The organism is Robinsoniella peoriensis, assembly GCF_000797495.1.
GTDB lineage: Bacteria > Bacillota > Clostridia > Lachnospirales > Lachnospiraceae > Robinsoniella > Robinsoniella peoriensis.
Genome location: NZ_JTGN01000022.1, coordinates 1 through 98,985, shown reverse-complemented (window position 1 = coordinate 98,985; position 98,985 = coordinate 1). Strand labels below are relative to the sequence as shown.

The window sequence follows — 98,985 nt, the reverse complement described above, 5'->3', positions numbered from 1 at the left end:
AATATGGATATTTATATAAAGTTAGTAAAAATATACAAATTTTTTTATAAGAATTGTTAAAAAGTATTAAAAACATTAATAAAAATATTTTAAAAATGTATTGACACAGTCATTTTGTTGATGTATTATAATTATTATAAAAACAAAACATATTTAAAATTAATTTATTATATATTGAGGTTCATAATAATTTAAAAATATTATTTTTAAGAATAAGTTAGTGAGATGAATGTTAATATTTAAAATTAAGTAACATTAAGAACATTTTCTGTTGTAAAAATTAAAAAGAACGTAGTTTTATGTATTTCATAATATTTGTTAATTTAACAGAAATATTAACGCATAAATCTATAGAATGAGCATTTTTATGTTGAGGTAAAGTCTATATTTAACGTGGTCAAAAGGCAATAGCCTTATTGATAGGATACATAGTAGAAGGAATTGAGTTTTTTAGACAACTGTAAGAGGTAGCCATGAAAAAATTACAAGGAGGTATGAGAGATGTCAGTAGTAAATGATTTATTTGATTTGAGTGGAGAAGTAGCACTGGTGACAGGTGCAAGTAAGGGATTGGGAAAAATGTTTGCTAAAACGTTAGTAAATGCAGGTGCAAAGGTATGTTTACTTTCTTTTGAGAGGGAGGAGTTGCTACGGACAGAAAAAGAGTTGAAGGAGGCCGGTTATGATTGTATGAGTTTTCACGGAGATATTACTCATGAAAATGAAATACAGGATTGTGTAGATCAAATAATCAAATATTATGGGAAATTAGATATTTTGGTTAATAATGCCGGAATTGGACGATGTAATAAAACTCCGGAGGAAACAACCTTGAATGAGTGGGAAAAGGTTATTGATATAAATGTAAACGGTAGTTTTATTTGCGCTAAAGTTGCGGGAAAAGAAATGTTGAAGAAAAAAAAGGGAAAGATTATAAATATGTCTTCCATTTCAGGTAAAGTTATTAATAAAGGAGTGCATGGGGGGTCTTATGATGTGTCAAAAGCAGCAATAGATGGACTTACTAAAGCATTGGCTAGTGAGTGGGCTAAGTATAATATAAATGTGAACGCAATAGCTCCTGGTTATTTCATGACAGACCCAAATAAAGAATTTTTTAAAGCTGATCCTGGTTTTTATGATTTGGCCTTAGGGTTGATTCCAGCGGGTCATATGGCAAATCCAGAAGAATTGGCAGGAACTCTTCTTTTCTTATCATCTCGAGCTTCTGATTATGTACACGGTACGATAATTCAAGTTGATGGCGGTTATATGGTATGGTAAAAAATCTGGAATAATAGAAAATAAGAGGTGAAGAATGTGGCTGAAACTTTGTTAAAACTGACCGATATTACAAAAGAATTCCCAGGTGTACTTGCTTTAAATAACGTAAGGTTAGATATAAAAGAAGCTGAGGTTCTAGCGTTGGTAGGAGAGAATGGAGCAGGAAAATCTACATTGATTAAAATTCTAACAGGTGCATTAAATGGTTGGACTGGAGAGATTTTATGGAAGGGAGAACCGTTAAAAGTACATTATCCTTGGGAAGCTCAACAGGCAGGTATATCCACAATATATCAGGAACTAACTCTTTGTCCGGACATTACAGTGTCGGAGAATATATTCCTTGGCAGGGAACCAAAAAAAAATGGCCTAATTGATTGGGCTAAGATGAATGCTATGACAGCAAAGGTTCTTGAAAGACTTGAAGTAAGCGTATCTCCAACGGAAAAGGTGAGTAGACTTAATGTTGCAACGCAGCAGCTAATAGAAATAGGAAGGGCTTTGACTATGAATGCGCAGCTGATTATTATGGATGAACCTACTTCTTCCTTATCAGAACATGAAGTTTATACACTAATGAAAATTATCAAAGATTTGAAAGCAAATGGTATATCAATCTTGTATATATCTCATAAATTTAATGAGATTTTTGATATTTCCGACAGAATCAGTGTTCTTCGGGATGGTGAATATGTTGACACTGTTAATACGTCAGAAGCCAATATTGATAAGGTGTTGGAAATGATGGTAGGACGTACTGTTAATATAAGATTTAAAGATCGGACGAACAAGATAGGAGATGAGATATTTGCCGTTGAGGGTCTATCTTCAAAAGGAGTATTTGAAGATATAAGTTTTTATTTAAATGAAGGAGAGATTCTTGGTGTGTCTGGGCTTGTAGGAGCTGGTAGAACGGAAATGGCAAGAGCAATATTTGGAATTGACAAATCTGATTCCGGTACAATTACTATTGGAAAAAAGAAGCGAAATCTCCCCAGATCTCCAAAAGAAGCATTGAAACTTGGCATTGGATTCCTTCCGGAAGACCGAAAAGACGAAGGACTTGTTTTATTAATGAGTGTTCTGGAAAATTCAACTCTAGCAAAATTGGCTAAAAATGTATCAAATACGTTAATTAATGCCAAAAAAGAAAGGATATTAGTTGATGAGTATGTTCGAAAACTAACAATCAAGACTCCTTCATCAAAACAATTGACCCGTAATCTCAGTGGTGGCAACCAACAGAAAGTTGTAATAGCAAAATGGCTATTGAGTAAGTCAAAAATATTGATTTTTGATGAACCAACTCGTGGTATTGATGTGGGAGCAAAGGCAGAAATATATGATTTAATGAACGAACTTGTAGCTGATGGTTATGGTATTATTATGATATCCTCAGAACTTCCGGAGGTAATTGGCATGAGTGACCGGATAATGGTGATGCAGGAAGGAAAGGTGGCCGGTATATTCAATAAAGGTGATGTAACACCGGAAGAGATTATAAGCTATGCAACAGGAGCAGGCAAAAATTAGAATTATATAAAGGAGGTATCAGGTATTGTGAAAAAAGATGTTGTGGCCATAAGCAAGGGCGGAATGGGAAGATCCTTTAAAAAGGCTTTAATTAACATTCCAGAACTGACAATTATAATATCAATTATTCTGATTTCTATATTTATAGGAGTACAGTCAGAATCTTTTTTTTCCAGTACAAATTTATTAAATATTTCTAAACAGATTGCAGTAAACGGGATTATTGCTGTAGGTATGATGTTAGCAATTATTTCCAGAGGTGTAGATCTTTCGGTTGGTTCCACGGTAAGTGTGGTCTGCGTAGTAGCAGGTTCATTTATTAAAATGGGGTTGCCGGCATGGGCAGTTTTGTTAGTCTGTCTGTTAACCGGAGCAGTATGCGGTGGTATAAATGGAGTTCTCATTGTTAAGCTGCAGGTAAAGCCAATAATTGTGACTTTGGCTACTATGAATATTTTCAGGGGATTTACTTATGTATATTCTGGAGGAAAATGGATAACCAATCTGCCTAAGGATTTTTTGTTTTTTGGAAATGGTGTTGTTCCTGCAGTTATATTACTGGTTGTTTTGACTTTATTTACTGTAATAATGAAATATATATCGTTTGGCAGACATGTTTATGCTATTGGTAGTAATGAGGAATCAGCGAAATTAGCAGGTATTCGTGTTGATAAGACTAAGGTGATGGTATTTATGGTATCAGGAATTTTAACAGGGCTTGCTGCCATGATATTTATAGGTCGTACGGGAGCCATTCAGCCGGCTGCGGGGATTGGATATGAGATGGATGCAATTGGAGCTGCTGTATTGGGAGGTGTTAGTTTTTTAGGCGGTAAGGGAACTGTTGGAGGTACAATTTTAGGCGCCATATTAATGGGGGTAATTCTAAATGGTATGACGCTACTAAAGATATCAGCAAATTTTCAGGGATTAATAACTGGAATGATTATTATTTTAGCACTGCTTCTGGATACTGTAAGAAACATTTATGGGGAAAGGAGGAATGGGAGATGAAAGGTAAAGACAGAGGTAGAAACGATATCTTTACGAAAATGGGATATGAACTGGTTTTGCTTGCTTTTTTGGCTGTATGGTTTATTTTCATGGGATTAATGGGCCGAGGATTTCTTGCCTTAAATAATATTGTTACAGTTTTGACAAGAGTCAGCGAAGTGGCAATTATAGCAGTAGGAATGACGGTAGTTATTATAGCAGGCGGATTTGATCTTTCAGTGGGAACAGTGATGGCTATTGTACCAGTTGTTATTGGAATTTCTTATGGAAATGGCATTCCCTTTGGAATTTGTATTATTTTGGGTATCATTACAGCAATAGTAATTGGGTTTGTTAATGGTATATTAATTGCAAAAGCTGGATTTCAACCAATTATTGGTACTTTAGCCACAATGACAGCACTGCGAAGTATCATATATGTGTTAACTGACGGAAAGCCGGTTAGCTCGTTTCCAAAAAATTATAGCCAGTTGGCGCACGGTACGTTGTTTGGAATTCCTATTCCAATATTGATTTTAATAGTAGTTATTGTTTTATTTCAATGGATTATGAGGTCAACAAAATATGGGAGGTTTATCTATGCTACAGGAGGAAATCCCAAAGCAACCAACATTGCAGGAATCAGTGTGGATCGGATTACAATAATGGTATATGTAGTTAGTGCTTTACTATCAGCAGCAGCAGGTATTATATTTTCATCCAGGTTAATTTCTGCATCACCGGATGCGGGTCGAAACACTGCATTTGATGTAGTTACTGCAGTATTAATGGGTGGAACCAGCATTAATGGTGGTCAAGGAAATATCGTAGGTACTATGATTGGAATCATGATCTTAAATTTTATTATTAATGGTTTTAATTTGCTTGGGGTTAATGCTTATTGGCAAATGATCTTTATGGGAGTTGTTTTGTTGATTGCTATTGGATATGATGCAAAACTTAGGAGTGGTATTGCAATTTTTAAATTTATAAGACGAAAAAATACTATATAATTATCTATTTTATGATGAAATGTTGAAAGAAAATTATTATATTGGGAAGGAAGCCACGTTAAACATTCTTTCAACTTTATTTGTGGCAATATGATAGGATAACCTGTTATATTCAAGAGGAATAAAATATGAAAAATTCAAAATTATTTACAGCAATAGCAATTTTGATAGTTATGATTTTAATGGTAACCGGTTGTGGAAGCGACAGTGGAAAAACATCTGAAAAGTCAGAACCACAATCATTGGAAACGGAGATAAACAAAGAGGATACAAGTTTAGAATCAGGAAAAAAGAATACCACTGAAAGAGATACATATAAGATAGGAATAGTTGTTAAACAAATGGGTGCCCCATATTTTGATTATGCAGCGGAGGGGGCAAAAAAAGCAGCAGCGGATTTAAATGCTGAAATTATTTCCTATACAGGACCATCCTCAGAGGATGTTAATCAGGAAATAACATTTATTGAAGATTTGATTACACAAGGCGCAGATGCCATCATGATATCTACTGCAGATAGTACGGCTATTATTCCTACAATTAACAAGGCAATGGATGCAGGCGTAGACATTTTTACATTTGATATTGATGCTCCAGACAGCAACAGGCTATTTTGCATAACTGCTGGTAATCCAGAAGAGAGTGGTGCTACAATTGGGGAAAGTTTGGTTAAATTGGTTGGAGAAAAGGGACAGGTAGCTTTACTTACAGGAGGACTGGGATCAGAAACTCTGAATCGTCGTTTGGAGGCTATTAAAGAGGTGTTGGAAAAATATCCGGATGTAGAAGTAGTTGCTACAGAGGCATGTGATGATAATTTCGAAAAGTGCGTGTCACAGGTGGAAAATTTAATACAAACGTATCCCGACTTAAAGGCGGTAGCGGGAGTGTCAACTGTAAATCCTCCAGCAGCAGCCATGGCAATTCAATCTGCGAATAAAACAGGTAAAATTATTTCCATAGGAATTGGTCTTCCTTCACAGTGTGCGGAGTATATTGATGCTGGTGTAATACCGGAGCTTACCCTATGGGACCCGGGAGTTATGGGATATGATGCTGTTGCGGCGGCAGTTAATTATATGGATACAGGAAAGCTTCCACTTAACAATGAAGATTATGGTGAATATGGAGGTAAGCTAATCGTGGAAGATGGAGGTAATGTAGGATATATTCCCAGCATTATTTTTACAAAAGAAAATGTTCATGATTACGATTTTTAAAATATTTGTAATATGACAATGGTATTACCAACTTGGATATTTTAAAGATAAATTTAAAGAAAGGTGGTAAGGGTTAATGGAAAAATTAAGAATGGGTATAGTTGGAGCTGGTATATGGGGTGAAACACATGCGAGTATTTATAATGAACATCCTTTTGCGGAAACGGTGGCTATTTGTGATAAAGACAGGACAAAGGCAGAGGCATTGGCAGCAAAGTTTGGCATAAAAGAAGTTTATACGGATTACAGGGAAATGGCAGTAAAATCTAGCTGTGATGCCATTGCTATTGTCACACCGGATTTTCTGCATGCGGATATTGCAATAGCTTGTGCAGAAGCGAAAAAAAACCTTTTAATAGAAAAGCCACTAGCTACTACACGGGATGATGTATATCGCATGATGGATGCTTTTGAAAAAAATAAAGTACGAGTGATGGTTGATCTTCATAACAGGTGGAATCCGGCAGTTAATACTGCAAAACAGTTAATAGATGCAGGAGATTTAGGAGTTCCTACAAGTGCATATGGTCGTCTTAATGACATTAAGTGGGTAGCAACAGATATGCTCTCCTGGGCAGGGAAGTCTTCAATTCTGTGGTTCCTAGGAAGTCACTGTTTAGATACTCTTCGATTCCTAATGGGGTCAGAGGTAGAGCGAGTTTATGCAGTTTCAAGGGAAGGTGTATTAAAAAATTTGGGAGTAGATGTTCCGGATATGTATCAGGCTACTCTGGAATTTAAAAATGGCGCTATTGCACAGATGGAGAGTGGCTGGATTACGCCAAATGCAAATACATGTATTAATGATATTAAATTCACGGTTCTTGGTACAGATGGCATGATTAATATTGATTGCTCAAGTCATAATATGATTCAAGAGGTCACAGATAATAAAGTGATAACTCCGGATATTATAGTACGTAATAAAGTGGATGGAAAAGTAAAAGGTTTCGCATACGAAAGTATTCGTTCTTTTGTAGACTGTATTATAAGTAACAGAGATTTTTTAGTAACAAAAGAGGATGCTGCCAATACATCCCTGATACTGCTGGCAATTATGGAGTCAGCAAAGACAAGAGAGCCTGTCACTGTAAAATATTAAATATTTAATAACAGTTAAGGGGAAGAGATTCCCCTGACTGTTCAAAGATACATTACTAATAAAGGGCAGATTAAGTCAAAGTTATGGCGAAAGGATTGGTTAGTTAATGAAAAGTAAATTTGATTTGAGTGGCAAGACAGCAGTTGTAACAGGCGCTGCACAGGGGCTTGGAAAGTCATTTGCTCGTGCGTTGTCGCTAGCTGGTGCAGAAGTATTTCTCATGGCAAGAAGCCTTGAACGTCTTGAGGAAACAGCAGAAAGGATTGAAGAAGAATCTGGAAATATGACCCATGCCTATGTATTGGATATTACAGATGAGTTGAGTGTTGTTAGAGCATGTCAGTTTGTAATGCAGAATGCGGGGCATTTGGATATTCTTGTTAATAATGCGGCAGTGGGAAGGAGTAATATACCGCTGGTAGAAGAGAGCCTGGAAGAATGGAATAGCATACTGGAAACAAATCTTACAGGAACATTTTTAATGATGAAACATGTTGGAAAAATTATGAAAAAACAAAAATCGGGAAAGGTAATTAATCTTGCTTCTATGACGGGAAAAGTAGCAATGAGAAATCCAACCATTGGTGCTTACGATGTGTCAAAAGCAGGAGTAGAGTGTTTGACGCGCCTAATGGCAGGAGTATGGGCAGAATATCATATCAATGTTAATGCAATTTGTCCAGGCTATTATATGACAGAGATTAATGATAGTTATGTCAAAGAGCATCCTGAATTTTATATGGATTCATTAGATCAAATACCACTCAAAACTTGGGGAAAACCAGATGATATTGGAGATATTGCTGTGTTTTTAGCTTCTGCTGCATCAGATTATATGACAGGGGCTACGCTGGTAACTGACGGAGGATATATGATTTGGTAAAAGAAGGAGAAAAATATTATGAGGGTAAAAGGTAAAATAATTGCTGTCACCGGAGCAGGAAGTGGCATTGGTAAAGCAGCAGCACAATTATTTGCTAAGGAAGGGGCTGTTGTATTACTTCTGGAAAAAGATGAAGTGAAAGGGCGTGAAGTAGAGCAGGAGATTATAGCCATTGGAGGACATGCAAGATTATATCTCATGGATATATCTGAATGGAATCAGGTACAAAAGGTATTTTGTAATATTGAGGATCATTACGGGGGTATTGATGTATTATATAATAATGCTTCAGTATTCTGGGGGGAGCTTGATAAAAGTATTGATAAACTTGATGTGGAAATATTTGAAAAGATTATCAGAATTAATCTTTTCGGAATGATGTACTGCTCAAAAGCGTCATTGCCGCTATTGCGTAGAAGAGGGGGAGGAAGTATTATTAATACGTCATCCAGTTGTGGAATTATTGGAGTACCAGGCTGTGATGCCTACAGTGCATCCAAGGGGGCGGTAAATTCACTAACAAAATCCATGGCAGTTGAATTTGGACCTGAGAATATTCGAACAAATTGTATTGCTCCAGCTGCAATTTATACTCCAATGATATTTGAAAGTGATTTAAATAAGACAACTTTTAATGAACAGCATTTTTTAACTCAGGGTACCCCGCTTAGACGTTGGGGAACGGCAAATGATATTGCAAATATTGCTTTGTTTTTAGCAAGTGATGAGTCTAGCTATATGAATGGAGCTATTTTGGTTGCTGATGGAGGGATTACAATATCCTAATGAGGGTATGAACCGGCTTAAACTTAAAAAATTATTATAGAATAAGGGCTGTCAATCAGATAAACACACATTTTTCTGGTAAAAATATATGCAAGGCCCAATGTATGGTCTGATAGACAGTCTTAAGCATATTATTAAACCATTAATAACCACAAAGGACTTTTCAAACAGTTGAGATTAAAGGAGTTTGAAGAAATATAGATACTAAGTTTATATTGTAAATAATCAGTATGGATAGATTTATGATAAAGAAAAATACAGTAGATTTTATCAATTATCAACAGATAAAATATTAGTCAAATGAATTATATTGTATTGATAAAATGATTAATTGATTACATATATAATATTATTAAAGAGCAAAAGACTGGAGGAACTAAGATGAATGTTTTAGCGGTAGGGTGTCATCCGGATGATCTGGAGATTGCATGTGGTGGTACACTTGCAAAATATGTAGATCAGGGTGCAGATGTTTATATGTGCCATGTTGCAAATGGAAATATGGGACATGTGAAAATTTTACCGGAACCTTTAGCAGAGATAAGGACAATGGAATCAGAAAGGGCCGGAAAGATACTTGGAGTTAAGAAGGTGTTCAATCTAAATATAGGTGATATACTTGTAAACCGTTACGATAATAAAGCAGTAGATGAACTTGCAGATATTGTGAGGATTGTTAAACCAGATGTAATTATTACTCATAATGATGTGGATTATATGCAGGATCATATAGAAACAAGCAGGCTTGCTTTTAATAGCAGTTTTATTGCCACATTGGCGCATAAATCTGTACGATATGCAGCTTATAACGAATTTGTGCCTATTTATTTTATGGATACTCTGGCAGGAGTAGATTTTATACCTACACATTACGTAGATGTAACACAGCAGATTGACAGAAAGCTAGAAGCCTTGAAATGCCATGAATCACAGATAAAATGGATGCTGGAACATGATGGAATAGACTTTTTAGATATGGTTAAAACCTGCTCCAGATACCGAGGGTATCAGTGTGGAGTTGCATTTGCTGAAGGCTATAGGCCGTGTAACGTTTATCCAAGAATGACAACGAAACAGTTATTGCCCAGATAGATGACAATAATATTAACAATGACATGTATTGAAAGAGAGGATAGATATTTATGAAAATTAATTTTAATGAGACAGTTAGAGGAAGTTTATTGGAAGGATTTTATCCAAAAGGATGGGATATGGAAAAGATTGATGAGTGCTGCAGCCATAGTCCAAATGAAATTAAAGAGAGGCAGGATTTCTGGAATAAAGAATTTGATATTGCTGCTTGTAAAACCGTAGATGAGTTTAATGTAAAATTAGGGCATGAAATTGCACTTGAGATTAGGGAGGCAAAAGAAAAGGGACAGACGTTGGCACTTATTTTACCTGTAGGACCAATGGGAATGTATGAATGGATTGTTTATTACTTAAAGAGATGGAATGTTACCTGCGACCATTTGTATTGTTTTAATATGGATGAATGGGCGGATAAAGAAGGAAACACTCTTGACAGTACAGAACCCGGTTCTTTTCAATATGCAATGGAACATGCATTTTATAATCCATTGGGAAAATTAACGGTACCTGAATCACATAGAAATTTTGCAACAAAGGAGAATCTTCCTACATATCCAGATAAAATTACCAGTTTAAAAGAAAATGGGGCAAGACTTATAACAATATATGGAATTGGTAGAATGTGTCATATTGCATTTTGGGAACCACATTTTGGCGCAGAATTTGATTCAGATACTATCTGGAAAGATCAATGTTATAGGAAAGGCGCATTACTCCATCCATTAACAATTGAACAAAATGCAATAACCAGTTTTAAAAGTCGGACATCACTTGTTCCATGTACAGCAAATACGATTGGTCCTGGATTATTCTTAAAGTCTGACAGAATGATTGGAGGGGCTGATGGAGCTTTTTCACGAGGAATGCAATGGCAGGGTATGCCCCTGTGGATGACACTCCGTTACGGACCTTCGAGATGGGTTACTTCTTCTTATATTCCAACAATTCCTGGGACACTTTTTTATTTGGAGGAACTGGCAGGGCCGTTAGTAGCTGATTGTAACTAGAAGTATAATAATTAGCTTGAAAACGTGGTATCCAGACTTTTTAGCGCGTTTTTTAGTAATATCTAATATAGAGCTTTTTACTTAAAGGTATGTTAATGAGCATGGAGGTAATAGAATAAGTTCTGTAATTATTAAAAGACCCGCTATGCTATGTAACCTTTATCAATAATAAATATGTAACAGGAGATGAAATGAAGGAATATGTTAAATGGGGGATTGTAGGAGCGGGTGGAATAGCAAGAAGAAGGACGATTCCTGCTATTAATGAAATATCAAATGCATCGATTCAGGCAGTCATGGATACCAATACCAACGGAATGATTGACCTGATGAAGGAATACGATATTCCGGATGTATATGGCAACATAGATGATATGCTGAGAAATGCAGATATAGACGCGGTATATATTGCGTCTCCGGTACTATTTCATAAAGAACAGGCAATTAAAATTTTAGAGGCAGGAAAACATCTGTTAATTGAAAAACCGCTTGGAATTCATGCATCTGCCGCAAAAGAAATTATGGAGTGTGCCAAAACAAAAAATGTCTGTGCCGGTGTGGCAATGGTTATGCGTTTTCATGATGGACATCAGAAGATAAAAGAGATGATAGGTCACAAAGATCTGGGGGAAATTGTTTCCTGCAGAGGTCAGTTAACCTGCTGGTTTCCGCCTATGGAGGGAAATTGGCGTCAGAATCCGGCGATTTCCGGTGGTGGAGCACTTATGGATATGGGAATCCATTGTATAGACCTTATGAAATATCTAATGGATGACCGGGCTGAGAAAACAGTGGGAATAATTGAAAATAAAAGTTTTTCTTATCCGGTAGAAGACTCTGCTTCCTTTATGCTGAAGATGAAAAAAGGTGCGACCTGTTATATTGATGCCTATTTTAATATACCGGATCAGGCTGCAAAATGCTTTCTGGAAATCTATGGTACAAAAGGAAGCATTATTGCAAATGGCACGATTGGACAGGATGGTTGCGGAGATATAAAAGTATACATCGAGCAGGAAGATAAGGTGTATGAGAGTAGCCAGGTTAGGAATAAGCAGGCAGAAGCCGTGACCATGGAGTTTGAGCAGGTAAATATGTATGCAAAGCAGCTGAGCGAGTTTTCGGAATGTATACTTACAGGAAAAGAACCCAGAACCACGATGGAAGACGCTTATGATACGATGAAAATTATCGATGCTGTATATGAGTCAGCAAAAAAAGAAAGGGTGATCTATCTTTAAAATTAAGAAGGAAAAGGAATTTGCTTTTCCTTCTTAATATCTAGTAGTCCATAAAGCTTAAATCACAAATAAATTCTTGTCTATTTTCCAAACTTTATGGACTACCAGACAGATCATATTATATCGTCAGGTTTCCGGTAAATAACTGGTCTAATATAACACAGACAGATCCGTAAAGAGGACTATTTTCCTCAAATTTTGTCTTATGCAGAGTTATGGTGCGGTTATTGCGAAAAATACTGATCTGGTTCAGGGTATAGGCTATAGAAGCCAGTATTTCATCCGGAAAATATACGGCGGAGTGACCAAATACCACTGTACTGATATCAATTATATTAATCAGGTTATTAAGAGCATAGGCAAGCTGATCAGATATGTTTTGCAGAATGGAGTATGCTTTCACTGAAGTAGTGCAGTATTCCATGGTTTCTTTAAAGGTGGTCAGCCTGGTGCCGCAGGCTTCATTGATTCTGTGAATGATAACAGGAGCACTGGCATACAGTTCCAGGCATCCGCGGTTGCCGCAATTGCATTTGGGACCTTTAAAATCAATGGTGGTATGTCCAAGTTCTCCGCAGGAGCCGGTAAGGTTATTTAACAGCTGCTTATTTGAAACTATGGCGGAAGCTATTCCATTTGTAATACCAATATACAGGAAGTTTTCTTTTTGCTGTCCAATGCCATAGTACATTTCGCAAAGAGCGGCTGCCTGCATATCATTTTTTACATACACGGGAATATCAAATCTGGGGGACATATAACTTTTAATGTCCATTTCTTTAATATTAAAAAAGTTAGTTACATTTTTGATTACGCCGTGGATGGTATCTACAACACCGATCGTGGAAATACCAATACCAAGTACCGGACGTTCAGTCAGGTGAAGGAGGTATTCAGCCAGACGATATGCCTTTTCCAATATGGATTCGGAAGTTTCATTTTCCTCAAAGTCTTCCTGTTTTGCTGCTACCAGCTTCAGACTTAAATCACTTAAGATTCCAAAGAGAAAGTCTTTTGAAATCCAGATTCCTGCTACAACAGGAGAAGTAGGAGAAATGGTAAGGATTTTTGGTGTCCTTCCCAGATTTTTGGAGTCAGAGGAAGCTTCTGATTCAACAATAATATTCTGCTGTAATAGTTCAGAGGTAATATTGGTCAGCGTCATGGAAGTAAGCTTTGAGCGCTGTGCAAGACTGTTTCGTGTGGTACCATTTCCGGTGGCAATCAATTGTAATATTAAAGCACGGTTATATTCTTTTACGCCGATAAGGTTTAATCCTGATTTTTTCATAACGTTTTATCCTTTAATTTATAAAAATATTTTATTATATATATTGTAACCTATTTTTCAAAGTGTGTAAACCACCAAAAAAGCAAATCAGTATTTAAGAGGAGGGATTGGAATATGGGAAGAGATTATTTTAATCGCAGAAACTATGGATGCAGAATAAAAGAATTTACAATCAATGGGTATCGCCATATGTCATTAGAAAATAACCTGATAAAAATAGGTATAGCGTTGGATAAAGGGGCAGATATCTATGAATTTTTATATAAACCAAAGGATATTGAGTTTATGTTCAGTTGGGGAACTCATATGGACAGAGATATTGTGCCTGGGATCGCGTCCGGCAAAGGAAATTTTATGGATTATTATGAAGGCGGATGGCAGGAGTTATTTCCGGGAATAAGCTGTGGAGAAGGGGTAAATGGGGCTGAAATGGGAATGCATGGAGAGGTTGCTCTGCTCCCCTGGAACATGGATGTGTTGGAGGATTCAGAGAAAAAGATTACAGTAGAGTTATCGGTAGCGACCCTTCGTTTTCCGTTTATTCTGAAAAAGACACTGACACTTCTGGAAAATGATTCAGTTCTTTATGTGGAGGAAGAAATTATAAACAGCGGTGTGCAGACAATGCAATACCAGTGGGGGCACCATCCTGCAATAGGAGGTAATTTTCTGGATGAGACCTGTGAGATTATAGTAAAAGGTACTCCGGCTGTAAAGGGGGTACAGGCAGACCTGGGTTCGGTAAGCTGCCTGGAAGCAGGTCAGGAAGGTATCTGGCCTGTAGTGACGGACCAGTCAGGTAATCCTTGTGATTTAAGCAAAGTAGAGAAAAAGGAAAGTAAAACATACAGGGAGTTTTCCTTGTCAAATTTAGAAGAAGCGGAATTTATTGTTAAAAACAACAGGCTGCAGATCGGATTTGGAATGAGATGGGAAAAGGATGTATTTCCACATTTATGGGTATGGCAGATGTATGGAGGAGGATTTGATTATCCATTCTACGGAAATGCATATACATTGGCATTAGAGATGTGGAATTCCCTGCCCGGAGGTCTAAGTGAAGCAATAAGGCAGAAAACAGCACCCTCTATAGGACCTTCTGAAAATAAAAAGACGAGGTTTCAGGTTTTTGTAACATTACCGGATGAAGCGTAGAAGAAAGAGCGGTTTCAGTTTGGAAGAAAATTACTTTCACACTGCTGATTAAGAAATAGCGCAAGCCAGTTTGTGCTATTAAGGAGGATTAAGAATGGAACAATCGTTAATGGAAAGATGCCTGGATGAGGAAAAACTATATCAGTTTACATCTTTTTCTCATAAAAATGCTTTTGATTTGGGAATGGAGATGCTAAAGGTAAGCCAGGAAAAGAAAGAAACAGTAGCAATTGAAGTAAAGATAAACCAGGTAAGTGTTTTTAAATACCTACCGGATGGAACCGGAAAGTTTCATGAAATGTGGCTGAAAAGAAAAAGTAATATGGTGGAAGTAATGGAGATGAGCACTCTGAGAGCATATGCCCAGCTGGAAGAAAACCAGGAAGATATGATTAAAGACTGGTTTTTAGAGCCAGAAGATTATGCTGCCTGTGGAGGAGGGTTTCCAATACGTTTAAAAGGAGGAAGCGTAATAGGATCAATTTGCGTTTCCGGGCTTCCTCATTTAGAAGATCATGCAATTTTAATAGAGGGGATAAGCAGATTCTTGGATAATTAGATTTTTTTATAAATGCAATAAAATGCAAAGTAAAAGTTGACAAAAATGAAAATGGAGTATAAGATAAAGATATAAAGGCAGTCGCCTTCACAAGCGTGACTTCCACTATGGTTAATTAAAAATAATCACCCACTACTTTGGCGGCAGGGGTGATTATTTTTTTGTATCTTTATGTTTAGAGTAAATAAGGATATTACAAATTCAAAAAAAGCGTAAATAAGTAAATGAAAGATAGTATGTGATCTGACTGTCGTAGGCAGATCAATTGTTTATAAGAAATGAATTAATTTCAAATAAATGCAAAGTAAAAGTTGACAAAAACTAAAATGGAGTGTAAGATAAAGATACAAAGGCAGTCGCTTTCACAAGCGTGACTTCCACTATGGTTAATTAAAAATAATCACCCACTACTTTGGAGGGCAGGGGTGATTATTTTTTTGTATCTTTATGTTTAGAGTAAATAAGGATAGCAACGATTAAAGAAGCTACATTTATGATAATCATAAATTCTTCGTAAGTACTCATTATACCACCTCCTATCGGAAGTGGGAATCACCCTTGCAGAACGACTGCCTAAGTAAAGTATAAAACAATTAAATTAAAAATGCATTGAATTACAAATTCAAAAAAAGTGTAAATAAGTAAATTAAAGATAGTATGTGATCTGACTGTCGTAGGCAGATTAATTGTTTATAAGAAATGAATTGAAATTGATTATAAATAAATGCAAATTACAAGTTGACAAAAATGAAAATGGAGTGTAAGATAAAGATACAAAGGCAGTCGCTTTCACAAGCGTGACTTCCACTATGGTTAATTAAAAATAATCACCCACTACTTTGGATGGCAGGGGTGATTATTTTTTTGTATCTTTATGTTTAGAGTAAATAAGGATAGCAACGATTAAAGAAGCTACATTTATGATAATCATAAATTCTTCGTAAGTACTCATTATACCACCTCCTATCGGAAGTGGGAATCACCCTTGCAGAACGACTGCCTAAGTGAAGTATAAAACAATTAAATTTAAAATGCATTGAATTACAAATTCAAAAAAAGCGTAAATAATTAAATTAAAGATAGTATGTGATCTGGCTGTTATAGGCAGAGCATTTGAGCCAAACATATAGTTAATTAGTGTCGGCTATACTTGATTTGAACCAAATAAACATATCATGTAAATTAAATTTACTTTTATAAGTCCCTAAAAAGTAAAAAACCCTTCTTTTCTGACACGAAATCTTACCCAAACAGCAAAAAAAGTTACTTTTTTTGCAGGGACAGAAAAATATTACCTCAAAGCGAAATATTTTACTCTAGTAAATTTGTACATCCATTGTTATTCTAAATGTGAACAATTTGTGAAAAATTTAAAAATGAATTTGTTCATGAAATTAGGAAGTGAAAAAAATGATGAGTGAAAATGAATGAAGGACTTAAAAATCGTTATGTTAACGAAAAAAAGTCTTCAGACCATCATATTCCCCGCAAAGATATGATCTCATTTTCTAAATAAACAGTAATAAGTTTTTCATAATGTGTACATTCGTACATGCTTATTTCTGTCATCCTTTATTTCCCATAAAGTGTTTCACTTCCTAATAAAACTGAATAGTGGAGGTAGAAGTCGTGAAACTAAGAAGAAGATTATTGTCATGTTTATTGGCTACAGCAGTGACTGTAACATCAATCACACCGATAACCGCAGCAGCTTCCCAGGGGAATTTGCAGATTGGCAGCTTAAAGGTAAATTATTTAAGTGAACCATTAGGTATTGATGATTCGCAGCCTGTATTTAGCTGGATCTTAGCATCTGATGGGTATGATAAAGGACAATCCGCATATCGTATTGTTGTATCCTCAACCAGAGAAGGTGCAGAGAAGCACGTAGGTGATGTGTGGGATTCAGGAAAAAATGAAAATCAAAACAACTATAATATTACCTATCAGGGGAATCCGCTTCTATCCCGTACACCTTATTACTGGGCTGTTCAGGTCTGGGATGAGGAAGGTAATGATAACGGGTGGAGCAAAGTATCCAGTTTTGAAACCGGAATCATGTCAACAGATGAGTGGAATGGTGAATGGATAGGTATTAAAAATACAGATATGAACTTCCTGGGTGCCAATTGGATCTGGAGAAGGGATGGAAGTGATTTTAACGGATCACCGGAAGGGGTTCAGTATTTCCGAAAAGGTTTTAGAACAGATAAGACAAAAACAATTAGTAATGTCAATATTGGAATCACGGCTGATGATGAATATGAACTTTTTGTAAATGGACAAAAAGCAGGAGAGAACGGCGGTGAGGATTCCTGGAAAAATGGTAAATTATACGATATAACTAATTTGATTTCTGCAGAGGGAGAAAATGTAATAGCCGCATCCGCACATAATACTTCCAGAGGATATGCCGGGTTACTGGCTAAGATAGAGGTTCTGTATAATGATGGGACAAAAGACACCTATGTTACAGATAATTCCTGGAAACTAAGTAAAACAAAAGAAGAAGGCTGGAGTGATCAGAATTATAACGATACCGGGTGGACAAATCCGGATCAGTCGGAACCTTATGGAAATAGCCCATGGAACAGTGGTGTTGCTCCTAACGCAGAAAATGCATTTGCTGCAACGGTTCTTCGTAAAGAGTTTAAAACGGACAAAGGTGCTATAAAAGATGCAAAAGCATATGTTTCCGGACTTGGATTTTTTGAACTTAAAATAAATGGACAATTACCGGACGATACCTTATTGAATCCTGCAAATACCCAGTATAACCAGACTTCTCTTTACCGGGTATTTGACGTAACAGAATTAGTAAAAGAAGGAAAGAATGCAATTGGAGTAGAGCTTGGCAACAGTTTTTATAATGAGACCTGTTCGGTATGGAACTGGCAGGATGCCAGTTGGAGAGATGCCCCCAAGCTGCGAATGGAGCTGGAAATTGAATATGAAAACGGGGAAAAAGAATCTGTGGTAACGGATGATTCCTGGAAAGCAACAAAGGAAGGTCCAATCACTACCAATAGTATTTATTATGGTGAAACCTATGATGCCAGAAAAGAACTGAATGGTTTTGACCTGAATGATTATGATGATACAAACTGGGGTGCAGTGCAGTTAATGGATGCACCGGAAGGAAAGTTAAAAGCTCAGATCATGGAACCGGTCAGACGTACCAAAGAAATGCAGCCGTCTGAAATCACAAAGCTGGAAAATGGTTCTTATGTATTAACGATTCCGGAAATGCTGGCCGGATGGATTAAATTAGATATTAAAGGAGCTAATGCAGGAGATAAAGTTACCATTACCTATGGAGAAAAATTAAATGATGATGGTCAGGTACAAAAGCTTGGCGGTAAAGATGGTGTGAACTCAGGATGGTGGCCGCGTGCTTATAACCAGCAGGATAATTATATCTGTAAAGGCGGAAAAGATGTAGAAACGTTTGAGCCGAAGTTCAGTTATAAAGGTTATCAGTATGTACAGATTGACGGATATCCGTCGGAACTCACTGCAGATGATGTAATCTGTTACCGGGTAAGCAATGACATGGAAGATACCGGATCCTTTGAATCTTCTGATGAACTGTTTAACAAGATGCATCAAATGATGATTACAACCATGAAGAACAATATGCAGGGTAAACCAACCGATACTCCCGTATGGGAAAAGAACGGATGGCTTGGAGATGCTAACGTTGCACTTGAGACCATGACTTATAATTTTGGCTTTGTGAACATGTTAAAACAGTTCGTGGAAACAATGGAAGATTGTCAGAATGAGTTTAATAATGTACCCAACATGGTACCTACACAGGGCTGGGGAAATGATAACACAGTAGTATGGAACTCAATCTTCGTATTTGGTGTGGATCAGATGATTGATACCTACGGCAATGAAAGTTATCTGTATGAACAGTATGATGCAATGCGGAAACTGGCGCTGAAGGATATGGAAGAGAGCAGAAAAAATGGATGGACATGGTCAGACGGACAGTTAGCTGACTGGGTATCACCTATGGGACAGGGCGATGCTGACCAGGATTTACAGTATTCCGAAAGTCCCAGTGAGGGTTCCGGTATCTGCGGTACTGCATTTGCTTATCATTTATTAGATGTAATGGCTCAGCTCGCCGATCGAATGGGAAAAACAGATGATGCAGCAGAATACAGAGCAGCAATGGAAAAAATGTATACGGCATTTAATGAAAAATTCTACGATGCAGAAAACCAGATTTACAGAACATTAACCTGGTCACAGCAGGCAAACAGAAGCCGTTACCGCCAGACCTCCCAGTTAGTGCCGTTGGCATATGGGCTGGTTCCGGAAGAATATAAAGACGGTGTTTTAACAAATCTGGTAAATGATATTAAGGATAAAAACTATCACCTTGATACAGGATGTGTGGGATCCAAATTTATTCTTCCGGTACTTACAGATAATGGATATGCAGATGTTGCTTATAAAGTGGCTCAGCAGAAATCTTATCCAAGCTGGGGATTCATGGCTGACAGAGGAACTTCTCTCTGGGAAATGTGGGAGACATCATCCCGTTCTCTTGGACACTATTTCCTTGGTACCTACGATGAATGGTTTTACAAAGGGATTGGCGGAATCAAGGATATGCAGGACGGATATAAGACAGTTACCATCGAGCCCTCATTAAACGAAACACTGACTTACGCAAAAGCAGGTGTCAATACAGTTCGCGGACAGCTGCAGAGTGACTGGACATTAAATGAAGGTCAGGGAGTATTTGATATTCAGGTTCCGGTTGGTACAACAGCAGAGATTATCCTCCCAACTAACAATAAGGACCAGATCACATGCAACGGACAGCCTTTAAGTGAATCACTGGATGGAATTCATGCAGTAAGCAATGAAAACGGAAAAGTACATATCGAAGCAGGATCAGGAAATTACAAATTTGAAACAAATGTAAAATTAACAAGTGTTGAAAAAATAAAGCTGAAAAAGGCAATCTTAGATGCCGGCAGCTTAAAGCAGCTGGATTATGAAATGGATGCATGGACAGTATTTAAGGCAGTCTTGGATGAAGCGTCAGAATTAGATGCAAATACAGATGCAGCGCAAGAAGAAATAGACGCTATGGTCAAAAAGCTTACGGATGCTGCAGCTGAGTTAAAGCTTCATGTAAACCAAAGCAGGGTAGCTTTAAAAGAAGCAGTAAAAAATGCTGATGAAAAAGTAAATCCGGTGGCGGCACCTATTAAATATGCAGATGCTTATCAGGAAGCATATGATGCAGCAAAAGCAGGATGTACCAATGTTGAGTTAACAAATGAAGAGATGGACCAGCTGGTTCTAAAACTTTCAAATGCAGAAACAGAAATGAACAGCCATCTATTCCAGAACTTAGCATTAAATGGTAATGTAGCATTTTCCACTTCACATGAAGATGGTTATTGGGGATGGGGAAGCAAGCTTATAAATGACGGTGACAGAAAAAATATGAATAAGGATGGTGAGTACACCGGATATTCCAGTAATACAGGCGATGTTAAGAACGAGGACCATGAAGAATGGGTTAGCATAGACCTGGGAAAAGTTCAGGATATTAATGCAGTATCCATTTATCCTGCAGTTAAAAATCCTGCAGTCAAAAATTCCGGATATGGTTTTCCAAAAAACTTTGAAATTCAGGTATCTGAAAATGGAAGTGATTGGACAACGGTAGTTACAAAAGAGAATTATCCGGTACCAAGCTATGAACCGATCAGCTTTACCTTTGCTTCAGCAAATGCAAAATACGTAAAATTATTTGCTAAGAATTTAAATCCTAAGGCAAATGATCATAATTTTTATTATTTACAGCTTAGTGAATTTGAAGTATATCACAGTGAAAATACAATAGAAGAGATTGTATTAGCCGATTATGAAGCACCAAAGTCCGCTGTAGCTTATGGAGAACCGCTGGTGGATATGGCAGATATTAAGGCAACTATAAATGGAAAGACGGATATCTCTGGTAAGTGGTCAGTTGAAATGCAGGATGAAACAGCAGCTGATGTTCAGAAAAATCCGGAAACCGGAAAATATAACGTAAAATTAACCTTCCAGGCTCCAAATACTTATGCATTTTCAGACACGCTTGCCGGAACAGCAGCTGACGGAGCAAAAGTTTCTGTTGAAGATAATGGTAAGAAGTTAGTTTATACGTATGTAACAGAAGTCGTAAAAGCGGCAGCTCCGGCTGTAGAAGACAAGGAAGAATACTTTGTGTATGCAGCAGGCGGAGAAGGACAGGTTTCTATTGCAGACCTTATGGAAAAATATCAGCCATTTGTTAAGTTTGCTGTAGGAAATGTTACGGATGAATTTGGAATCCTTGATTCGAAAATTTCGGTTGACGAAAAGGGTAATCTCAGTTTTACGGTAAACACAAATGGTGAGGCAGGGCAGACTGCAGTAATACCGGTTACCGTAACGATGAAGAATTACGAAGATACAACAGTTAATGTATGCGTCAGTCTGACTGAAAAAATACCGCTTGAAATTACAAGTAATGCCCGGAATGTGATCTATACCGGCAGTCCTTATGCAGGACTTGATAATCCAAGTGCAGTAATTAAAGAAACGTTAGAAGCATATACCGGAGAATTCATTATTACCTACAATACAGAAGACGGAAGTGCTCCCGTAAAAGAAGGAAATTATACGGTAACTGTTACACCGGAGGATCCCGCATACGCAGGTCAGTGGACAGGAAGCTTTACCATTTCACCGGCACTGGAATCTGTAGAAGCACAGATTGAAAATCCGGAACTGTTCTGGGATGAAGATACACAGATTACAGGTGTTGCAGCAATTGGATCTGATGGAAATAAAATGAATCTGGCAGGTGCCGGCATTGTGTATCGATCAGAGGATACCAATATTGCGATTGTTGATGAGAATGGAAAAGTTTCTGCAAGAAATGCAGGAAGTACTAAAATTATCGTAACAATTACTATAGGTGAAATGGAAAAATCAGGAGAATTCGCAGTAACTGTATTCGAAATACCGGCAATTAGCCCGGTACTTGCATCTAAAACAACCACCAGTGTTACGCTGGAAACCGTAGAAGGTTATGAATATGCAGTTCAAAAAGAAAATGAAGAGGCTGCATTCAGCCATGTGGCTGAGTTTAAGGAATTAGAACCGGGAACCTCTTATAAGTTTTATCAGAGAATTGCAGCTACGGATACACATCATGCAGGAAGTGTAAGTGAAGCTTTGGAAGTATCTACGGATAAAGAAAAGATCCAGGGTACAATTACAATAAAAGGAAATACAAAAGAGGGTGAAAAATTAACCTTAGATACTACCGGTATCAAGAATAAAAAACCAGGTGATTTAAGTATTACATGGAAAAGGGGAAACCAGGAGATAAAGGGTGAAAACGGAAACACATATGCTCTTACAAAAGCAGATGTAGGATATAAGATTTCTGCTGTGGTAACAGCAAAAAATCTGGAGGGATCACTGACAACAGAGACGGCTTTATCTGTTCTCCCGGCAGTAACACCACCGCCTGCAAAGGTTGATGTAGACAAAGTAACCCTGAACAAGTCCAGTGTTAGTATTAAGATAAAGAAAACAGTAAAACTGACTGCACAGGTATCCCCATCTAATGCGGCAGATAAATCTATTACCTGGAAGAGCAGCAAATCCTCCATTGCAAGTGTTGATAAAAATGGAAAAGTAACTGCAAAAAAAGCGGGTAAAGCAACAATTACTGCAATTGCTTCTAATGGTAAGTCAGCAAGCTGTAAGATAACTGTAACTACGGATCCTGCAAAGATAAAATTAAATACTAACAAAAAGACATTAGGCAGAAAGGAAACTTATACTTTAAAAACAACCCTTGTTCCATCAACGGCAGCGACAAGCAAAATCATATTTACAAGCAGTAATAAAAAAGTGGCAACGGTTGATAAGAAAGGAAGAGTAAAGGCATTAAAAGAGGGAACAGCAATTATTACGGTTAAAACTGCAAATGGTAAAAAAGCAACCTGTAATATTACTGTTAAAAAAGCACCTTCTTCTATTAAGCTGAATGTTGGTAAGAAAAAGAATCTGAAGATAGGAAAAACATTAAAATTAAAAGTTACCCGCAGTGCCGGAAGTGCAGGAAATGTCACCTTTATTTCTAAAAAAGAAAAAGTGGCTACTGTAAGCTCTTCAGGGAAGATCAAAGCAATTAAAAAAGGAAAGGCGAAAATCATAGCAAAAACTTTTAATGGTAAAACAGCAGAGGTACTCATTACAGTTAAGTAATATAAAACAAGCAAAGTGCACAGAGATAGAGATATCCTGTGTTACTTTGCTACTGTGCTTTGCATATTTATTGCAAATATTTATATTGAAAATACAATATTATGTTGTGCAGATGTGATTTGATTTTTGCAGACAGCCATTAGCTGCCAGCAGAAGGAGAGAAGACGTATGGAAAAAAAGAGGATGAAAAAGAAATTATCAGCATGGTTATTAGTAATTTGTTTGGTTATGCAGTTGTTTACTGGTCTCGGTGTGGAGGCAGAGGCTGCTGAAGGAGCATTCACAGTATATGGATTAGAATGTGAATCAGAAGTAAATCCCCTGGGGATTGATAAAAGTACGCCCAGACTTAGCTGGAAATTAGAATCGTCACAAAGAGGTGTTATGCAGACGTCATATCAGATTATGGCTGCAACCAGCAGAGATAATCTGGATGCCGGGAATTATGATGTCTGGGACAGCACCGTTGTAGAGAGTGACCAGTCAGTGGATATTGTCTACGGGGGTAAAGAATTAGAGCCGGGAACCAGATATTTCTGGAAAGTCCAGGTTACGGACAACAAAGGAAACACGGCGGTTTCAGCAGAAGAAGCTTATTGGGAAATGGGTCTGATGGGAACTCCATGGGATGCAAAATGGATTGAGCTGGATCTGGGTGCAGCACCATCACCGGATAAATATTCGGTAGAAATGGATTTTCGAATTATCAATGATGATGCAGGAATTATATTTGCTGGAAAAGATAATTCAAATTTCCTCATGTGGCAGATTAACACCTTTGAAAAGAAATTTAAAGGAGTGACTAGCTTCAGACCGCATCAGTGGGTAAAAGGAGCAGCGGCATGTATTGATGAATTTACAATTGAAGATGTTATTCCTGAACAAGAGCAGAAGGAACAGCATCATATTAATATTGAAGTAGACGGTAACCGGATTACAACGTTTATCGATGACACCCAGATTGACCAGAGAACAAGCGACTATGCGGCTTATGGTAAATTGGGCTTTCGCCAGTCATATGCTCCTGGAGACTGTGATGAACAGGCAGCGTACGACAATATCGTTGTGAGAGACGGAGATGGGAATATTTTATTTTCGGATAACTTTGACAGCGGAATCAATAACAATTTTAGTATTGGAAGTATTAATTCAGGTGAACTGGTTGTATCAAATGCGCTGGGACTGCAAAATGATGCAAAAGCGGCAGCATCAATGTACAGAAAAGACTTTGAAGTAGAAAAACAGGTTAAGAAGGCTACTGTATACGCTAGTGCACTTGGAATCTATGAATTGGAAATGAACGGACAGAAGGTAGGAGATGATTTCTTCAACCCGGGCTGGACCAATTATGAATTAAATCAGGATGACCGGAATTATGTCATGTACCAGGCATTTGATGTGACCGATATGCTGAAGGATGGTACCAATGTAATTGGAGCCATAACCGGTCACGGATGGTATTCCGGAAAACTGTTTGTAGGCGGAAAAGAACGTTATGGAAAAGATTCCAAACTGCTCTGCCAGTTAGAAATCGAGTATGCGGACGGAGAAAAAGTAAAGATATCTTCAGATTCTGCCTGGGTTGCCAGCGGAGACGGACCAATTGTATCAGATGATTTCCAGATGGGTGAAACCTATGACGCAACCAGGGAGATGCCGGGGTGGTCAGAAGCGGACTTTAATTTCCAGGGCAGCTGGAATCCGGTCAAAGAGTCCGGTTATGACGGAGATATTGTGGCACATATGGGACCCGGGGTAAAGGTTATCAAAGAAATAAAGCCCATATCTGTAAATGAACAGGAAGAAGGTACCTACATTTTTGATCTGGGACAGAATATTTCCGGATTTGCAAGAATGAATGTAACCGGAGACGCAGATACGGTAGTTAAGCTGCGTTTCGGTGAGATGCTGCAAAATGACGGGAGTCTGTATACTGCAAATTTAAGAAGTGCGGCAGCTACAGATTATTACACCTTAAAGGGTGATCCAAATGGAGAAACATGGCAGCCACGGTTTACGTTCCATGGATTCCGTTATATTGAGGTGACCGGATATCCGGGAGTACCTACTCTGGATGATATTACAGGTGTAGCAATCAGTTCCCTGCAAGATACCACAGGAAGCTTTACCACATCAAATGAAGATATAAATCAGCTTCAGAGTAACATTACCTGGGGGCAGTTAGATAACTTCATAAGTGTACCTACGGATTGTCCCCAAAGAGACGAACGACTGGGTTACACAGGAGATTCACAAGTATTTGTACGTACTGCAGCGATGAATCAGGATGTACAGACATTCTTTGAAAAATTCATGATGGATGTCACCACGAACCAGCGGGCAGACGGAGCAATTGCTGACTGGACACCTAATTATGTTACACCCGGAGATGGACTGAGCGGTTCATTCGGAGCTTCCGGCTGGGGAGATGGTGTTATTATCATTCCGTGGACCATGTATACCACTTACGGAGACACCTCCATTATCCGGCAGAGCTACGAAGGGATGAAAGGATGGATTCGGTATTATCAGCATCTGGAGACCAAAGATCATCTGGTTGAGGGCTGCGGAAATAATTATGGAGACTGGTTATCGGTGGGAGCAGAGACCCCTATTGACTTAATCTGTACCGGTTACTATGCGTACAGCTGTGATTTGTTTTCAAAGATGGCAGAGGCAATTGGAGAAACAGAAGATGCCGCTATATACCGCAATTTATTTGAAGAAATTAAAAAAGGATTTAACAAGGCATTTGTTGATGAAGAAGGACATGTAGGTAATGGAACACAGACCAGTTACCTTATGGCACTAAAGTTCAATTTATTAAAAGACGATGCAGCAAGGAAAAAAGCAGCAGCATATCTTGTAGAAGATATTAAGAATAAGAACTGGCATTTATCAACCGGTTTCATGGGCGTTGCTTACCTTTGTCCGATGCTGACCGAGATGGGATACGCAGATGTGGCATACCGCCTGTTATTACAGGATACTTATCCATCCTGGCTATACAGTGTAAGAGCCGGTGCAACCACTATCTGGGAGCGCTGGAATTCCTATGATTACGAGACCGGACAATTTGGGGATGTAGGTATGAACTCATTTAACCACTACTCTTTAGGCTCTGTAGGCGAATGGTTCTACAATTACGTAGCAGGTATCTCATACGATGAGAAAAATCCCGGATACAAGCACTTTAACTTAAAACCATATCCCGGCGGCGGATTGAGTTATATTGACAGTTCCTTTGAATCAGTATACGGAAATATCCAAAGCAGCTGGAGCTACGGGGAAGAAGACAGCTTCTGTATGAACGTAACCATTCCTGCAAATACGACGGCTACCATTTATGTTCCTGCTGAAAATAAGGATCAGGTATTGGAAAATGGAATTCCGGCAGCTCAGAGTGAGGGGCTTTCATTTGTAAAAATGGAGGATGGCAAAGCAGTATTCGAGGCAGGATCAGGGCAGTATCAGTTCACAACCGTACTCAGGCAACAAGTTGTTTTAAACATCGTGGATGAAAATTCAAGCAAGGCAAGCCTGGTAAGTATCAACGGTGGTGAACCACAGAAATTACCGGTTATTGAAAGTGTATATACAGGGGACGAGGTTACCTTAAGTGCTAAACCAGAAAATGATGTGGATTATAAATTCTCAAAATGGTATGGTGAAGGCTTTGAAGAAGACAGTTCAGAAATTACCTTACAGATCAATGGAGAAACAAAGATAGCCATTCAAAACAGTAATATTGAGAGGGAAAGTCTGGCAATTGGAAAGAAAGCAGAGGCAAGTACTTCCATTTCCAATGGAGACTGGGGACTTCAGAATATTAATGACGGACAGTTAGTTTCTGTAGCGGGAAACCTTGGATTCACTACAAATGGATCAGATGGTGAGGATGTAAACCACTGGGTTGAAATCGATCTTGGAGAGAATATGAATTTTAACAGAATTCATTTATACCCAAGAACCGATGTATTCACAAAAGATGGAAAAACTCCGTCCTTCCCAAAAGATTTCAGCATTCAGGTTTGTAAAGATGGAGAAAGCCAATATACAACCATAGGAGATTATACTGATTACCAGGCACCTGAAGGAAAACCGGCTGTATTGAAATGGGAGGAAGCAGTATCAGCCAGAAAAGTAAGGATACAAGTAACCAAAGTTGGCAATCCACCGGCTGGTGAAATTCATTATTTTCAGTTAGCAGAGATGGGAATTTACAATCAGGCTTCGCTGCAGACTCAAAAATTAAAAGAGGCAATGGAGCAGGCAGCGGCATTTGAAGGCAAAGAATCTGATTACACAAGTTCCAGCTGGAAGATATTCAGCAAAGCACTGAAAATTGCAGAAAATGTATTAAATAATGAGAATAATACGCAGAAGGAGATTGATACAGCAGCGCAGTCATTAGGAAATGCAATAAGTGGACTGATAAAAAGAGCAGACAAGACTGCTCTGGAAAATACCATTCAGGATGCAAAAAAATATTTGTCCCAGGAATCCAAATATACAGCAGAAAGTTTTCAAATTTTAAAACAAAATCTGGATGCAGCATTACAGGTACTGGAAAAGAAAGATGCTATTCAGACAGAAGCGGATGAGGCTGTAAAAGATCTTCAGTCAGCAATTAAAGGACTGACACCGGCAGGGGATCTACAGGCACCTTCCATTCCGGGAAATGTAAAAACATCCGGTATAACAGAAAATTCCGTTACGATTACCTGGAATGCATCGGCAGATAATACCGGTGTGAAAAAATATCTGGTAAAGAATAAAGAAAACATAGTATCAACGGTAACAAATGGTACTAAAGCTGAAATTATGGGACTGGCGCCAAATACAACCTATACGCTTACCGTATATGCATATGATCAGGCGGGAAATGTCTCAGGCGGCGCAAATGTAACCTTTAAAACCCTGAATAAGATCCAGGTAACTGCTGTATCCTCAGTAAAACTGAATTACAACAGTCTCACAATAAAAGGCAAAGGAACAAAACGATTAAAATCAGAAGTTCTACCCGGCAATGCAGCCAATAAGAAGGTTTCCTGGAGATCTTCCAACAATTCCGTTATTTCAGTAGATGCAAACGGAAAAGTAACCGCTAAAAAAGCAGGTAAAGCAACAGTCACAGTAAGGACAGCGGACGGTGGAAAAGAGGCATCCTGTAAGATCACAGTTACTACGGTTAAGGCAAAGAAAATTTCCCTGAACAAAAAAAGCAAAACCATTTATAAGGGAAAAACTTATCAGCTTAAGTCTTCCTTAAAGCCGTCAAATGCAACAGATAAAGTGGTCTGGACCAGTTCCAATAAGAAAGCTGCTACCGTATCCCGGAACGGGCTTGTAAAAGCCAAAAAAGCTGGGACAGCGACAATTACTGCAAAGATATCCGGTAAGAAGAAAATAACCTGCAGAATCACTGTAAAGGAGGTGAAGGCAAAGAAGGTTAAGATGAACCTTCACAAGAAAACATTAAAGACAGGAAAAACATTACAGCTTAAAGCAACTGTAAAGCCAAAGAACAGTACAGATACTTTAAAATGGGAAAGCTCAAATAAAAAGGCAGCAAAAGTTTCCCAAAAAGGAGTTGTTACAGCTTTGAAAAAAGGACGTACAACCATTACGGTATCCACACCGCAAGGAAAGAAAGATTCCTGCATTATCACAGTAGAATAAGGTTCTGTTCGAGGCACAAGTATACAGGTGAATGTGGAAGTAAAACATTCACATTCACCTGGTTAAAATCGCAAAAAATGCGGCATAGGAGGAAAATATGAGAGGTTGGAAAAGATTTATATCCGGTATTCTGACAATGGTATTAATGATCACGAGCATATTACCAATGACAGTTACAGCGGCGGAAAATTTAACACCGGGCCATGAGTTTACGGCTGACTGGATCTGGAGCAATGATGCAAGGGAAGCCGGGCAGTGGATGAGTTTTCGTAAAACATTTGATTTGGAGAAAGTGCCGGAAAAAGTAGAGGCATACATAGCGGCAGATTCTAAATACTGGCTGTGGATTAATGGTGAAATGGCAGTATTTGAAGGTATGGTAAAAACCGGACCGAACAGATCAGACATGTATTATGACAAAGAAGATATCGCTAAATTCCTGAAAGAAGGAAAGAACACGATTGCCGTGCAGGTTGTCTACTTTGGTAAAAGCGGTTACGGATTCAAAGATTCCGGTAAGCCGGGCTTCTTATTTGACGCTGACTTCGGAGAAGGTGCACTGAAAGAAGGAACAAAAATTGTCAGCGATACCAGCTGGAAGGCAGTGAAAGATCCTGCTTATGGAAAGCATGATATGGATTCCAACTACAGGCTGGCGGAACCCAATATTATGTACGATGCCAATGCAGAACTGACAGGCTGGCAGGGAACAGAGTTTAACGATTCCAAATGGGAAAATGCCGTGATTCAGGCAAAAGCAGGAGAAGCTCCTTATAATGATCTTTGGGAACGTCCGATTCCCCAGCTGAAGGTGGATGATGTAGTGAGATACACCGCAGACGGTACAGATGGAACAGGTACCTGGAAAGAAGAATATATAGATTCTTCCGCAAATGATGTATTTACAGCATTGGAACTGCCGGATGAATACAACGTATCTTTAACATTTATGGTAGATCCTCTTTCAACAACAGGGTCAAATGCCCCATTTGCAGGTTCCATGGGACTTGCTGTTAATATGAAAGATGATAATAACTTTTATATGCCTCAGGTAAGTATGGCGGATTTAAATGGTATGCAAAGCAAGGATTATGCGAATTATAAACCTCATATTCATATTAATGGCGGATGGGATGTAAAAGGCCCATATGATATCAGCAGTTTAATTCCGGGAGACAAGCGTTTTAATACAAAGCACACCATGACTGTAAGCGTGGATGCTAACGGATTTGATGCGACTGTAGATGGCGCTGTTATGGAAAGAGTTAATACAACAGCATTAAAAGGCGGTTCCATTGGCTTTCGAAATGACAATATGGAAAAAGTACGTATTTATAGCCTGGAAGTAAAATCCGCAGATAACAGCACAGTGCTGTTCAAGGATAACTTTGCTAAGGATAAGCTTGGAAAGCGTATGACACAGTTTAAGAAACTTTCCGGCGCTGTTGATCCTCAAATTAAAGAAGATGAAAATGGGGATCACTATTTATCTCAGACAAATGCAATCATTCAGGCAGGTACGGTAAAACTTGGAGAAGGTGTAAAACGCTACACCATCCGAAATGCAACAAATCTTCAGGGTACACCTTATCTCAAAGTGAAATCAGCGGCCGGCAAACGTATCGATATGTATACCGATACCTGGAAAGAGCCGGCAGGAAATGGCAACTCAGTGAGACATGCCTACATCACAAAAGATGGAGAGCAGGAATTTGAAGCACTGGGATGGGTAAACGGATATGATGTTTACTTCGAAATTCCGGAATCAGTCGAAGTTTTGGAATTAGGATTCCGCCCGTCTACTTATAATACGGAACCGGTTGGCAGCTTCACAAGCGAGGATGAGGACTTAAACTTATTGTATAAAAAGTCTTATGATACCCTGTTAGTAACCATGAGAGACAACTACATGGACTGCCCGGACAGAGAAAGAGCACAGTGGTGGGGAGATGCCGTAAATGAAATGCAGATGGCATTCTACGCTATGGACAGCAACGCAGGACTTCTTTACAAAAAAGCATTAAACCAGGTACTTGGATGGAAGAATGCGGCAGGACAGCTGCCTACGACAGCTCCAAATGGAATTGATGCTATTTCCGAACTTCCAATGCAGGCACTGGCAGGGGTTATGTCCTTCTGGCAGTACTACATGTACTCCGGTGATGCGCAGCCTATGACTGACGGATACGATTCTTTATTGGCTTATCTGAAACTCTGGAGTCTTGAATCGGATGGTTTTGTATCCCACAGAGGCGGAACCTGGGACTGGATGGACTGGGGAAATAATCCGGATGGTAAAATTATAGAACAGGAATGGTATTACATAGCTGCGCAAAGTGTATTAAACATGGCCCAGACCCTGGGTAAACCAGCAGCAGATATTGAGTTCCTGGAAGATCGTATGTACAGCATTAAGTCTAAGTTTGATAAAGCATTCTGGGACAAATCGAAAAATGCTTATTACAGAAGTACCGGAAGCGGAAAAGCAGATGACCGTGCCAATGCTTTAGCAGTATATGCAGGACTTGCACCGGCAGGCCGTTATGCAGATATTGAAAAATTACTGGAAACCCAGATGGAATCCAGCCCGTACATGGAAAAATACGTTTTAGAAGCTTTATACATGATGGGTTATGATGACGAGGCTATGGCTAGAACGAAAACCCGTTATAAAGAGATGATCGAGGATGAATTCCCTACCTTATGGGAGTTCTGGGATAAAAATGCAGGTACCAGAAATCATGCATGGTCCGGCGGCCCCCTTACCATGATGTATATGTTCAATGCAGGTATTACACCATTAACCCCGGCATATGAGAGCTTCCAGGTAAGACCACAGACAGCAGGATTAAAGGATATCAATGCAGAAATACCATCACCTAATGGAGATATCGCTGTAACAGTGAAAGAAACAGATACAGATATCACTTTAGGAGTAACCGTACCGGAAGGTTCGAAAAGTGCTGATATCTATGTTCCAAGAATAGAGGGCAAACAGACGATGATCCAGTTAGGAGATCAGACAATCTATGCTGACGGATCTGTTCTTGATTTACCGGATGGAGTTACTTATAAGGATGAAGACAATGAATATGTAGCATTCACAGTAGAAAGCGGAACGTATTCATTTGTAAGCAGTGAATATACAGGAGAAGAAAAAGAGCAGTACGATGTAAATGTAAAAGTAGTGGGACAGGGAACGATACAGGTAAATGGAGCAGATATTACAGTGCCGTACCAGAGCCAGGTTAATAAAGGTGAAAAAGTAACCGTTACTGCAGCACCGGCAGAAGGCTGGGTAATTCAGAAAATAACAGGTACATATCCGGAAATTATTTCTGATGAAAACAGCAAGGTTCCTTATACGAAGGAAATCACAGTAGACCGGAATGTAAATTTCACAGCTGTATTTACAGAGATTCCAAAGGAAAGACATGTATTAACCGTTGATGCAAATGGTTTGGAATATGCAGCGAATGTTAAGATTAACGGTGTAGAGAAGAGAATTCCATTTGCAGGGGCCTTTAAAGAAGGACAGGAAGTAACTATTGAAGCAGAAGTACTGCTGCCGTTAAACTATGAATTTTCAGGTTGGAGCACAGAAACCGGTACCACAGATGGAAATACAACAACGGTGACAATTGGCAGGGAAGATGTTGATGTTTCCTTTGAACTTACAGAAAAAGTGGAAAAAATCACTCCGGTAATCGTCACTGTAGCAGATAAGCCAGAGGGCGGCGGTTCCTGGGATAAGAGCAATTTAGTGGATGGACAGCGTATTTCAACAAATGAATCTAATGGATTTACTTCGCAGACTTACAGTACAAAAGATATCAGTAAAGATCCTCATAATATTGTTCTGGATCTTGGAGAAGTGAAATCTGTAAATCAGGTAGCTTTATTCCCAAGGACAAATGCAGCTGCAGGAGATAATTTAAGCTGTGCGTTTCCGGAATGCTTTAAGATCTATGTAAGTGCAGACAATAAAAACTGGCAGTTAGTGAGATCTGTAGTGGATCAGCCAAACCCGCGCTTTAAAGAGCAGGTTTACAGTTTTGCATCCCATGACGCGAGGTACATTAAGATTACCACAACCAGACTTGGGGATGTGGCAACCGATGAAGGAAGCCCGAATAATTTCCGTGTACAGCTTGCAGAAATTGAAGTGTACAGCAATCCGGAAGTAACACTTCCTTCCAAAGATGCATTAATAAACGTATTAAAAGAAGCAGATGATGTAAGAAAGACAGAAAAATATTTAGAAGCAACTCTTGCAACACAGGAAATATTTGATGAAGCATACAATACAGCTCAGGCGGTACTGGAAGAAGAAGATGCAGATGCAGATAAGGTAAATGGGGCAGAACAGGGAATGAGAAATGCAATTGACGGACTGATTCCTGCACCGAAGCCAATTACCCTTGTGGATGAAGTAAACGGAATTTCTATCCATGCAGAAGCAGGAGTACTGCCGGATAATGTGGAATTAAGAACAGCCCTGATTGAAGCAGGACATGAAAAGAATGAAACCGTAGCAGAGGCAATGAAGGATGTTACCGATGAATTTACAGCATTTGATATTACTCTATGGGCTGATAACGTGGAATTAACCCTGGGTGAAAACCACGTCACTGCCGCTATGAAGGTACCGGCTGGCTATGACACCGGTAAACTTGCATTATTCTATGTATCCGGGGATGGGGAGAAGACAGAACTTTCCTTTACCTATACAGACAGCAATAAAACAGATATCCGGTTCCAGGCAGATCTTCTTGGAAGCTATGTGCTTTCAGACGGAGCAGGTGAAGGCGGCGATTTAGCTACACTGAGTACCATAAAAGCCTCTGCATTAAAGCCTTCAATGCTATGGGATGAAACAACAAAGGTAAGCCAGATTATGGCATATGACACCAGAGGCCAGATTGTAGACTTGACAAATGCAGTCATTACATATGATACCAGCAACGGTAATGTTGCCGCTGTAGATGAAACTGGTTTGATAACAGCTAAAAATACGGGAACAGCAAAAATCTTTGTAAATGTTACTTTAGATGAAATGCAGGCATCCGGTTATGTCAGAGTAACTTCAGCAGAACCGCAGATCATAAATCCGGTAAAAGCAGAAGCAGGCAAAGACAGTATAACGTTACAGACTGCAGACGGGTACGAATATGCATTATGGACAGGTAATACAGGATTAGTATTTACAGAGAATCCTGTATTTACAGGATTAAATCCGGCAACGGAATATGTCTTCTACCAGAGAATCGCTGCAAATGAAAACCATACAGCAGGAAATTTAAGTGAAGCATTGAGCATTACCACAGACAAAGAAATGATGACTGGTACTATCAGCCTCTCAGGTACTGCAAAAGAAGGGGAAACACTTACCGTAAATACATCAGGTATCCAAAATCCAAAGAACCTGGTATATGTATGGAAACGCGGAGACCAGGGTATTCAGGGTGCAAACGGAACATCCTATAAGCTTACAAAGTCTGATGTAGGACAAAAGATTTCTGTAGTTGTAACATCTGAGATTATGGCTGGTATCTTTACCGCGACAACAACAGAAGCTGTAAAACCGGCAGAAGTATCAGTAACAGGAGTCACTTTGGATAAGACAAGCATGACTTTGGAAAAAGGTAAGAGTGCAGTATTAAATGCAGCCGTTGTACCAGCCAATGCAACCAATCAGGCAGTGACCTTTAAGAGCAGCAAGACATCGGTTGTTACGGTGTCCCAGAGCGGCAAAGTATCTGCGAAAAAGGCAGGAACAGCTGTTATTACAGCGGTAAGTGCCAATGGAAAAACGGCTGTATGTAAAGTTACGGTAACACAAAGGCCAACGGGTGTTAAATTAAACAGAACAAGCAAGATACTGGGTGTAAAGGAAACTTATACCTTGAAACCAACGCTGAAACCTTCCTATGCTTCCAATAAAAAATACACATGGACATCCAGTAATAAGAAGGTTGTAAAAGTAAACTCCAAGGGAAAATTAACGGCAGTAAAAGAAGGAACCGCTACCATAACTGTGAAAACAAGCAATGGTAAAAAGGCAATTTGTAAGATAACCGTTAGAAAAGCACCGGTAAAGCTTACCTTAAATGAAAAGAGTAAAACATTAAAGGCAGGCAGGACATTTGCATTAAAAGCAAAACGTTCCAGCAAAAGTGCAGGCAAGATTACCTATACAAGCAGTAATCATAAAATTGCAACGGTCAATTCCAAGGGTGTAATTAAAGCAGTAAAAAAAGGTCAGACAATCGTTACTGCTAAATTATACAATGGCAAATCAGCACAAATTAAGATAACCGTAAAATAACAGGAAACGGGGTTTGGCTGTGCAATTTAAGGAACGCAGTCCCACTACGCAACTGAAATTCAAAAAGAAGAGGAGGTGATAGTCACATAAATAAATTTATTTCACGAAGATAAGTAAAGAAGGAGAAAAAAAATGAAGAAAAAGAATAAATGGATATCGCTTATATTAGCTATCGCAATGGTTATCACGTCCTTAATGCCCGCGACGGCATTGACAGCAATGGCTGCAGAAGGCAACACCGCAATTAGAGAACTGATGGTAGATAACGTAGTTAACCCGGTAGGGATTGATAATACTGCACCAAGATTTTCATGGAAAATGGATTCAACGGTACAGGGACAGATACAGACCGCTTATCAGATCGAAGTATCTGAACTTGGCGGAACTCAGGTATGGAATACTGGTAAAGTAGTGAGTGATAAAGCAGTGGACATTATTTATGAAGGAAATCCGCTGACATCCTCCACAACCTACCAGTGGCATGTAACCGTATGGGATAAAGACGACAATGAAATAGCATCCGGTAATGCTACCTTCGAGATGGGTCTGTTGGAAGAAGATGCATTTAACGATGTAAACTGGATTCGTATGCCGAAAAACGGCGATCCGGATCCGGATGCACCGGAACCTGAAATTGATAAAAGCGTTTATACAATTGAAACAAATTTACAATTTAAAGATGCAGTGGGTGTAGTATTTGCAGCAAAGGATAATTCCCATTTCTATATGTGGCAGTTAAACAATAATATGGAACAGGGTATTAAGGGAAGCTGGCTTCGTCCTCATGTATGGAACGGTGTTGGGGGAACGTTTAATCCCGAAAACATTAAAGATTATAACGGATATCAGTTAAAAGAAGAACTTAAAAATAATACAGATTATAATCTTAAGCTGATAGTAAATACAACTACTCATATAGTGGAAACTTATGTTAATAATGAATTAGTAAATTCGTTAGACTGTAAAGATGCAGATTTATCATATGGTAAAATCGGTTTCCGTCAGGCTACCAATCCGGCAGGCGGATTCAAAGAACAGGTATGGGCTGATGATATTAAGGTAACTGCAAATGACGGAACAATTATGTTTTATCAGGATTTCTCCCTGGAAAATGATACACAGTTTGACGGCGGTGTTGTAGAAAATGGGAAACTTTATTTAACCTATGGTGATGGACAGGGGGATAAAGTATTTTTTAGCAGGGATAGTTCTATGTACTACCGTTTTGACACTGATTTTACCATTAAATCCGGTAAAGCAGGTATCATCTATGGATCAAACGTGGAAGGAACCCAGTACTATTATTCACAGTTAAATCCGAATTATAAAACAGGTCCCGCAGTTGTACAGCATATGAGAGAAGCAGATGGAAGAAAATACGAATTTGATCATGGAGATATCAAAAATGTATCCAAAGAAGATATGGTTAATAAAAAACATCACTTCACTCTCACATGTACGAATAAACAGGAAGTGCGTATCTATATCGATGGTGTAGAAGCAAAATATCATGACAAACTAGATAAGTTCCAGTTTGATGGAAAGCTTGGTTTTAACAATGATGCAGGTGATGATGTAGTTTATGAAAATATCATTGTAAAAGTTGCAGGAATGCCTAAAGTATTCACAGATTCCAGTACGCAGGAAAATATTTTTGACAATGGGACTGTGGAAAACGGAGGATTACACATTACCGGCGAAACTACCGCTTTAATAAATAATGCACTTAGCGGAAAACCAGAGCCGGAACCAGAACCCGATGCACCGGTACATTACACTGTAGAATCCGATATCACCGTAACCAGCGATTCTGCAGGCATTGTCTTCTCAGCATCCGACAGCAGCAATATGTTCATGTGGCAGATTAACGGGTCAGACCATAAAGGAAAATTATACTTAAGACCTCATATCTGGGAGAATGGTACACCACATTATGACAAGTATGAAAAAGATATTAGCAGTTTCTTTGATTATAATACAGAAATTCTGAACAAAGAAGTTCATGTAAAAATTGAAGTAACGAATCAGGAAATCAAGACATTTATCAATGACCAGCTGGTAGATACTTTCGAAGTAACTGCGGCAACGCCGGGAAAAGTTATTGACGGAAGAGTTGGTTTCCGCTCAGGAACAGCAACAGAAAAATTTATGGCGGACAATCTGAAAGTGACTGTCTTTGAAGAAGGCGGACCCGAAGAAGGAACATTGAAACTGTCTTATGATTTTGATGATGGCATAAATCCATTTGGAGGAAGTGCAGGTCAGGCAAGTTCAGGTTCATTTAAAGACGGCAAATTTGTTGTAAAAGGAAATGCAGGTGTACTTCTGACAAAAGATTATTCCAATCTGGGAATGCCAATGTTCAGAAAAACATTTGAAACAGAGGACCAAGAAATTGTAAGTGCAAAAGTATATGCATCTTCACTGGGTGTATATGATCTGTATGTGAACGGAACCAGAGTAGGACGTCCGGATGAAAACGGTGAAACGATCTATGATGAAATGAAGCCGGGCTGGACAGATTATAATGAAAGAGTATTATATTACTCTCATGACGTTACAGATTTAATGAAAAAGGGCGGGGAAAATGTTATTCTGGCACAGGTAGGAACCGGTTGGTGGACAGGAAGAATTTCCTACAATACCTATGGAACCAAGGATATGGCATTTCTGGCTAAGACAATCATTACTTACAGCGATGGAACAAAGAAAGTCTTAAACACAGACAGTTCCTGGAAAACAAGTAAAGAAGGTGTAATCCGTGAAGCAGATATCTGGGATGGTGAAACCTATGATGCAAATTACCCAAGTGCGGCTTTAATGTCTACTTCAGATTATACAGAAGATGATAGCTGGAGCAAAGTAAGTTATGACACAAACTTTGGCGGAGTGATTTCTGCACAGGTAGGACAGACAATTCAGGTTCGGAAAGAACTGGAACGTACCCCGGTTACTACAAGTGTATACCAGGGAAGCAAAGACAATGGTTCTGATTACGGTGTTGTAAATGTAATCAAAGATGATTACAATGCCGATGATGTAATTGAACTGAAAAAGGGCCAGACAGTAGTATATGATTTAGGACAGAATATGGTAGGATGGCCAAATATCACAGTAAAAGCACCAAAAGATGCACAGATCAGCATGCATTTTGCAGAAATGTTAAATGACAGCGGTAAAACTTCCAGAGGAAATGACGGTCCGGAAGGAAGCCTTTATATGGCAAACTACAGATCAGCTGCATCCACATCCATTTATATTGCGAAAGGTGACGAAAAAGAAAGCTATCGTCCGACATTCAGCTTTTATGGATTCCGTTATGTATCTATTTCGGCAGATGCTGATATTACAATTGACAGCTTCCGGGCAGAAGTCCTGGGTTCGGCTATTCCGGAAACGGGTAGTCTGGAGACAAGCAATTCATCCGTAAACCAGTTAATCAGCAATACACTCTGGGGACAGAGAAGTAACTATTTAAGTGTACCTACAGACTGCCCGCAGAGAGATGAACGTCTTGGTTGGTCAGGTGATACACAGGTATTTATCGGGGCGGCATCTTACAATGCAAATGTTGCAGGTTTCTTTAATAAATGGGGACAGGATGCAAGAGACAGCCAGACAAGTGTTGGACAGTATACCGATACAATTCCAAGATCTGCAGCAGTAGGTGCAGGTAATGCAGCTTGGGGAGATGCCGGTATTATCGTTCCTTATACCATGTTTAAGATGTATGGGGATACACAGATCATCTCTCAGATGTACGATTCTATGGAAAAATACATGAACTGGCTTAACAGCAGAGGTTTTGAGGGTGCCGGAACTGCTTATTGTGACTGGCTGGCTCCAAATGAACAGGACAACCAGGGTATTATCAGAAATCTGATCGCATGTGCTTACTACGCATATGATACTCAGTTAATGGCTGAAATGTCAGATGCTATCGGAGAAACACAGAAAGCAGAGGCATACAGAGCAAGATTTAATGAAATTAAAGACCATTTCCAGGAAAAATATATTAATAACGATGGTACTTTAGCAGCTGGTGCAGATACGCAGACAGGATATTTAATCACTTTAAAAGTAGGTCTGTTTAAAGATGATGACCAGAAGCAGGCAGCAACAGATATTCTGGTTAATAAGATTAAAGCTAACGGAAATAAACTTGGTACCGGATTTGTTGGTACTGCTATGCTGAATCAGACGCTTACAGAAGTTGGTGCTGTTGATATGGCATACACCCTGTTACTCCAGAGGGACAATCCATCCTGGATGTACAGTATTGATCAGGGAGCAACAACAATTTGGGAACGTTGGAATTCCTATACAAAGGAAAACGGATTCGGACCGGTTGATATGAACTCCTTCAATCATTATTCTTATGGCGCTATTGTAGAGTGGATGTACAGTGATATGCTGGGAATCAAAGCAGATGAAGATCAGCCGGGATTCAAGCACATCATATTAAAACCACAGCCGGACAGAAGAGCAGACGAGGATATTCCTGCAAATCAGGAACGGATTACCTGGGTAAAAGGATCTTATGATTCCGCTTATGGAATGATTAACGCAGAATGGAATTGGTCGGAAGATGGATTTAACTATACGGCAGCAATTCCTGCCAATACTACAGCAACCGCTTATATTCCAGTTGAAAAAGATATGGAAGTTACGGTAAATGGCATTCCGGCAGATGAGTTTGAGAAAGAAAAAGATGGCATTAAATATGTGGATACAGTAGAAGGAAATGCAGTATTTGAAATTACGGCAGGAACCTATGAATTTAAAACCGCATACAAAGAAGCAGCAGACAAGACAGAATTAAAGAAAGTAATTCAGGATGCAAAAGATTTAAAAGAAACAGACACATATAAAAATGCAACAATGAACTCCCGGGAAGACTTTGATACCGCATTGGCAGCAGCAGAGAAAGTTTTAAAAAATGGAAAAGCAACTGCTGAGGAAATAACCAAAGCAATAGAAGTTCTGTCCAAAGCAGCAGAGGGTCTGACAGCAGAGGAACAGCCGGCAGATAAGACTGAGCTGGAAAAGACAATTAAAGCAGCCAATGATATGATGGGAACAGACAAGTATCAGACAGCTTCCAAGGAAACAAAAGATGCCTTTGACATTGCTTTTAAGGCAGCACAGGATATGTTCCTGAAAGAAGATGCATCAGAGGAAGAAATTGCAGATGCCATCGCTGTTCTACTTAAAGCAATGGAAGAACTGCAGCCGGAAGAACCCCCGGTTGTATTGCCACAGATTCTTACTGACGAAGCTAACGGGGTTACTCTAACAGCTGATACCGAAACATGGCCGGGAGATACACAGCTTAAGGTAGAAAGAGTGGAAAGCGGAAGCAGACAGGATCTGGTAGCAGAAGCATTAAAAGATGTCACCAGAGAATTTACAATACTTGATATCTCATTAATTTCTGACCAGGGAGAGGTATCTCTGGATGGAAAAGAAGTAAAATCAGTAATGAGAATACCGGAATACTATGATGCAGATCAGCTTGCATTGTACTATGTATCAGAGGATGGCGTAAAAACAGAGCAGCCGTTTACGTTTACAGATGAAAGCAAGACAGAGGTTACCTTTACAACAAGCACCTTAGGATTACTTGTATGGGCTGACTTACGACTTGTACCAGATGAAAACGGACTTCAGGTTGTATTTGAAAAAACCAATATGCTTTGGGATGAAACATCCAGAATCCTGGGGATTTCAATGAAAGATGAGGCTGGAGAAACCATTGATTTGACGAATGAAACATTTTTTGTTGAATCTGACGATGAAAATGTTGCAAAAGTGGATGAAAATGGTATAATTAATGCAAGGAATGCAGGAAAGGCAAATATTACCGTTAAATTGACATATAATGAGGTAGAATATACCAATGTTACTTCAATAACGGTCAGTGAAATTTACCCGTTAAAGCCTGCGGCAGCAAAGGTTACAGTAGACAGTATTACATTAAAGACCATATCCGGTTATGAGTATGCAATGCAGACCGGCGATCAGGAATTAGTATTTGGTAATTCAGCAGTATTTACAGGCTTACAGCCGAATACGGTTTATTGTTTCTATCAGAGAATTGCAGCTACGGATACACATGAAGCAGGAAGGCCGGGTAAAGTACTTGAGGTTTCCACAGACAAGGATACTTTAAGAGGTGTTATTGTAATTAAGGGAACCGTAAAAGAAGGACAAACTCTTACATTGGATATCACAGGAGTTCAGAATGCAGACAAACTGTCAATCAGTTGGATGCGTGGTAATCAGGTGATTGACGGGGCTATTGGTACAAGCTATAAGCTTACGAAATTAGATGTGGGTTATCCGATTACAGCGGTTGTATCAGCAGAGAATTTAAAGGGAACGTTATCTGCAGCAACCCAGGATAAAGTAGCGCCACAGGAAGTATTCGCGGCAAAAGTATCCCTGAATAAATCCGAACTTTCTATTAAGAAAGGCAAAAAATATACATTTAAGACCAGTATTGAACCTTCGAATACTACAAATAAGAAGCTTACCTGGAAGAGCAGCAGCACATCGGTCCTGACTGTTGATAAGAACGGAAAGATGACTGCTAAGAAATCAGGAAGAGCTACGGTAACAGTTACAACAGCAAACGGCAGGAAAGCATCCTGTAAAGTAACCGTTACCCAGTCAGTTGATAAAATTAAACTGAATAGAAAGACAAAGACTTTAGGTGTTCAGGAAACATATACCTTAAAGAGCACGCTGGTTCCAAAATATGCAAAAACAAGTAAGATTACATGGTCAAGCAGCAATAAGAAAGTTGCATCAGTTAATTCCAGAGGTAAGATTACAGCCAAGAAAACAGGAACGGCAACAATCACGGTACGTACCGCAAACGGCAAAACTGCAGAGTGTAAGATAACGGTAAAAAATAAACCAAAATCAATAAAACTCAGTGCTTCAATTAAAAACCTGAAACCTGGTAAAACATTAAAATTAAAAGTGACACGTTCCAGCGGAAGCGCAGGAAAAGTAACATTTACATCCACGAATGAAGATGTGGCAACTGTTAGTTCTTCCGGTAAAGTAAAAGCTTTGAAAAAGGGAAAAACAACAATTAAAGCAAAGACTTATAATGGAAAATCAGATACAATCATTATTCGTGTAAAATAAGTAAATAAGTATAAAACATTTATCTGGGGGAGGCTTTTCACAGCTTCCCCGGACAGCAAATGAATGCGGCACCAGATCATGTGACAGAAATAGGTCAGAGATGATAAGATGATTTAGACAAGACATCCTATGGATCATTTTGAATGAAGCTCAAGGGGGAAAGCAGGATAATATATGAAATGGAAATTAGTACATAAAGCAGCAGCATTAGCGCTGGCATTTTCTTTAATTATTCCATCCACAGCGATGGCAGCACCTCAGACGGAGAGGACCACGGAACGGACAACAGAGGTGAAACCCCAGACAGAGCCTGTTACGGAGCCTGTGTCAGATCATTCTATACAATCTGAGCATTTCACAGAATCAGAAGCCGTCCTCACAGAAACACCTGTTGAAACAGTGACAGAAGTCTTGACAGAAACGGAAACACAAACAGAAACACAAACGGAGTCCGAAGAAGAGACGGAATCGGAAACCAAAAAGAGGGAAGAAGAAAGCACGGAACCACAGATGGAACCGGCAACAGAGATGACACAGGAAGAAATCAATGCAAATCTTGCATTAATTGAAGAGCAGCAGATTGAAGAACCAAAAGAGATCGAAAAACCTTTTGGCATTACAACAGTGGAGAAGGTATATGCACTGTCCAAAAGGAAGAATCTGCAGATCTACGAAGAAAAAAGTGTCAAATCCAGACCGGTGGGAGAACTGGGAAAAAACGGACTGTGTTATATCTTAGAGGAAGATGAAAAAGGCTGGGTTTATATAGAGTCGGGAGATGTAAGAGGATTTGTTAAGACAAAAAATCTTCTTACGGGCAAAAAAGCGAAAAGTTATGTAAAAAAGAAAAAGGCAAAAAATCTTTTGAAAGCAGATTGCCTTGTAAGTCCGTTAAAAAATAAAGCCTGGACTTATACAAAGACAACTGCACAGAAAACAGTAGTGAAAAAGGTATATGCCATCGCAGAAACGGATGGGGTATGTATCCAGGAACGGAAAAAAGAAAATTCAAATGTCATCGGTGTTTTACCGGAAGGCGGGCTCTGCTATGTGCTGGCTGACGGGGATGAAAAATGGATTTACGTAGAATCCGGTTATGTGCGTGGATTTGTTCAGCGTAAGAATCTGATCAAAGGCAAAAAGGCAGTTGAACTTGTTAAAATGAACAAGGAAGAAAATTATGAATTTGCCAGGGAACTCATTCCTATGGAAGAAAACAAATCCTTATATTATACGCTGACAACCGTAAGAGAAATTACAGCTTCCAGTGCACTCCGCAATTCTATGGTGGATTTTGCAAAGCAATTTTTAGGAAATTCCTACGTTTGGGGCGGCACGAGCCTTACAAACGGAGCAGATTGTTCAGGCTTTGTCCAGAGTATTTACAGTGAATTTGGATATTCCATACCGCGGGTAGCCGAGGACCAGGCGAGATTTGGCATGCAGATTCCGGCAGCTGATGCAGCACCGGGAGATCTGATCTTTTATGCACGGAATGGATATGTATATCATGTAGTCATGTATATTGGTGACGGACAGGATATTGAAGCGCACAGCAGTGCAAGAGGCATTATCACCAACAGCGTCAGCTACGACAGCGCTGTATGGGCAGTCCGCATTATTGAAGATGACGTTATGATCAATGACGGACCGGAAAATGACAGCAGCGTCCAGGGTGACACAGAGCTTGCCCGGGAACAGGATTATGGACAGCATCTGGGGAACTTTACCTTAACAGCTTATTGCAGCTGCCCGGTCTGCTGCGGTGTCTGGTCGGGAGGGCCAACAGCCAGCGGAGCTATGCCGGTACAGGGCAAAACAGTTGCTATGGGAGGTATCCCATTTGGAACCAGATTGATTATTAATGGTGAAGTCTATACCGTGGAAGATAGGGGAACTCCTTATGGACACGTGGATATCTATATGAATAATCATCAGGATGCCTGTGTATTCGGACGGCAGCAGGCAGATGTATATCTTGCAAATTAAAAAGAACCAGAGCAGATCAGGGAGGGATTTGCTCTGGTTCTTTGCATTTTTTATAGAAAAGGAAAATGATCTGATAACAGACACCATTTACAAAAAATGAGTGAACGAATACCAGACCATCATATCCCCGCAAATATATGATAACATTTTTTGAGGATTAGTCAATGTTGTATTGGATATTTTTTGGAAGTAAATAATAAATTAAATAATTATTTTGTGACTTTATAAATTTAACCAGGCATATTTTAAACAGATATCTTCTTCGCGGGGATTCGGATCTCTACTTCCGTCCCGTTTCCTTCATTGCTGCTGTATGCAAGGCCAAAGTCGGTGTTATTATAAAAAAGCTGTAGTCGTTCATGTGTATTATAGATACCGATATTACTTCCTGAAATACTTTCCCCGGCTCCGGTGAGGATAATTTTTAGCTTATCTTCCGAGATTCCTACACCGTCGTCCGATACAATTAAGACTAAAACTTCATCTTCCAGCCAACCGGTAATCAAAATCGTTCCCATTTTTTCCTCTTTTTCAAAAATACCATGCATAATGGCATTTTCCACCAGAGGCTGAAGAACCAGCTTGGGGATTTCGTAATCCATCATTTCATCCGGGACGTCAATAATAAATTCTATTTTGTCCTGATAACGCATATTCTGCAGCTTTACATAAAGTGAAACCTGGGTAATCTCCTCTTTAAGGGAGATGGCTATATTACCCTTATTCAGAGTCAGTTTGTAGAATTTTGACAGTGCCTGTACAGCTTCCGTCACCTTTTCCTCCTGATGGCTCAGGGAGAGCCAGTTAATCATATCCAGGGTGTTGTACAGAAAATGAGGATTTATCTGGGACTGCAGGGCTTTAAATTCAGCAATTCTAAGATCTTCCGCTGACTTAGCCTGATTATCCATCAGTGTATTCATCTCGGTACTCATATAATTATACGTATCAATCAGATCACCTACCTCATCATGAATCTGTGCCGTTTCCATAGATACAGGTCGTCCTGTCCGCACCGTCTTCATCTGGTTAATAACTGCACCCAGACGTTTTGTGATGGATCTGGAGAGGGTGGTAGCCATAATAAATGCCACACCCAGGAAGAAGAGGTAAAAAAGAACAAACTGTACGATTAAAAGTTTTCCTTTGTTCTGCAGGGATTGTGCAGGTAAAATAGAAACCATATACCAGGAAGTATGGGTTACGTTATAAAAGCCGGCATATACTTCTTTTCCGAGAACAGTTTTGGTAATGTAGTTATTTGACTGCATAAACGAGTCTTTAATCGTATCGTAGTTCATCAGATAAGTACCTGCATAAGCACTATCGGAAGAAGATACAAGGGCATTTCGTTCGTTTACTATATATGAGACGGTATTATTTTCTGATATTCCCTGCATAAGCAGCTGATCAATATTTTCCTGGGAAAAATAAACCACTACATAAATAGAAGGGTCCTCGGGGGCGGCGGTCTGCGGCTTAATCTTACGTACATAGGACATTGATCCATAGTTTTCTACCTCTTTTGGAGAAAGGTAGAACTTCGGGCAGAACAGCGAAGGAATGGGTGTACTGTTAAATATGCCGCTCCAATAAGACCCCCTTGCCTCACTGGAATGCAGAAATATGGACTTCTGGCCATTATAATCATCATAAAAATCTTCCGTGGGGAGATCCATATATATTTTTATATCCGTAATAAGATTTCCATCAATCATTGAATTGGTAAAAGTATAAAAATCTTCTGTTTTTGCAGACCGGAGCAGCTGTAGTAAGCGAAACGAATTTTTTTCATTTAAAATATCCGTAAGATAGGCATTGTCCAGAATGGAGTCACTTACTACATTGATCTGATCCATTGCAGCATTGATCGTAGAGGAGGAGTGTTTGGAAAAGTTCTGCTCCTGGCGTATCGTTTCGGATACAATGGTATCATACATCTGGCCGTAAAAAAAATACGCAATTACAATAGTCGGAATAATGATCAGCACCAGATGGGTGATCATAAATTTGGACTGCAGCCGCATATTAGAATACAAATCTTTCAGTGGCTGTAGCGGTTTTATCATTTCAGCACCTTCTCCCTGTACTCAGAAGGTGAGAGACCAACGATTTTTTTAAAACTCTTGCTAAAATAATTACCATCGGAATATCCTACTTTAGAGGAAATATCGGTAATCTTGTACCTGGGGTCAGATAGGAGCTGTTTTGCCTTTTCCATACGGTAATCCGTAATATACTGGTTCAATGTCTGCTGCGTTTCTGTTTTAAACAAAGTGCAGACATAAGATGTAGAGAGATAGACATGTTCGCTGATATCTTTCACAGACAACGTATCATTCATAAAATTCTTCTGAATAAATTCTTTAATCATAAAAATGGTGGAATTTTCCGAAACCTGGTTATTAAGTGCCTCAAAATAATCGTCTATCTTACTGAGCAGTGATTTATGCAGCTCTGCCAAAGTCTGAAATTTCTCAATATATTCTAAGATACTTTCAATTTGGGACTCGGTCCCGGCGGTTACCTGCTGGGATCTACAGCTGTTCTGTACAATCATAAACAGTTTGTAGTATATATCCCGTACCTGATTCGGCAGATAAGACCGGTTATTTTTAAAATAATTAAAAATATGATTCAATATGCCGGCTGCCTCATCTTTATTTTTATCAGACAGAGCTTCTGCAAAAGCAGAGGAAGGATCGGTAAACACGGAAGTAGATAAAGTAGTTGAATTCTCATCAGTCAGGATGCTGTTGTAATCATAGAAAAAGCTGCTCTGCAGCAGTATAACAGCCTGGCTATAGGAATGGTAAACTTTATGTATATCATTTACCGTATTGCCAACGACAATAAAAAAAGTCCCTATCTCACTATACAGAGATTTCAGGTATTCTGAACACTTCAGTATAATTTCAGGAGAAGGTTTTACCGTTCCGAAAATATGATATACAATATGCTGTTCGTGTTTACTTACGTGTATACTCTGCAAATGGTATTTCAGCAGGAATGAGTCTAACTGTTTGTGTATGGTATTGATGGAATTCCCCATGTTTTCATTAAAGTTGTCGGTTAACTTCACAATTAATGTGGTGAAGTATAGGATGGAACTGGGCGGATATTGAAAATCATGCAGTAAATCGTCTATTCCTTCCACATCCTGGGATGGATAGGTCAAAAGCAGTGCCAGTCTGGAGGATCGTTCCAGAGAAAGTAATGTCTCTGACTGTTTGGTACGGTTCAACTGTTTGTTCTCTTCAATTGCTTCCAGTACAGCTTCTTCAATTTCAAGAGGATCCAAAGGTTTTTCTACATAATTAATAGCCTTTAATTTGATAGCCGCCTTTAGATACTCTTTATCTGAATATCCGCTCATGAATATAATGCATGCATCCGGCAGGATCAATTTTATCTTCTCTGCCATTGCAATACCGTCCATTCTGGGCATTCTTACATCACTCAGTATAATTTGCGGTTTTTCCTTTTTTGCAGTCTCAAGACCATTAATTCCATCATCAGCCAGAAAAATGTCAAATATACCCAGGGATCTCCAGTTCACAGAAGACATTAATCCCTCTCTTGTTAATTGTTCGTCATCTACTATTAGTAATTTCATCTATTGTAATCTCCCTGATTGTGATAGCTACAGTTACATTTTAACAAAATATAAAAAGATTACAATAGGAATCGCCGTTTATTCACAAATTCTCGTTATTAATGCATCTTTGATATTCAGAAGGGGACATATTTGTGCATTTTGTAAATACTCTCGTAAATTGCTGACTGCTGCAAAAGCCTGTTAAAGAAGCAATTTCTTTAATGGAAAGCTGCGGCTGTTCCTTTAATTTCCGTTTTGCATTTGCGATCCGTATCTCTTCCAGATATTCTGTATAACGGATTCCGGTCTTTTCACGGAATAACTGAAAGAGATAATCCGGGGTACGCCCAAACAGTTCGGCAAGGTTTTGTACTTCTATGTCATGGGTATAATTTTTCCTGATATACTGTTTTATTTTTTCTGACAAATCATAATCAGGAGATTCAGGCGAGGCTCCATGCATTTCCTGTATTTTTTCCTGTACAGATTGTATAAAGAAGGAAAATGATTCCGTGTGAAATAAATCTCCCGTTACCGCTTTCAGATACAGGGAAAGATTGTATTTTTCACATCTGGCGAAAACACCTTCCAGTGAGGAAACAGGAAAAGAAGGGTTTATCGCCTGATAAAGCAGAGATTCTTCTTTTTCCAAAAATCCTAAAATAATCAGATTAATCATCCTGTTTAATTTTTGCAGGGCATCTTCAGCAACAGACTGCTCCAAATCGTGATAGGGAATCAAATTGCCATATTCACAGAGACTCCGGAAGGTTGCGTGGTCTGATATATTTTCAGCAATTTTAAAACATTCCCGTAAGGTATTGCAGCAAAAGCAGATTACACTCAGCGGAGAGCGATTCTTCCTGGTCAGGTTCTGGAGAAAAGTAAGGGTCTCCCGGCGCATAGGGTCTTCTTTTAATAGGATAAGAAGCGCACCGTCATCCAGATATAGAAAACCATTGCATACAGGAGTTGATGAGTTGGCTGAAAAATAATCCTGGATCCTGGTCTGGATCTGTTGATACATGGAATACTGTTCATGAAAGTCAGGGGAGTCTGCATACAGTACATATCCCTGGTATTCGGCGGGATAGTCCTCCGGAATCTCTCCATAAGACTGGAAACTATTATAATCCTGAATTAGCTGATGCGGAAAATTGTTATAACTGACCCATTTTAACTTTTCCAGTTTTTTACTGACCTGTAACAGGCTTCTGTTAATATCCTCTAACGTAATTGGCTTCACCAGATAATCCTTTGCACCCAGTTGGATTGCTTTCTGGGCATAATGGAAGTCTGAATATCCGCTGAGAATTACAATATTGGCATTGGGACAGTGTCTTTTTGTTTCCTCAAACCCTTCTATTCTGTCCATTAAGGGCATTTTTATATCCAGGAATATGAGATCCGGGTGCATTTCTTTTGAAACCGTTACCAATTCCTTTATGTTATTTGCTTCAAATATTCTATGAAGACCGGGATATTCTTTGTGGATCATACAGGTGAGCCCCTGGCGTGACATTTTGTCGTCATCTGCAATTAATATTTTCATTTATGAGAATCCTCCTTATAAGATAATAGTGCGATGTTATTTTCTGTGATCATTATAGCAGATAAATGTATGATTGTATCAGTCATATCATAGATTTTCTGTTAACAAATCATAAACTCATAGATACTGGATAAATAAACCTTTTTAGCTATTATATGGACAGATTGTTCATAATTTATTCAAAATTCAAAAATATTTTACCCTGAATCCAATTATTTTCCTGTATAAATTAAATTAGCCAGATGATAGGATATTAATAGATCAAAGATAAATGAAAAAAGATAAGGGAGGAGAATACAAGGTGTCTGAGTATGTTCTTGAATTAAAAGGTATTACAAAGATATTTCCAGGTGTAAAGGCTCTTGACAAGGTACATTTTCAATTGAAAAAGGGCGAGATACATGCACTGATGGGTGAAAACGGCGCCGGAAAATCCACGTTTATAAAAGTTATTACAGGTGTACATAAAGCAGAAGAGGGCGAGATGTTCCTGGATGGCAAGCCTGTAAATTTTAAAGGTCCAAAGGATGCACAGAAAGTAGGAATCGCAGCAATTTACCAGCATGTTACTTCCTATCCGCATCTTACGGTTACCGAAAATATTTTCATGGGTCATGAAGATGTAAAACACGGCATGATCCAGTGGAAGAAAATGAATGAAGAGGCAAATAAGCTCCTGAAAGAATTAAATGCAGATTTCGATGCAACTGCAGAAATGGGATCCTTAAGTGTTGCGCAGCAGCAGATGGTAGAAATTGCCAAAGCACTGTCTATGAAAGCCAGAATCATCATCATGGATGAGCCTACGGCAGCGCTTACCAAAAGAGAGTCCGAAGAACTTTACAAAATAGCGGAAAAGCTTCGGGACGAAGGAGCATCCATTATTTTCATCTCCCATAGATTTGAAGATATGTATCGGTTGGCAAGTAAAGTTACCGTATTCCGGGATTCCCAATATATCGGAACATATGGTGTAGATGGAATCACCAATGCAGACCTGATCAAAGCCATGGTTGGACGTGAAATTAATGATTTGTTCCCGAAACCGGATGTTAAGCTTGGCCAGGAAGTATTGAGAGTAGAAAAATTAAGCCGACAGGGATATTTCAAAAATGTATCCTTTAGCGTAAAAAAAGGTGAAATCCTGGGACTTACCGGACTGGTAGGAGCCGGACGTACCGAGGTAGTACAGACCATATTTGGAGTAGAGAAGTTTGATTCAGGCAAGGTTTACCTGGAAGGAAAAGAAGTACATATCAAACAGCCTTCAGATGCCATGCAGTTAGGTATCGGTCTTCTGCCGGAAGACAGGCAGCATCAGGGTCTGATCTTAGACTGGGGAATCGGAAGAAATATTACACTTGCAGAACTCAGCAAATATTCTAAAAATGGAATTACCAACGATAAAGCTGAAAGAGAAGCCGCGAAAAAGCTGGCAGAGGAAGTGGATACAAAGGCTGTTACCATATTTGATAAAGCAAGTTCACTGTCCGGCGGAAATCAGCAGAAGGTTGTTGTAGCAAAATTACTTTCCTCAGACCTTAAGGTAATCATCCTGGATGAGCCGACAAAGGGTGTTGACGTTGGAGCCAAAGCAGCAATTTATGAGATCATGGGTGATCTGGCAAAGAAGGGTTATGCGATAATAATGATTTCTTCTGAAATGCCTGAGATCCTGGGTATGAGTGATAGAATCGTAGTTATGTGTCAGGGTAAAGTAACCGGAGAATTAAACCGTGAGGAAGCAACCCAGGAGGGCATCTTAAAATATGCGATGGCCAAATCTTCCGGCGATGCAAACTAGAAAGGAGAGGCAAACAACAAAATGGAAAAGAAATTCAGTCTAAAAAAATTAACCAGCTCTCGTGAAATGAGTTTGCTCCTGGTAGTTATCGTACTTTGTATCTTTATACAATTTCGAAACAGCTCTTTCCTGACGGGTACGGTTATTGTAGAAATGTTAAAGAATTATTCCGTAACAATGATTCTTGCACTTGGTATGATGTGTGTGTTACTGATCGGAGGAATTGATATTTCCATCGGATCCACCATAGCATTATCCGGTATGGGAAGTGCTCTCATGATGAGAGATGGAGTATTTTCAAATACGTTATTAGGTTTTGTAATGTCAATTCTGATTGGATTGGTATGCGGACTTGTAATCGGTCTGGTAATCTCAAAAGGAAAAGTATTACCGATTATTGCAACACTTGGTTTTATGAATATTTACAGAGGTCTGACATATCTGATTGCAAACAGCCAATGGGTAGCTGCATATCAGGTACCGGAGAAATTTAAGGCATTTGCTCAGAGCAATTATTTGACATTTGGATTAGTTAATAATCTGGTTACCATTATGATTATCTGTTATATTATTTTCTTCATCGTCATGAAATGGACCAGAACAGGAAGGAAGATCTACGCAATCGGTAGTAATCCGGAAGCAGCAGAGATTTCAGGTATTAGAATCGACAACATTAAGTTATTAGTTTATTCCCTGATGGGAGCCATTTGTGGTCTGGCAGGTGCAATGTGGGTATCAGTATATGCATCAGCTCAGGGAGATATGGCTACCGGAATTGAAATGGATGTTATTGCAGCCTGTGTAATTGGAGGTGTAAGTTTAACCGGAGGCCGCGGAAGCGTGGTCGGAGTATTCTTAGGATCACTTACAATTGCTATTATAGGAAAAGCGCTTCCATTAATTGGAGTATCCCAATTCTGGCAGAGCGCAATAAAAGGTGTTATTATATTAGTTGCTGTTATCCTGAATGTTATGGCTCAGAGAGTTATGGATAAGAATAATCTGAAAGGAAGGGAGATGTAATCATGGCAACAAAATCTGGAAGAACAATATCAGCAGAAAAGAAATCATCATGGAAACAGACCCTTCTGAAATGGGAAACATTTTTAATAATTTTGTTTATTGCCGTTAATGTTATGAACTCCTTCATTTCACCCAACTATTTAAGTGTATCAGGATTATTTACGGCCACCTCATCTTTCCTGGAAAAAGCATTCATTGCTTTGCCAATGGCTTATATCCTGGTACTGGGTGAAATCGACATCTCAGTTGGTTCTATTGTAGCATTATCAGCGGTTTTAATGTCACTGGCATATAACGCAGGAGTCCCAATGGGGCTTGCAATCATTATCTGTTTATTGGTTGGAACTGCATGTGGTTTTTTAAACGGTCTGATTCTTACGAAGTTTACAGAATTAGCACCTATGATTGTAACATTAGGAACTCAGATATTATTCAGAGGTATTGCTGAAATTCTCTTAGGAGACCAGGCAGCCGGAGGATTGACTAGCGTTGAATGGTTTAGTAATTTATACTGGGGATCCATCGGACCGGTACCTTACATGTTTATCGTATTTGTAATCTGTGCAGTAGCTTTTGGACTGGTATTACATAAAACCACTTTCGGAAGAAGAATTTATGCAATCGGAAGTAACCGTCTGGCAGCTGAATATGCAGGTATCCACGTACAGAAACTTCGCTTGATCGTATATACGATCGCAGGTACATTTTCAGCAGTAACAGCAGTTTTCCTGGCAGCCCGGATGGGAAGTACCCGTTCCAATATAGCGGCGGGATATGAACTGGAAGCGATCTCCATGGTAGTATTGGGAGGTATCTCAACCGCAGGCGGTAAAGGTAATTTTCCGGGAACAGTTATTGCGATTTTTATCATTGGTTTCTTAAGATATGGATTAGGATTGATCAATGTACCATCTCAGGTAATGTTAGTTATCATTGGAGCATTACTGGTAGTAGCAGTTATGATTCCAAATATAAATATTGGAAAACTTTTAAAGAAAAAAGAAGCAGCAAACTAAAAATCTATTAACGGTACTTACACCAAAGGGTGTTATGTATAAAACTATTTATTCCAAGGGAGGAAATAAAGAATGAAGAAAAAAGTAATTAGTGCATTATTATGTATGTCCATGGTTGCTACAATGATGGCAGGCTGCGGAAGCAGTGAAACAAAGACAACAGAAGCAGCTAAAACAGAGGCAGCGAAAACAGAAGCAGCAACAGAAGCAGGCGGCGACACAGAAGCAGCAAAATCTGAAGCAGCAACAACAGAAGCTGCAGGTGGAGAAACAGAAGCTGCCAAAACAGAAGGAAATGCTGATGTAAGTGGAAATACTTATGCAATTGTTACAAAAGCAGCAGGAAATCCTTACAATGAAAAAGAAGCTACCGGATTCCAGGAAGTAATTGATGCAGTAGGTGGAAAATGCGTAGTAAAACATCCGGAAAGTGCTACAGCAGAAGCTCAGATCACAATGATCAACGAATTAGTTGCTCAGGGTGTTCAGTCTATTGCAATAGCAGGAAATGATTTTGATGCTCTTCAGCCAGCATTAAAAGCAGCTATGGACAAAGGCATCCAGGTATCTTCCTTAGATGCTAACGTAAATCCGGACAGCCGTAAAACATTTGTTAACCAGGCTGGTGTTGACCAGATCGGACAGACATTAATGGATGCAGTACTTGATATCTCCGGTGGAGAAGGACAGTGGGCAATTCTTTCCGCAACAAGCCAGGCTACAAACCAGAACGCTTGGATTGAGTCTATGAAAAAAGTTATGGAAGATGAAAAATACTCCAAACTTGAATTAGTAGAAGTTGCATATGGCGATGATGAATACCAGAAATCTGTTGACCAGACACAGGCTTTATTACAGAACTACCCAGACCTTAAAGTTATCTGCGCTCCTACAACTGTAGGTATCATGGCAGCAGCTAAAGTTATTCAGGATCAGGGCGTAGCAGGCAAAGTTAAATTAACAGGACTTGGACTTCCTTCTGAAATGGCTGATTATATCGGTGATGACGATACACATTCCTGCCCTTACATGTACTTATGGAATCCAATTGATGTAGGACGTTTATCTGCTTATACATCAATGGCATTAGTATCCGGTGAAATCACAGGCGCAGCTGGTGAGAAATTTACAGCTGGCGACATGGGCGAATACGAAATCACAGCAGCAGATGATGGCGGAACAGAAATCATCGTTGGACCTCCTTTCAAATTTGATCCATCAAACATCAATGACTGGAAATCCGTATACTAAAATTACGTAACAACTGCCAATAATAAACTTTTTCATATCATATTTTCCTTATAAAAAAGTCTTCTGCCTGTACCCCATACAGGTGGAGGACTTTTAAATATTATAGTTTCAATCTGATATTTGTATGATACAATAAATTAAAAACAGGAGGTAACACAAATGGTAAAAGGATTTAAAATGAAGTTGTATGAAGGAAAGGAAGAAGAATACGAAATCCGCCACAATCAGCTTTGGCCTGAGATGATAGATATGATTCATCAGTACGGCGGCAAAAACTATACAATCTTCCTGGACAAGGAGACCCTGACTTTATTCGGATATATTGAAATTGAGGATGAAGAACTCTGGGCAAAAGGGGCAGATACTGCAATCAACCGCAAATGGTGGGATTTTATGGCGGATATTATGGAGACAAATCCGGATAACAGTCCGGTATCTGTTGATTTAAAGACGGTGTTTCATTTAGATTAAAAGATGGCGATGCAAATGGAAAAGTCAATCAAATAAGTCAATTAAATAAGTCAATCAAATAAGTCAATTAAATAGCCATGCGTCTGCAAATACTGGGGCGCATGGCTATAATTTTGGGTAATTGAATAATCCTATAAAGATTTACAGCCAATCCTTGTCTATAACCCAAACTCCGGCGCTGTAAGCTGTATTATAATTTAGAAATCCACTCAACCATATTTTCTTTGTAGAAGATATAAGGCTGTCCGGCAAGTACGGCTGTACCGTCACCGCTTTGGTAAGCTTCGTATTTCTCTTCCGGATAGTCGCGGAATGCCTTCATGGTAAATGAAGAGCCGGCTTTTCCGTCAAAAGATTTGTCCAGGGAAGCCAATGTAGAAGCTGCGGCTACGGCGCCCAGATGAATTACATCCCAGAGCATCATATAAGGGCAGACATATGCGAAAGCATCTTCATCAGCCTTGGCAGGCATGAAAGACTGCATTTCGGATGGAAGTCCAAGACCGGTTAGTTTAATTTTACTGTTTGCAGATTTTAAAGATTGTCCCGCTGCTGCGATACCTACGGTTGTTGGGGAGATAATGCAGTCTACTTTATTTTCTGCAATAAATGCCTGTGCCTGGGTTGTGGATTCAGTCAGGTCATCATTTCCGTATTTTTTGTCTAAGTCCGGACTTACTTTTCCGGCATATACCGGATCAGCCAATTCTTTTTCCATGGCGGCAATCCAGCTGTTCTGTACCGGAGTGTCAATGGATGCGGAAAGTACACCAAGTTTTATTTCATCCTGGGAGTAGTCACTAAGCGCTTTTGTAACTGCAGCCTTCATGTCACCGTCTTCCGGATAGTCAACTCCCAGCGTAATTAATACGCCCGCCTGTACCAGGTTAGATCCAATATCCTGAACTTCAGCCTGGTTAATATGGGTAACGCGGTATTCCGGATTTGCTTCGGAATCAATGGAGGTAATTGGAATTCCTGCTTCTTTTGCCTTTTTAAATACTTCGTCATATCCGGTATCGCCATTTGTGGAGATGGTAATAGAAGCAACTTTTTGTGTAATTAATTCATCCAGCAGCTGAACCTGTGCGGCTACCGTTGTTTCGGCGGGGCTTTTATAAACAGCATTCTGCCCCTCACCCTTCATATACTCATCAAATCCTTCGAACATCAGATCACCAAAAGAGTTTCCGGTGCTTTTGAACATGAATACATGTGAACCTTCCAGAGAATCGGAGGAGCCTCCGGAAGTATTGCCATCTGCTTTTGCTGCCTGTGTTTCTGCTGTTCCGCCTGCCTCAGACCCGCTTGCTGTTGGTTTTGTTGAACTACATCCTGCTAATGATCCTAATACCATTGATACGCAAAGTCCAAGTGCTAAAAATCTTCTTACCTTTTTCATGTTGTTATCCTCCATTTTCATTTTATTTTCCCGGGCAGTTAGCTAAACGGCCGCGCTTATGGTTTCATTTGGCGGCTGCACTGCCGCGAGGGTCAGCTTCTGCCCCCTCGTGTTGGGTTATTGACTATATATAAGCAATATCAGGACAGATGGTCTTGCTATTGTTTATAACACAAGAGTTTTTTCTCTGCATCAGGAAAAGCGCTGCTTCGCCTTTTTTGTTTCTTCTTTTAGTTCTGATTTCAGGGATGCCGATGTTTCTTTACATTTTGTCTGGACAGTTACAATCTTTTCTTCATATTTTTTTATTTTTGCCGCTTTTTCCGGTTCACTTAATTTTTCGTCCTTCTTAATCTGCGCAATTAATGTTTTCATGGTCTTCACTTCTTCCAGCGCTTTTAAGTTTACTGCTTCAATATTTTTGTTATTTGAATAAAGTATCATCAGCTTGATGTTTTCGATCAGCTGTTTGTTAACGTTAGGGATCAGTACGGCAATAATTAATATAAAACCGGTTAATATTTTGCGGGAGTTGGCATCCACACCCATTAATCCCAGTGTATAAATGAGAAAAGCCATAATAAGCGTACCAATCACAGGTCCATATACTTTGCCTTTTCCTCCGTTCGTTGAGACACCGCCAAGTACACAAATTGCAATAGCATCTAACTCATAACCGGTGCCCATGGTGGAACTTACACCGCCGCCCATACGACCCACAAAAAATATGGAAGCAATTCCTGCCATAACTCCCATTAAAACAAAAATAACCATTTTGGTATGCTCTACACTAATACCGGAATAGGTGGCTACCGTAGCATTATTGCCGATAATGTATAACTTTCGCCCAAAGGATGAACGGTGAAGAAACAGTACAAAAATTGCAGCCATCAGTAAAAACAGTAATAGAGCAACCGGTATGCCAGCAATATTCAGCCATGCGATATCCGTATAAAATTTTGGGAAATGCTTTAAAACGTTTACATCCAGAATAATTTTTACAATTCCGCGAAAGAGCATGGAGGTAGAAATGGTAACAATAACTGCAGGCATTTTTATGTAAGCAATCAAAAATCCGTTAAATGCACCACATACACCTCCGGCAGCAATTCCAAATAATACACTTAAGATCATTGGGATACCGGCATCCATGCTTAAACCGGTAACCATAGAAGCAACAATCATGATTGCTGCAACGGATACATCAATGTCTCCAAGCATAAGTACGAAGATCATACCCAATACAAGCGGGGACAGATCCATACCGGATTGAATAATGGACTGAATGGTACCGGCGGAAAAGTAAAGTCCGGGTCTGGTAGCCATTAGCACCAGATTAATTGCTAGTAAAATATAGACAAGTATCATTTCCCACTTAACCAAAAACCGGGATAATTTAAATTTTTCTTTCACCGCCAGATCTCTGGCAGGTGTCTTAAGTTCGCCGCTCATTATATCAAAGCACCCCTTTCCTTTAAAACTCTTTTTTCAGAGGAGCGCAGTGTAAATAAATTAATTGCTACAGCAATAATTATGATTGCACCCTGGATGGCATCTTGCCACACACTAAGTCCCGGGAGTAAACTGATGAAATAGGTTATTACGCTCATCATCAAAAATCCTATAATTACACCGTCTATCTTACCTCTTCCGCCGGTGATGCTGACACCGCCCAGAATACAAATGGCAATGGCCTGCATTTCATAACCCTCACCCATGCCATAATAGCAGATTGAGTAATTTGCGGTGTAAAGCATTCCGGACAGTCCGGCAAGTGCACCACAGATTGTAAATGCCATAAAGGTAACCCTGGCTTCTTTGATACCGGCAACTTTAGCTGATTCCCGGTTTGTACCAATGGCATAAATACGTCTGCCGTAAGAGGTATAGCCAAGAAAAATACCGGCAAGTACAAAGATTACGATTACAAACCATAAAATATTATAGATACCAAGGAACTGACCGGAAGAAAAGGTAACATAATTATCTGTAAACTGGTGAGGAAACCACCAGTTGCCACCGCTGCAGAGAAATGCCAGTCCGCGGAAAATATACATGGTACCTAGCGTTGCAATCATGGGGACCATTTTTAAATAACCTACGATAAATCCATTAAAAGCACCACATAAAATACCGACTGCAATACCCAGAATAACCCAGACGATTCCCGGGATATTCTGATAGCTGTTCATCAGAGAGGAGCAGATAACTCCGGCTAAACTTAATGTAGATGCTACAGATAAGTCAATCCCTCCTGTGATGATAACCATCATCATCCCTACTGCAAGAAGTGCATATACGGCATTGTTTCGCAGCATGTTCAGTATTGAAGTTAAGGAGTACATGGAAGGTGTGATAAAAGCAGCTGCGGCCAGCAGTACAGCAAATCCAACCAAAAGTCCAAAGTTTCTGTTGCCTGTAATTTTTTCCATAAATGTATTTTTATCCGACTTCATCTCTTACTCCTCCTTTCCGTCTTTGTTTTTTAAAGAAGCTTCCAGAATCATTTCCTGAGTAGTTCCGCCAGACTCAAACTGACCGGTGACACGTCCGGACTTCATAACTACAATACGGTCTGCCATTCCAAGTACTTCCGGCATTTCGGAAGAAACCATGATAATGGCATATCCATTTGCTGCAAGCTCATTCATAATTTCATATATAGAATATTTAGCGCCCACGTCAATGCCCTTTGTGGGCTCATCTAAGATCAGAACCTTTAAATCACAGCTCAGTAACTTTGCAAATACTACTTTTTGCTGATTACCGCCGGATAAAGAGGAGGGTGGCGCGCTGATATCTTTTGCTTTTAACTGAATCTTCTGGCATAAAGAAATGGCATTTTTCATTTCATCCTCTTCCTGTAAAAGAATGCCTTTTGTAAACTTTTTCATTACGGCGGAGGAAACATTTTGGTAAATAGGAAGTTCATTCACAAGCCCCTGTATCTGCCGGTCCTCCGGAAGCAGTCCAATTCCATACTGCAACGCATCAATGGGGGTGCGGATTTTAACTTCTTTTCCTTCCAGTTTAATCGAACCGGAATCTGGTTTCATAATACCAAAGATGTTCTGACATACTTCTGTCCTTCCAGCGCCAACAAGTCCTGTAATTGCCAGTATTTCCCCTTTTCGCACCTGAAAGGAAACATTTTTAAAGTAACCTTCTTTTGACAGGTTTTCTACTTCCAGCACAACATCTTCGATTTTGGAGTTTTTGGTGGGGTACATCTGACTTAGTTCACGCCCTACCATTTCTGCTATCAGCTTCTGATTGGAGATTTTCTCCACATCCCAGCTGCCTATGTACCTGGAATCCCGGAATACCGTAACCCGGCTTGCCAACCGATACATGTCTTCAAATTTATGTGTAATAAATATAATGGATACGCCTTCATCTCTTAAACGTTCCGCAATCTGGTACAGTTGTTCGCATTCTGTTCTGGTTAAAGATGCCGTAGGCTCATCCATAATCAGAATGCGTGCATCTCTGGACAGCGCCTTTGCTATTTCTACCAGTTGCTGCTGGGCTACACTGAGAGCTCCCATAGGTTTGCTGACATCAATTTCTCCGCTGAGCGGCAGAATCAGTTCTTTCGCTCTTTGGGTCATTAGCTTCCAGTTATACAAACCAACTTTATTTTTGAGCTCCTGACCCATAAAAATATTTTCAGTCACCGATAAATCAGGAAATGCAGTTACATGCTGGTAGATAGCTGCAATTCCCAGCTTGGCGGAATCAGCAGTGGAGCGCAGGGTGATCTTTTCACCCTCCAGAAGCATAATACCGCTGTCCGGTTGATGAACCCCGGTTATGACTTTAATAAACGTAGATTTACCGGCTCCATTTTCACCCATAAGAGCATGTATTTCACCTCTCTTAAGTTGAAAGTGAACACCATTCAATGCTGTTACTCCGCCGAAGGTTTTTACAACGTCTTTCAACTCTAAGATAAAATCATTCATCATTATTCCCCTTTCCCTTATTAATTTTTTGTGGTACTGTGTGTTGTGATCGTTGTGATAAGCATATACTACCCCGATTTTTTTGTTTTTCAATATCAAAAATTGTTTTTCTGCTATCAAAAATTGTTATTTTGGACTATCTTACTATTATTTTTGAAAAAATAAAGGATTTATTATATAATTTTTAAATGAATGTTAACGCATGACGAAAAAAGTTAACAATACAGTTTTTAATTGGAGGGTCTTCATTGTGATATTACCTAAAAGAAATTTACCGGATCATTACACAAAAAGAACAAATCTAATTTCCCACCAGACAGAGAGCCTGCCATTCTATGTAAAAGAATGTGGATTCTGCAATGAAAAAAAATTTATTCTGGGAAATGCAAATAACTATTATGATTATATTTTATTATATTCCGTTTCGGGAGTTGTCCGGTTCACAAAAAACCAAAGCACCCAGTATATCTACCAGGATAATGTCGTAATTTCTTCCTGCAATACGCCGCTTACATTCACCCGTACAAGTAAAAACTGGGAATATTTCTATATTATAATCCGGGGTACACATGCAAAACTATATTACAATCTGGTGAGAAATAAGTCCAGTATAATCCCAACCGACAGACTGAGCAGCATTCTGGACCTGTTTTTAGAAATGAGCCAGATAACCTTTAAGAAAGAAGTTCTGGATGATATGCAGGCAAGCCTGATTATACATAATATTTTTTTTGAATTGTATAAAATATCCAACAGTATTTTAGAAACCAAAAAGATAACACCCGTACAGGAGACAGTAGTAAATCTTTCCCTGAAATATATAGCCGGTAATTATAAAAATGATCTGGATGTGGATACGATCTGCAACGAAGTAAGCTTTTCAAAATATTATTTTTGCAAGCTGTTTAAAGATCATATGGGAATGACAATACACCAGTACGTAAACGAATACCGGGTTAATAAATCAAAAGAACTACTGACTTACTCAAAATTGTCCATAAATGCAATAGCAAAGTCTGTGGGATTTAAGAATACGCTGACATACAGCAGATGTTTTGAACGGTTTACGCATATGACGCCAAGTGAATATCGGAAGAATTTTTAAGAAATTAGATCTAATTATATATAATAAGATGCATATTTAAAAAATAAAAAACATAGTAAATTTTAATGATAAAAATATTGTCAATTAGTGTCCTGTATGCTATACTTCTCGGTAAGAGCAATCGTGTTACGGGGTGATGCTGACCTTCATTTTACATAGAATGGAGGTGATGTCTATGAAACATTTCGATTTCAAGGATTTAATGGCATTTGGAATGTTTATTATAGGATTACTGACGTTCATTTATATGATCTGTCATTAATGAACATAGAAAAACCACCCTGAAACTTTTGACCAAGCGAACGGGTGGTTTTTCTTACTCTAAATAAGGTCAACCCACCTTGTGGGCGGTTGCTCTTTATGTGTTTAATATAGCATATAGTATTAGAAATTTCAAGATAAATAATGGTAATTATAATAATTAGTTTATTTTATCTAGTGATGATATCATCTATATCAGGAAGCTGAGGCGGTTGCATGTAAGGTTTGCAAATGTCCACAATTGTTCCCTGATTCTGGTAACTTTCTACAGAACTTATAAATCAGCTATAATAAAGTTAAAATAATAAAGTAGAAAGGAAATGAACATGAAAAATATCAACATTGGAAATGGAAAAATCCAGGTGCCGGAAATAGGACTTGGATGTATGAGAATCACAGAATTAAAGACAAAGGAAGCAGTAAGGTCATTGATTGATACTGCTATGGATCAGGGAATTAATTTTTTTGGTCATGCGGATATCTACGCAGGAGGAAGTGCCGAGGAGATTTTTGGTGATGTGACAGACGCGGGGCTTCGGAACAGAATGCTGATTCAGTCAAAGTGTGCGATACGGCCGGGATGCTGTTTTGATTTTTCTAAAGAACATATAATCAACTCGGTAGAAGGCAGCCTGAAACGATTAAAAACGGATTACCTGGATATCCTGCTGCTTCATCGCCCGGATACCTTAATGGAACCGGAGGAAGTAGCCGGTGCATTCCAGGAACTGGAGAAATCCGGAAAGGTCCGTTATTTCGGGGTAAGCAATGAAAATCCATATCAAATGGAATTATTGAATAAATATTGTGATAATAAAATTCTAATTAACCAGCTGCAGTTTAGTATTGCTCATTGTGGAATCATAGATGCCGGTATTAATGTAAATATTCATAATGACGCTGGAACAAACCGTGACGGAGGGGTATTAGAATATTGCAGATTAAAAGATATCACCATTCAGGCGTGGTCACCGTTCCAATATGGAATGTTTGAAGGTGTCTTCTTAAATAATGAAAAATTCCCGCTGCTAAATAAGACAATTGACCGACTGGCTGAAAAATATCAGGTTTCAAATAATGCCATTGCAATTGCATGGATACTGCGGCATCCGGCCAGAATACAGGCAATCGTGGGAAGTACGAATAAACAGAGGGTGGCGGATATCTGCAAAGCATCGGATATTACGCTTACAAGGGAAGAGTGGTATGAGTTGTATATGGCAGCAGGAAGGCAGCTGCCGTAAGGATTTTAGCAGTAAAAATATTGTACAGTAAAGTAAACATATAGAACAGGACAACTGTCCTTTATCATTACAACAGCTGCCCTGTTCTTCTACTTAAGGATATTAATGAGTAAATCCATAGACCTTCGGCTCTGCTTTTTTTCCATGAACCAGTACAGCGGCCTGGTTTAGTTCCTGTATGCCCTCTTTCACATCACGGATCAACAATTCAGCCATGTCATAATTTAAATCAGCACGGCACACAATCCTTTGAATCACAATGTTTTCCAGGTTCTTTGGCAATGGATAGGTAGGAACCTGCCATCCCCGCATGAGCAGACGGTCCGATAAGTCATAGAGCGTCCATTCCCGCTTTTCATCCTCTTTCAGCGTATAGCACACAACCGGAAGGTCACTACCATCGTGGTAGATATGGAAAATGCCGGTTTCTTCTAATTGTTCAGCCAGGTAATGAGCCACGTCCTGGGTCTTTTGCTGGATTCGCTGATATCCTTCTTTTCCAAGACGGATAAAATTATAGTACTGACCAATAATCTGACTTGCGGATCTGGAAAAGTTCAGGGCTATTGTGGGCATTTTGCCCCCCAGATAATCCACTTCAAAAATTAACTCCTCCGGAAGATATTCTTTGCGTTTCCATAGAACCCACCCAATGCCGGGATATACCAGTCCGTATTTATGACCGGAACAGTTGATGGATATAACATTTTTTAAACGGAAATCCCATGGCAGATCCGGATTCACAAAAGGAACAAAAAGTCCGCCGGAGGCTGCGTCCACATGAATATAAACCTTATGTCTGGTAGATGCATTGTAGGTTTCCAGTATGCGATCAATCGCCAGCATATCATCAAACTTGCCTGTATAAGTGATTCCAAGAATACCGACGATGCCAATGGTGTATTCATCCACATATTGAAGTACCGTATTCGGGTCTATGCACATACAGTCCGCATTCATTGGCACTTCCCGCAGTTCAATATCCCAATAGACACAGAACTTCTCCCAGCACACCTGATAACCCGAGGAAATAACAAGGTTCGGTTTTTTCGATAGATCAAGTCCAAATTCTGCAGCTCTTTTACGCCAGCGGAATTTCATTGCCATACCTGCCAGCATACATGCCTCAGAGGAGCCTACCGTGGAGGTACCGATGGTATCTGCTTCATCAGGAGAGTTCCACAGATGGGAGATCATATTTATGCAGCGGTGTTCGATTTCTGCAGTCTGCGGATACTCTGTCTTGTCAATGGCGTTTTTCTCCAGGGTTTCTGACATAAGTTTCACTGCTTCCTCTTCCATATAAGTCTGGCAGAACGTAGCCAGATTCAATCTTGCATTTCCCTCATTCATCAGTTCATCTTTAATCAGCTGATAAGCAAGGGCAGGTTCCAGAGGATGCTCACCGATGACATTTTTCGGTATGGGTGAATCTGCCTCTAAAGTCCCGAATAGCGGGGTATCAAAGGAATCTTTAAACGTTTCTCGTTTCTTGTACTGGTCATATAACATGATGCTCACTCCTGTTCTGTTTATATTTCATTAGAGCGTGTTTGAAAATTCTTTCTCACAGCTGGGCAAATCTCCTGCAAAGTGGGGCGTGCAGATAGCAGTAATGAATTTCCAAACACGCTCTGGTAGTCCATAAAGCTTGAACTCGACTACTGGTTTGATAGGTTTATTATATGACATTTTAAAATGAAGTACAATCCTGGAGAATAAATAAGGAAATCTGAGTTAAAGTTTACAGGGCAGCCGGTAAGCTCTAATGAACCGCAGCAAGCATTAAAACATAATCTTTAGAGAGTAAGCATGATCACATGGCGGTTGTTCCGGAAGGGTGACTTCCAGGCAGTCCGCTGACTGATAAAAGTCCAGGCAGCAGTTTGTTCCCAACAGTTGAACTTGAGCAACCGTTTTGGAGGAACTGCATTTTTTCAGTGTCTTAATACAGAGCTTCCGGTCTGGTGGCCATCCAAAGGTGATTGCATAAACGGCGGTTTGATTCTGCGTAAAACGAAAATCTTCCCAGGTAAAGGTATGGTTCTTAATATCCGAAGCCAGCCCTTCTTCCACCTGGCTGTTGATTTTTTCAATATTATAATTATCATCCGATACAACAGTAGGCCCTTCTGCAGCTGCCGAAAAGGGGCGGGTATTGTAAATAGCCTCCCCGTTTATTTTCAGCCAGGAGCCGATCTCATGCAGAACGGCAACGGCATCAGGATGAAAGGAACCGTCTGCATCTGGTCCTACATTTAACAGTAAATTTCCATTCTTTGCGGTTACATCGCAAAGCTGGTGAATGATGCTGCAGGCAGATTTATACTTTGGGTTTTGAACAATACACCAGGTGATGTTGTCTTCCAGCCGGTCATCGGTCTGCCAGGGAAAGTCTTTCGCATGGGAAAAACGTCCGCATTCAATATCATAGATTCCAATGCCAGCCGAAAAATCCTTTTGTTTATAAGAAATGGCAATGTCTTTGCCACTGCAGGTTTCATAATAATGACTGACCATTTTATAACGGTACGTTTCGTCAATAATAAAAGAGCGGCTGTCAAAATAGATCAGGTCAGGCTGATATTGATCTACTACCTCATTTACCTTATCCAGCCACATTTGGTTAAATTTATCGTCCGGCAGCCGATATGGGTGGTACCGGTTCGTCTCCAGAGGTAAAGCATCCCAGTAATACTGCGCATTGGCAGGGTCATAGACATCGGCATCTGTATCGGAGGACATGAACCAGCCCCAGAGCCACTGATGATGAAATGTGCTCAGTATTTTGATGCCTCTTTTCCGAAATGCTTGAATACACTCACCGGTAATATCTCTTTTCGGTCCATAATTGACTGAGTTAACCGGATTTACCTTACTGTCCCACATGGAAAAATTGTCGGCATGTTCCGTGACAGGTCCAGCGTACTTTGCTCCGGATGCCACAACCAGGTCAGCCCATTCTTCCGGGTCAAATTTTTCTCCGGTGAACATAGGGTAAAAATCCTTGTACCCAAAGTCATGGAGGGAACCATAGGTTTTTTCATGGTGGATATTCTGGGCAAGGCCTTTGCCGTACATATTCCGGGAATACCATTCATTTTCATAAGCCGGTACACAGTACGGACCCCAATGAAAAAAAAGTCCAAATTTTGCGTCCCGGAACCATTCCGGAGCCTGGCGTTCATAAGGTTTCCAATTTAAATTTGATGACATAATGAACCTCCTAACTGACGAGCATCCACAGGAAATTGATAAAATGAAAGCAAGGGAAGATACGTAACGGCATCTACAGGCGGAACAAAACTGGGGACAGATTCATGGCAGAAGGAAACCTGCGCGTCTCCCTGAAGGTCCCGGTCCAGGGTAATCAGCAGCCCGTCCAAAATGCCAGGTGCCAAAGTAATGCAGTAAGGGAGAACTTCCCCCAGGCTGTCTTCTATTAAGAAACCGCATTCGGCAGGGTTCTGGCTGTAAAGAAACAAAGTCCGGACAACACCGGAGAACCGTAACAGTATCTGATCCCTCTGGATTAATTCTGCACTGTAAATGTCCGGCGCCAGAAAGGCAGGGGCATTGCAAAGTACATATCCGCAAAGTTTCGCCATCCTTTCACCCAGAAGTGTGTTGGATACGGAGGAATTATGCACGTTATCTGACAAAGAACAGTTTAATGTGGGGAGCACATATACCTTCTGCATAGTATGTGCGGCTCTTCGCTGGACTTCCCGGATTACTGCCCATCCTTTCTGGTAAGGAGATCCGATTTCCCGGTTCAGCTGGAAGGTGAAAAATGGAATTTCATACCCGAGATCATGCCTTATATTGGAAATAAAATTCAGATATTTATCTTCGTACACCTCATAATTTCCATCTGTGGTATCAGCACAGCCCTGATACCACAGGATTCCAATGGGGTGCTGATTTGTCATATTTATTTTGCGAAGCATATTCCGGTAAAGTGACCCGGTGCCGTCTTTGTCCCACAGATCAATGGGGGATCCGCCTTTTGCACAGACAATCAGACCTACGGGACAACCGGAGATCTGCTGTAAGCGGCGCCCAAACGATATCCAGGGTGAAGTGCCTGATACACGAATTTCAGTGTTTTCATTATCATCGCCGGCATCCGTAGATTCGTTCAAAGGGTGGGTGGCAAGAGCCCAGCGGTTATTGTTGCGCAGTACATGAACACCCAAAGCAGGGGCATCCCCGCCCCAATCCTGTCCGAATCCGGCTGCATTTGACTGTCCGGCTACTATAAACAGATTTCCAACCCCAATATGAAATCTCACATCCCCACGGAACATCCAGGTATAGGTGCCGTCAGTACTGGCTGAATCCACTCCCGTTTCAATCCGGTATAATCCACCTTTTGGCAGTGTAAGCGTAATTTCAAATGTGCCGGTAAACCGTTCTTCATCCAGCAGTGAAAATTCTGCAGGGGTCCATGGAACTACCGGATAGTTATTATCCTCCTGCATGATGCGCACTACCGGAATGGCGTATTTTACACCCGCGTTCAGGGCTGCATCCGGTATAGAATAATGCCCTTTCAGGGATATGCTTCCACAATCTCCCTCTTTTTGAATAATAGCCCAGTCATCCGGGGCAGATGTTAATATTACTCCAGTCATCCTAATCTCTCCTTTAAGCTTTATTTTATATTCAGCATTTCTGCCTGTTTATTTAAATTATCTATGTAAGTCAGTATACCGTCTTCCTTCCAGCGGTTAATGACTTCTTTCCACATCTTTACAGGGTCTTCATTGCCAATAATGACTTTGGTGAACTCATCTATCATAGTTGAAGTTGAAAATATATCAGACTCTTCTTTTGACATTTGCAAAAAATCATAGGGCCGTTCAACCATCGTGGTGTTTTCCTGATTCCAGTGAAGGGCTCCGTTGGACATTTCCATAATCTTTCGTCCATACCTTTTATTATTCTGTTCGCTGGATACAAAATCATCATTGGACCCGCCCCAAGAGGCAAGACTTGTAAATAAATTTAATGAGGGATACTTTTTGAGAAGCAGCTCTGATACATTTTCACTGGAGGCATCCGGAAGACAGGAGTATTTCCCGTCCTTGAAATCATAATCTTCCCCCTCTATGCCAAATCTAGTGAGATACCATCCTTCTTCCGACAGCAGGTATTCGTACAGATATAAAATTCTTTCCATCTTTTCTTCGTCAACATGGGAAGAAAACAGAGATTCCGACCAGAAAGGGGAACTGCTGTTGCTGTATCGTTTCCCATCCGAACAGGGGAAAATATTTAAGATACTTACGGCATCTTCAAATGGTTCCGACTCATCGTGGTAGTGGTTCCAATAAGCTTTAATCTCAGAAAGGGCTGCCGGAGAAGTCTTATATTCCAGGGCACCCAGCTTTCCTCTTGCAAAATCATAGACGGAGTCTACCGTCTTCTTAAGATAAAACTCCGGGTCAAGGCCGCCGCTGACGTACAACTTTCGATACGCCTTTACCACATCTTCAAATTCCGGCAGAAGATAAGAGGGAAGAAACTGTCCGTCTTTTTTTACCCAGGTATATACATTACACTCAGGTGCAATACCAAGAATCAGCCATTTGCCAAGTGCCGTACGGTTTCCCACATTGTATCCGATAGTATCATCGATATGATTCCCGTCCGGATCTTCTGCCGCAAAAGCTACCGTCATGTCAATAAATGCATCCAGATTTTCAGGTTCTGTTATCCCCAGCGATTCCATCCAGTCTTTGCGCACGAGCAGTCCAGCATCCGAAGATGACAGATCCATATCGCCAAAGGAAGTTCTGGGAAACGTATATATTTTTCCGTCCTTCTGCTCTAAAAAATGCTGCAGGGAGTCTACTGTTTTCATAACCTCCGGGTATTTTGAGAGATCTTCCGGCAGAGGCGAGAGCATTTTTCGCGAGATCATATCCGAAAGGGAAAGCGCATTATTTTCCGAGGTACCCGTTATTGTCGTTGCGGCAAAGATATCAGGCAGGGAATCAGATACACCCATTACCAGATAGCGCTCGTTGTAATCGGACCAGTTCAGGTTGACGGGTTTTATCGTTATATTAAACAGTTCTTCCAGATAACGCCACACCCCATCCTTTTCCTTGCTGTTTTCCATTGCCTGGATATTCCAGAATCCAATGCTGATCTCCAGATGCTGGCTCAAATCAGCATTCTGCAGAGACTCCGGAAGTTTTTTTTCGGTTTCACCGGGCCCGCCGTTCTTACAGCCCCAGAGAAAACAAAAGAGAGCCGACATTATTAATAAAATCATTATTTTTATTTTCATAACTCAATCCTCCCTGTTGCGGTAGGCGGTTGGTGTAATTCCCATAGTCTTTTTGAATACTTTGGCAAAATAAAAGTAATCCCGGTAACCTGTCTTCAGTGCGATCTCGGAAACGGGGAGATCGGTGTCCTGGAGTAATTTTACCGCCTGTTCTATACGGAGTTCTGTCACATAGCAGCTAAAGGTTTTATTCATTTCCTGGTTAAACAACTGGCTGGCATAATTTGGATTAACGCTGCAATGTTCCGCAATCTGCTGAATCGAGATGCATTCACTGCAGTGTTCATGAATATAAGACAGCATACACCTGACAATTCGGTTTTTAACCGGAAATATCGGGAGGTCTTTTTCTTTTTGTTCTTTCTTCTTCTTTTCCATTGAATGCAGGAATTCCACTTTTTCATATGCCCGCAGGATACTGTCCTGGATTTCTGTAGGAGAAAATGGCTTGAGGCAATAGCCGATTGCATTCTGCGTCATTGCTTTTTGCACATAGGCAAATTCTGCATGTCCGCTTATGATGGTAAAAACGGTATCAACCTTTTCCAGATTTGCTGCCTGGAGCAGTTCCAGCCCACCGAGTCCGGGCATTTTAATGTCTACAAATGCAAGGTCCGGCCGTTGATCCAGAATTAATTGAAGTCCTGTCAGCCCGTTATACGCTTCACCGGTAATTTCAAAGTATTCCTGGTTAAGCAGAAGTGCCCGCAGACTTTTAATCACCCATTTTTCATCATCAATAATGACTGCTCTGTACATTATGATTACTCCTTTCTTTGCAGCTGAAATGGAATACGAATCTGAATATTCGTTTCGATATGTTCTTTTGATTCGATTATTAAATGGTAGGGTTCCCCATAATACAGGCGGATACGGCTGTTTACATTTAAAAGTCCAAGGCTCTCGGATTCCTCGCCGGGGGAATCTACGAAGAGGGATTCTTCCATAGAAGAGGGCATTGTCTTCGGGCGGTTCAGACTTTCACGGATCTGGGACAGTCTTTGGACGGAAATGCCCTCACCGGTATCATAAACCCAGATAATTAGTGTATCATTGGAAGAATCATGCATTCCTCCTATCTGCAAATGCCCCGGTTCCAGCAGTTTCTCCAGACCATGGACAATGGAGTTTTCCACCAGGGGCTGCAAAATCATTTTCGGGATACATGCATCCATTATTTCATCGGAAATACTGTACTCTATGGTAAATCGCCCCTCAAAACGGGTGGATTGAATCATCAGATAAGACTTCACAATTTCCAGTTCTTCCCGAAAAGTTACAAATTCATTTCCTTTAATGCTGTAACGCAGAATTTGCGCCAGAGCCTGAGAAATATTAATAATATCATCAGACCTTCCTTCTGTGGACATGCCGCAGATTAAAGCCAGGGTATTATACAAAAAGTGGGGATTAATCTGGCTTCTTAAAAAAGCAAGTTCTGTTTTTTTGGCGTAGATCTCTGTTTCATACATCTTCGTGCAGGTATTAAAAATGTCACGGTTTAAGGTATCCACTTCATCCAGCATCTGGTTAAAGGCATTTCCAATGGTCTGGGCTTCCAGACAGACGTAAGATTTCTCGTCAAGATGGATACGTTCTTTCAGCGCCCGCCTGTTTCCTGAGGTAATCTTGTTCATAATCCCTGTTAATTCAGCAATCGTATTGAAAAAACGGGAGATAAAGTAAATTAAAAAAGTACAGACTATAATAAAAATAACCAGAGTAATAAAATACTGGCTGCCTACGGTTTTAATTAACTTTTGGAAGAGTGCGCCTTTTGGAATGATGGAGATTAACTCATATCCCGTATCGGGAATCCCATGGGATTCATAGGTATATTCCGTATTGGAATAGGTAATAACAGAATCCCCGGACCGTTTGTTTAAGTATGCCTGGTAGATTTCCTCATCCCCTAACAGAAGATTCTGGCTCTGATCCAGGAAAATCATCTTCTGGTCTGTACTGTCAAGAGAATAGGAGCCGCCCAGGAACCTGGAAGGGTCTATGGCTATGAAAACGGCTCCGCAGGGAGTGGCATTGCTTAAATCCAGCGGATAAATCAAGCGCCCGGCAACAATACAGACGGTATTTAAAGAATGGATAAAGTAGTTCTGCCTGTCGAAGAAAAATACGTCATGCTGGTCTCTTGGAAGTTCCTTTAAGAGCCGGCTGGTAATCGAAGAATCCCCGGCTACGTTGCTGAAATTGCCGTTGTCTCCAATCACAGCAATATCAATGATGGAAGGCTCCTGGTTCTGTGTATTGATCAGCAGATTGGAAACCCGCTGGACATAATCAAACTTTGATTCCTGATTTTTTTCAACGAGGTAACTCTGTACAAGCTCATTATAAGCAAGACTGGTTGTGAGTTTTGAAAAATAAGTGTAATTATATTCAACCTCGTGGAGCACCTGATTTACTTTTTCGTCCTGGTTCGTCTTCAAAGACTGGTACTGCAATTTATAATAGGAGAACATACTGAATGCCATGATTCCAGCCATGGTAACAGCCATAATCATTAAAAGAACCATCATCTGGCGCCGTAGTGGCAGTGGTGTAAATTTTTTTAACTGTATTTTCATTTTTTTAGTAACCTCTTAAGTTGTTGTCTACCAAGATAGTACAATTTAATTTCAATAACTTGTATGGAAAAAAGTCAGGGAATTATGTAAAAAACTCAAATGGGAACAATTTAACGGCATTGCCAGAGGAAGAGGTATAAAAATTATAGCCTATTCTATTAAATGTTTTATGTAAAAATATTAGAAATATATGTAAATTTCTTTAAAAGATTTAATAAATTTCCAAAATCATAAGAATATTACATAAAGAGCAGAGTTATAAACATTTAAAAAATTTCCTTTTTCAGTAGAATAGATAATATCAGACAGGTAAGAAAACGATACTCAGAAATGAGGGAAAGGAGCAGGAAGTGAGAGAGAAGAGAAAGAAACCGGCACAGACAGCTTACGTGCCGAAAGTCAGTATTTTTAAGATGCTGGGCAAGCAAAGAACTCTGATTTTGCTGTGTTTGCCGGCACTTATGCTAACCATAATTTTCAAGTACGGCTCGATGTATGGGATTCTCATTGCATTTAAAAATTATAAAACATCGAAGGGGGTATGGGGAAGTGACTGGCTGGATCCTTTTTATAAAAACTTTATAACGTTTTTTAAAAATCCATCTTCAGGCCAGATTATATGGAATACGATTCGCATTGGAGTAATAACCATGCTGTTTTCTTTTCCGGCGCCGATCATATTCGCTATTCTTTTAAATGAAGTAAAGGGTAAAATGTTTAAAAAGGCGGTTCAGACGGTTTCCTATATACCCCATTTTATTTCTATTGTAGTTGTAGTGGGAATGTTGAACAGCTTTGGGTCCATAGATGGAATTTTTAATACGATCCGTGGATGGTTTGGGCTGGCGGCTGTGAATATGAATGAAGGAACAAAGTATTTTATGCCCATGTATGTAGGTTCCCAAATCTGGCAGACCTTTGGCTGGAGCTCCATTATATATCTGTCTGCCTTGTCGAATATTGATACGACCCTATATGATGTGGCAAATATAGACGGTGCCAACAGATGGCAGAAGATTAAGAATATTGCATGGCCTACCATATTGCCAACAACCACGATTATGTTAATTATGAATGTAGGCACGGTACTCAATTCTGATTACCAGAAAATATTGTTAATGCAGAATGATACCAACCGCAGTGCAATCGATGTAATTTCATCCTTTGTTTACCGGGAAGGTATCGTAGGTGCCCGCTTTGAATATACGACGGCAGTGAACCTGATGCTATCAGTTGTAGCGTTTGGTCTGGTTATCATTACAAATAAAATCACCCAGAAGGTTAATGCTGAAAACAGCTTATGGTAATAAAAATGACTTTAAGTAAATCATGTTTTCATTTGTGTTCGGGTAACGGGAAGGAGAAGTAAATTGAACCAGAAAAATAAAATTCATATTGGAAGTAAATCAGCGGATATCATCCTGATGGTCATCATGTGTCTGCTGATGGTGACAATCTTGTATCCGTTTATCAATATCATTTCCATATCCTTAAGCAGTCCCAGTGCAATTACAACCGGTAAGGTAAACTGGCTGCCGGTGGGATTTAATCTGAAAGGATATAAAATGGTATTCGGGGATCCCAAGATCTGGAGTGCGTATGGAAATACCATTCTGTATGCAACCCTGGGAACGGCATTAAACCTTATCTTTACTGCTATGATTTCCTATTCACTGATGATAAAGGAATTCGTGCTGCGTAAACCCATGACCGTTTTTTTAACAATTACAATGTTTTTTAATGGAGGAATGGTTCCAAGTTACATATTAATCCAGAATCTTGGGCTAATGGACAGTATCTGGTCTGTTATTCTTCCGGGGTGTGTCTCTGCTTATAACATATTTATTTACCGCTCCTTTTTTAAAGGAATATCACCGGAAATACGGGAAGCGGCATTTGTAGACGGAGCAGGGGAAGCCAGAATCCTGTTTAGCATCTATATGCCTCTTTCAAAGGCGTTATTTGCAACGTTTGGTTTGTTTTCCCTGGTTATGTACTGGAACATGTGGTTTGAGCCGCTGCTGTATTTGAAAACAGACACAAAGCAGCCCATTCAGATGATACTCCGCCAGATATTATTTACCTCCGGTGCAGCCGGCATGAATGGTGCTCAGGAGATGATGAATCAACAGCTGGTTAACCCTAAAAACATACAATATGCATGTATTATCGCAACGATAGCACCAATTATGATTGTCTATCCGTTCCTGCAGAAATATTTTGAACAGGGAATGATGGTAGGCGCAGTTAAGGGATAACCGTGTCTGAAAAGCACGTTCCAATAAAGAAGGGAGATTATAATATGAAGAAAAAAATGGTAACAGCATTGCTGGCAGCAGCGCTTGCTGCAGCAGCACTGTCGGGATGCGGGCAAAAAGTTGAAAGTACAGAAACGACAGCCAAAGGGGAAACACCGGAACTGCCGGACAACACCCTTTCCATAACGGCATCTATTCCCACTTTTGGCACAGATCCGGGCAATACGGAAGTACAAAAAGAGTGGCAAAAGAGAATGGAAGAATACCTGGGATGCAAACTGGATATTAAATGGACTTATACACCATGGCTTGATTATCGGGAAAATGAGAAGGTAATTCTGGCAAGCGGTGAAATGCCAGACGTGTTTACCTATTCCTGGGGAGACACGATAAACGAGTATGGACAGGATGGCCAGGTGCTTGACATTGCCAAATACAAACAGTTCATGCCATATTACTCCAAGTTTGTGGAAGAGACAAGAGGCGGAGAGAATTTTGCTTACAATGCAGACGGAACTTCTTACTATTTTAAAGACGGCTTTGTAAATAATAACGATATCATAGGTGCACAGTCATTTACAGCATTTGCATACCGGTTTGACCTGCTGGAGAAGAACAATCTGACCCCGGCGACAAATTTAGATGAATTCAGTGATTTATGCAAAAAGTTAAAAGAACTTTATCCGGATTCTTATCCGATTTCCAACAGCGATAAGAACTATGCATTCTACAGAGGATTTGCGGGCATTTACCATACTTCCGATACACTTTACTGGAACGGGACAAAATGGGCATTTGGTCCGATTGATGATAACTTCAAAGACATGCTTTCCTACCTGAAAACCCTCTATGATGCAGGTTATATTGATCCTGAATTTGCTACGGATGATGCCGATGCCTGCAATAAGAAGGCAGCTACCGGAAAGGTACTGATTTATCCTACCGTATGGTCCGGTATGGCAGCGCACTGGAACCGCAACAAAGAAGATCAGGATATTAATTTTGGGCTTGCCTATTTACCGGAAAATGAAAAATATGGAACACCGTGGAAGTGGGGCTCCAAGGAAGAAGGGCTGTCCCTTGCCAGTACCGGATTTGGAGTTGGCATTTCAGGAAATACCGAGTATCCGGAATGGATTGTAAAAATGATAGATTACCAGTATTCACCGGAGATGATCGAACTGCAGAACTGGGGTATTGAAGGTAAGACTTATGTGGTAAATGAAGATGGTTCCAAAACATTTACGGAAGAAATCACCGGTGCGGATAACCCGGTACAGGAGCTTGCTAACTACGGTGTGACTTCTTCAGCGGCATGCAGGACAGGTGTAGTATTTACTCCGCAGGAATTTGAGCCCCAGATAGAACAGCTGGAAGAAGAACCCTGGTGGAGCAAAGAGGACGGTTTCCATATGGATAAATACTGGCTTGCAAGTTCCAAATACGGCGGGGAAGAGTCAGTTGCTCCTTATGACCGTGCTCCAATCCTGAATCTGGATCCCGACCAGGCTACCGAAAAAGCTACGCTGATGAATGCCTGCGAGACCGTTGCAAAAGAAAAAGCCGTTGATTTTATTACCGGAAAGATGGATTTAGAAAAAGACTGGGATTCTTACGTAGATTCCGTAAAGTATGCGGTAGATGATTTTGAAGGTACTTTGCAGATGTTAAATGAATATTCGGTAAAAGAATAATATGAAACCAGATAAAATTTGCTATGCAATATAAATATTTTACTATTTAAGAGTGGGCAGGGGATTGGTAAGCTGTAAGCAGCCAATCCCCTGCAAGTTATACACTGTAAATGAATACTGGATTGATTTGTAAAGATAAAAGGAACAGGTGATTATATGGAAATAACATGCCAAAAGGTCCAATACCGGAAGAATCCAATTGGGCTAGACATTACAAAACCGCATTTTGAATGGAATATTCAGCTTAATGCAGCGGTTGATGGGAAGAAGTGGTTTCAGACGGCATATCAGATACTGGTATCGGACAACGAAAAAAGCCTAGAGAATGACGATGGGAATATCTGGGACAGTGGGAAGCAGAAGGGCAGTGAGATGACTCAGATTATATATGCGGGAGCCCCCCTGCTTTCCTGCACCAGGTATTACTGGAAAGTCCGGGTATGGGATCAGAATGAGAAAATTTCTGCGTACAGCAGTATTTCTTATTTTGAAACGGCATTTTTAAGCGGCAGAGAATGGAGCGGGAAATGGATTGGTGAGCAGAAGGATTTTGTAAGCCATATATTCCGGAAACCATTTCATCTTAAAGAGGGCATAAAAGAGGCAAGAGTTTACATATGCGGGCTGGGGCATTATGAATTGCTGGTCAATGGAAAGAAGGCAGGGGACAGTGTGCTGTCACCGGGATGGACAGATTATCAGAAGTCCTGCCTGTATAATACATACGATGTAACCAAACAGGTTCAGAAAGGCTGGAACTGTATTGGTTTATTTTTGGGTGACGGCATGTTTCATGTAAGGAAAAAGAGATATGTTTACTTTGAACGGACTTATGGAAATATGAAATTCCTCCTGCAGCTTCAGGTTACATATCAGGACGGGAGTAAAACCATAATTGTTTCGGATAAAGAATTCCATATGGCTCAGAGTCCCATAACTTATTCCGGAATCTATGGCGGAGAGGATTATGATGCCAGATTGGAGCAGGAGGGATTTGCGCGTCCTGAATTTACCGAAGATGATTCCTGGCAGCAGGCAGCAGTAGTAGAAGCGCCAAAAGGAAAACTGTGTGCGGAAAGGACAAATCCACTAAAAGTGATGGAGTCCTTAGAACCGGTAAGGGTTTGGGAAACTTCGGACGGTGTGTACATGTATGATATGGGGAAGAATTTCTCGGGATGGGTAAGCTTGAAACTCAGAACAAATGGAAATATTGCGGGATCCTGCATTACCTTGGTGCCTGCTGAAATTCTTGCTTCGGATGGTAGTCCCGACCAGCGTGTGACCGGTGAAGGATACTGCTGGAAATATATTTGTAATGAAAAAGAAAGCCAGTATTACCGGCCTAAATTCACCTATTATGGTTTCCGGTATGTACAGGTGAGTGGGGCTGTTCCGGCAGCATTTGCCGCGGATGGAAGTCAGCCTGATCAGCCCGTAATTGAAGAAATAACAGGAGAATTTATTTATCCGGATATTGAAATAACAGGGAGTTTTGAATGCTCCAATATACTATTTAATAAAATTCACCAGATCATAAATCAGGCTGTACGAAGCAATATGAAGTCCATCCTGACAGACTGTCCCCATCGGGAAAAACTGGGGTGGCTGGAACAGACACATTTGATAGGACCGTCAATGATGTGCGGTTACGATATAAGAAGCCTTTATGAAAAGATAGAACAGGATATGGAGGAGGCCCAGCATGAAGACGGACTGATCCCCGATATCTGCCCGGAGTACGTAACAGGATTTGAAAAATGGCATTATGGGTATCTGGATTCTCCGGAGTGGGGAAGCGCCTGCATCATCAATCCCTGGTATCTTTATAAAAGGTATGCAGACAGAAGCATATTAGACAGGTTTTACCGGGTAATGCAGGATTATCTCAGCCATCTAACCCGGATGACCCACCATCATGTGCTCCACCATGGTCTGGGAGACTGGCTGGATATTGGTCCCAATACACCGCATTCACAGAATACCCCCGTTCCTGTAGTTGCTACGGCGATCTATTATTATGATGTTACGATTATGGCAGCTGTTTCCACACTGCTTGGAAAAGAAAAGGAAGCAGAGTATTACAGGTTACTTGGGAGGGAGGTAAAGAAAGAGTATAACCTTCAGTTTTATGATAAAGCCACTTGCAGATATGCCACAGGAAGCCAGACAGCACAGGCAATGAGTCTTGCTGTTGGTCTTGCAGAACCGGAAGATGAAGCAGGCATACTGGATTATCTGATTCAGGATATCGAAAAAAGAAATTATGCCACAACTGCGGGAGATATCGGTCATCCCTTTGTTATGACGGCACTGACTTCATATGGCAGGTCTGATATTATAGAAAAAATGACAAATGTGACGGACGCGCCTGGATATGGCTACCAGGTCCGGTGCGGTGCAACGACGCTGACGGAAGAATGGGACGGACCGGATCCGCAAAGGCCGCATGGATCCCAGAACCACCTCATGCTTGGGAGTGTGGAAGAATGGTTTTACTGTGGTCTGGCAGGTTTACCGGGAGTAAGGAGCCGGGATGTCTTAAAGGAACTGGTTATCAGCCCGTACTTTTCACCTGAAATTAATAATGTAAGGTCATCCATTGGTCATCCTTACGGAAAGGTGTATTCCAACTGGACCAGGGATCAGGGAAAAATATGGGTTGAAGTTGAAGTTCCGCCAAATACAAAAGGTGTTTTTAAACCAAAACCAACATCCGATGGTTATGTTTTCTATGGAAAAGAGACATTTATTATAGAGGAAACAGATTAAACCAACAAAAACAGGAGGAAATCAATATGGCTTATCCACAGCGTTTAGAGGATTTGATAAAAGGTAAGGGTGGTAATTATATACTGCCATTTTTATGGATGCATGGCGAAGAAAAAGAAATTATAAAAGAAGAAATAGATAGAATCTGCGGGTGCGGAATTCGGGAAATCTGCCTGGAGTCCAGACCCCATCCTGATTTTGCAGGTCCCGGATGGTGGGAAGATTTAGATTTTATTATGGAAGAGGCAAGAAAAAGGGAGCTTCGTATCTGGATTCTGGACGATGATAAATTTCCTACAGGACACGCAAATGGGGCATTTGAACAGCAGCCCGGACTGGCAAAGGTCTATCTTGCACAGCGGCATATGGATGTAATAGGACCTGTGAAGGACAGTGCAGTGGTAATTGATCCGTTTCTGGGCGAAGAGGGAGAACTGCTGGCAGTACTGGCTTGCCCCAAACCGGATACGGAATCTCTGGATATTAAAGGGGATGGAATTCTGAATCTGACCGGACAGGTGCACGACGGAGTACTTTATTTTGACGTGCCGGAAGGTTTTTACCGGGTGTTTGTGATTTATAAGACCAGAAAAAATGGCGGAAGAGAAAATTACATGAATCTCATAGACAGCGCTTCTGTAAGAGTTCTTCTGGATGCGGTATATGAGCCCCATTACCGGAGGTACAAAGATGACTTTGGAAAAACATTTGCCGGATTTTTTTCTGATGAGCCGGAATTAGGAAATACACCCGGATATGATTTTCAGGATAAGCTTGGAAAAAGTGATGTGAAACTGCCCTGGAGCAGTGAGCTTGAACATTTGCTTGAGAACCTGTGGGGAGCAGACTGCTACGGGAACCTGCCTGCCCTGTGGTATGATATGGGGCAAAAGACTGCCGGGATCAGAAGCAGCTATATGAATTGTGTTTCCACCCTGGTCAGCACCTGCTTCAGCCAACAGATCGGAAACTGGTGCAGGGACAGGGGTGCAGAATATATTGGACATATCATTGAGGACGATAATGCCCATGGACGGCTGGGCTGCAGCATCGGACATTATTTCCGGGCTCAAAAGGGTCAGGATATGTCAGGAATCGATGTAGTTCTGCTGCAGATAATGCCGGGATTTACGGGGACCTATCATCAGTGGATTGCCTCCGACCGGGATGGTGAATTCTTCCACTACGGTCTGGCGAAGCTGGGCAGTTCCTCTGCACATACGGATCCTGCAAAAAGAGGGAGGGCTTTATGTGAAATCTATGGTGCCTATGGATGGGGCGAGGGCATCAGCCTTATGAAGTGGCTGACAGATCATATGCTGGTAAGAGGAATTAATGTTTTTGTGCCCCATGCATTTTCTCCCACTTTTCCGGACAGGGACTGCCCGCCTCATTTCTATGCAAGGGGAAACAATCCTCAGTACCGGTTTTTTACACTGCTTATGAAGTACATGAACAGATGCTGTCATCTGCTGAACGGGGGAGTACATAAAGCAGATGCGGCAGTACTCTATCATGCAGAAGCGGAGTGGACGGGAAAACAGGCCATGCTTTTTCAAAAACCTGTCCGTAAATTGTTGGAAGGGCAGCTGGACCTGGATGTGGTCCCGGCTGATTTGCTGACGTCAGAGGCAGTGGCTGCCGCTGATGGAAGAATCAGGATCAATGAAGCAGAATACACATCATTTATTATTCCTTACTGTGAGTGCATTCCAAAAGCTGCCGCAGATTTTGCAATCCATGCATCAGAAAATGGAATTCCTGTTTTCATGGTGGGAGAATGCCCCCGCTATTATACAGACGGAAGTGCTGTCAGTCGGGAATTTGAAAAGCATGTGATTGTGGTCTCCCTGGATGAACTTGCCAAAAAAGTAAGGGAAACGGGTAAACCATCCTTTTTCTTTACGGGAAATAATAAGGATCTCAGAGCATGCTGCTATAGGCAGAAAGATTCCAATATCTATATGTTCTTTAACGAAAGTCCTTTTGATGCAGTAGATACTTCCGTCAGGTTTTTAAATGAAGAGCAAAAGTACATTGTACGTTACGATGGGATCAATAATAAAATAGAACCGGGATGCAGCAGGGAGGAAGCCCTTACACTTCACTTGCTGCCCGGAGAATCTGCTGTATATCTGGGGAGTAGTGATACACCGGTTCAAAAGAAAACCACTCTGGAAGAAGTAATAAAACTGGACATTGACTGGGAGGTCTCCCTGGCGGAAACGGGAGATTACCCTGATTTCGTAAAAAGATTGCACATTCCTTCCGGGGAAAGGCTGCCGAATATGAATGGAAAAGATGGATTTCCAAGATTCTCTGGGACATTTTTGTATGAGGGAAAGTTTGATTTTTCAGTATCTGACAGAAAGGCAGAGAGGTACATTCTATGCCTGCCCTCGGTAGGAGACTGTGCAGATGTGCGGCTCAATGATTTTAATGCGGGGATGCTGATTGGCAATCCCTATGAGGTGGATATCACGCCGTATTTAAGAGACGGAGAAAACAATCTCAAAATTGAAACAGCCAATACCCTTGTGTGGAGCTTGCATGATGGACAGTCTACCCATATGCAGTTATCCCCTACCGGATTATTAGCACCGCCGGAACTGCATTTATACCGATAACGGAAGAAAGTGAGCGAAATAAAAAATGAATAGAAATCTATTATTTCCTAAGGTAAACGAAATTCTCCACGGTGGGGATTATAATCCTGAGCAATGGCTGGATCGCCCTGACATTTTAGCAGAGGATATCCGGCTGATGAAGAAAGCAGGAGTAAATACAGTCACCCTGGGGGTATTTTCCTGGTCGGTCTATGAACCATCGGAAGGAGCGTATCATTTTGAGTGGTTGGATGAAGTTATGGACAGGCTCTGGGAAAATGGCATTTTTACCATCTTGGCAACGCCATCCGGAGCAAGGCCGGCATGGCTGGACCAGGAATATCCACAGGCTATGCGGGTTAATAATATGGGGGTACGAAACCACCATGGAGTCCGGCACAATCATTGCATGACCTCACCGTTGTACCGGGCTAAGGTCCGGGAAATCAATACGATTCTGGCAAAACGGTATGGGAGCCATCCCGGACTGATCCTATGGCATATTTCCAATGAACTTGGCGGTGCATGTTACTGCGGCCTTTGCAAAAAACAATTTCAGGAATATCTGAAACGAAGATATCATGACAATATTGATGAATTGAATAAAGAATGGTGGACGACGTTCTGGAGCCATAGATATAACAGCTTTCATCAGATAGAACCGCCGATGCCGGGAGGTGAGACCAGTATCCATGGATTAAACCTGGACTGGAAACGATTCACAACCTGGAATATGACCGATTATATGAAAGAAGAAATTGCTGTTTTTAAAAAATGGACGCCGGACATTCCGGTTACGACAAATTTTATGCAATTGTACGAAGGACTGGATTACCATAAGATGGCCAAAGAACTGGATATCATTTCCTGGGATAGTTATCCGGAATGGAGTACAGACAAAAGGGAGCTAATTGATACCGCTGCGATGACGGCATTTGATCACAGCATTATGCGCTCTTTTAAAAGAGATCAGCCATTTATGCTCATGGAAAGTGTTCCAAGCCAGGTCAACTGGCATCCTGTAAACAAGCTAAAGCGGCCAGGTATCCATAACCTGTCTAGTATGCAGGCGGTAGCATGCGGTTCCGATACCGTGCAGTATTTTCAATGGAGAAAGAGCCGGGGGTCATATGAGCAGCATCATGGAGCCGTGATTGACCACTTAGGGCGGTCCGATACCAGGGTATTTCGGGAAGTAGAAGAAGCAGGCAAAAATTTAAAATTACTGCAGGAAGTACAGGGCAGCGTACCAAAGGCTTCAGCAGCAATTCTCTTCGACTGGGAGAACTGGTGGGCAATCAACGATATGGCGGGGTTAAGTGTACAGAAAAATTATCCGCAGGAATGCAGAAGACTGTATCAGATACTATTCCGTTATGGCATAGAGGCAGATGTGATATCCCAGGAAGAAGATTTAACCCCGTATAAGTTGGTGTTTGCACCAATGCTTTATCTGTTAAAGCCCGGGACGGAAGAACGGTTCAGTCAGTTTGTAACAGAAGGCGGACAACTGGTGGCAACTTATCTTACCGGATATGTAAATGAAAATACGCTCTGTTATCTGGGCGGTTTTCCGGGAGGTGCATTAAAAGATGTTTTCGGGCTGTATACGGAGGAGATCGATTCCCTGTACCCTTCTGAAAGGAATGGTGCCGCTTTTACCGAAGACAGCGGTATGGAGGGAGTCTGCCAAATCCGGGATTTCTGTGAAATCATAAAGCCCGTGACTGCTCAGATTCTGGCAAGTTATACGGGGGATTTCTACCAGGGAACACCGGTAATTACCGTAAATCGTTTTGGGAAGGGAAAAGCATGGTATCTGGGGGCAAGAGTAGAAGATTCCGGTCTGGAACAGCTGCTGGGGAAAATAATGTGTGAATTGGGGATAACTTTTAAAAAATTACCAATTGGTGTGGAAAAGCACATACGGTATCATGACAGCGTGCAGTATGAGTTTTATTTAAATTATACGACAGAGGAGAAGGAGATTCAGCTAGAAGATAATGGAATTGGATTTTCGCTGTTGTATCAGAAACCTGTTTTTGATACACTCAAACTAAAAGGGTTAGGCATGGATGTGGTAAAACAGGAAAAGAGATAAATGTTCTGGGAGGAATGAAGATGAAGCTGCTGTTAGTAGATGATGAAAATCACGTAAGAGAAGGCATATTGTCTATGATTGATTGGAAAACCGCTCATGTAGACAAGATAGAGCAGGCAAAAAACGGAAAGGCCGGGTTTGAATTAGCATTGGAATTTGAACCGGATATTATACTCACGGATGTGAGAATGCCTAAAATGGACGGAATTGAAATGGCATTTGCGATTCGGGAACATCTGCCTCATTGCAGCATAATCTTCATGAGCGGATATTCGGATAAGGAATATCTCAAATCAGCAATACAGCTGTCCGCAATTAATTATGTGGAAAAACCAATAGAACTGGAAGAACTTTTTCAGGCAATCAGAGATGCTGTACATGTGCAGGAGGAAAGAAAAAACTGGGAACAGAAGAAAGCCGAGATGGATGGAAAGCTGGAAGTAAGTATGGCAGCCCTTCGTAATCAGCTGGTTTTGGACCTGACTAAGAAAAGCTTTCAGAATGGAAAGCGTACGTCTGACATAAAGATGGCTTATCCGGGGATATGTCCGGATCATGCATTTATTACAATCATTGTAGATCTTGTGGGAATTAAAAATGAAGGCAGTTTTAGGACCGGCAATCATTTCATACAAGAGGAACAGAGCATACAGACAAATGTAAAATTATTTTTGGAAAGTAAATTCACAGAGAAAGGTATGCAGGCATTGATTGGAAGCAAGGATGAGCATCTGGTATTGCTGCATATAGATCTTGGGAAGGAAGCAGAATCCTTTCTGGTGCGCAGGACAGAACGAACAGCAATGTGGATAAAAGAGCTGCTGGATGATTTATGTTATAGTTTTGTCTCAGTTGGAAGCCGTGTGGAGCACCTTTATAAAATCTATGAGTCCTATAATAATGCAGCAGCAGCGATGCTTCAGAGCTTTTATTATGAGACCGGCAGAATCATTTATTATGAAGACAGGCGAAATGAAGAATTTGTATTATCGGAAGAATATCTGGTGCAGTTCAAAGACATTATAAAATACGGTACATTTGAATCAGCAGTAGAATTTATACAATCCATTCTATTGAGATTGAGGGAACATCCTCATAAATTTATATTTTCCGTAAAGGAATTTTTCTTTAGAATGTTAATACAAGTGTCCGATACTGCCTGTCAAAAGGAAATTGCCCAATTTATGGAGCAGCCCCGGGGCATCATCCGGGAAACTGTCTGGGAATACCGGTTTTTAAGCCAGCTGGAAGCATATATGATAGAACAGCTGGAGTTATATTACCACAATGTAAATGAGGACGGTGGAAAGCAGGCAGTATCTGAAAAAGTAAAATATATTGTGTCTTGTAACTACAGTGAACCGGATCTTTCTCTTTCAACCATAGCACAGAAGCTTTCCCTGACCAGTTCTTATTTATGTATTCTTTTTAAAAAGGAATGCAATATGACATTAACAGCGTATATTATTGATTATAGAATGACCCGGGCAAAAAAGCTTTTGGCGGAAGAAAGCAGAAGAATCAAGGATATAGCCTTAATGACCGGATATATTGACTGTAATTATTTTATAAAGGTCTTCAAGAAGTATACAGGGGAAACACCGGCAGAATTCAGAAAAAGAATACATAGACAGGAAGCAGAAGTGTGAAAGAAAATCCCTTTCACACTTCTTATTAATGCAGTGTCGCAGCCGATATGCAGAGGGGGAAAGCCAGATTGCGCTATTCAGGAGGATAAATATGAAAAAGAAAAATACTTGCAAAATAAAATTCTTTCATCAAATGAAGTTAAAGACGAAGCTGCTATGGGTATATGGATTTTTAATTCTGGTTCCGCTGGTTATGCTGTCTTTTTTTGTGTTTCAAACCTACTCCGAAGGTATGAAAGAACAGCTGATTTATTCTGCTAACCAAAGTTTTTCCCAGACATATGATTTTCTGGATTATAAATTTTCTAAAGTCACCGACGTATTAGACCAGTTGTCTAACAATGAGGAGATCAGGCAGATGATAACAGGGGATATGGTGAATAAAGATATTAAGCAGCAGTATTGGAATATGCTAAGCATCAGACAGACCTTTCAGGAATTAGAAAACCAGGAAGATGTATCCAGGATCAGAATATATGTGGACGATAATATTTTATATGCCGAAGACCAGATCAATATGTTTGGTATGGGAAATATTCAGGAAGCGTCATGGATCAGACAGATGGAGAATGGCCAGAAACAGGTTCTGGGATTTGCGGACAATCCGGTACTTTCTTTTGCCTCCCGGATCAAAAGTATTGTAGATTACCGCCAGACTATTGGCTATATGCGGGTAGATATCCGAAAATCAAATATTGAAAACATTCTGAAACGGGCTGACATTACAGAAGACAGTATGACCTGTCTTGTAAATAAGGATAATGAGAAGATCGCGTGCTCTGTCAATGGCAGTACACCCCGTGTTATTATTGACCCGGAAGAGTCGGAAAGGAAATTTATAGAAGAAGATGATGGATTTACAGAAATAGCGGTAAATGGCAGAAAGATGCTGATGTGTCAAAAGTATCTATATCATTCTGGCTGGACAATGCTCACGGTAATTCCGTATCAGACAATTATGCGGGATATCAGCAGTATGCAGATAAGATTCTTTGGAATTATGCTGATTTCATCCATATTTGTGTTTTTTATGATATATCTGACCGGCAGGTCCATAACAGACAGGGTGGAACGCTTAATGTGTCATATGAAAAAGGTTCAAAAAGGTGAAACAGATGTAGAGATCGGAGAGGGAGGGGGCGATGAAATTGGAGCCCTATACCAGAATTTTGATTTTATGATCCATAAAACAAATGATCTGATGAACGAGAAGTACGAACTGGGGAAACATGTTAAAAATGCAGAATTACAGGCACTTCAGTCTCAGATTAATCCGCATTTTTTGTATAATACCCTGGATATGATTAAGTGGTACAGCTACGGAAAGAAAACCGAAGAAATTAATGAGATTGTTTCTCAGACCGCCAAATTTTATAAGATGACTCTGAATAAGGGGAAAAGTATAGTAACAATAGAAGATGAAATAGAACATGCCAGGGCATATCTGGCAATTCAGAATATGAGATTTGAAAATGCGGTAAAGGCAGAATTAGCCGTTCCGGAGAATCTGTTAAAATGTCCTATTCCGAAAATAACCCTGCAGCCATTGATTGAAAACGCCATTTTGCATGGGATTATGGAAAAGGACGACCCGGAGGGAACCATAACATTAACGGGTAGTGTTTTAAAAGACCACGTGGTGTTAACTCTAAAGGATGATGGAATTGGAATGGATAAAAACAATGCAGATAAGATACTGACCCGGGAAATCCAGTCAAAGACAGGAAGCGGATATGGAGTAAGAAATATACATGAACGCATATTAATACTCTGCGGTCAGGGATATGGACTGGTATATAAAAGCAAAGAGGGGGAGGGGACAACGGTAGAGATACATCTGAAATATACACAATAATTTACTACACCATATAAAGATATTACGATTTCGGTAAATACGTTCTCTTGATACAATCTATATATGAAGAAAACTTCAATAATAAGAAAGAGAGAGGGTGTATGTATTGAAAGTCCATAAAAGGAGAGGAATTCTCTATGATGTGAAAAAGAACCGTACATTATTGCTGATGCTTCTGCCGGCAGCGCTGTTGACATTTGTGTTTGCCTACCTTCCAATGGGAGGTCTGATCCTGGCATTTAAACAGTTTCGGTATGATCTGGGGATATTCGGAAGTGATACAGTCGGACTAAGTAATTTTAAATTCTTTTTTCAATCCGGAGATGCATGGAATGTTACCAGGAATACCGTATTGTATAATCTGGCATTTATCATGATCAATACCGTACTGGAGGTTGGATTTGCTATTGTTTTAAGTGAGATTGTGAATAAGTTTGTAAAGAAGACACTTCAGTCAATTATTTTTCTGCCCTATTTTATATCCTGGGTTATCGTCAGTTCCATTGCCTATAGTTTATTTAATTTTGAAAATGGTACTTTAAATGGAATTCTTTCTGCTATTGGTATCCAGCCCGTTAATATTTATGCTGAACCATCCTGGTGGAAATATATTATCGTAGCTTTTTCGGCCTGGAAAGGAGTCGGTTATGGAATGGTGGTATACCTGGCTTCAATAGCGGGAGTGGATACCTCTTTGCATGAGGCGGCACAGATAGATGGAGCAAACATATTTCACAGAATTCGCTACATTACCATACCAAGCATAACACCAACTATAATTACTATGACGCTGCTGGCAGTAGGAAAGATATTCAAAGGCAGCCTGGATCTGTTTTACCAGCTAATTGGAAACAACGGAGCGCTTTTTGACGCTACAGATGTAATTGATACTTATGTATTCCGTTCCCTGATTCAATCCGGGGATATAGGGAAAACAGCAGCAGTTGGTCTTTATCAGTCTGTCTTATGCTTTGTCACGATTATCATAGTGAATAAAATCGTGAAAAGAGCAGAAGCAGATTATGCACTGTTTTAAGGGGGGATACGATGATTGTCTGGAAAAACATGTCCGTTCAGGAAAAAATATTTAGAGCTGTAGGATACTTACTCATAACATTATTTGCAGCATTGTGCCTGATTCCTTTTTTAATTATTATTGCATCTTCGTTTTCAAGTGAACAGTATATTATTCAAAATGGTTACAGTCTGATACCCGGAGAACTGACGCTGCAAAGCTACGCAGCAATATTTAAGAATCCGGTAAAAATTTTAAGAGCATACGGAGTCACTACCATCGTGACCGTAACAGGTACAGCATTGGGAATTTTCATCAATACAATGACCGGATATGTGCTGCAGAGAAAAGACTTCCAGTGGAGAAATAAAATATCATTTTACTTTTTCTTTACCACGTTGTTCAGCGGCGGCATTGTTCCGTGGTACATATTATGTGTGAAATATCTTCACTTGAATGATACCTTATTTGCACTTTTTCTCCCGTCGCTCGTATCCGTCTGGAATATTCTGCTGGTAAAAGGATTTATGGCGGGGGTTCCCTACGAAATTACCGAATCTGGTAAAATAGACGGAGCCGGTGACTTCACCATTTTTGTGAGGCTGATACTGCCTCTTTCGAAACCGGTAGTTGCTACAATTGGTCTGTTTACGGCTCTGACATACTGGAATGACTGGTATAACAGTATGCTTTTCATAAACAATGAAAAAATGTACAGCTTGCAGTACCTATTGTATAAGCTGGTAGGAAGTGCTCAGGAAATGCGGAGAATTATGGATGAGACAGGGATGAATATGGAGACGGTTCCGATAGAATCAATGAAAATGGCACTTACGGTAGTTGTAACCGGACCAATAGTACTGCTTTATCCATTTGTGCAGAAATATTTTGTAAAAGGTCTAACGGTAGGAGCAGTAAAGGGGTAGGTGCAATATATGATATGGAGGATAAGAATATGAATGGATTGAAAAAAGGATTTGCTTTGTTAGTGTCAATTTGTCTGGGAGCAGCAATACTTGGCGGCTGTGGGGAAGCAACCGGGAGTGAAGCTAAGGTACAGGAAACGGAAAGTGCACAGAGTGTAAAAGAGTATAATGGACAGGATGTATCGCAGCCCGCAGATCTGGTTATGTATGTAATTGGAGATGAAGCGGCGGGAGAGAAAGCCGTACTGGAAGAATTAAATAAGAAATTAAAAGAGAAGATTAATGCAACCCTTACAGTAAATCACATGTCTTTAAGTGACTATGCCCAGAAGTACTCTCTTTTAATTTCATCAGGAGAAAAGTTTGATTTAATCTATACCTCTACCTGGGCAATGTATGCAGAGGAAGCGACAAAAGGGGCATTTGCGGAAGTCAGTACAGATGTTTTAGAGAAATATATGCCCTTAACAAAAGAGCAAGAGCCAAAGGAGGCATTTGAACAGGCATCGATCGGCGGAAAAACATACTTTGTACCCGCCAATAACCCAACTATTCTGACAAATGCAGTTGTAATCCGAGGTGATTTAAGAGAAAAATATAATCTGGAAAGATTAAAGACACTGGATGACCTGGAAGAGTATTATGATAAAGTAATTGAAAATGAAAAGGGAATCTTTCCATATGCCGCATCCCAGAACAATTATGAAATGCGTATAGCAATGCTGAACAACAATTATAATATGGTTGGATTAAATGGGGTAGATCAGTTTTTTTACTATAAAGTAAATGAAAAGACAAATGCAAAAGATATTTTCTGGCTCTATGACACACCGGAATATAAAGAGTGGATAAAAAAGATGAAAAGCTGGTCAGACAAAGGTTTTTGGTCAAAGAATGCAGTGGCAAATAACACCAATCCAAGAGATGCCTTTACAAATGGAACCAGTGCGTCACTCGTTTGGAACCTTGGAACCTGCGGGGCTGTGGCAAACCAGATTGAAAAGGAACATCCTCAATGGAAACCCGAAATATATGACTTAATACCTGACAGCAAAAAAATATTGGGAGCATACACCGGTGACGGAGCAGCCGTTCTTGCGTCATCTGAAAATCAGGAACGTGCGTTTATGCTCATAGACCTTTTGAAATTTGACGAAGAATGCAACAACCTTGTTCGGCTTGGGGTAAAAGATATTCATTGGATTGATCCCACAGAAGAGATAGGCGAAGAAGGATTTTGGAGAGCAGGTGAAAAGCAGGAAGAATATCCTTTTGGATCAGCATTCTCCTGGGCATTTAAAAATAACAAGTTTGAAAAGAGCCGTGAGGATAAATTTCCGGATGAGGTTGATCTGACTAAAAAGTGGACCGCAGCACAGGAAAATACTCTATTAGCAGGTTTTATCCTGGATGATAACAATATTAAGAATGAACTTGCTAATCTCAATAACGTAAAAACAAAGTATGTTCCTCTGCTGGATTTGGGACTTGTGGAAGATGCAGAAGAAACGCTTGCAGAATTTAACCAGCAGGCTGAAGCGGCAGGAATCAATAAAGTGAAAGAAGAATTATTAAAACAGGTAGATGCTTACCTGACTAAATAGAGAATAAAGTCTTCTTTAAATCTGCCATTCCTTGCGATATGCCAAGGGTGTTGTATTTTCCCTGTTTTTAAACAGATTAATAAAATGACTCACATGATTCATGCCTACTTTATAAGCAATTTCATTGACGGAATCATTAGAATACTTTAACAGTTCCTTTGCGTAAGAAAGTCTGTTTGCAATGATGTATTCATTTACCGTAGTTCCGGTATATTTTTTAAACTCTTTCGAGAGATGAAATTTACTGACTCCGTGGCGGGATGCCAACTCATCCAGTGACAGAGGGGACTTAAAGTTCTGATCTATATCTTTCAATACATTTTTTATGTAGGAAGGCATGAATATAGTCTGGGCATCAAAAGTAATTGTCTGTACAAGGAGTTCCGTCAGGATATTAGTGATCAGGTTAGAAGTTAGGACTTCGGTAGAGGCATTTCGCTTCTGGTTTAATGCCAGAATTCTGCGAAGGGTGCTTTCCATAAAAAATGTGTCCTGAACCTGAACGGTTTTAAAACCATTTTTAACAAATTCCTCGTAATATCCAAGGGCGCTGCTTCCATTAAAGTGAATCCATAAGAATTCCCAGTCGCTGTTCCCGGCAGTTTCATAGTAATGATGCTCTGTACAGTTAATATAAAAGCATTGACCCGCAGTAAGATAATAATTGCATCCCTGATATTTTAAATATCCCTGGCCGGATATGGTATAAACGATCAAAAAAGAATTCAGATTTTTACGTTCTGTAAAATAAGAATCGCTGGTCTTAAAATATCCGGCTTCCTGGATGTAAAAATAAATGGATTTTGCCACATTACTGGCTGTAATAATTAAGCGGACAGAGTCCTCAGACCAGCTGTATGATGCACGCTCTTCATAGTTCTGATCATTTTTTATCTTCATATTGATAGCCTCCCAATCCGGTGAAATCCGGTAAAATCCTGCTTAGTATGATTGGCAAGATTCTGTTATTTTTGCACAATAAACTTGATTGATAATTCCATGATAAATGATTACAATGGATTTGTAAAGTGATAACAGGACAACAACATAATATAATAATAAAATCAGGAGGAAATAAAATGGCAAAGTTAAAAGAAACCAGAAAAGCGCGTATCGGTGTTTATACAATGGGGTTGAAACATTATTGGGGACAGTTTCCCGGACTTCGCGAAAGAATGATAGAATATGGGCAGTTTATCTCAGATAGAATTACGGCAATGGGAAATGCACAGGTTTTCTTTTATGGATTGGTAGACTGTGAGCAGGAAGGCCATAAAGCAGGAGAGTATTTTAATGCAAATAATGTAGACCTGATCTTTGCCCATGCGGGAACTTATGTGACCAGCGGATCCATACTGCCGGTACATCAGGACTGCAAGGCACATACTGTAATTTTAAATCTTCAGCCTACGGCTAAAATTAATTATGCACAGACAACGACGGGTGAATGGCTTGCTCACTGCGGAGCATGTCCAGTTCCGGAGATTTCCAATGCATTTAACCGGGCGGGAATTAAATACCGTGTGATAAATGGACTGCTGGGACTGGACTATACACCTGAGATTTCATTGACCGATGAAAATACCGCCAACCGTCCGGAAGCCATTCAGGCATGGAAGAAGATCGAAGAGTGGGTACTGGCTGCCAGTGTAAAAAGCGGACTCTCCGGAGCAAGATTTGGCTTTCTTGGAAATACATACAGCGGTATGCTGGATATGTACAGTGATTTTACCATGTTTCAGGGGCAGACAGGAGCACATCTGGAAGTACTGGAAATGTGTGATTTAAATCGTGCCATGGAGACTGTAACACCGGACGAAGTAGCCCAAAAACGCGAAGAGATAGCAGAGTTTTTTAGAATAAGTGAAGATTCGGCAGCAGACCCGCTGGCTAAAAAGCCTACAGAAGAACAATTAGAGTGGTCCGCTAAAGTGGCAGTGGCACAGGAAAAATTAGTAAAAGAATACGATTTGGATGCCCTTACTTATTATTATCATGGCGCACCGGGCGGAGAGTATGAAAAACTTCAGGGAGGCTTTATCGTAGGACATTCTCTGCTGACGGCTAAGGGGATACCATGTGCCGGAGAAGGAGATCTTAAGACCTGTCTTGCAATGAAAATCTGTGACATTGTTAATAAAGGAGGATCCTTCTGCGAAATCGTTGTAACGGATTATGAAGAAGGAACCATCCTTTTGGGACATGACGGACCATTTCATCTGGAAATCGCAAATGGAAAACCAATCCTTCGCGGCATGGGCCTGTATCATGGAAAACAGGGGACCGGGGTATCCGTTGAAGCAAAAGTAAAAACCGGACCAATTACCACTCTGGGATGCAGCCAGACTATAGACGGAAGATTAAAATTCATCATAACTGAGGCTGAATCCACAGATGGAACAATTATGACCATAGGAAATACCCAGACTCCGGTTAAATTCAAAAAAGATCCGGACAGTTATATGGATGAGTGGTTTGCAGAAGCTCCAACCCACCATTTTGCAATGAGTGTAGGACATAATGCATCCCTGTATGAAAAAATAGCAGATATTCTGGATGTAAATTATGTAACCTTAGATAAATAGTAAAAAAACTGCAATGCAAAAAAGAAACAGCAACTCAAAGCGCTGTTTCTTTTTTTATTTTAAAATTTATAATTGAAATCCATCAGTCTTATCTTTTAAAAGCTGTTCAAATTGTGGCAACGGCATAGGTTTTGCAAAAACATAACCCTGTACAATGTCACAGCCCACTTCTCTTAAGAAATTAACCTGTTCTTTCATTTCCACGCCTTCGGATACTGTCCTCATTTTCAACTGTTTCGCCATAGTAATAATATTGCGTATTACAATTTGCTCTCGTTCTGTGTTTGCCCCTTTTCGGAAGAAGATCATGTCAAGCTTTAATACCTGAATAGGAAGCTCTTTTAACACATTCAGAGAGGAGTATCCTGATCCAAAGTCATCTAATGAACAGACAAATCCATTTTCCTGTAAAGCCTCAACAAAAGTTTTAAACAGTTCATTATTATTTAGAACGACACTTTCTGTAAATTCTAATTCAAGCATACCGTCCGGAAGGTGATATTTATTTTTCGTATTAATATAGAAATCAAGAAAATCATCCTGGAATAGTCCCAGGCGGGAGACATTTGTCGCCAGCTTTATCTTAGGATTACCTGCATCCAGATATCCTCTTGCCCATTTACAGATACCCTCAAACATATAGCGGTCCAGGTGAATAATAAAACCATTTTTTTCAAATAAAGGAATAAATTTACCGGGCACAACCAAAGATCCCTGACCACTGACCCAGCGGACCAGCACCTCGCCTCCGGCAATTCGGTTCCCATGCTGTATATCTACTTTGGGCTGAACAAAAATCTTAAATTCTTCATTTTCCAGTGCCTGATGCATTCGGGATTCCATTTCAGTTTCCATGAGAATCTGTTTGCGAATGTCCTGAGAATAAAAAGCATAATTGTCACTGCCGGATTGTTTCATCGCTTTTTGCGCCATATTTGCCCGGTTAATCATATCATTGAAAGTGATGTCATCTTTAAAATCATTCACACAGTAGATACCAATGCTTAAATCCAGGTGATATTCCTGATTTTCTGAAGTTATATAGTGATTCATCTGCTCATTCAGAGTCTGAAACCATTCTACAAGTTCGGATTTGTCATTGTAGTATTTAAGTCCGGTAAAATTATCTGCATTTACCCGGCAGAAAAATTCATTTTTCAGAGTATGTCGGGATATCAGGTTTGCAAAATACTTTAACACTTCGTCACCTGCGTCATACCCAAACAAATCATTAAAATATTTAAATCTTTTAATATCACAATACCAGAAAGCATAGTTAGAATTCTGCCTATGATCATGTGGAGAACCGATATCCAGCAGAAATTTAACAAAACTGGAATAACCTGTAATCGGATCGGAATAGGCAAGCTGTTCCAGATGTTCTTTGTTTTTCCTGGTCATCTGATTCATACGGTAAGCAAAAACCATAGATATAATAAAAGCAGAACTTACGATAAGAATAACACCCAGAGTATAATTGTAATTGCCATTTATGATAGATTCCGGTACGATACTTATAATATACCAATCATTGACGTCAACGGGTATATAGACAGCCCAGTATTTATTTCCTTTGTAGTTATAGCGAACTGTATTTTCAGATCCTGCAGCAAAATCCGACAGAATATTGGCATATGCTTCTTTCGAGAAATCTCCCAAATCCGCCAATTTATATATGTTGTCCACATTGTAGTGATGTGCCGACCTGATAATATATTGACCATTGCTTTTCAGAATATTTGAAAATCCACCGCCCTGGATCAGGGTTGCATCCACGATGTTGCGGAGAATATCAGTGCTGTTAACCGCACATAAAACACCAATCACTTTTTCAGACTGATAAACAGGAACACCGTAATAATTAATATACCCGATTGAATATGGATCTTCGATGGCCTCAGAAATAGAGTTATGCCCGGCCAGAGCTTCCTGAAAAAAAGAATCATTGGAAAAGTCCACATGCTCATATGTATTCCCATTAATGTCTATGAGATCCCCAATACCTTCGGTGTTAATAAAACCCATGCGGATAAAAGTATTAGCATTATTAATCGTTGTTAAAATGGGTGTAAGCTGATCTGTCTCAGTGATGTTCAGATCACCAAGACAGATAGATATACCCGATAAAGTTTCCCAGTCACCATTTATCTGTTTTAAGATCATTGTCTTCTCCTGAGCCGCCAGGTCATACAAATTGTTCAAATCGTTCTTTTCATTCTGACGCATCATAAAATATACGAAGATGCAGCCCAAAATTAAAAAAAGAAAACAGATAATTAGCATTATAATATAAGATAAACTGCGTTTCTTATCGTTCATAAAGTTCTCCCAAGCAGTTGTAAAAGTATTGTCTGTAATCTAGTCCTCTAGTTAAAATCATATCATAGGATTACTCAAATAACAAGTTGGAGTATAGGAAAACCTTTTAAAATATGTTTGAAAAATATATTACATCCAGCTTCCATATAAAGCAGAAATTACATCTTCAATAGGGGACTGCCCTATTACCACATTCCTGATTTCGGAATGTTCATAGGCAAAGCCGGAATTGGGTCGGATATACCAGAATCGAAACGTACTATTTGCATTTTTTCCTGGGTTTTTTCTGAAAATCCATTTTTATATTGAAGTTGAGATTTGAATACTATATTATAGAAGATAAGAATAAATCTAGGAGGTTATACCATGATTCGTACAATTCATGTGGACAAGTTAACGGAAAATATAAAAGAGATGTGCATAGAGGCAAATCATTATTTATCCAAAGATATGGATAAGGTAATGAAAAAGGCTGTAGATATAGAAGAATCTGATCTGGGCAGGCAGATTTTATGCCAGCTGCAGGAGAACCTGGAAATAGCAGGAAAAGATATGATACCCATCTGCCAGGATACAGGTATGGCAGTTATATTTCTGGAAGTAGGGCAGGAAGTACATTTTGAAGGCGGAAGTGTGGAAGATGCTGTTAATGAAGGCGTACGTCAGGGATATGTAGATGGGTTTTTAAGAAAATCAGTAGTAAATGATCCCATCATACGGGAAAATACCAAAGACAACACACCTGCAATCATTCATTATGAAATAGTTCCCGGCGATAAAGTAAGGATTACTGTAGCGCCAAAGGGGTTTGGAAGTGAAAATATGAGCCGTGTATTTATGCTGAAGCCGGCTGATGGTATAGAAGGCGTAAAGAATGCAGTATTAACTGCAGTAAAAGATGCAGGTCCTAACGCATGTCCGCCAATGGTCGTAGGTGTTGGCATCGGAGGTACATTCGAAAAATGTGCGGTTATGGCTAAGAAAGCACTAACCAGGGAAGCGGGTTCCCATTCAGAAGTAGAATATGTAAAAGAACTGGAAATTGAGTTATTGGATAAAATAAATGGTCTTGGAATCGGACCAGGCGGTCTGGGAGGAAGAGTAACTGCTCTTGCCGTAAATATTAATACATATCCTACCCACATTGCTGGACTTCCCGTTGGCGTAAATATTTGCTGCCATGTTAACCGGCATAGTGTAAGGGAAATATAAAATAGATATAATATAAGAAACAGTGCGGCACTGGAGGGAAAGGTTGAAAGAAAATTATGATGCAGAAAGGATGCCACGATGTGATTCTTTCAACCTGTTTGATTGTGGCAGTATTACAGGCTTGCCTGTAATACTTAATGGGAATAAGTATGGATAAATATATAAATGCACCAATAAGTGAGGAAGATGCAAAAGGACTGCAGGCCGGCGATTATGTTTATATAACGGGGAAAATATACACAGCAAGAGATGCTGCCCACAAAAGAATGCAGGAAGCTTTAGATAAAAATGAGACACTTCCTATAGATGTAAAGAATAATATCATCTATTATATGGGACCATCTCCGGCAAGGGAAGGACGTCCAATAGGATCGGCGGGTCCCACAACTGCCAGCAGGATGGATAAGTATGCGCCGAAACTGCTGGATCTGGGTCTGCGTGGTATGATAGGCAAAGGGAAAAGGACACCGGAAGTTCTGGCTGCAATTAAAAGAAATAATGCCGTTTACTTTGCCGCAGTAGGGGGAGCCGGTGCATTGTTATCTCAAAGAATTAAAAAATCAACGATAATTGCATATGATGATCTTGGCACAGAAGCAATAAGAGAATTGGAAGTAGAGAATTTTCCGGTTATCGTAGTTGCAGACTGCAAAGGTAACAATCTCTATGAGAGCGCAATAAAACAATATAAGAAAGAGAGCTGATAAATTAGTGGAAAGAATAATTTTGATGGTTTTACGAAATATATTGTTTGTACCTTATTGGGCATGCCAGCTGATTTCATATGCAAAAGAGAATGATAAGCATACGGAGGAGGAAAGGTTTGCATTATTAAGAAAGATAACGATCAATGCAAACAAAGGAGGAAGAGTTACCATTCAGACAACCGGAGAAGAGAATCTGCCGGAAAAAAATGGCTTCGTACTATTTCCAAACCATCAGGGTTTATTCGATGTACTGGCATTAGTGGAAAGCAGTAGCCATCCGCTGTCAGTTGTCATGAAAAAAGAAGTAGCAAATGTACCCTTCCTGAAGCAGGTGTTTGCAATTATGCGTGCAAAAGCAATTGACAGAGAAGACATCAAGCAGTCTATGCGGGTAATTATGGATGTTACCAGGGAAGTAATGGAGGGTAGAAATTACGTTATATTTGCAGAAGGAACAAGAACAAAGCATCCTAATGATCTGCTGGATTTCAAGGGCGGCAGTTTTAAATCTGCAATAAAAGCAAAATGCCCCATTGTTCCTGTAGCGCTAATAGACTCTTATAAATCCTTTGATACTCATTCTATAAAAAGGATCACCGTACAGGTTCACTATTTAAGCCCAATATATTATGAAGATTACAAAGAGCTAAAGTCCACCGAAATAGCCACTTTAGTAAAAAATAGAATAGAAAAAACGATTAAAGATAATGAATAAAACTTTTTTAAAAAAAGTGATTGACAAATAGAAGTCCCTTTAGTATAATAACTTGTGCGTCACCACAATAGGTGACAAGCAGTATTATATAGGAAATAATGATTCAGGAGAAATACTCAAGTGGCTGAAGAGGCGCCCCTGCTAAGGGTGTAGGTCGTTTGCGCGGCGCGAGGGTTCAAATCCCTCTTTCTCCGCTAATTTATTTCTAACACTGTTTAAAATCTTAAAAGATGGAAACAGTAATATGGTACAAAAACATTTGTAAAAAAATGTAAAAAAGTGCTTGACAATATGTAAGCTAAGTGATAAACTATAAAAGCTGTCAAAACAGCAAAGAAAACATCACAAAAAACTTTTTAAAAAAGTTGTTGACAAACACTTGGCAGTGTGATAAGATATAGAAGTTGCGCTAAAGAGTACAACAGCAAAGAAAAGCAAACAGAACCTTGATAATTGAACAGTGAAACAACCTTGAAAGATTCTATTAAAAGAGATTTCAAAATTAAGAACCGTATCAGAAATGATACAACCTTAAAACAGTAATAAAGGGATAAAATTAGCTAGTAGTTGATTTTTGAACTAAGATCAAAACTTTATTTGAGAGTTTGATCCTGGCTCAGGATGAACGCTGGCGGCGTGCTTAACACATGCAAGTCGAGCGAAGCATAAAAACAGATTTCTTCGGAATGAAATTTTTATGACTGAGCGGCGGACGGGTGAGTAACGCGTGGGTGACCTGCCTCATACAGGGGGATAACAGACAGAAATGTCTGCTAATACCGCATAAGCGCAC

The 98,985-nt window shown here is 40.0% G+C and carries 57 protein-coding genes, 1 tRNA gene and 1 rRNA gene; 43 read left to right on the top strand and 16 right to left on the bottom strand.

Translation table 11 applies throughout. From position 1 onward, the window contains the following. Positions 1 to 501: 501 nt before the first annotated feature. The 11 genes from QR40_RS27960 to QR40_RS27910 all read left to right on the top strand — a co-directional run bounded on the left by QR40_RS27960 (position 502) and on the right by QR40_RS27910 (position 12,154). Positions 502 to 1,284, top strand: coding sequence for an SDR family NAD(P)-dependent oxidoreductase (locus QR40_RS27960; protein ID WP_044297741.1), 783 nt, complete (start codon positions 502 to 504; stop codon positions 1,282 to 1,284). 36 nt (positions 1,285 to 1,320) lie between these two features. Beyond that, positions 1,321 to 2,817, top strand: coding sequence for a sugar ABC transporter ATP-binding protein (locus QR40_RS27955; RefSeq protein ID WP_044297740.1), 1,497 nt, complete (start codon positions 1,321 to 1,323; stop codon positions 2,815 to 2,817). Between the two features lie 27 nt (positions 2,818 to 2,844). After that, entirely contained in the window at positions 2,845 to 3,831 is a 987-nt protein-coding gene (locus QR40_RS27950) for an ABC transporter permease (RefSeq protein WP_052431098.1), read from the top strand. Beyond that, positions 3,828 to 4,823: an ABC transporter permease gene (locus QR40_RS27945; protein ID WP_044297739.1), complete on the top strand. Its 996-nt coding sequence runs from the start codon at positions 3,828 to 3,830 to the stop codon at positions 4,821 to 4,823. Before QR40_RS27950 ends, QR40_RS27945 begins: the two co-directional genes overlap by 4 nt. Before the next feature lie 128 nt (positions 4,824 to 4,951). Next, entirely contained in the window at positions 4,952 to 6,043 is a 1,092-nt protein-coding gene (locus QR40_RS27940; protein ID WP_044297738.1) for an autoinducer 2 ABC transporter substrate-binding protein, read from the top strand. Positions 6,044 to 6,119: 76 nt separating this feature from the next. Further along, positions 6,120 to 7,145, top strand: a complete 1,026-nt coding sequence (locus QR40_RS27935) for a Gfo/Idh/MocA family protein (RefSeq protein ID WP_044297737.1) — start codon at positions 6,120 to 6,122, stop codon at positions 7,143 to 7,145. A 106-nt stretch (positions 7,146 to 7,251) separates the two neighbouring features. Next, positions 7,252 to 8,028: an SDR family NAD(P)-dependent oxidoreductase gene (locus QR40_RS27930; RefSeq protein ID WP_044297736.1), complete on the top strand. Its 777-nt coding sequence runs from the start codon at positions 7,252 to 7,254 to the stop codon at positions 8,026 to 8,028. Between the two features lie 18 nt (positions 8,029 to 8,046). Further along, on the top strand, positions 8,047 to 8,814 hold the full coding sequence (locus QR40_RS27925; RefSeq protein WP_044297735.1) for an SDR family NAD(P)-dependent oxidoreductase: 768 nt from the start codon (positions 8,047 to 8,049) through the stop codon (positions 8,812 to 8,814). A 381-nt stretch (positions 8,815 to 9,195) separates the two neighbouring features. Then, positions 9,196 to 9,906, top strand: coding sequence for a PIG-L deacetylase family protein (locus QR40_RS27920; RefSeq protein WP_044297734.1), 711 nt, complete (start codon positions 9,196 to 9,198; stop codon positions 9,904 to 9,906). 50 nt (positions 9,907 to 9,956) lie between these two features. Beyond that, positions 9,957 to 10,913, top strand: a complete 957-nt coding sequence (locus QR40_RS27915; RefSeq protein ID WP_044297733.1) for a sugar phosphate isomerase family — start codon at positions 9,957 to 9,959, stop codon at positions 10,911 to 10,913. A gap of 191 nt (positions 10,914 to 11,104) precedes the next feature. After that, positions 11,105 to 12,154 (top strand): Gfo/Idh/MocA family protein, encoded by a 1,050-nt coding sequence (locus QR40_RS27910; RefSeq protein ID WP_044297732.1) that lies wholly within the window; start codon positions 11,105 to 11,107, stop codon positions 12,152 to 12,154. 118 nt (positions 12,155 to 12,272) lie between these two features. Here the strand turns inward: QR40_RS27910 and QR40_RS27905 are convergent, their stop codons facing one another. Beyond that, a complete protein-coding gene (locus QR40_RS27905) occupies positions 12,273 to 13,445 on the bottom strand; it encodes an ROK family protein (RefSeq protein ID WP_027295419.1) in 1,173 nt (390 codons plus the stop codon). Between the two features lie 114 nt (positions 13,446 to 13,559). On the opposite strand from QR40_RS27905, the gene QR40_RS27900 reads away from it, so the two are divergent. The 7 genes from QR40_RS27900 to QR40_RS30420 all read left to right on the top strand — a co-directional run bounded on the left by QR40_RS27900 (position 13,560) and on the right by QR40_RS30420 (position 44,599). Then, entirely contained in the window at positions 13,560 to 14,600 is a 1,041-nt protein-coding gene (locus tag QR40_RS27900; RefSeq protein ID WP_044297731.1) for a DUF4432 family protein, read from the top strand. Positions 14,601 to 14,694: 94 nt separating this feature from the next. Beyond that, positions 14,695 to 15,159 (top strand): heme-binding protein, encoded by a 465-nt coding sequence (locus QR40_RS27895; RefSeq protein ID WP_044297730.1) that lies wholly within the window; start codon positions 14,695 to 14,697, stop codon positions 15,157 to 15,159. A 1,629-nt stretch (positions 15,160 to 16,788) separates the two neighbouring features. Beyond that, positions 16,789 to 23,442: a family 78 glycoside hydrolase catalytic domain gene (locus QR40_RS27890; protein ID WP_044297729.1), complete on the top strand. Its 6,654-nt coding sequence runs from the start codon at positions 16,789 to 16,791 to the stop codon at positions 23,440 to 23,442. A gap of 168 nt (positions 23,443 to 23,610) precedes the next feature. Further along, the gene (locus QR40_RS30430; protein ID WP_052431097.1) at positions 23,611 to 29,124 is read left to right on the top strand and encodes a family 78 glycoside hydrolase catalytic domain; all 5,514 of its coding nucleotides are present in this window, start codon (positions 23,611 to 23,613) and stop codon (positions 29,122 to 29,124) included. A gap of 97 nt (positions 29,125 to 29,221) precedes the next feature. Next, positions 29,222 to 35,452, top strand: a complete 6,231-nt coding sequence (locus QR40_RS27880; RefSeq protein WP_044297728.1) for an Ig-like domain-containing protein — start codon at positions 29,222 to 29,224, stop codon at positions 35,450 to 35,452. Between the two features lie 132 nt (positions 35,453 to 35,584). Then, on the top strand, positions 35,585 to 42,610 hold the full coding sequence (locus QR40_RS30425) for a family 78 glycoside hydrolase catalytic domain (RefSeq protein ID WP_052431096.1): 7,026 nt from the start codon (positions 35,585 to 35,587) through the stop codon (positions 42,608 to 42,610). Between the two features lie 174 nt (positions 42,611 to 42,784). Next, positions 42,785 to 44,599 carry a C40 family peptidase gene (locus tag QR40_RS30420; RefSeq protein WP_052431095.1) on the top strand — a complete coding sequence of 605 codons (1,815 nt, stop codon included), beginning with the start codon at positions 42,785 to 42,787 and terminating at the stop codon, positions 44,597 to 44,599. A 245-nt stretch (positions 44,600 to 44,844) separates the two neighbouring features. Here the strand turns inward: QR40_RS30420 and QR40_RS27865 are convergent, their stop codons facing one another. The 3 genes from QR40_RS27865 to QR40_RS27855 form a co-directional block, all read right to left on the bottom strand. Further along, complete coding sequence (locus tag QR40_RS27865; RefSeq protein WP_044297727.1) at positions 44,845 to 46,668, bottom strand: sensor histidine kinase; 1,824 nt, start codon at positions 46,666 to 46,668, stop codon at positions 44,845 to 44,847. Continuing rightward, entirely contained in the window at positions 46,665 to 48,215 is a 1,551-nt protein-coding gene (locus QR40_RS27860; RefSeq protein ID WP_044297726.1) for a response regulator transcription factor, read from the bottom strand. Before QR40_RS27860 ends, QR40_RS27865 begins: the two co-directional genes overlap by 4 nt. 82 nt (positions 48,216 to 48,297) lie before the next feature. Next, positions 48,298 to 49,749, bottom strand: a complete 1,452-nt coding sequence (locus QR40_RS27855; RefSeq protein WP_044297725.1) for a response regulator — start codon at positions 49,747 to 49,749, stop codon at positions 48,298 to 48,300. Positions 49,750 to 50,020: 271 nt separating this feature from the next. Here QR40_RS27855 and QR40_RS27850 point away from each other — a divergent pair, with 271 nt between their 5' ends. From QR40_RS27850 to rhaM, 5 genes are all read left to right on the top strand, one after another. Beyond that, complete coding sequence (locus QR40_RS27850) at positions 50,021 to 51,553, top strand: sugar ABC transporter ATP-binding protein (RefSeq protein ID WP_242849134.1); 1,533 nt, start codon at positions 50,021 to 50,023, stop codon at positions 51,551 to 51,553. A 21-nt stretch (positions 51,554 to 51,574) separates the two neighbouring features. Continuing rightward, positions 51,575 to 52,576 (top strand): ABC transporter permease, encoded by a 1,002-nt coding sequence (locus QR40_RS27845; protein ID WP_027295428.1) that lies wholly within the window; start codon positions 51,575 to 51,577, stop codon positions 52,574 to 52,576. 2 nt (positions 52,577 to 52,578) lie between these two features. After that, positions 52,579 to 53,592 carry an ABC transporter permease gene (locus QR40_RS27840; RefSeq protein ID WP_044289586.1) on the top strand — a complete coding sequence of 338 codons (1,014 nt, stop codon included), beginning with the start codon at positions 52,579 to 52,581 and terminating at the stop codon, positions 53,590 to 53,592. A 72-nt stretch (positions 53,593 to 53,664) separates the two neighbouring features. Then, positions 53,665 to 54,843, top strand: a complete 1,179-nt coding sequence (locus QR40_RS27835; protein ID WP_027295430.1) for a rhamnose ABC transporter substrate-binding protein — start codon at positions 53,665 to 53,667, stop codon at positions 54,841 to 54,843. Positions 54,844 to 55,002: 159 nt separating this feature from the next. Further along, a complete protein-coding gene (gene rhaM, locus QR40_RS27830) occupies positions 55,003 to 55,314 on the top strand; it encodes an L-rhamnose mutarotase (RefSeq protein ID WP_027295431.1) in 312 nt (103 codons plus the stop codon). Positions 55,315 to 55,504: 190 nt separating this feature from the next. Here rhaM and QR40_RS27825 read toward each other — a convergent pair whose 3' ends face one another. The 4 genes from QR40_RS27825 to QR40_RS27810 all read right to left on the bottom strand — a co-directional run bounded on the left by QR40_RS27825 (position 55,505) and on the right by QR40_RS27810 (position 60,681). Continuing rightward, entirely contained in the window at positions 55,505 to 56,716 is a 1,212-nt protein-coding gene (locus QR40_RS27825) for a substrate-binding domain-containing protein (protein ID WP_027295432.1), read from the bottom strand. A gap of 192 nt (positions 56,717 to 56,908) precedes the next feature. After that, positions 56,909 to 58,168: an ABC transporter permease subunit gene (locus QR40_RS27820; protein ID WP_044297724.1), complete on the bottom strand. Its 1,260-nt coding sequence runs from the start codon at positions 58,166 to 58,168 to the stop codon at positions 56,909 to 56,911. Beyond that, positions 58,168 to 59,172: an ABC transporter permease gene (locus tag QR40_RS27815; RefSeq protein WP_044297723.1), complete on the bottom strand. Its 1,005-nt coding sequence runs from the start codon at positions 59,170 to 59,172 to the stop codon at positions 58,168 to 58,170. Before QR40_RS27815 ends, QR40_RS27820 begins: the two co-directional genes overlap by 1 nt. Before the next feature lie 3 nt (positions 59,173 to 59,175). After that, positions 59,176 to 60,681: a sugar ABC transporter ATP-binding protein gene (locus tag QR40_RS27810; RefSeq protein ID WP_027295435.1), complete on the bottom strand. Its 1,506-nt coding sequence runs from the start codon at positions 60,679 to 60,681 to the stop codon at positions 59,176 to 59,178. A gap of 250 nt (positions 60,682 to 60,931) precedes the next feature. Here QR40_RS27810 and QR40_RS27805 point away from each other — a divergent pair, with 250 nt between their 5' ends. Together QR40_RS27805 and QR40_RS27800 are read left to right on the top strand one after the other, a co-directional pair. Next, a complete protein-coding gene (locus QR40_RS27805) occupies positions 60,932 to 61,786 on the top strand; it encodes a helix-turn-helix domain-containing protein (protein WP_027295436.1) in 855 nt (284 codons plus the stop codon). 587 nt (positions 61,787 to 62,373) lie between these two features. Continuing rightward, positions 62,374 to 63,291 carry an aldo/keto reductase gene (locus tag QR40_RS27800; RefSeq protein WP_044297722.1) on the top strand — a complete coding sequence of 306 codons (918 nt, stop codon included), beginning with the start codon at positions 62,374 to 62,376 and terminating at the stop codon, positions 63,289 to 63,291. Positions 63,292 to 63,393: 102 nt separating this feature from the next. Here the strand turns inward: QR40_RS27800 and QR40_RS27795 are convergent, their stop codons facing one another. After that, the gene (locus QR40_RS27795; RefSeq protein WP_044297721.1) at positions 63,394 to 64,803 is read right to left on the bottom strand and encodes a glutamate decarboxylase; all 1,410 of its coding nucleotides are present in this window, start codon (positions 64,801 to 64,803) and stop codon (positions 63,394 to 63,396) included. 37 nt (positions 64,804 to 64,840) lie between these two features. On the opposite strand from QR40_RS27795, the gene QR40_RS33905 reads away from it, so the two are divergent. Continuing rightward, positions 64,841 to 64,939 (top strand): DUF6783 domain-containing protein, encoded by a 99-nt coding sequence (locus QR40_RS33905; RefSeq protein ID WP_377143151.1) that lies wholly within the window; start codon positions 64,841 to 64,843, stop codon positions 64,937 to 64,939. A gap of 137 nt (positions 64,940 to 65,076) precedes the next feature. On the opposite strand, the gene QR40_RS27790 is transcribed toward QR40_RS33905, so the two are convergent. The 5 genes from QR40_RS27790 to QR40_RS27770 are packed head-to-tail and all read right to left on the bottom strand — an operon-like array spanning position 65,077 to position 72,174. Beyond that, positions 65,077 to 66,507: an alpha-L-fucosidase gene (locus tag QR40_RS27790; protein ID WP_044297720.1), complete on the bottom strand. Its 1,431-nt coding sequence runs from the start codon at positions 66,505 to 66,507 to the stop codon at positions 65,077 to 65,079. After that, positions 66,492 to 67,928, bottom strand: a complete 1,437-nt coding sequence (locus QR40_RS27785) for a sialate O-acetylesterase (protein WP_044297719.1) — start codon at positions 67,926 to 67,928, stop codon at positions 66,492 to 66,494. The genes QR40_RS27790 and QR40_RS27785 overlap by 16 nt, the downstream gene beginning before the upstream one ends. A gap of 20 nt (positions 67,929 to 67,948) precedes the next feature. Further along, positions 67,949 to 69,592, bottom strand: a complete 1,644-nt coding sequence (locus QR40_RS27780; protein WP_044297718.1) for a type 2 periplasmic-binding domain-containing protein — start codon at positions 69,590 to 69,592, stop codon at positions 67,949 to 67,951. Between the two features lie 3 nt (positions 69,593 to 69,595). After that, positions 69,596 to 70,351: a response regulator transcription factor gene (locus tag QR40_RS27775; RefSeq protein ID WP_044297717.1), complete on the bottom strand. Its 756-nt coding sequence runs from the start codon at positions 70,349 to 70,351 to the stop codon at positions 69,596 to 69,598. A 5-nt stretch (positions 70,352 to 70,356) separates the two neighbouring features. Continuing rightward, a complete protein-coding gene (locus tag QR40_RS27770; protein WP_044297716.1) occupies positions 70,357 to 72,174 on the bottom strand; it encodes a sensor histidine kinase in 1,818 nt (605 codons plus the stop codon). A gap of 350 nt (positions 72,175 to 72,524) precedes the next feature. Between QR40_RS27770 and QR40_RS27765 the strand changes: the two genes are divergently transcribed. The 11 genes from QR40_RS27765 to QR40_RS27715 all read left to right on the top strand — a co-directional run bounded on the left by QR40_RS27765 (position 72,525) and on the right by QR40_RS27715 (position 90,654). After that, positions 72,525 to 73,481 carry an ABC transporter permease gene (locus tag QR40_RS27765; protein ID WP_242858598.1) on the top strand — a complete coding sequence of 319 codons (957 nt, stop codon included), beginning with the start codon at positions 72,525 to 72,527 and terminating at the stop codon, positions 73,479 to 73,481. A gap of 63 nt (positions 73,482 to 73,544) precedes the next feature. Continuing rightward, positions 73,545 to 74,432: a carbohydrate ABC transporter permease gene (locus QR40_RS27760; protein ID WP_242858597.1), complete on the top strand. Its 888-nt coding sequence runs from the start codon at positions 73,545 to 73,547 to the stop codon at positions 74,430 to 74,432. Between the two features lie 44 nt (positions 74,433 to 74,476). Then, complete coding sequence (locus QR40_RS27755) at positions 74,477 to 76,126, top strand: type 2 periplasmic-binding domain-containing protein (protein ID WP_044297715.1); 1,650 nt, start codon at positions 74,477 to 74,479, stop codon at positions 76,124 to 76,126. 156 nt (positions 76,127 to 76,282) lie between these two features. Beyond that, positions 76,283 to 78,898, top strand: coding sequence for a family 78 glycoside hydrolase catalytic domain (locus QR40_RS27750; protein ID WP_052431093.1), 2,616 nt, complete (start codon positions 76,283 to 76,285; stop codon positions 78,896 to 78,898). Between the two features lie 26 nt (positions 78,899 to 78,924). Next, positions 78,925 to 81,525 (top strand): hypothetical protein, encoded by a 2,601-nt coding sequence (locus QR40_RS27745; protein WP_044297714.1) that lies wholly within the window; start codon positions 78,925 to 78,927, stop codon positions 81,523 to 81,525. A 25-nt stretch (positions 81,526 to 81,550) separates the two neighbouring features. Further along, positions 81,551 to 83,605, top strand: coding sequence for a beta-galactosidase (locus QR40_RS27740; RefSeq protein WP_044297713.1), 2,055 nt, complete (start codon positions 81,551 to 81,553; stop codon positions 83,603 to 83,605). 20 nt (positions 83,606 to 83,625) lie between these two features. Further along, positions 83,626 to 85,254: a response regulator gene (locus tag QR40_RS30415; protein WP_052431092.1), complete on the top strand. Its 1,629-nt coding sequence runs from the start codon at positions 83,626 to 83,628 to the stop codon at positions 85,252 to 85,254. A gap of 91 nt (positions 85,255 to 85,345) precedes the next feature. Further along, positions 85,346 to 87,109 (top strand): cache domain-containing sensor histidine kinase, encoded by a 1,764-nt coding sequence (locus tag QR40_RS30410; protein ID WP_052431091.1) that lies wholly within the window; start codon positions 85,346 to 85,348, stop codon positions 87,107 to 87,109. 97 nt (positions 87,110 to 87,206) lie between these two features. Further along, complete coding sequence (locus QR40_RS27725) at positions 87,207 to 88,145, top strand: ABC transporter permease (RefSeq protein WP_377143172.1); 939 nt, start codon at positions 87,207 to 87,209, stop codon at positions 88,143 to 88,145. A gap of 11 nt (positions 88,146 to 88,156) precedes the next feature. Continuing rightward, entirely contained in the window at positions 88,157 to 89,050 is an 894-nt protein-coding gene (locus QR40_RS27720; RefSeq protein WP_242858596.1) for a carbohydrate ABC transporter permease, read from the top strand. Positions 89,051 to 89,079: 29 nt separating this feature from the next. After that, positions 89,080 to 90,654, top strand: coding sequence for an ABC transporter substrate-binding protein (locus QR40_RS27715; protein WP_044297712.1), 1,575 nt, complete (start codon positions 89,080 to 89,082; stop codon positions 90,652 to 90,654). Between the two features lie 15 nt (positions 90,655 to 90,669). On the opposite strand, the gene QR40_RS27710 is transcribed toward QR40_RS27715, so the two are convergent. Further along, entirely contained in the window at positions 90,670 to 91,554 is an 885-nt protein-coding gene (locus QR40_RS27710) for an AraC family transcriptional regulator (protein ID WP_044297711.1), read from the bottom strand. Between the two features lie 179 nt (positions 91,555 to 91,733). On the opposite strand from QR40_RS27710, the gene QR40_RS27705 reads away from it, so the two are divergent. Further along, complete coding sequence (locus tag QR40_RS27705) at positions 91,734 to 93,239, top strand: L-fucose/L-arabinose isomerase family protein (protein WP_044297710.1); 1,506 nt, start codon at positions 91,734 to 91,736, stop codon at positions 93,237 to 93,239. 66 nt (positions 93,240 to 93,305) lie between these two features. On the opposite strand, the gene QR40_RS27700 is transcribed toward QR40_RS27705, so the two are convergent. After that, entirely contained in the window at positions 93,306 to 95,558 is a 2,253-nt protein-coding gene (locus QR40_RS27700) for a bifunctional diguanylate cyclase/phosphodiesterase (protein ID WP_027295454.1), read from the bottom strand. Positions 95,559 to 95,924: 366 nt separating this feature from the next. On the opposite strand from QR40_RS27700, the gene QR40_RS27695 reads away from it, so the two are divergent. The 5 genes from QR40_RS27695 to QR40_RS27675 all read left to right on the top strand — a co-directional run. Further along, a complete protein-coding gene (locus tag QR40_RS27695; protein WP_027295455.1) occupies positions 95,925 to 96,770 on the top strand; it encodes a fumarate hydratase in 846 nt (281 codons plus the stop codon). Positions 96,771 to 96,919: 149 nt separating this feature from the next. Beyond that, positions 96,920 to 97,474 (top strand): Fe-S-containing hydro-lyase, encoded by a 555-nt coding sequence (locus tag QR40_RS27690; RefSeq protein WP_027295456.1) that lies wholly within the window; start codon positions 96,920 to 96,922, stop codon positions 97,472 to 97,474. 7 nt (positions 97,475 to 97,481) lie between these two features. Then, positions 97,482 to 98,192: a lysophospholipid acyltransferase family protein gene (locus tag QR40_RS27685; RefSeq protein ID WP_027295457.1), complete on the top strand. Its 711-nt coding sequence runs from the start codon at positions 97,482 to 97,484 to the stop codon at positions 98,190 to 98,192. 106 nt (positions 98,193 to 98,298) lie between these two features. Beyond that, positions 98,299 to 98,386 (top strand) — tRNA-Ser (locus tag QR40_RS27680). A gap of 399 nt (positions 98,387 to 98,785) precedes the next feature. Further along, a 16S ribosomal RNA gene (locus QR40_RS27675) occupies positions 98,786 to 98,985 on the top strand; the annotation flags it as partial.

Bases quoted from the DNA above. Each gene is read 5' to 3' on its own strand.
- QR40_RS27795 (WP_044297721.1), bottom strand. From the start codon at position 64,803: ATGTTATATGACCAGTACAAGAAACGAGAAACGTTTAAAGATTCCTTT.
- QR40_RS27720 (WP_242858596.1), top strand. From the start codon at position 88,157: ATGATTGTCTGGAAAAACATGTCCGTTCAGGAAAAAATATTTAGAGCT.
- QR40_RS27710 (WP_044297711.1), bottom strand. From the start codon at position 91,554: ATGAAGATAAAAAATGATCAGAACTATGAAGAGCGTGCATCATACAGC.
- QR40_RS27910 (WP_044297732.1), top strand. From the start codon at position 11,105: ATGAAGGAATATGTTAAATGGGGGATTGTAGGAGCGGGTGGAATAGCA.
- QR40_RS27865 (WP_044297727.1), bottom strand. From the start codon at position 46,668: ATGATAAAACCGCTACAGCCACTGAAAGATTTGTATTCTAATATGCGG.
- QR40_RS27800 (WP_044297722.1), top strand. From the start codon at position 62,374: ATGAAAAATATCAACATTGGAAATGGAAAAATCCAGGTGCCGGAAATA.
- QR40_RS27840 (WP_044289586.1), top strand. From the start codon at position 52,579: ATGGCAACAAAATCTGGAAGAACAATATCAGCAGAAAAGAAATCATCA.
- QR40_RS27835 (WP_027295430.1), top strand. From the start codon at position 53,665: ATGAAGAAAAAAGTAATTAGTGCATTATTATGTATGTCCATGGTTGCT.
- QR40_RS27715 (WP_044297712.1), top strand. From the start codon at position 89,080: ATGAATGGATTGAAAAAAGGATTTGCTTTGTTAGTGTCAATTTGTCTG.
- QR40_RS27900 (WP_044297731.1), top strand. From the start codon at position 13,560: ATGGGAAGAGATTATTTTAATCGCAGAAACTATGGATGCAGAATAAAA.
- QR40_RS27775 (WP_044297717.1), bottom strand. From the start codon at position 70,351: ATGTACAGAGCAGTCATTATTGATGATGAAAAATGGGTGATTAAAAGT.
- QR40_RS27845 (WP_027295428.1), top strand. From the start codon at position 51,575: ATGGAAAAGAAATTCAGTCTAAAAAAATTAACCAGCTCTCGTGAAATG.
- QR40_RS27940 (WP_044297738.1), top strand. From the start codon at position 4,952: ATGAAAAATTCAAAATTATTTACAGCAATAGCAATTTTGATAGTTATG.
- QR40_RS27925 (WP_044297735.1), top strand. From the start codon at position 8,047: ATGAGGGTAAAAGGTAAAATAATTGCTGTCACCGGAGCAGGAAGTGGC.
- QR40_RS27785 (WP_044297719.1), bottom strand. From the start codon at position 67,928: ATGACTGGAGTAATATTAACATCTGCCCCGGATGACTGGGCTATTATT.
- QR40_RS27850 (WP_242849134.1), top strand. From the start codon at position 50,021: ATGAAAAAAGATAAGGGAGGAGAATACAAGGTGTCTGAGTATGTTCTT.
- QR40_RS27915 (WP_044297733.1), top strand. From the start codon at position 9,957: ATGAAAATTAATTTTAATGAGACAGTTAGAGGAAGTTTATTGGAAGGA.
- QR40_RS27920 (WP_044297734.1), top strand. From the start codon at position 9,196: ATGAATGTTTTAGCGGTAGGGTGTCATCCGGATGATCTGGAGATTGCA.
- QR40_RS27750 (WP_052431093.1), top strand. From the start codon at position 76,283: ATGGAAATAACATGCCAAAAGGTCCAATACCGGAAGAATCCAATTGGG.
- QR40_RS27935 (WP_044297737.1), top strand. From the start codon at position 6,120: ATGGAAAAATTAAGAATGGGTATAGTTGGAGCTGGTATATGGGGTGAA.
- QR40_RS27690 (WP_027295456.1), top strand. From the start codon at position 96,920: ATGGATAAATATATAAATGCACCAATAAGTGAGGAAGATGCAAAAGGA.
- QR40_RS27855 (WP_044297725.1), bottom strand. From the start codon at position 49,749: ATGAAAATATTAATTGCAGATGACGACAAAATGTCACGCCAGGGGCTC.
- QR40_RS27945 (WP_044297739.1), top strand. From the start codon at position 3,828: ATGAAAGGTAAAGACAGAGGTAGAAACGATATCTTTACGAAAATGGGA.
- QR40_RS27745 (WP_044297714.1), top strand. From the start codon at position 78,925: ATGGCTTATCCACAGCGTTTAGAGGATTTGATAAAAGGTAAGGGTGGT.
- QR40_RS30415 (WP_052431092.1), top strand. From the start codon at position 83,626: ATGAAGCTGCTGTTAGTAGATGATGAAAATCACGTAAGAGAAGGCATA.
- QR40_RS27780 (WP_044297718.1), bottom strand. From the start codon at position 69,592: ATGAAAATAAAAATAATGATTTTATTAATAATGTCGGCTCTCTTTTGT.
- QR40_RS27825 (WP_027295432.1), bottom strand. From the start codon at position 56,716: ATGAAAAAGGTAAGAAGATTTTTAGCACTTGGACTTTGCGTATCAATG.
- QR40_RS27930 (WP_044297736.1), top strand. From the start codon at position 7,252: ATGAAAAGTAAATTTGATTTGAGTGGCAAGACAGCAGTTGTAACAGGC.
- QR40_RS27880 (WP_044297728.1), top strand. From the start codon at position 29,222: ATGAGAGGTTGGAAAAGATTTATATCCGGTATTCTGACAATGGTATTA.
- QR40_RS30430 (WP_052431097.1), top strand. From the start codon at position 23,611: ATGGAAAAAAAGAGGATGAAAAAGAAATTATCAGCATGGTTATTAGTA.
- QR40_RS27695 (WP_027295455.1), top strand. From the start codon at position 95,925: ATGATTCGTACAATTCATGTGGACAAGTTAACGGAAAATATAAAAGAG.
- QR40_RS27810 (WP_027295435.1), bottom strand. From the start codon at position 60,681: ATGAATGATTTTATCTTAGAGTTGAAAGACGTTGTAAAAACCTTCGGC.
- QR40_RS27895 (WP_044297730.1), top strand. From the start codon at position 14,695: ATGGAACAATCGTTAATGGAAAGATGCCTGGATGAGGAAAAACTATAT.
- QR40_RS27960 (WP_044297741.1), top strand. From the start codon at position 502: ATGTCAGTAGTAAATGATTTATTTGATTTGAGTGGAGAAGTAGCACTG.
- QR40_RS27815 (WP_044297723.1), bottom strand. From the start codon at position 59,172: ATGAAGTCGGATAAAAATACATTTATGGAAAAAATTACAGGCAACAGA.
- QR40_RS27820 (WP_044297724.1), bottom strand. From the start codon at position 58,168: ATGAGCGGCGAACTTAAGACACCTGCCAGAGATCTGGCGGTGAAAGAA.
- QR40_RS27700 (WP_027295454.1), bottom strand. From the start codon at position 95,558: ATGAACGATAAGAAACGCAGTTTATCTTATATTATAATGCTAATTATC.
- QR40_RS30420 (WP_052431095.1), top strand. From the start codon at position 42,785: ATGAAATGGAAATTAGTACATAAAGCAGCAGCATTAGCGCTGGCATTT.
- QR40_RS27755 (WP_044297715.1), top strand. From the start codon at position 74,477: ATGAAGAAAAAAATGGTAACAGCATTGCTGGCAGCAGCGCTTGCTGCA.
- QR40_RS27705 (WP_044297710.1), top strand. From the start codon at position 91,734: ATGGCAAAGTTAAAAGAAACCAGAAAAGCGCGTATCGGTGTTTATACA.
- QR40_RS27790 (WP_044297720.1), bottom strand. From the start codon at position 66,507: ATGTCATCAAATTTAAATTGGAAACCTTATGAACGCCAGGCTCCGGAA.
- QR40_RS30410 (WP_052431091.1), top strand. From the start codon at position 85,346: ATGAAAAAGAAAAATACTTGCAAAATAAAATTCTTTCATCAAATGAAG.
- QR40_RS27905 (WP_027295419.1), bottom strand. From the start codon at position 13,445: ATGAAAAAATCAGGATTAAACCTTATCGGCGTAAAAGAATATAACCGT.
- QR40_RS27770 (WP_044297716.1), bottom strand. From the start codon at position 72,174: ATGAAAATACAGTTAAAAAAATTTACACCACTGCCACTACGGCGCCAG.
- QR40_RS27860 (WP_044297726.1), bottom strand. From the start codon at position 48,215: ATGAAATTACTAATAGTAGATGACGAACAATTAACAAGAGAGGGATTA.
- QR40_RS30425 (WP_052431096.1), top strand. From the start codon at position 35,585: ATGAAGAAAAAGAATAAATGGATATCGCTTATATTAGCTATCGCAATG.
- rhaM (WP_027295431.1), top strand. From the start codon at position 55,003: ATGGTAAAAGGATTTAAAATGAAGTTGTATGAAGGAAAGGAAGAAGAA.
- QR40_RS27740 (WP_044297713.1), top strand. From the start codon at position 81,551: ATGAATAGAAATCTATTATTTCCTAAGGTAAACGAAATTCTCCACGGT.